Raw genomic sequence first — 115,343 nt, 5'->3', positions numbered from 1 at the left:
TGAAATTTTCAAGGTGAAGTTTTAGATCTTCCTCAGATAGGCGATAGATTTTTCTCAAAGTTTCAAAATATTCATCCGGAGTCAGGTAAGAAAGTAACATATGCTCATCGAGATAGGCCCCGACTCTGCTTTTCCATTCTTCGGTTTTGCTCACATCATTGCCTTCAATCGTTACTTTTCCTGCTGATGCGCGCACAAGGTCAAGCATGATGCGGAAAAGGGTTGTTTTGCCGGCCCCATTATTACCTACCAAACCAAAACATTCTGATTTGGGAATCTCTAAAGATTCCACATCAAGCACTACCGCTTCTTTATATTGTTTTTTAAGTCCTTCTACCTTGATCATAACTCTTGTCTAAATGAAGATGAAATTTCGTATCTATTTTGTAAAACTTTATCAATTGAAATTTTGGATAAATAGGGAAACGCCAAAATCCCGGCAATTCCTACTACACCAAGGGCCAATAATCCTGCATATTGACTGACCAATAGCGCAAACGGTAAATAAATAAGGTATGGCGCACCGATCATGGGGATGATCATCAGGAATTGGGCAATGCCAACACCTTCATAATTGAACATCGCCCCCTTATTGAGGTCCATAGGTTTTGGCTTCCAAAGGGAAAGGTAAATCACCAAATGCATGATGACTCCCATATTGAAAAGGAACGTGGCCACATGAATCAACAAAATGTCCCAACCAAAATAGGCATAAGGAACTGAGGCCAACAAGCATATGCAGGAGGTCACCACAAAAAGCAAGTATTTCCCTTTGACAAGTGCCTCAATTCCTGTTCTCTTTTGGAGGAAAAAATCAAAATTCGCAGAATTCCAACTCAGAAATAACTGCCCAAACTGAAGCATAAAGATCCCTGTGATGAATGAACCTACAAATACAAACATGTGGCTAAAACCCGTTTCGGATTTGTATGCGGGATTGGTATAGAAAATCAGCCCGTAAAGCAGGAAAAATCCCGCCAACATAAGGTATGTCCTGCTTTTTTTATGTCTGATGATCAGCTTCCACTCGAGGTTTGCCAATTCACCCGCGAGACCAAATCTCGAAAATATTCCTAAATCCTGATTGACAAAGCGGACATTTTCCTCTTGGGTGAGGTCTTCCAAATAGGCATTCTTATAATAATAGGTATATGCCAACCTGTAAGTAACCAAAAATACTACCCCAAGCACCGCCACCGGAATCGGAGTAGTCAATGACCAATCAAATGTCGGCTTGATCAGACTTCCTAGATTATACCATCCGTAATAGGTAGATCCCGCACCGATCAATAGCAATGCGAAAACCGCTCCGATCCCGATGAGGCTATCTTCAAATTTTTGCTTGAACCACAACATCAGCCAATGCAGCGACCAACATGTAAACAGGATACAAAACAGCCAAGACCAAGCTGCACCGGCCCCAAACCTCGGAGCAACTTCCTGAATTGCAAAAGGAGAAAATAACAAAGGTGCAATCAAGGTCAAAGGTGACACGAATGATCTTCCCAAGAGGAAATGAATAATGTTACTCTTCTTGATAGGGAGATGAAGAAACCGCTCCAATTCGATGACAGGTAATTTTTGTACAAAATACCTGTACATAAATTCGAAAAGGAAAAAGTAAACCAACACCCCGCTCAAAGTAGCATAGGCGTCTGTACTGTCAAATCCTTTTTCGATGAGTTGCTTCAGGACCAAACCTAGGAGTACCACATACGAAAGCAGTAACAAAGCCAAAAAAGCCAAGAAAATTGCAACCAAGGCGCTTTTGGCAAATGACGTGGACCGGATGGTTTTCAATAATTCCAACCGGATCAGTTCTAAAACCATAATGGATTGAATAAGGGTTAAAAGATAAATAAATGTATTTTTGGCTTTGAATATAGGTAAAAGTAAATAAGCCTATAAACGAACCAAAATTTAATTGACCAAATGAAGGAAAATATACAGGAAATAGGATTTTTCGATATAGTAAAGGAAAGAAGGTCTGTTAGAATTTTTGACCAAGAGACTCCTTTTGACCATCAATCCGTCCAAAAATGCCTAGAGGCAGCCACCCTTGCACCAAACAGTTCTAACATGCAGCTTTGGGAATTTTACCGGATCCCCGAAACTTCTGCACTCAAAATCCCTATCACCCAACTCTGCATGAACCAAAAAGCAGCTACTACTGCACGGGAACTTGTGGTGGTCGTCGCCCGGCGGGACAAGTGGAAAAGCAGGGCTGCCGCAAACCTTTCTTACATCAGGGAAACATATAAGAACTCTCCCGGCAAAAAACAAAAGCAAGCTGAAGCCTATTATGGCAACCTGGTCCCAAAACTGTATTCAAAATATCCTTTGTGGTCTATTACCAAGCAGGTCATCGCATGGGTGATGTCATTGAAAAGACCCATGGTCAGGGAAGTAACCGAATCAGATGTACGGGTATCCGTCCACAAAAGCGCTGCACTTGCAGCCATGACCTTTATGTATGCCATGAAAGCGGAAGGATACGACACTTGTCCGATGGAAGGATTCGATTCTGTAAGGGTCAAAAAACTCTTAAACCTTCCAAAAGCAGCTGAAATCAATATGATCATTGGCTGTGGGAAGGGTTTGCCTGAGGGTGTCTATGGCAAAAGGTTCAGGTTGCCCAACGAAGAGATTGTTTTTAAAGTATGATTTGCCATTCAGACAAAAGAAAAAATGATCTGAGGTCTCAACCTAATACCTTGTAGAATTTGATTTGGAAAAGGTCCAAGCTAGGTTTTTGTCAATACCCATACTTCCCTTTCCACTTTTCCTTCAGGTATTTTCTCAATTCGTTTTCCCGGGCATTATTGCCAGGATCGTAAAGTTTTAGGTTTTTGATTTTATCGGGCAAAAATTCCTGCGCCACAAAATTCCCTTCATAGTCGTGGGAGTACTTGTATTCTTTGCCATAATTGAGATCCTTCATCAGTTTGGTGGGCGCATTGCGGAGCTGAAGCGGAACAGACAGGTCCCCTTTTTCCCTGACCAAAGCCTGGGCCTGATTGATGGCAAGGTAAGCAGCATTGCTTTTGGGCGAACTTGCCAAATAAGTGACACATTGGGAAAGGATAATCCTTGCCTCCGGATAGCCGATGATTTTGACTGCCTCAAAGCAATTGGTTGCCAAAAGAAGTGCATTTGGATTGGCATTGCCGATATCTTCCGAAGCTAGTATCACCAACCTCCTTGCGATAAACTTTACATCTTCCCCGCCTTCGATCATCCGCGCCAACCAATACACGGCTGCATTTGGATCAGAACCACGGATAGACTTGATAAAAGCCGATATGATATCATAATGTTGCTCGCCGGATTTGTCATAGAGCGCCACTTTTTGCTGGGCAATTTCAGTCACAATATTATTGGTGATAACACATGGATCTTGATTGATCCCGTCTATGACTATTTCGAGTAAGTTTAAAAGCTTGCGTCCGTCTCCACCTGAAATCCTGAGAAGTGCTTCGGTTTCCTTCAGTTCGACTGTTTTCTTTTTGAGGTCTACATCCTTTTCCAAAGCCTGTTTGATCATGGCTTCCAATTCGGATCTGCCGAGAGGATTGAGGGTAAAAACCTGACAGCGGGACAAAAGTGCCGCATTGACTTCAAAGGAAGGGTTTTCGGTAGTGGCACCGATCAGCCTGATGGTCCCTTTTTCTACCGCCCCCAAAAGCGCATCCTGTTGGGACTTGTTGAACCTGTGGATTTCATCAATAAAAAGAACCACCCCAAGTTGGAATTTTGCTTTTTCGATAACCTCACGGATGTCCTTTACGCCCGAACTCACCGCACTCAGCGTATAAAAAGGAGCTTTGATTTCATTGGCAATGATATTGGCAATGGTAGTTTTGCCGACTCCGGGAGGTCCCCACAAAATCAGGGAAGGCACATTGCCACTCTTTATAGATTTATATAAAAAAGAACTCGGAGATGAAAGATGCTCCTGACCGATCAGGTCTTCCAACCTGTGCGGGCGCATGCGTTCGGCGAGTGGTATTTGATTCATTCAGAAAAAGAAAGCGTATTGGTATAGTAGATAGGAGACCTTAAATCTCATTCACAAGCTTTCTCATTTTCTCTAGCCCTGTCTTGGCTACAGTCAGAGCGTCTTGTTTCCAATAATCCTGATTGAATAGCTCGAGAGAAAGTATCTTATTTCCACCCATATTTTTCAGATCTGTCAGTATCTCTTTCATTGGGGCAGCCCCGTCTCCGGGATAAACACGGTCTTTGTCTGCTTGGTCTTCTCTTGGAATGGACGCTACAAAATCATTCATATGGAAGATTTCGATAGCCGCTCCGTTGAGCATTTTCAATCCATCATATCCCGATCCTCCCCTGAAAAGATGGTACACATCAGGTAAAATCCTCGTGTCGGGGTCATTGGCTACCGCTGCCACCATCAAAACCTGTCCCAAATGGTGAAAAAACGGGAATGCTCCCCAAAACTCCAATTGGGGCATGACGCCCGTCTTTCTTCCCAAATCTAATAGTGCCTTGTAGCGCTCTCCTGCTTTGAAAAGGTCCAAAGGTGCAGTTACCCCCGCAGCCGGCGCAGCTACTCGGACACACCCTAAAGAAGCCAATAGCTCCATTTCCTGCTCCATTTGCACCATTCCGGCTTTTCTTTTTTCCTCATCATCAACCATCCAAGGTGCAAAGCCGATGGTATTCTCGAATTTCAAACCAGAATCCGAAATATATTTTCTCAATCCCGTCACAGAATTTCCATCGGCAAGGTATTCCTGAATATCCCTGATCCATAATTCCACTCCATCATATCCTGCCTTGGAAGCAATGTCCAGGTATCCAATCAATCCGGGCTTTTGACCCATGATCGTACTTGTATTCAAACAATAGCTGAATTGGCTCTCTTTTTTATTTTTTGACACGGCTTCTAAAACACCCGCAGAGGCAAACAATCCTGTTGTCAATCCCAGAGTTTTAATGGCGCTTCTTCTTGTAGTCATAGAGGTTATAAGTTGGATAGGTTTGTTTTTCAAACAAAATTTCAAAATACACAATAAGTGTTAAAAATACTGCAACACAGCTACAAAATTTAACCACCTGTATAAATCCTAATTACTTCTGATTTCTCCCTGTTTTTTTACATATATTGATTGCCAATTCCAGTACTTCCCATCAAAACCTATGAAATTCTATTTTTTTTTCCTCGCTATAATTGTTTGTACTGTATCAAAACCCCAAGCGCAGTCGTCCAAGGAATTAGAAGATGCCTATACTTCAAATATCCCTCTCCATCAAGAAATAGTCAGTGGAGGGTACTATGTAGATCCTCCACAAAATATCGAGGGTTTTGCCTACTTCCGATCCAGAAATTTTGAATACGGCAGCCTTACCATCAATGGGCTGACTTATGAAAATGTCCCATTACTCTATAATATTTTCTCCGATGAAGTGGTCACATTTCACCCGGTACACAAACAGAAAACTTTGATCAAAACCGAAAAGATCGATGGTTTTTTACTTCTTGAAAGCATCAGATTTATTAGGATAAAGGAAAATCCTGAATACAGCCACCACGGCAAAGGTTTCTATGAATTGGTGGAGGAAGGTGAGGAAGCCAATCTATTGTGCAAGCATTTTAAAACGACCAAAGCAAAAAGGGAAATGACTCAGTATAGCAGTATTTTTTTAGAAAAGTCTGATTATTTGATCCAAAAAGGGAATCAAATCATGCTGGTCAAAAACAAAGGGCAAGCCATTGATTTTCTTTCGCTTGAAAAAAAACAAATCAATCGGAGTACCAAAGAAAATGGCCTCAATTACCGCAACGACAGAAGGGCTTATTTATCCTATTTGGTAGAATTTTATAACCAGTCTGCACATGAATAGGCTCATCATACTATTGGTTTTTTTCGGGATTTGCTTTATTCCAAAGTCTTGGGCTCAGGAGACCATAAGGGCTGAAGAAAGGATTTCAGGGCTATTCCCCGGTTTGAGTTTCCTCCGTTTTGCGCAGCAGGTAGAATCTCAGACTTCGTATAAGTTTTATTTTTCACCAGTGGATGTGGCTGATCTTATTGTAAACATCAGCGCCAAAGACAACACAATCAGACAGGTTCTTGATGGAGTATTTGACGGAAAAGATCTAAAATATTCGATCGATGAAAAAAACCGGATATTCATTAGCAAAGGAAAAGCTTTGGATACATCATTGCCGTTGGATTTTTTTACCCAAGTATCAGAACTTGAAAAAGACAGCATTCTCCGTCAATCTGATATTGATAGGGCATTTTCAAGAAACAAGTTATACGTCATTGGTAAGGCCGAAAATTCAGGAAAGACTGAGGCAGTTTTGCGGGGAAAAGTGACGGGCTTGGAGACAGGAAACCCTGTCTTTGGTGCGGTGATTTTCGAAAAAGTCAACTACACAAGGGCCATTGCCAATCAGGATGGGCAATTTGAAATCAAACTCCCAATCGGAAGGCATACCATTTTCATCCAAAATCTTGGTGGGTTTGTGGAGCAACGTCAAATCAGCCTCCAAGGCGACGGCGTGTTGGATGTGGCCATCGAGGAAAATATTATTTCCCTTTCTGAAGTCACCATTTCTTCAGAAAAAATGACCAATATCTCCCGTCCGGAAATGGGTGTTCAAAAACTGAATATGGAAACCATGAAACAGATTCCTGCCATATTGGGTGAAGTGGACATCATCAGAAGCATCCTGACGCTTCCGGGTGTACAGACTGTCGGCGAAGCCAGCGTGGGGTTCAATGTCCGCGGAGGTGCTGCCGACCAAAACCTGATTCTGTTCAACCACGCCACAATTTACAATCCTTCACACTTATTTGGTCTCTTTTCAGCATTCAATCCTGACTTGGTGGAATCTGTGGATTTGTACAAAGCAGGTATTCCGGTCCAATATGGAGGAAGGCTCTCTTCAGTATTGGATGTGCACGCCAAATACGGCAATGATGAAAAGATCACCGTCCGCGGAGGAATCGGATTGCTGACGGGCAGGATTTCGGTAGAAGGCCCGGTTGGGGAAAAAACGACTTTTGCACTTGGGGCGAGGTCTACGTACTCTGATTGGCTTTTGGATATTTTGGAAGAAAACACCGATTTCAAAGATGGCAGGGCTAATTTTTATGACTTAAACCTCAATGTATCCCATAAGCTTAATGACAAAAACATCATCAGGCTGAATACTTATGGCAGCAATGACAGTTTCGGGTTTGACAGGGATACCACTTTCATGTACCAAAACAGAAGCATCAACTTAGGTTGGACCCATTATTTCAGCGACAGATTAGAAGGCGAATTTGTGGCAGGGCGGGACCATTATCAATTTGAGATCGAGGGAAGGGACAATCCGGCCAACGGATATAATTTTGGCTTTGGTATCAAACAGGATTTTTTCAAAGCCAATTTCTCCTATGAATATGACCTCAGACACACTTTCACTTTTGGTCTCAATACCATCAGGTATGGTCTGAATCCCGGATTTATCCAGCCTGCAGGGCCTGAATCAATAGTCATTCCCGAAGAGGTCAATCCAGAACAAGCCATTGAAACTTCCATATACATAGGGGACAATTTTGAGGTTACCGATGAATTTTCCCTCAATTTCGGAATGCGTTATGCTATTTTCAATTACCTAGGCCCCAATACTGTCCGAGAATATAAACCGGGATTGCCAATTTCTCCGCCCAACTTAGTAGGCGAGACAACTTTCAACAATGGCCAAAGTATCAAAACTTACAGCGGTCCCGAATTCCGAATTTCTGCCCGTTATAGTCTCAACAATATTTCATCAATCAAAGCAGGATACAATACCAACAGGCAGTTTATCCACTTGCTGACAAACAACGCAGCCATCGCACCGACTGATATTTGGAAGCTGAGTGATCCAAATATCCGCCCACAATGGGGAGATCAGGTTTCTATCGGATATTATAGAAATATCAAAGTGGATAAATATGAGTTCTCCGTAGAAGCTTATCACCGGAATATGAGAAACCTCATTGACTTCCGCTCCGGAGCCACATTAATTCTGAACAATGCCATTGAGCAAAGTGTCCTCCGTACAGACGGAAGGGCATATGGTGCAGAATTTTTGTTAAGAAAAAACACCGGAAAGCTAAATGGTTGGATCAGCTATACTTATTCTAGGTCACTTCTCAGAACCGCCCAAGATGAAATGGCAGAAAAAATCAACGGAGGAGAATGGTATCCCAATAATTTTGACCAACCGCACAATGCTGTATTGGTGGGGAATTATGCCTTGAGCAAGCGCTTCAGCACTTCCATCAATGCCAATTACAGCACTGGAAGACCTATCACATTGCCGGTTGCCAAATTCAATTATGGAGGTTCTGAGCGGGTATATTTCTCAGACAGAAATGCCTACAGGATTCCGGACTACTTCAGAATTGATTTCTCCATCAATATCGAAGGAAACCATAAAGTCCGGAAACTTGCCCATTCCTCTTGGTCGATAGGCGTCTATAATCTTTTGGGAAGGAGAAATCCATACTCGGTATATTTCACCCCTGTCAACGGGATTTTGCAGGGATACCAATTGTCCATATTTGCGGAGCCGATCCCATTCATCACTTATAATTTCCGAATCTGATGGGAAAGAGGATATCCTATGTTGTAGCGGTTTTGTTGCTATTTCTGTGGGGAAGCTGCCGTGACCCCTTTGAACCCGAGGTGACCAATGCCGATATATCCCTCCTTGTAGTAGAGGGATATATAGAAACAAATGGGGAAGAATCCACCATCTACATAAGCAAAACCAATCCAATCCGAAGTGGTTCTGCTACGTTACCCGTGATTGATGCTTCAGTATTTCTTATTTCCAGTACAGGGGAAGAGTGGTCATTCAGCGAAACTGATTCCGGTACGTATTCCTATACAGGATTTTTTGATATCCAAGATACCTACCAATTAGGAATCAATCTTACTAATGGCAAACAATACCTTTCCGAACCGATGAAGCCTATCGTCACCCCTGAGATAAATGAGCTGAATTTCTTGAGGGATGAAGCGGGTGTCGAAATATTCATCAGTACCAAAGGCACGGATGAAGCTCAATACTTCCTTTGGGATTATGAAGAACATTGGATATTCCGTCCCGGGGTGATTTCCTTCTTGAAGTTTGAAAATGGAGCTGTTTCCAAAAGGGAACCTGATGAAAGGATTGACCTCTGCTGGAGCAGTAACATTTTTCCCAAAATAATCCTTCAAAATTCTGCCCGTTTTGCAGACAATACCATCATCCAACGTGAACTTGTCAGAATACCGAACGAGTCTGAAAAATTGACACAGCGGTATAGCATCAAGGTCAGGCAAAGGGCTATTGACCAGGCTACTTATGATTTTTGGGAAATATTAAGAAAAAATTCAGATGATATCGGGGGCATTTTCAGCCCACTTCCTTCCCTCATCGGAGGCAATATCAAGGCTATTTCTCCAGAGACTGACAATGCCATCGGATATGTGAGTATTGGCCAATCTGCCAGTCAGCGGATTTATATTGATTATGAAGATGTACAGCCTTGGCGAATTTTCATACCAGAATATGAATTCTGCTTTGTATTAGCCGACACCATTCCACCCAATGAAGCCGTGACCGCATTTAACAATATTGACAGGGTTCCCGCAAGGGAGGTTTTTGACGGGATGTTTTTTCTTGGTTATAGGGCAGCCACAAAAAAATGTACGGATTGCACATTACGAGGAACCAATAGAGCTCCTGGTTTTTGGGAAGATTGAAAGTTCTTAATCAAATAAGTAGAGAAGTTTTAAGTGAAAAGAAAATTAGACTATATCCTTAAAAGCCTAGCTTTGGCACTCCTCTTTTTATCAGGATGCAGGGATCCCTTTGAGCCGGAGGTGACCGACCAAGACCTTGCTGCCCTAGTCGTAGAGGGATTTATAGAAACAGGCGGGGAAATTTCAGAAATCACCCTAAGCAGGACTAATCCAATCCGAAACAGTGAAAGCTTCCGTCCGGAAGCAGGAGCTAGGGTAATTCTTAAGTCAGAATCTGGCGAAGAATGGGCATTCCAGGAATCCCAAAACGGCGTCTATACATTTTCAGAATTTTTGGATCAAGGAATGACATTCCAATTGGAAATCACCCTTCCAAATGGCAGACAATATCTTTCAGATGCCATGAGTCCGATAATCACACCTGATATTGAGGAACTTGGATTTATAAAAGACAATGCAGGGGTCGAAATATTTGTAAGTACAAAAGGCAATGAGGAAGCCCAATATTTCCTTTGGGATTATGAAGAAGACTGGATATTCAGACCTGGAGTAAGGAGTCAGTTTTTTTTCAATCCGGCAACAAAAGATGTGGAATTCAGAAAGACAGATCAAAAAATCGATCTGTGCTGGAAATCAAATTTATTTCCAAAAATAATTTTACAAAATGCCGCAAGATTTGCGGACAACACTATCCTACAGCGGGAGTTGGTAAGGATACCAAACAGGTCTGAAAAACTAACCGAACGCTACAGCATCAGGGTCCGCCAAAGAGCTGTCAACCAGGAAACATACGATTTTTGGGAAATATTGAGAAAAAACTCAGACGACATAGGAGGAATATTCAGCCCTTTACCTTCCCTCATCAGGGGTAACATCAAATCCGTTGAACCCAATGGAGACAATGTAATCGGAATGGTGAGTATGGGAAAATCAGCCTCCAAAAGAATCTATATCAACGCGCAGGACGTAGCACCTTGGCCATATTTTATTGAGGAATATGAATTTTGTAGACTCGATCAGGACACGGTCCTGATTGCTAATTATGAAAGGGAATTCTCTTCCGGTTCAAGATTGCCTGTCATCCCGGTTGTCGTGGTAACCACTACTATCGGATTTAGGGCAGCGACAAGACAATGTACCGATTGTACTTTGAGAGGAACCAATATAAAGCCTGATTTTTGGGAAGATTAACAATCAGAAAATGACAACAAAAAAATTATTGACCATTCTGTTATTTGTTTTGACTGCCTTACCTAGGATAGTATGGAGCCAAAGCAAAGTGGAAGAATCGGTATTTGCCCACATATCCAAAAATATAGCCGTTACGGGGGAGACTATTTGGTTCTCGATGAAGGCTTTGGATGCTGATCAAAATTTCTATTCAAAAATAGGATATGCTGAGCTCGTTGACAGAAATGGTCAACCTGTCCATCAAATAATCTACCCTCTCTATCTTGGAAAATCCGAGGGATATATCCAAATCCCCAAAGACCTGGAATCAGACCATTACCTGCTTAGATTCTACACCCGAATCAGTCCCAAGATGAGCGAGAAGGGTATTTTCAACCAGTTTATCACGGTCATCAATCCAAAGAAACCCAACAAGTCCAAGGCACCGGTACAAACAGGGAAAATATATCCAACCATGAAACCTTCAACTTTGGATCAAGGAGAGAAGATCTCACTGCCTAAAAAATCAAAAACGGAACTTGATCTTTCAAATTCAAATTTGGGGGAAGTGTCTTCGATTTCTATATCTATTACAAATCCATTCTTGCCCGAAACCCATTCAGGCTATTACCAGGGGAAGATTTACCAAGAAATAAAAGAAAACCTCGAACTCATTCCTGAGCCTTATGGCCATATTGTCCATGGAAAAAATTTGAATCCGAAGATCGATACGACAGAAACTTTCTTCCTATCGGCGCATGGTGTCCAGTCATTTTTAAGCTCAGCCAAACCCAAGGAAACCGGGGACCTTTATTTTGAAATCGGAGCCCTAAAAGCATATGAATATCTGGTTGCCCAATCTTCAGATATCGAAAAACAGCTCAATTTCTCTCCCGAGTTGCCGTTTCTGAGTCTTGATTTTCAAAAAGACTTCACCTTCCCAATATTAAAACTAGAAGAAAAAGACCGCGGTTTTCTTTCTGATTTGATCACTTCAGGTCAGGTTAGCTCTTATTATTATGCCAATGACTCTGTGGAGTTTGCTCCGATTGTGATCGGATTTGATGCTGATAAAACCTATTTGTTAGACGATTACACGAGATTTGAAAACCTTGAAGTTACCCTCAGAGAATATGTGCCTGAAGTATTGGTGAGAAAGCAAGACAAAAAAACACTGTTTAAAGTGTTGAACAGTCCCCTAGGCTCAGTATTTCAGGAAAATCCACTCATTATGATCGATGCCATGCCTGTTTTTGACACGGATGCCTTGGCCGCTTTCGATCCTGCCAAAATCCAAAAACTGGAGGTAATGACCCGGGAATTTTCATTCAATCAGGACAAATACTCAGGAGTGATGAGCTTTACTTCTTTCGCAAATGATTTTGGGAGTTTTCAGCTTCCCTCCAATGCACTTTATCTCAACTATCCTGAAATCCAAAAAACCAAACGCCCGACATCTTTCCATTTGAATCCGGATCCCGCACAACCTCATTTCCCTGATTTCAGAAGTACTTTGTATTGGAATGCCGCACCGGATATTTCTACTCCTTTCACCATCTTTAGCTCCGAAATTCCGGGGAATTTTGAAATCACCATAGGATATAAAGAGGCTTCAGGCAAGATGAATTTTGCATCACAGGCGATTCAGGTTCAAGATTGAGTTTTTAGCTGTATAAAAAAGCTACATCGGTAACTTATATACCGAAAAGCCATTGGATCCAATGGCATATATGGTGTACTCATTTTGACTTTCTGAATATTCAATTTCTACTTTTTCATTCCCATTGATCGGTATCGGATTCAAAAGTTCACCGTCCAAACCATAGAGGAATATAAACTCCTGGGTGGGATCTACCACCACCAGGATATCCCTTTCCGACCCAAAGGAAAAATATTGAAACCGCAATTCTTCAGACATGATGGGTTTTGAAAACACCTCATTATATTCAGAATCCAAAACAGTTATCTTGTTGTACTCATGTACCACGAACAGATACCTACTTTCTAGCTGGTCTTTAATTAAGTAAAACCTACTTTCGCGGTCAGGCCTAAACAGCTGATTTCGGAAAGTAATCTCACCGAGGAGATTGACCATAACCACCTCCCCATCTTTGGTCACAGTCACTAGCTGGGTCTCTTTGGCAGTTCCTCTTTCCAGAAGGACATAGTCAGACCTCAATTCTCCCTTGATCTGAACAGGACTTCCCGGTACGGCTTCTCCCCTACGATTAAAAAAGTGGATGTTTCCTTTATTTCCCAAGGCGATCATCCTGTCACCTAATCCCGCCACTCTATGGTGGGCCGGCTTAACTGCCAAAGGGGTTCCTATGGGCTTTGGGTTCCAGCCTTCTAATGCGGTCCCATATTTATCGTACAAGAAAAGATCCCCTTTTTCCGTTGAAGCAAAAATCCTGTAATTCCGGTCTCCCTCATAGTCCAAAAGATTCAGTCCGGCAATATTCTCTCTCGATAATGTAAGCGGAAAGTCAGGGAGTAGCTGGCCCATCCTATCGATTCCATAGATCTTTTCTTTGGTAGCAAAAAGAAGCTGGAGTTTACCATTTTTATAAAAATCCAATTGAAAAACTTCCGAGATTATCGGCCCATCCAAATCATATGAAAAAACTTCTTCTCCTTCATTGGTCAACAAATAAAGCCTGTTCACCTCATCCTGAACAACAAATTCAATGCTATTGTCATTAAAGTTTCTGATTCCAACCGGCCCAAATATCAGGTGGTTTGGAAAAGGAACTGTTGTATTTTCAATCAGGGAAATATGCTCACTAGAAGGAACCAAGTTTTTTTGTTTATGACTGATTTCAATTTGAATCCGCATTTCATTTCCCTTATGAATGGTTTTTAAAAATATCATGTCAAAGGTTTTCAATTCCTGTCCAAATCTTTGAAAAAAAGATTTCCAACCTGAGGACGCAGCTTCTTCCAAAGTTTCCCAAACTTTTTGTACATCCAAAACCATACTGAATCCTGATTCATTTTCAAGTTTTGGGATGATATTTTCATAGTTGACAGACTGACTCCAATTTTTACCACTTTTCCATTCGTCAAGGAAAAGTTTGATGGCTTTGCTGCTATTTGCGATCACTATGACATCCTCTATAGCAGTGAAATAGGTGCTTCCAAAACCGATAAAACTCCCATTAAATAGGTGGGCAGGAAATTCCTCTACCCTAATCATATAAATATCTTTGCCCTGATGTATGTCTGAGAATCTGGAGATATCCGTGTCTTGATTCTCACCAAAACCAAATTTTTTCAACAACTCCATCTGTACATTTGGGTTTTCGGTTTTGAGCAGCAATATTTTATCCTGAGGTTGATTTGGTAGTTTTTCCAGATTGAGCAATGCAATATGACCGGTAAGATATTTGGCAAAACTCTTTTGGATAAGTCCAGTTTCTATATCTCCCATTACAATACTATTAAAGGGAAAATCAGACTCAAATCCTGAAAAAAGTAAAAACGGATCCTCGATTTGGTACTGAAAATATGTTGCGGTGCGGGTAGAAATTAGGTTTTTGAAGGAATTTATAGCAGGTGATTTGAGATTTTGCAGATTGATATCTTTTTTTCCATTTAAAAACAGGACACCATCGAGAAATATATTTTCTTCTGCAAAGTCCATCTGTAGGTTGGCAGAAAACTTATTCAATCTATTATTCAGAATAGTGGAATTATCATTATCAGCTGAGATTCCATTAATTATTCCCGAAAGACCGTCGCTTCCGATTCTTATCAGTCCTAAGCCTTTTGCTTGAGGGGAGGCTTTGAAAAGCTCTTCATAATACTCACTAAAAACCAACAGACCTTCATTTTGGGAATGTCTGATGGCATCTTCCACCAAGAAAGATGTAAAACTCAAAATGAGAAGGTTGTCAACTTTAGCATAAGTCAGGGAAATACTGCCGCGCTGTGATTTCAGTTCTTTGATATTGATACCACTGTAATTTCTCGAGTTAATTTTACCTTCCCCCTTGATTTTTTTTTCTATTTGTTCCAACAAATAAAAACTTTCGGGGCTTTGGTAAGCCAAGACATATAAAAAATCAAATTCCCCTTTACCAATAGGATGCAGTGAAACGGTAAGTTGGTTTCCCTTGAGGTTTTTTTGCAGGATTCCGGATTTCCCGGCAAGGCTGTCTAAAACCAGAAGGTTGTATTCCGCATTTTTAAGTGAGGGTATCTCTGAGACCGATTTCCAGAAGGTCTGACTTACCATCCTATTCCAGGCCAAAACAGGCTCTTCTGTTTCAAAAACAAATAATGCTTCAGCAGAAATAACATCTACAGCATTTCTTTTTGTTTTCTGAAGGAAATTATTCCAGACAAAAAATCCGCCGATCCCAAGGCAAACAAATACTGAAAGGATTATGATTCTTTTTTTCAATTTTTAATCATTTTGGGGATGGCTAGATTTTCCCCTTGAGAGCAATAAAATAAAAAATCCCGACACTTAGCCGGGATTTTTGATAAAAATGATGTTAAGGATTATTTTGAAGAAAGTTTGTCCAAGACATTCATTACTTCTTTTACGTGGCCTCTAGACACCTCAAGCATTGCTTTTTCTTCAGCATTAAGATCAAGTTCAATGACTTTTTCTACACCGTTTTTTCCTAAAATCACAGGAACACCCAAGTAGCAATCATCAATGCCATATTCGCCGTCAAGTTTGATACAGACAGGAAATACCCTTCTTTGGTTTTTGAGAATGGCTTCCACCATTTGGGCTGCTGCCGAACCCGGGGCATACCAAGCAGAAGTTCCCATCAGTTTGACAAGCTCGCCACCACCAAACTTTGTCCTTTCAATGATGGCATCAAGTTTTTCTTTTCCGATCAATTCGGTTACAGGGATACCCGCTACAGTGGTGTATCTTGGGAGAGGTACCATGGTATCACCATGTCCGCCCATCAGGATTGCCTGGATTTCTTTTGAAGAGACATTCAACTCTTCAGCAATAAATGCTCTGTATCTTGCAGTGTCTAAGATACCTGCCATACCTATCACTTTATTTCTTGATAAACCAGAAGTAATATGGGCTTGATAGGTCATTACGTCCAAAGGATTGGAAACCACGATGATGATTGCATTTGGAGAATGCTTTACCACGTTTTCAGTAACGGACTTCACGATTCCAGCATTGGTCTCAATCAAGTCATCTCTTGTCATTCCGGGCTTTCTCGGCAAACCTGAAGTAATCACAATCACATCAGAATTGGCGGTTTTGCTGTAATCGTTGGTACTCCCAACAGTCCGGCTGTCATACTGATTGATAGGTGCCTTTTGCCAGATATCCAGGGCTTTGCCTTCCGCAATTCCTTCCTTGATGTCTACCAAAACTATCTGTTCTGCAATCTCTCTATAGGCCAATACGTCAGCACATGTTGCCCCGACATTGCCGGCACCAACTACGGTTACTTTTGTCATGATATAAGGTTTATTTTTAGTTTTAAAATTTATTTCAAAAGTGGCGCTAAGTTATTAAACAAAGGTTTCTAAATAAAGTATTCCGATTGAATACTTAATAATCGGCCGTTTGTTTTAATTATTCTCAAGAGATTTTACGGGCAAAATTTTCAGATGTTGGTCCTTCTTGCCTATTTTTATTTTTTGGTCCAGAACATGTTGGAATTATTGAATTCCAAGATCAGAATTGTATTTATTGAGGTGTTTCAAACATTTCGCCAAGGTTGAAAAACCCAAATGAATTTTTATAAGATTTGAAAAGCCGTCTGTTATTTTCATTATAGTACTCCGCCAATGAAGTCATCACCTTGGCTTTGATTTTTGGGTTGCTTTCAAAGATCTCCATAATGGCAAAATGTGGTATTACCATCAGCTCCGCCTGATCGGTGCCCACAATTGCTGTGTAAATCCTCTTGGTATTTTCCAAAAGAGCATTTTCTCCAAAAGCTTCAATTTTCCCCAATTCTTTGATTACTTCAAATGACTCCTTGATGTCAATGGTAAGGTTGATTTTCCCACTTTTAATGATGTAAAAAGCTTGACTTGGATCCCCTCGGAAGAAAATCACTTCGTCTTTTAAATATTTACGGTGGTGTATGGCAGGTAAAAATCTAGCCATTTCAATGTTTTTGAGTTTTTCAAAAAAATTAACCTGTGAAAGAAACTGAAAAATTTCAAGTTCACTTTCATTGAAAGTCCTGGAAAAAGGATTGATCATTGCTTATATGTTTTTGAAATAAAGTACTCTTTTCGTTTTTGGTCCACATTTGAAATGCTCTCCTATCCTAAAACCAACTACCCAGGCTATTTCGTCGCCAGACCAAAGTACCAAAACCTGCTTTTTCTGGATCAATGGCACTTTCAAATCTACTAATAAATCACTGATTTTTTTTGGCTTGTCCATCCCCAATGGCACAATCCTATCTCCCAACTCCCATTTTTTGATGACTAGGGGAAACAGGAGTTTATCCAAATCAAACATGGCGTTTTCTTTCGATTTATCCATATCAATATCCCCTTCAAGATGGAGTATATCATATTTTTTGTCTTTAATGAGGACAGAAATATCATGCACTTCAACCTTTTTCTCTTCCCATTCAAAATCATTTTTGCCCAAAATCAGGTATTCCCTGTCTTTATTCAAAATGTATTTTCCGGCATGGAAAGTTTTTCCAATGTCCCCCTTGTCAATAGAAGCAAAAATATCCTTGACATCCGAATACGAAAACCCAAAATCCCTAAGCCAATAATATAGCATAGAATGCTTTCCGGGAATATTGCTGATTTCATTTATAGACAAATATTGGTATTCCCCTTCTGATAAAATTACCTCGCTTTTCCACTTTTGGTATAAGGAAAAAAAAGCCCTACCAGTATCTTTCAGCCTTTTGAAACTCATGTCCAGGACTTGAAGACTTTCGGGAAACTCCTCTTTCAGCATTGGCAACACCTTATTTCGGAGGATATTTCTTTTGTAATCATTTTTTTGATTGCTGCTATCTTCTCGCCATCCCAAGGAATTGGAGTTCATAAATGCCTCAATATCCGATCTTGAAAACCCTAACAAAGGTCTAATAACATCTCCCCTAACCTCAGACATGCCATAAATTCCCTCAATCCCCGTACCTCTCAATAAGTTGAGGAAGACAGTCTCCAATTGGTCATCAGCATGATGGGCCACCAATAATCCTCCGTAGCCATATTCTTTTAGAAGGTCCTCAAACCAAGCATAGCGAAATTCCCTTGCAGCCATCTGTATCGAACTGCCCGGACGATCTAATTCTTCTTTTTTGGCATGGACCACATGGAGTCGCACATCCCATTGCTTTGCAAGACCTCGTAAAAAAACTTCATCTCCATGGCTTTCCATTCCTCTAAGTCCAAAATTGACATGGGCAAGTGCGAAACCTATACCTGCTGAGCGAAGCAAATAACCCAAACAGACGGAATCTATACCTCCACTTATAGCGAGAAGGTAAAATTTGTTTTCATCCAAAAGTTTTTTTGAACGTATATGGTTTTTAAAAAGCTCTTCCATAAATCAAAAATACCAATTTTGGTTAATTTGCACCCTGATTCAAAATTCTAATGATCAAATACGCTTCATTTCTCTTCATTTTGCTGTTTATGTGGCAAATTCAGGGTGTTTACGCCCAGAATTTGCTTGAGATCCAAAATGCAGAGTTGCTACAGGGGGCCAATGGATTTGAGAGATTATTGATTGATGTCAGGATGAAGCATCAAAACTCTCTGATTTATTGCGACTCTGCACATTTTTATAGGGCAGAAAACAGGGCCATTCTTTATGGAAGCGTCCGGATAGTGGACACCGAGGACCCAATCACTACCACAAGCAGGTATGCCGAGTATGACGGAAATACCAAAACTGCCAAACTGAGAACCAATGTGATTTTCAAAAACCAAACCACAACACTGTATACAGATTTTTTAGATTATAACAGGGCTACAGGTGTGGCCAATTATTTCAACAAAGGCAAAGTAGTCGATAGTACCAATGTACTTACAAGTGAGAATGGCAGCTATGAAACTACACTAGAGAAAATCACCTTTACCGATCAGGTAATATTGGTCAATCCTGATTATACCTTAAAGACAGATTTTTTAATTTATCGCACTGTACCAAAGACAGCAGAAACAGTAGGAATCACCAATATAGTCTCTAAAGAGGGGCATCTACTTAACGCCCAAAAAGGGAGCTATTACGACACTGAGAATAAAATCTTCAGATTTTATGATGGAGATGTGGAGACTGAAACAAGCTTGGTCTATGCTGAAACCCTTTATTATGAAGAGAATAATAAATACTATGAGGGCAAAGTCAATGTAAGTCTTTACAACAAAGAAAGAGAAATCGAGATTTTTGGTGAAGAGGGAAAATATTGGGAGGACCGCAAATACAGTATAGTGTACGGTAATGCCTTGGTAAAAAAATACATGGAAACAGACACCATGTTTGTTGCCGCAGATACGCTTATTTCAGAGGAGAGTGCTGATTCGCAGCAAAGATTCCTATATGCCTTTCACAATGTCAGATTGATCAAATCTGAACTTCACGGAAAATCCGACTCTTTGGTCTACATCAATTCCGACTCGACCATTCACCTCTACAAAGACCCTATTATTTGGGAAAACAAAAATCAGATCACTGCTGACAGTATCAGTTTTTTGATAGTAAATGAAGAAATAGACAAGGTTTTTCTAATCCAGAATGCATTTACGGTAAATCGCGATACAATTGGCAATTTCAATCAGATGAAAGGCCGGAGGATGACAGGATACTTCAAAGATCAAAAAATCAGCAGGTTACATATTCAGGGAAATGGAGAATCCATTTATTTTGATTTGGTGGGAGATACCCTGCTGCGTGGAATGAATAAAATGCTTTGCGCCAATATCATGATGTTCTTTGAAGAAGGAAATATCAAAAAGATAAATTGGCTGGTCAAGCCCGAAGGCAACTTCAAACCACCCCATATGATAGAAGAAAAGGACAAAGAATTAGTGGGATTTAGATGGAGGGAAGAAGAAAAACCGAGTATGAAAGCTATCAATGAGTGGAGAATGCCCAAAAAAAGAGAAAAAAACAGATTTAATTTTTTCAATCAGCCCGATGCAGTTATCCTCGCCCCAAGTGACGAGGAAATACAAAAACTTTTGGAGGAAAAACTAAAATCGGGAAACTAAATGCAAGTTGGGAAAAACCAAAAGGGAAATCTGCGTAGGCAAACGGAATTACATTAAAAAAATTTTATAAAAGGTTAACAATTTTTAACCCTGTTTGTATAAAAACACCAAACCTATTTGTTAAATTTATACGTATCAACAATAACTGCAACACAGCGAATACGGCCTATTGATAAACATTTACATGAAACGAATTTTCTTACTTTTTACATGCATCTTGATCATGCTTCCGTTATTATCGGAAGCACAGATAAGGGTCTTGTCTGAAAACATCGAATTCAGCGGTACAATAGGAAGTTCACAGAGAAAATCCCTGATCATCCACAATGAAAGCAATCAGGTTAAAGAATACAGCCTCAAATTTCTTCGAGGAAATATAGGTTCTTCCCAAAATGTAAAAATCTGCATAGCTGAGAAATGCTTTGATCCGAAGAGAGACCTTTCCAAAATTAAAATCATATTACAGGCAGGTGAAATATTCACAGACCTTTACTTGGAGTTCGAATTAGGTATAATCGAAACCAAGGGGAATTTCGACCTACATTTCTACAATAGCACCAACATCAGGGACGTATTTGTGATTGAGTCTGTCTATGAGGTTTCTAATCCGAGTGCTGACGAAACCAATCATAAGGACATTAGCATAGGTAGTGCGTATCCTAACCCGACCAACAGGATGGCCCAAATTGATTATGTAATCAAAAACCCAACTGCAGTAGTAAAAATAAGTATTAACAGTTTTATCGGAAACCCCGTGGCCGAATACCAATTAGACCCACTCCAAAAGAATCTCGTGATCAATGTCGCAGATTTTAACCCTGGAGTTTATTTTTATACTTTATTCGTTGACAACAAAAATATTGTCACCAAAAAACTCGTTGTCAAGAAGTAGCCACTCCCCCATTTGATAAATAATTGGTTTCAAATGAATATTCATTTATATTTGCGCCTCCAAAAGCAATGAAAAAACTCTCCCTCTACATCATTCCAATATTTCTCATCGTTGCAGTTTCAGGTTGCTCTGGTTTCTATAAATTAGAAAAAAGTACAAACTGGGAGGAGCTTTATGAAGGTGCCAATAGGTATTATAATGAAGGGGAGTTTAATAAAGCCATCATCCTTTATGACAAAGTACTTCCGGTAATCCGAGGAAGTGAGAAAGCTGAACTTGCAGATTTTAATTACGCATATAGTCATTTCAAATTAAAGAGATATATAGAATCAGCCGGATATTTTAACACTTTCTATCAGACTTACAACCGAAGCCCGATGGCTGAAGAGGCTTTGTTCATGAACGCCTACTCTCTTTATTTGGATGCTCCGGATTATAATCTTGACCAAAAAAGCAGTCACGATGCCGTAAATGCAATACAGATATTCATCAATAGATTTCCTGAATCCGATTCATACGAAAGGGCGACAGCAATGATTGAAGATCTTCAAGTCAGATTTGAAGAGAAAGCCTATCAGGAATCTTTGCTTTATCTAAGGTTAACAGATGGATTATATCCCGGAGATTTCTACAGGGCATGTATTATCAATTTTCAGAATTTTGCAAAAAGCTACCCTGATAGTAAGCATAACGAGGAGCTTGGATACAAATTAGTGGAAGTTTCCTTGGCATATGGGGAAAGAAGTGTTTTTGATAAAAAAGAAGAAAGGTTAAAGGATGTCTCGAAATATGCCTCTCAGTTCAAAAGAAAATATCCCGACAGTAAGTATATAGGCAGTATTGATGAGTTGGTTAGAAAATCCCAAGTTGAATTACTCGCCCATCAAAAAATAAAAAAGGAATACGAGGAGGAGCTTGCTAAGGCAAAGGCAGAAAATGAAGCTGAAAAAAGAGCAGAACTCGAAAAAGACAAATAATCAAGCAGTAATTTTAAAAAAATAAGACATGGCAGTTAATCCATCAATCATCACTAGAGATTTGGACAAGATTTCTGAAAAAACAGGAAACTTATATGAGTCTATACATATTGCTTCCCAAAGAGCAAAGCAGATTTCTTCAAGCATGAAGGAGGAATTGAATAACAAGCTTTCAGAATTTGCTTCTACAGTCGATAATCTTGAAGAAGTGTTTGAAAACAAAGAACAAATCGAAATCTCCAAATTCTACGAAAGAATGCCAAAGCCATCTTCTTTGGCCATGGAAGAGTTTTTGGAAGATAAATTGTATTTCAGGCGTCCTGAAGCACCTACTGAATAATGCTTTTGAAGGGTAAGAAAATTTTATTGGGAGTCACAGGAAGCATAGCGGCTTACAAGTCAGCTGTTCTTACTAGACTTCTTGTTAAAGAAGGAGCAGAAGTACAGATTATAATGAGTACTTCTGCTCTTGATTTCATTACCCCTTTGACTTTGGCTACCCTTTCCAAAGGACCTGTTCATCATCAGTTTCACGATCCAAAGTCCGGAGTATGGACCAATCATGTGGACCTGGGGTTATGGGCAGATTTATTTTTAGTAGCACCTATAAGCGCTAATACATTAGGCAAATTTGCCAATGGAATCTGCGACAATTTGTTATCCGCTACCTACCTTTCTGCGCGGTGTCCTGTCATGGTGGCTCCTGCTATGGATTTGGACATGTACCAACATCCTTCTGTAAGGGAGAATCTTAATAAAATCAAAACTTTTGGAAATATCATCCTTGAAGCTGAAACGGGAGAATTGGCAAGTGGACTTTCGGGACAAGGTAGACTCATGGAACCGGAACATATTTTAGAATTTGTGGTCCGCCACTTTGCAAAAAGTCAAGAATTCAAAGGAAAAAAAGTACTGATTACGTCGGGACCTACCCAAGAAGCCATTGATCCTGTCAGGTACATCAGTAATCATTCTTCGGGTAAAATGGGTGCTGCACTTGCAGATTCGTTTGCAGATCAGGGCGCTGAAGTGTACCTTGTTTTGGGAGCAGGTGCTGTGAGTCCCGAAAACCCTTCTATAAAAATTTATCCTGTCAGAAGCGCCGAAGAAATGTTCAAGACCTCTTCGAGCCTGCATCTACAGATGGATATTTGTGTTTTTGCGGCGGCTGTAGCTGATTATGCACCAAAGCATGTTGCCTCTGAAAAAATCAAAAAAGAAGGTGATGGGATGTCTATTGACTTGGTCAAAAACATTGACATTGCATATACTCTTGGTAAACAAAAATCTCCAAATCAAATTCATGTGGGCTTTGCATTGGAAACTGAAAATGAAGAATTTCATGCCAAGTCCAAACTCCAAAAGAAAAATTTTGACCTGATCGTACTCAACTCAATGAAAGATGCAGGAGCAGGATTTCAACTTGATACAAATAAGGTGAGGATATTTTCTGATAAGGGAAAATCTCTGGAATCTGCCGTCCTACCCAAAAATCAAATCGCGCAGATGATTTTAGGAGAAATTAAAAATCTTCCAGTAAAAATCTGACAAAAAGAATATCGTTATCTTTAAAAGAAAACCCATTCTCCATGAAGATTCGACTTTCGGTACTCCTTCTGATTTTTTTTGTTTCAACATACTCCTTTTCACAAGAATTGAATTTTTCGATTATTATCAATAGTGAAAGAGCCCGTACCCAAGAAACTGCCATTTTCGAAAACATGAAAACCAGTTTCGAGCAATTCCTTAATGGACGGACTTGGACAGGTGATCAATTTCAGGCCTTTGAAAGGATTAAAGGAAATATGCTGATCACCATTTCCGATATGCCACAGGTAGGCGTATACAATGCAACAGTTCAGATTCAAACAGTCAGACCAGTTTATGGTACTAACTATGAAAGTATGGTCATTAATTTTATTGACCGGAATTGGGGATTTGAATATCTACTCTCTCAACCCCTTGAATTCAATAGGTTTGCCTTTCTTAACAACATAAGTTCATTATTGGCTTATTATGCCTATATCGCTTTGGGTTTTGATTATGACAGTTTTTCTTTAAGAGGAGGAAATCCATACTTTGAAATAGCGAATGGAATCGTCAACAATGCCCAACAATCGAATAGAGCCGGTTGGATGCCCAATCCCAATGACAGGAGAAACAGGTATTGGCTTATTAATGACATCTATACTTCATCTGTCTTTGCACCAATAAGGGAAGCCATATATCTCTACCACCGCAAAGGACTTGACATGCTTCTCACCAATCCTGAGGAAGCTTATGAAAATATGGTTACTGCATTCCAATTGGTAGAAAGTGCCAACACCGCACAGCCAAACAGTATTTTTGTAATTGCATTTTTGGATGCAAAAAGAGATGAAATAATGCGGGTTTTCCAAAATGCCCCAAAAGAAGTACGCGCAGAGGCTGTAGAAGTACTTCTTAAAATTGATCCAAACAACTCAAAAAGGTACAATGACCTACTCAAAGATTGATTCCGTTATTTGTTAGATTTGTTGAATAAAAAAATTAAACCCATTAAATGCTCCGCTCACTCAGCATTGCCAATTACGCCCTGATTCAAAGCTTGGAAATGACACCAAGCCAGTTTCTTAACATGATCACCGGAGAAACCGGGGCAGGGAAATCCATCATGTTGGGTGCTGTTGGACTGTTATTGGGAAATAGAGCAGATACCAAAGCACTGCTCAACCCGGACAAAAAGTGTGTGGTCGAAGGGAATTTCGGCATCGGAAGTTATGGACTGGAGGATTTTTTCAAAAGTGAAGACCTGGATTTTGATCCTGAGTGCATCATTAGAAGAGAAATTAGCCCAAATGGTAAATCCCGCGCATTTATCAATGATACTCCTGTAAAGCTTGAAACCTTGAAAGACCTTGGTAAGGCACTGATGGATGTTCATTCACAACATGATAACCTGCAACTTGGGGAAGGTGAATACCAATTGGACTTGGTAGATGCATTTTCAAAAAGCCATCAAGAAAAAGCTTCTTATTTATCAACTTTTAAGTCATTCCAGTCTGCAAAAAAGGTATTTGAAAAGCTAAGTCAAGAAGCTTTAGAAATGAAAAAAGAAGCTGATTTCAATAGATTTCAGTTGGAAGAATTATCCGAATTGAAACTTCAGGAAGGTGAGCAAAATGACCTGGAAAGTGAGCAGGAAATCTTGGAAAATGCCGAGGACATCAAGTCTAAAATTCAGGAAGTCCTTTCCCAAATGGAGGACGAGCAATTTGGAGCCTTGAAGCTTTTGGCTTTGGCCAATCAAGGTGTGCAACAGCTCTCGAAATATGCGCATAGATTTGAAACCTATGGTGAACGATTTCAAAGCGTATTGATTGAATTGAAAGATATCGCGGCAAGTCTGGAAGAAGAAGATAGACAGATTGAAGTTGATTTTGCCAAACTTGAAACAGTAAGGACGAGGTTAAGCAAAATTTACCACCTGCAGAAAAAACATGGTTTGGATAGTGTGGAAGCACTGATTGCTTTGGAAAATCAACTCGCTGATAAAGTCTTTTTGGTGGAGAATCTGGATGAAGAACTTGAGAAACTGAAAAAAGCCAAAGAAACTGCAGAGAAAGAATTGACCGAAAAAGGCAAAGCCCTTTCCGAAAAAAGGAAATCAGCATTTCATCCATTTGCTTCCCAACTTGCAAAATTATTACAACAATTGGGTATGGAAAATGCGCAGGTTGAGTTTTCGCAGCAATCAATCACCCCAACCAAAAACGGAATGGATCAGATTGATATCCTTTTTTCAGCCAATAAAGGCGTAAAACCACAAGCATTGAAACAGGTGGCTTCAGGCGGTGAATTTTCCAGATTGATCTTCGCCATCAAGTATATCATGGCTGATAAAATGGCCCTCCCGACTTTGATTTTTGATGAAATAGATACCGGTGTTTCGGGTGAAATCGCGCTTCAGATGGTCAGAATGATGCAGGACATTGCAAAACAGCACCAAGTCATTTGTATCAGTCATCTGCCACAAGTGGCTGCCAAGGGCGACCAACATTATTTTGTGTATAAAGACAACAGCGCAGACAAGACCATCAGTAAAATAAAGCTTTTAGATGGGGAGGAGCGGGTTTTGGAAATCGCCAAAATGATCGCCGGAGCCAATCCGTCTCCAACTGCGTTTGAAAGTGCTAGGGAGTTGTTGGGGAGTTAATTGTTTATTTGGTTATTGGGTATTTGGTAAATTGGTTAACTGACCTTTGCCCTTGTTCCCTTTTTCCTCTTACCTTTCGCATCACACCATCTACTTATACCTCACTTCTTGGTATTTGGTACTTTGTACTTGGTACTTAGTACTTGATACTTGATACTCGCTTCTTGATAGTTGGCACTTGGTACTTCCAACCTCCCCCACCTCTTACCTTTCACCTCTCGCCATTTTCTGCCTCCTCTCGTTTCTCACTTCTTTACTTGATACTTTGTACTTGGTTCTTGCCTCTCCAAATCTTATTTTTACACATTATTTGACCAAATCAAAAGAACATATCATGCCAGAGAATTTATTGAAAGGAAAACTCGGAATAATCACAGGAGCTTTAGATGAAAACTCCATTGCTTGGAAAGCTGCACTCAAAGCACACGAACAAGGTGGAAGGTTTGTATTGACCAATGCACCTATCGCCATGAGAATGGGGGCCATCAAGGAATTAGCAGAGCAGTGCAATACCATCGTCATCCCTGCAGACGCCACTTCTTTGGAAGATATCGAAAAACTCTATACCGAAGCCCGTGAGTATTTAGGTGGGAACTTTGACTTTTTGCTTCACTCTATTGGCATGTCCCCAAATATCCGTAAAGGACGCTCCTATGGCGATCTCAATTACGAATGGGCAGCAAAATCCTACGATGTCTCTTCTATATCTTTTCACAAAATGATGCAGGTAGCTGAGAAGATGGACGCCATGAACGAGTGGGGTTCTATCCTTGGACTTTCCTACATCGCAGCGCAAAGAGTATATCCCTTCTATACAGATATGGCTGATGCCAAAGCACTTTTGGAAAGCATTGCAAGAGGTTATGGATACAGATATGGCAAGCTCAAAAAAGTAAGGGTAAATACCATTTCCCAATCTCCCACCAAGACTACCGCGGGAACAGGAATCGGCGGATTCGATACCTTCTATAATTTTGCGGATTCCATGTCTCCACTTGGAAATGCATCAGCTGAAGCTTGTGCTGATTATATCATAACCATGTTTTCAGATTTGACCAGAATGGTCACCATGCAGAACCTTTTCCACGACGGTGGTTATTCCAATACAGGGATTTCTGAGGATATCATGAATAAATTCATGGATCTTTAAAGTTCAAAGATTCATTTTAAAAATAAGGGCTGATTAGTTTCAGCCCTTATTTTTTGAATTCCACCCTCTCCAAAACCAATCCATTTGCAGGTGCTGCAATCGAAATGGGACTTGTTTGGTCTGAATCCAAGGCATTTTTAAAATCTTCCAAAGTTATTTTCCCCAGTCCTAAATCCATCAAAGCCGCCATCATCATCCTTACCTGATACCTGAGGAACCCCTTTCCCTTTACCGAAAAAGTGAAGGCTTTTTCCGGAGTAAGGCCTTTTCCAGCCTGAGAATGGGAACAAATGTCAGCCTCCAAAACTTCTCTTATATAATCATCTGTCACTTTATCGATAGAGCAAAACCGCCGGAAATCATGTTTCCCTACAAAAAGTTTTGCGCCCTTTTTCATCAAATCAAGATCAGGTATTCCTTCAAAAAAAGTCATATTTCCCGCCGCAAAAGGATGAAACTTTTCTCCAATTGCAAAGTGAAAACGGTATTCTTTCCAAATGACATCCTGAATAACATTAAAGGTCAATGGAACAGGCTCAAACCCTAATAGCCTGATATCTGAAGGGAGAAATGAATTTATGGTTTCAATAAGGTCGGGAGAGATTTCATGTTTCAAAAACAATTCAAATGCACCACCATTACAGGAAACTTCTGCATCTGTCCTGCTTGCACCGAGGATAGTAAAATCTTCGTGACCTAATACAAACCGAAATGCTTTTTCCAAAGTCCCTTGAATGGTTTTGACTCCAAGTTGCTTTTGCCAACCATGATACCGAAGCCCTAGGTATTGCAGGTAAAAAAGGTAAGAATAAGGTCTGTTTTGCATTTTGGATTGATGGCTAAATGACAAATAAAAGCATCAAACATTCCAAATACAAAACCCTCCAAAAGTTTTGAACATTTGGAGGGTTTTCCTAAAATTCTTTCGCTTCAATTTTAAATATTGGCAGCCAACCAATCCCCCACTTCGGAAGTTTTGTAAGCTTTTCCGCCTTCGGCGATATCTTCTGTAACGATCCCTTCAGCTAATGACCTATTTACAATATCAGAAATGGTTTTTGCTTCTTCCCTTAGGTCGAATGCATACTCAAACATCATCGCCGCCGAAAGTATCGTGCCCAATGGATTTGCGATGTCCTTGCCCGCCGCTTGTGGATAAGAACCGTGGATCGGTTCAAAAAGCTTGTTGTCAGTACCCAATGAGGCAGAAGGCATCAAACCCATGGAACCTGATATTACTGATGCTTCGTCTGTCAGAATATCTCCAAATAGATTCTCAGTGATCAGGACATCATACGCCTTTGGCCATTGGATCAAACGCATGGCGACAGCATCCACAAATTCATATTCCACTTTGACATCAGGATATTCCGGAGCCAATTCCTGCACAGTCTCTCTCCAAAGTCTGGAAGTAGCCAATACATTGGCCTTGTCCACACAGGTCAATAATTTCCTTCTCTTTTGGGCAGCTTCGAAACCCATTCTTGCCAACCTCGTGATTTCTTCTTTGGAATACACATTGGTATCAAATGCTTTGGTACCCTGCTCGTTTCTTCCACGGGGTTCCCCAAAATAGATCCCTCCGGTCAACTCCCTAAAGAAAACCAAATCCACTCCCTCTATTCTATCCAATTTCAATGGAGATTTATGCACCAAAGAAGGAAAGGTAAAGGTTGGCCGCACATTGGCAAACAATCCAAGCTTCTTTCTCATTGCCAATAATCCCTGTTCAGGTCTAACTTTGGCTTTGGGATCATTGTCATATTTGGGATCACCTATCGCGCCAAAAAGCACTGCATCCGCTCTCAAACACACTTCATGAGTCTCATCCGGATAAGGATTGCCTGTAAGGTCAATCGCAGCAGCACCTACTGGAGCCTCTTCAAAATGTATGGTATGGCCAAATTTCTCAGCTACAGCTTTTACAACTTTGACTGCCTGTGCAATCACCTCGGGGCCGATGCCGTCACCCGGCAATAGCGCTATATTCATTTCCATAGAAATTCTTTTTATCTAGTTCAGGGTTTTCATCCGGGTGAGTTCCGATTCCCGGCTCTGTTTTTTTAATTTTTTCAATGATGTTCAGCATTTTTTCGGTCGCCTTTAAAGCCGCCACCGTTTGGTCGCTGTCCAAGCCTTTGGTTTTAAATAGCTTACCAAAATCCCAAGTAATAACTGTTTCTACAAAAGCATCAGTCTTTCCTCCGGGAGGAATAGTGACACTGTAATTGGTCAAAACCGGTAATTCCTTATTCAAAGATTTGTAAATCTTTTTCAATGCCTTCATGAAAGCATCGTATTGACCATCTCCTGAAGATCCTTCTTCATAGCTTTCGCCATTGATGTTGATCTTCAATTGCACAGTGGGCCTCAGACCCTTAGAATGGCTGAGGTTATAACCTTCAATGAAAATATCATGGGAGATGGAGTTGTTCTGCAACACATCAGAAATGATATAAGGCAAGTCTTCTGTGGTCACACGTTCTTTCTTGTCCCCTAATTCAATGATCCTTTGGGTAACTTTTGTCAGTTCTTCAGGTTCAAGAGAGATACCCAATTCCTGCAGATTTTTGACAATATTGGCTTTTCCTGATGTCTTGCCCAAGGCATATTTTCTTTGACGGCCAAATCGCTCCGGAAGCAAATCATTGAAATAGAGATTTTTCTTATTGTCACCATCTGCATGGATTCCGGCAGTTTGGGTAAATACATTTTCACCAACAACAGGCTTATTTGCCGGGATATGCTGACCGGAAAATTGCTCCACCAACTTGCTGACACGATAGATTTTATTCTCTTTGACGTTCAGCTTAAAGTCTGTAAAGTCCTTCAAAACCGCAATGACAGATTCAAGTGGCGCATTACCGGCCCTTTCTCCCAATCCATTGACAGTGGTGTGGATACCGCCTACGCCGTTATAAATTGCCTCGAGCACATTGGCCACGGACAGATCATAATCATTGTGTGCGTGAAAATCAAAATGGGTATCAGGATATTCGCTCGTAATTAGCTTGAGAAAATGGGAAACTTCTCTGGGATTGAGCAATCCCAAGGTATCGGGAAGCATGATTCTCCTTACCTGAAGCTGTACCAAAACGCCAATCAAATCCATGGTGTAATCCATGGAATTTCTCATGCCATTAGACCAATCTTCCAAGTAAACATTGACCGAAATACCATTTTGACGGGCATAGAGCACGCTTTTTTCAATATCCATGAAATGTTGCTCCGGGGTTTTCCGAAGCTGATGGGTCAGGTGATTGAGAGAACCTTTGGTCAAAAGGTTGAGAACCTTCCCTCCGGCCTCCTTTAACCAATTGATAGAATCAGGGGTATCCACAAAACCCAACACTTCTACCCTATCGAGATATCCTTTTTCGGAAGCCCATTGGGTAATCCTTTTCACTCCTTCCATTTCCCCTTCAGAAACCCGGGCAGAAGCCACCTCGATCCGGTCCACCTTCATTTCATCCAATAGCAGTTTGGCTATCTGAAGTTTTTCTGAAGGAAGAAAGGAAACTCCCGAGGTCTGCTCTCCATCCCTCAGAGTGGTATCCATGATTTCTATTTTCCTGTGATGACCCATTTTTTGGAGTTTGGCACAAAGTAATTACTCGCGCTTACGGAATTAATAATTTAGAATGAAGAATTAGCTGGATAGATTCGAATCCAAATTTGATCCCAAACCTACTAATTGAGGTTTTTATCTGTTTTCAGCAAATGCTGCTATCTCCTCCTTGATGTTCAATAAGTAATCAATGTCATCGAAACCGTTTTTCATGTTTTCCTTTTTGTAGGAATTGATGTCAAAAGATTCAGATGCTCCTGTGCTGAGCAGTGTGATTTTTTGTTTGTCGATATCTATTTCCACTTCTGCCTTTGGATCGGCTTCCACTGCTTTAAACAAAACCTCTGCAAATTCGGGACTGATCGTTACCGGCAAAACACCGATGTTCAGACAGTTGTTTTTGAAAATATCTGCAAAGAAGCTTGAAACAACCGCTCTGAATCCATAATCGTAGATTGCCCAAACTGCGTGTTCACGGCTGGAACCTGAACCGAAGTTTTTTCCTGAAAGGAGAATTTTCCCTGAATAGGTAGGGTCGTTGAGTACAAATTCCTTTTTGGGATTACCTTCTACATCATATCTCCAATCCCTGAACAGGTTGTCTCCGAAACCTTCCCTTTCGGTCGCTTTTAGAAAGCGAGCCGGAATGATTTGGTCCGTATCGACGTTTTCGGCAGGTAAAGGAACAACTGTGCTGGTAAGTATATTGAATTTATCGTAAGCCATTTTTTCTTTCTTTTTGATTAAAATACCTCCCTAGGATCTGCGATTACACCTGTTACGGCTACAGCTGCGACCGTAAGCGGACTGGCCAAAAGTGTTCTTGCACCAGGACCTTGTCTTCCTTCAAAATTCCTGTTAGAAGTAGATACAGCATATTTTCCTGAAGGAATTTTGTCGTCATTCATGGCAAGACAAGCTGAACAGCCCGGTTGTCTCAATTCGAAACCGGCATCTTCCAATATTTTTACCAAACCTTCTTCATGCGCCATTTTCTCTACTTCTCTCGATCCTGGAACTATCCAAGCGGTAATGTTAGCGGCTTTTTGTTTTCCTTTGACAAAAGCAGCCACCGAGCGGATGTCTTCTATACGACCGTTGGTACAGCTTCCTACGAAGACGTAATCCACTTTTTTCCCTTTGATAGGTTCGCCAGGTGCAAAACCCATGTATTCCAAAGATTTGAGATAGGAAATTTTATTGCTTCCTTCCATTCCTTCAGTTGTCGGGATGTTGCCTTTGATTTTAATCCCCATACCTGGATTGGTACCGTAGGTTATCATCGGCTCGATATCAGTGCCATCAAAAGTATATTCTTTGTCAAAAACAGCGCCTTCGTCTGTTTTCAAGGTTTTCCAATAAGCCACAGTTTTGTCCCAAGCTTCACCTTTTGGTGCATACTGTTTTCCTTTGAGGTAGGCAAAAGTGGTTTCGTCAGGAGCTATCAATCCTCCACGGGCACCCATTTCGATACTCATGTTACAGATGGTCATTCTTGCTTCCATACTCAGGCTACGGATAGCAGAGCCTGCATATTCCACAAAGTAACCTGTTGCCCCTGCGGCAGAAATTTTGGCAATGATGTAGAGGATGATGTCTTTTGAAGTCACTCCGGCACCTAATGTACCATCTATTGTGATCCTCATTTTTTTAGCTTTGGTCTGCATGATGCATTGTGTTGCCAAAACCATCTCCACTTCGGAAGTTCCGATTCCAAATGCAATTGCCCCAAAAGCGCCATGGGTAGAAGTATGGCTATCACCACAGACTATGGTCATGCCCGGTTGGGTGATACCCAACTCAGGACCGATCACATGGACAATACCATGATGGTCCGATCCCAAATCATGCAGTTCAATGCCATATTTTTTACAGTTTTCCCTCAGTTTTTCCACCTGCATGCGGGAAAGTTTGTCCTTGATAGTTTTGTCCTGATCGACGGTAGGTACATTGTGGTCAGGCGTGCCGACTGTCCTGTCTGGATGCAGAACACCAATGCCTCTTTTTTCCAGATTCAGAAACGCTACCGGGCTTGTCACTTCATGGATAAAATGCTTATCAATGAAGAAGACATCAGGACCATTGGGTACGGAACGTACCACATGTGAATCCCAGATTTTATCGAATAATGTATTTTTTTCCATCTTAACTTACGCTACAATCACTTTGTCTTTGACAGGTATTTTGTTTAGGGCATCCACAAATGCCTGTGCAGAAGCCAATACAATATCTGTATTGGATGCAAAACCATAATAAGGTTTGTCTCCCTGGATGATTCTCATGTGTACTTTGGCCACATCATCACTTCCATGTGTTATCGCTTGGATGAGGAATTCCTCAAGCTCAATCTGTGGTTTGACAATTGATTCAATTGCTTTCAAAACCGCATCCACAGGTCCGTTGCCAGTTGAGTCTGCCTCAAAATTTTTCTCCCCTACCTTTAATTCTACATGGGCTTTGATTTCGCCGTTTGACTGGTAGCTTACTTTCCCAAGTCCTATAAAAGAAGAACCATCCATAAATTTTCCTACAAGAGAAAGTAAATCCTTGGTACCGATATCTCTTTTGGAATCAGCCAAAAGCAAAAACTCTTCATATACTTCCCTCAAGGGTTCACCTTCAAGTTCCACGCCTAAGGCATCCAAATGATGCTTGAGTGCTGCCCTGCCGCTTCTCGCAGTCAGGACAATGGTAGATTCATGAACGCCAACCTCTTTTGGGTCGATGATTTCGTAATTTTCCCTATGCTTGAGGACGCCGTCTTGGTGGATACCGGAGGAATGGGCAAATGCATTTCTTCCTACTATCGCTTTGTTGGGCTGCACCGGCATGTTCATCAACTTTGAGATCAACCTGCTCGTCCCATAGATCAATTCGGTTTTGATATTGGTATGTACCGGAATGGCATGGTGGCACTTAATCGCCATGACTACTTCTTCCAAAGAGGTATTTCCTGCACGTTCTCCGATGCCATTGATCGTAAGTTCTGCTTGCCTTGCGCCGTTTTGTACACCTGCTATGGTATTGGCAGTGGCCATTCCCAAGTCATTATGGCAATGTGTCGCAATGATCGCTTTGTCAATATTGGACACGTTTTCCTTCAAGTAGCGGATGATCGCGCCATATTGCTCAGGGAGACAATAACCGGTAGTATCCGGGATATTGACTACAGTTGCTCCGGCTTTGATCACAGCTTCTATGATTTTTGCTAAGAAAGGCAACTCGGCCCTTCCAGCATCCTCAGCGTAGAATTCAACATCTTCGACAAAGCTTTTTGCATATTTCACCGCCCTGACACCTCTTTCGATGATGTTGTCAGGTGTGGATCTCAGCTTGAATTGAATATGGTAAGGTGAAACTCCGATGCCTGTATGGATTCTTCCTTTTTTGGCATACTTCAAAGCATCGGCAGCGACTTCTATGTCTTTCTCCACTGCCCTTGAAAGGGCGCAGATGATAGGATTAGATACAGCTTTGGAAATTTCTACTACCGAATTGAAATCGCCGGGACTGGAAATTGGAAATCCTGCCTCGATGATATCAACTCCAAGTTTTTCTAAAGCTTGCGCCACCACTATCTTTTCCTGGGAGTTTAACTGACATCCCGGTACCTGCTCTCCATCCCGGAGGGTAGTATCAAATATCCATAGCTTTTCACTCATAATTTCCTCAGTTATTTTCTGGTCTCAATTTTCTGACAGTAGCACCTGCTTGCCACATTTCAGAATCTCTCAATTCTTTCAATTCAACTTCTAATTTTTCTCTGTAATCAGGCTTGCTGTTAGAGTCAATTGATTTTTGCGCTTCTTTTCCGGATTTTACACTATTATACAATTCCTCAAAAACAGGCTTGGTGGCATCTCTGAAAGGTTTCCACCAGTCCAAAGCACCTCTTTGGGCAGTTGTGGAGCAATTGGCATACATCCAATCCATTCCGTTTTCGGCTACCAATGGCATCAAGCTTTGAGTCAATTCTTCAACTGTTTCGTTGAATGCTTCAGATGGCGTATGTCCATTTGCCCTCAACACTTCGTACTGCGCGGCAAATATACCCTGAATCGCTCCCATCAAAGTTCCTCTTTCTCCTGTAAGGTCAGAAGTCACTTCTCTGTAGAAATCTGTCTCAAACAAATACCCCGAACCAACACCGATTCCAAGAGCAATTACCCTGTCTTTGGCTCTGCCTGTCCCATCTTGGAAAATAGCGAAGGATGAATTCAATCCACGCCCTTCGACAAACATTCTTCTCAAGGAAGTACCTGATCCTTTTGGAGCAACCAAGATGACGTCCACATCAGCAGGTGGAATAATTCCTGTTTTTTCCTTGTAAGTAATCCCAAATCCATGGGAGAAATAAAGGGCTTTTCCGGGAGTAAGGTATTTTTTAACAGTCGGCCAAAGTGCAATCTGACCGGCATCAGAAAGAAGGAACTGAATAATAGTGCCTTTTTCGCAAGCTTCTTCCAATTCAAACAAAGTCTCACCAGGTACCCAGCCATCAGCAACAGCTTTGTCCCAAGTTTTGGAGTTTTTCCTTTGTCCGACGATGACATTGAAACCGTTGTCTCTCAGGTTGAGCGCCTGGCCGGGGCCTTGCACGCCATATCCCAATACCGCAATGGTTTCATCCTTCAATACTTCTCTTGCTTTCTCCAAAGGAAATTCCTCTCTGGTGACTACGTTTTCTTCTACTGATCCGAATTTCAGTTTCATAGTGTGATAAAATTAGGTTTGATTATTTAAATATTCTGTGATGGAAAATTTGGGTTTGGCGATCGCCACCCTTCCCGAACGGGCAAATTCCAACAGGTTGAATGGTTTTAGAATTTCTAACAATGCCTGGGTATCTTCTTTGTGTCCGGTAAATTCCAAGACAACAAATTCTTTTTCTGCCGCAATGATATGGGCATTGAATTGCCTGATGACTTTCTCAAGGCTTGGATCCAAACTCTCGATCGGGATTTTGTACAACGCGATTTCCTGATATACTACTTCATGATCCATGAAGTAATACACCTTGATCACATCCACTACTTTTTCGATCTGTTTTGAAAGCTGGATGATTTGATCATCGGTCACTGTGACCTCGATGGTAATTTTATGGATACCATCCAAGCGACTTTCCGATGCTGTCAACGCATCAATATTTATTCCTCTTCTGGTGAAAATGATTGTGATACGGTTAAGTATCCCTATAAAATTTTCGGTATATACTAATATGGTATATCGGTTCATAAATTCAGTTTCATTCCTAGCTTAACCTTACCTCTTCAACCGAGCAGCCGGTCGCAATCATCGGAAACACGTTGTCTTCTTTCTCCACGACAACTTCAAGGAAAAACGGTCCTTCATGCAAAATCATTTGGGCGACTGCCTCCTTCAACTCGTGTCTCTCTGTCACTTTCACCGCTCTGAGTTTGTAGGCCTCAGCTATTTTGATAAAATCGGGATTTTCAAGTTCTGTAAAAGAATACCTTTTATCAAAGAAAAGCTGTTGCCACTGCCTTACCATTCCCAGGTAGTTGTTGTTAAGAAGGACTACTTTGACAGGAGCTTTGGTCTGCATGATGGTTCCAAATTCCTGAATGGTCATCTGTATTCCTCCGTCTCCAACTACACAGATTACCTGTCTTTTAAAATCGTGTAATTGCGCTCCCAAAGCCGCAGGAAGGGCAAAACCCATTGTACCAAGACCACCTGAAGTGACTTGGGTTCTGGATTCTTTGTAATTAAAATACCTCCAGGAGATCATTTGATGCTGGCCTACGTCTGTCACGAGAATAGCGTTTTCATCCTTAAACTGGTTGATCAATTGGATGACTTCCCCCATATGCAATCCTCCATGGGTCGATTCCAGGTCATAGGACATGACGGCTGCTTTTTCTTCTTTGTCCAATTCCCTGAATTTTTCAAACCATTCATGGTGGGTATTGGAGTTGACCGCATCGGTCAATAAGGGCAAGCTTTGCTTGCAATCTCCCAAAACCGGAACTGCACATTTTACATTTTTATCAATCTCAGATGGATCCAATTCCAGGTGGACGACTTGGGCTTGCTTGGCGTACCGCTTCAAGTCACCGGTAACCCTGTCATCAAACCTCATCCCGATGGCTATCAAAATATCACATTGATTGGTCAGAAGATTTGGTGCGTAGTTGCCATGCATGCCGAGTTTGCCGACATAGGAAGGATGATCCTGGGAAAGGGCCCCCGATCCAAGAAGCGTGGAAGCAGCCGGTATTCCTGATTTATCCAAAAATTCTTTTAGCTCTTTTTCGGCATTGGCAAGGATTACACCTTGTCCATAAAGGACGTACGGTCTTTTTGCATCATTGATCAATTGGGCTGCCGCAGCTATGGCTGTAGGATTGATGTTGACATAGGGTCTGTATGACCTAATCCCGAAACAAGGTTCATAGTTGAATTCACCGAACTCTACCTGTGCATTTTTGGTAATGTCCACCAAAACGGGACCTGGTCTTCCTGTCTTTGCGATATGAAATGCCTTGGCGATGGCAGGAGCAATATCCTCCACCCTTCGGACCTGAATATTCCATTTGGTACCGGGCATAGATAACCCGATCACGTCAGTCTCCTGAAAAGCATCTGAACCCAAAAGGTGGGCAGCCACTTGTCCTGTAATACAGACTAGAGGAGTGCTGTCAATCTGAGCATCAGCGAGACCGGTAATAAGGTTAGTAGCGCCCGGACCGGAAGTGGCAAGTACGACTCCTACTTTACCGGAAACCCGTGCATAACCCTGCGCAGCATGGATTGCTCCTTGCTCATGACGTGTCAGCACATGCTTGATCTGATCACTATAATCATACAATGCATCATAAACCGGCATAATTGCACCGCCGGGATAACCGAAGATGAATTCGGCATTTTCGGCGATCAAGGATCTCACTACGATGTCTGCTCCTCTAACCATAGAATTGGATGATTTAAAATTACTTATCTGTCACACATCCTTCCGAAGCGGAGGACACGAGTTTGTTGTATTTCTTGAGTGTTCCCTGGAGATCACTCAAATCCTTATTTTTCCAATGCTTCTTCCTTTCAGCCATTTCGGCATCGCTCACAGCACAACTCAAAGTCAGTGAATCCGCATCGATGGTGATGATGTCGCCGTTTTGAATAAGACCAATAGGTCCTCCGGAATATGCCTCAGGGGTCACATGACCAACAACAAATCCGTGCGTACCACCGGAAAACCTACCATCAGTGATCAAAGCAACGTCCGCACCCAAACCGGCACCGATAATCATGGAGGTAGGTTTCAGCATCTCCGGCATCCCAGGGCCGCCTTTTGGACCTATATAGCGGATGACAATGACTTCTCCTTTATTTACCAATTTATTTTTGATCCCCTCATTTGCTTCCAATTCAGAATCAAAAACATGGGCAGGACCTGTAAAGGATTTTCCTTCTTTTCCGGTAATTTTCGCCACAGAGCCTTCAGGGGCAAGATTACCTTTAAGTACACAAAGATGTCCCGTTTCTTTCAGTGGCGTTTCCAAAGGATGGATCACATTCACCATAGATGGTACCACAGGCTCAATATCTGAAAGATTTTCTGCAACGGTTTTTCCGGTCACTGTCATACAGTCGCCGTGAAGCATGCCATTATTCAATAAATATTTCATAAAAGCAGGAAGTCCTCCCTGCTCAAAAAGGTCTTCCATCAGAAATTTACCTGAGGGCTTGAAATCACCTATCAAGGGGGTCTCATGATTCACTCTTGCAAAGTCATCAAGTGTAAAATCCACTCCTGCAGTTTTGGCAATAGCCAAAATATGTAAAACAGCATTGGTACTTCCTCCAAGTGCAACTGCCACCCGGACTGCATTTTCAAGACTTTTCTTTGTGACGATGTCCTTTGGCTTGATATCTTTTTCCAAAAGGATGGAGATGTATTTGGAAATATCCCTGCACTCAGCCATTTTTTCATCTGCGGTGGCAGGAGTCGAAGAACTGTATGGCAAAGACATGCCCATTGCTTCTATGGCTGAGGACATGGTGTTGGCAGTGTACATCCCGCCACAGGCACCTGCACCGGGACAGGCATTCTCAATCACTCCCTGATAATCCTGATCGCTGAGTTCACCCTTTACTCTTTTGCCATAGGCTTCAAAAGCAGATACGATGTTCAGCTTTTCTCCTTTGTAATTTCCGGAACGGATAGTGCCACCATATACCATGATCGATGGCCTGTTGATCCTTAACATCCCCATGATCGCTCCGGGCATGTTTTTATCACAGCCGGCCACGGCGACACAGGCGTCAAAAGAATGGCCAAGGATAAAGGATTCGATGGAATCGGCAATGATCTCTCTCGACACCAATGAATACCGCATCCCGGAGGTTCCCATAGAAATTCCATCAGAAATCCCGATGGTATTAAAAACCAAACCGGTCAAACCATGAGCTCTTGTAGCTTCCTTGATCAGACCGGCAAAGTCATTGAGGTGCATATTGCAGGGGTTACTTTCATAGCCGCAACTCGCTATCCCTACAAAGGGCTGGTTCATCTGTTTATCAGACATTCCCGTGGCATATAGCATGGCTTTGCCTGCGGGATGTTCTTCATTCTGACTGATTTCCCAACTGTGTTTTTTCAAACTCATGGTTACTTCAGGTTGGTTTAATAGGTTTATAAAAAAAGTGCCCCATCATCTGAGGCACTTAACATTGTATGGTTGTAGGTCAAATATGTCAGGTGCCTCAGTGTTTATTACAAATGAGAATAATAAAGCTTAGAGGAGTGACTATTTGAAACATGTGGTGTGGTTCTTTTTTGTTTGGCTAACGTGGTACAATATTAAACCTCTATTTCCAGAGATACAATATTTAATTTCATTTTTTATGCCAAACATATATTTATAATGAATGAAAAAGTTTTATGTATAGTATTTTATTTGGCAAAATGGACATATGTAAAACTTTTACCTATCCTAGACTCATATTTATTCACAAATCAAAAGAATGTATTGATTTCACATATCACTAACCAAAAGTTAATTTTTTTGAATTTTTTTCAAAAGAAAAATAATCGGGTATCAAATTCAACAATGGATATGGATAATTACTATTCAACCCCCAAACAAGCAAAAAAACGACATAACCGAATCGGGAATCTCATTTTCACAAATTGTCAGAATATCAAAAATTTCATTACCCTAAGCGGAGAAAGAATCAGCAAATCCAATTTTAAATTCTAATTTCAAAGCTGAAAAATCCGATTCAAAAACCAACAAAACCTGTTTTCTCTCATGATTTCATTTCCAAATGCAAAGATCAACCTAGGACTTCACATCACTGCCAAGAGGAAAGACGGCTATCATGACATCGAAACCTGCATGGTCCCCATCCCGCTGTATGATGCCTTGGAAATGATCCTGTCAAATAAAACGGTGTTTGATACTTCCGGACTTTCCATTCCTGGAGAGGAGAAAGACAACCTGATCTTGAAAGCCTTCAAATTATTGAGGAAAGATTTCAATGACCTGCCCAATGTCCATATTCATTTACACAAAAATATTCCCATGGGTGCCGGGCTTGGCGGCGGTTCTGCCGATGCGGCTTTTGCGCTGAGGCTGATGAACAACCTCTTTGACCTGCATCTGGAAAACTGGTTTTTGGAGGACTATGCGGCTCAACTTGGAAGTGACTGCGCTTTTTTTATCGACAATACCCCAAAAATCGCAACAGGCCGAGGCGAAATCATGGAACCTGCGGAAGTAGACCTGAAAGGGAACCATCTATGGCTCGTCAAGCCTCCCATCCATATCGGCACCAAAGAAGCGTATGCAGGAGTAAGTCCCAAAAAACCGGAAAAGGATCTTGCCCAAATCCTGAAGGACAAAACTCTTTGGAAAACCGAACTGCAAAATGATTTTGAGAAAAGTATTTTTCCTCAATATCCTGAATTGGCAGCCATCAAAAAATCCTTATATGATCTTGGGGCTTATTACGCAGCAATGTCCGGTTCCGGTTCTACGGTTTTTGGATTGTTTGAACACAAGCCTGAGGCAAAAGAATGGGACAAGGAATATTTCGTTTTTGAAGGGGTGATGTAGATTGGAAATAGGATTTTTTTATGAATTTGGCTTGTCTTTGTTAGAGCTTGAATTTAATTAGGATTGGATTGTCATCTTTTCCTAAAGCATCAATATCAATTGACTTCAAGATTGGATGGTTACTAAAATCCTCTCCATTTTTGTAATACTCCTTCAAAAATTCAGGATAAATGAAACAGTAAAAGTTATCTCTATCAGAAAGAATGATATTTGGAAGTAGGCTTTTTGACCTTCCTATAGATATTATCTCATTCCTGGTTTTATCCATCAGTACATAATAAGCAGTTCCTTTTCCTGCAAACTGAAAAAATATGTGTTGTTTTGTTTCTCTGATATTTGTCAAAAACTTAAAATAATCATTCTCTAACATCTGTATAGCGCTTCCTTGCCAATTTTCAAATTCCGACAAAGGCATGGATTTATGATCTTCAAACTTAAATTTAAAACTTATAAAAACACTGTCTTTTTTAACTCTAAGAATGTTGTTATTTCCCAAAACCGGTGAGATATTATATTCGCCCGGCTCGTCAGCAGAATAGAATCTCTGATCGCCCAATATCCCAAACTCTTTTTGAACAAAATATGAAGTGGAATCCCCATCCTTCCTGACAAGATGGAAATTAGCTAAGCTTCCAAGATCATTTTGAATATTCCTTTGATTTTGAGGAATATTGGTCCAGAGATAATAAACTCCATCTATATTGACAAAATACCTAAAATTGACATCTCCTTTGACTTCCCTCAATGATACCTCTCCTATGTATTCAAAAGTATTCAGGTCGTATTTTACAATTCTTCTGTAATCAATCAATTCTAAAACACCTTCTACGAAATTGACCTGAAAATCACTGATGTCCAAATATTCATCCGGTCCAGGACCTTTTTTATCTAGGACTCTATTCAAATTACCCTTTCGGTCGAAAACCAAAATTCTTGATTGCTTACTATCCCAGATAAAGTATTCTTCTTTGTCGGGAGAAACAACTAGCTTTTGAAATGTGCCTATAATAGAAGCCGCTGTAGTCTCAAGAGGTGTTACAAACTCCAATTGCAGCGAATTTGGAAAATTAAAACCAAACTCATTTTCCACCCTAAGCAAAAAAACCTCCAAATCTTTTTCATTCTTTAAATCATTTACAGAATTAGTATTTGATTGACACGAAAAGAAAAAAACACATGTTAATAAGCAAATTCCGGAAATAGAAAAACGCAAAAGATTTTGGAGATTTTGAATTATCAGACTCATATTTAGATTTAAAAATAAGGTCCTAAATCAATTTTGAGGACCACCATCCCCACAAAAGCCCGGCCCATAATAACAAACATCGTATACCAAATAGCTTCCATTAGGCTGCCATACTATCTCTTGCCTATCTAAAATCAAAAGCCTTTGTGCCTTTGCGTCAGTAAAAGAAAGAAAAGGTAACATCATAAAGATGTTTAAGAAAATTGAAAACACTAGTTTTTTCATAATTTTTGGAATTTATGTAGAACAATAATTTGTTGAAACTAAAAAAAAAAAAACCGAATAAACGAAATGTTTCTCAAACAAAGTGGAAAACAATAATGAAGTCTCAAGGATACCGCCCATTGCAGTGTATTCACCTCCAACATGAAAATAGATGATATTTCAAATTCAAAATAAAAATTTCCCTCAAATGGAAAAGGAATAATTTGTGACATAGAATTAATAATAAACAATGGGATACAGAATTTTGTTTGAAGGTTAATTTTAAATAGGATTCGTATTTATATTTTATAAATACCATTTTTGAATACCAATTGAAAACATCATGTCAACATTTACAAGTTCACTGCCTGACGACTTGCTTGAAATGCTTTCTGACCAAGCAAAAAAACTCGCCTTGCCCAAAAACAAGCTGATCGAAAATGCACTCAGAATTTATCTTGAACATCTTCGAAGGGCTGAATATGTCAAATCCTATAAGACTTCATCGGAAGATGAAGAAATGATCAGCCTCGCTGAAGAGGGAATGGCTGATTACCTCAAACAACTGCCTGATGAAGCAAGGTGAGATTTGGTACGCGAGTCTTGACCCAGTACAGGGAAGCGAACAAGCCGGCTTTCCACCGGTGGTGATTATCAGTGGCAATTTGCTGAACAAATACCTGCAAATAGTAATCGCAATGCCCCTTACAACAAAAATCAAAAACTATACCGGCAACCCCATCATTTCCCCAAATCCTGAAAACGGGCTGAAGGATGTTTCTGAAATGTTGGTTTTCCACATCCGATCAATTTCAAAACAAAGACTGATTCAAAAAATCGGAAATATCACAGACGAAGAATTGAAATTGGCATTGACTACTTTGAAAGAGATTACCACTTTTTGAGCTCTATTCTCACTACTCATTTGGAATTTCTTTTGCCCTTGGCTTGACTCCACTTTCAAACTAGAAAAACCCCATAAATGCAAGAAAGCCAGCGAGGATTCTGACTTGGTGAAGGCTCAAATTCAAGCTATTAACTTTAAAGGATTATATTCCCGTAAAGTTATAACTTCAAAGGATTACATTCCCTTAAAGTCAGGAATTTGTACTTAAAAAGCACGACGACCTTGGGAAAATCTCCCCGTTTTGAGCTAAGATCCCAACATTCTCTTGGCCATTCTCCTTTTTAGAATGTAATTATATATAGGATAGATCAGCACCGAAATCAGAATAATCAAAGTCCCCAGATAAAACCCTCCGGTCATTTTTTCCCTTTCTCCCAAAATCAACACCGCCAGCATTATCCCATAGACAGGTTCAAGGTTGACAGTCAGGTTGACTGCAAAGGCTGTAATCCTCCGCATCAGTTCTACCGAAACAGAAAAGGCATAAACCGTACAGATTCCACTCAAAATCAACAACCACAACCAATCCATCGGTGCAGGGATGAGCTGAAGCCCATTTTCGGCAAAGAAAAAAGCATATACCGGAAGCATCATGAATGCAAAAACACAGGCGCCAAACATCTCATAGAATGTGAGGACATAAGGACTGTGCCTTTTTGTAAGCCTTCCGTTGATAACCGAAAACAATGCCCCCATCAGCGCCGCACCGATCGCCATCGACAATCCCAACCAATATCCCCACTCAAATCTGAAAATCACATAAATCCCCGATATCACCAGCAGTCCCAAAAAAACTTCAAATCCTTTGATCTTTTTCTTGTTGATGATAGGCTCGAGAAATGCCGTCCAAAGGGAGGTCGTCGCCATCCCTGCCAAGCAAACAGAAGCTGTAGAAACCCTCGCCGCCCAGAAAAACAGAATCCAATGGATAGAAATGAGGAAGCCTGTGCCGATGATTTTGAACAGCTCGGATCTGGAGACCCTAATGGAGGTTTTTTTCCAAAGGAAAATAAGTCCCAACATGGCTGAAGCAATCAGCGTCCGGTAAAACACCAATTCAATGGAAGCGATACTGATCAATATCCCGAGAATGGCAGTAATGCTCCAGATTGCCACGATAAAATGGAGCATGAAGTAATCCTTCACAGAGGCATTTTCTGACATATTACCTTGGTACAGTTTTATACAAAACCAATCCTGTTGCCGCAAAAACGATATTTGGGATCCATACTGCTAGAATCGGATAAGTTGTCCCTGCCTCTGCAAAAGTCCTTGAAAGCAAAAAGAGAATGATGTACACAAAGGCCAACATGAATCCCAATGCTATCTGAAAACCAGATCCTCCACGGGTCTTTTTGGAGGAAACTATCACACCGATAAAAGTCAGAATAACCGCCGCAAAAGGTGACATAAAGCGGACGTATTTTTCAATTTTATAAAAATTTACGTTGTCCGCTCCCCTTTCTTCGAGTACCTTGATTTGCCTGCTGAGCGCAGGAAGTTTTAGTGTTTCGTGGTGGTTGACCGGAAGGTCAAAGTCATTTGGGGTGATAGACAGAAGGGTATCTAAAGACTCTCCTACAGTATAGTGCTCTCCTCCTTCATGCAGCACCCTCATCCTCCAGTTTTTGGCCGACCAAGAATTGATTGCCGTATCCCACACAATCCGGTCTGCAGACAACTTGGCGATCAATTTTCCCTCCCGGATTTCTTCCAGAGTAAAATTATATCCGGTGTTGCCTGAAGTATAATAGCGGGAAATATAGGCGTAGACATCCGGAGCTACCTTGATATGGATATTTTGTTGGGTAAAAAACTTATCATCCTCTAACCATCTTGATTTGAATTCTGTCACCCCGGCAGTCGCTCCGGGAAGTATCCATCCATTCATAAGGAAACTCACAATCCCGATCATGGAAGCTGAAAATAGAAAAGGGAAAAGCATCCTTACAAAGCTCGTCCCGCTGCTCAAAATGGCGATGATCTCTGTTCGTCCGGCCATTTTGGAAGTAATGAAAATGACAGAAATAAAAACAGTGATCGGAGTAAGGAGGTTATTGAGGTAAAGCCCATAGTTGCCCAAATATCTCAGAATGTCTTTAGCGGGGACTTTATTACGGATAAATGCATCGTTTTTCTCGGTGAAGTCCAACACCAATACAATCATGATCAGCATCAAAACCACGAAGAAGTAGGTTTTGAGAAAATCTTTGATGATGAGCTTGTCGAGAATTTTCATGTTTATAACCTTCTGCTTACTTTTTCTACCATCTCATTTTTCCAAGCCAAAAATCCACCTGACTTGATTTTTTCCCTTGCCTGTCCTACAAGCCAAAGGTAAAAAGCCAGATTATGAATGCTTGCAATCTGAGCAGCAAGAATTTCCTTGCCGATTACCAAGTGTCTAAGATAGGCTTTGGAATAGAATGTACTTACGTAAGAATTGATATTTGGATCGATCGGACTGAAATCGTCTTTCCACCTTTCATTTTTGATATTGATGATTCCTTCCGAGGTAAAGAGCATGCCGTTTCTTGCATTGCGGGTGGGCATTACACAGTCAAACATGTCAATGCCCAAAGCGATTCCTTCGAGGATATTGGCAGGTGTGCCTACTCCCATCAGGTATCTCGGTTTGTCTTTTGGGAGAATATCCGTGACCATATCGGTCATTTCGTACATCATTTCCACAGGCTCTCCTACCGAAAGTCCTCCAATGGCATTGCCTTCCCTTTCGCAGGAAGCGACAAATTCCGCCGATTGTTTTCTCAAATCTTTGAAAACACTGCCCTGGATAATCGGGAAAAGCGTCTGACTATAGCCATATATCCCCTCTGTGCTGTCAAACCTCTCCATGCATCTTTGGAGCCAACGGTGGGTCAGGTCCATAGACTTGCGGGCATACGTGTAATCGCATGGATATGGTGGACATTCGTCAAAAGCCATGATGATATCCGCCCCGATGATCCGCTGAATATCCATCACTCCTTCGGGTGTAAAGGTATGTTTGGAACCGTCAATATGTGACTTGAAGATGGCTCCTTCTTCGGTCAGCTTCCTATTGGCCGCCAAGGAGAAAACCTGATATCCCCCGGAATCCGTCAAGATCGGTTTGTTCCATCCGTTGAATTTATGGAGTCCACCGGCTTTTTGGAGGATATCCAATCCCGGTCTTAGGTACAGGTGATAGGTATTACCCAGGATTATCTGTGCCTTGATATCGTCCATAAGTTCCCGCTGATGCACAGCCTTGACCGAACCCGCCGTACCGACAGGCATAAAAATCGGGGTTTCGATATCCCCATGGTCTGTTTTGAGTAATCCCGCCCTCGCTTTGCTTTCAGAGTCGGTAGCTTCTAATTTAAACTTCATTCTTTGTGAATTCGCTTACGGCCTTAAACCTGTACCGGAGCTGCCGCTTCAATTTTTGAATCACAAAAATATAAGCTTATTCTTAAATGAATGCTCAATTTGATTTTATATTTGCCCCACAATAACAAGCGGATGTTTATACAAATTTTGTGGATCGTTTTTTTTGTCAGCCTTGCCATTCAATTATTTTACCTGCTGATATTATTCGGTCGATTCGCTTTTTTTTATAAAAAGAAAACCGAAATGTCTTCCTCCGAGAAAGAACCGGTGACTGTGGTTATCGCCGCACATAATGAGAGGACAAACCTAAAAAAGATCATCCCACTGCTCTTCCAACAGGATTACCCCAACTTTGATATAATGGTAATCAACGACCGATCCTATGATGGGACAAAAAAAGTACTCGAGCAGCTCATGGCTATCTATCCTAGACTACGGACAGTCACCGTCACCTACACCCCAAGCCACGTCACTTCAAAAAAATATGCCCTTACCCTGGGTATCAAAGTGGCCAAAAACGACGTCCTGCTTTTGACGGATGCAGACTGTAGACCCAAAACAGACAAATGGATAGAATTAATGACGGCTCCTGTTCGTGTAAAGGGAAAGGATTTTGCCTTGGGTTTTTCCCAATATGAGTCAAAGAATGGCTTCCTTAACAAATGGATCCAACTCGAAACCATCTGGACTGCCATCCAATATTTTTCTTTTGCGATATGGAAATCCCCCTTCATGGGTGTTGGCCGTAATCTCTGTTATAGAAGGAGTTTCTTTATGTCCAAAAAAGCATTCAAAGGACTATGGCATATTGAATGTGGCGATGATGACTTGTTTGTAAATCTCCACGCCGACAGCTCCAATGTGGCAGTCGTCGTCGACCCTGACAGTATGACGTATTCTGTGCCCAAATCAACTTGGGAAGAATACTTCATCCAAAAGAAAAGACATTTCCATGCAGGCAAATACTACAGCACGAGCAACAAACAAAAAGTGGGATGGTATGCATTTTCCCATTTTCTATATTGGGTCACAAGCTTGGCATTACTTATATTTTCTGTATTTCATCAAAATTGGGAACAAATTTTGGTTATTATGGGTATAATGGTTGTCCGGTCTATATTAGTCACCTCGATATTCCGAGCCTCCAGAAAAAAACTCGAAGGTAACATCAAGGTTTTTTGGTCGCTCATTTTCGATGTCATGTATATAGGTTATTTTTGGATTCTGGGTTCATTGGGGTACCTATCAAAAAAAGTTAAATGGAAATAAACGAAAGAGGATTTTCAAGCAAGGCATTAGAGGACTTCGAACTCATAGACAAAGCTGTCCTCGGGTTGGACCAGCAAGCCTATGCCATGCTAATGAAGCGGTATAAAAAGGCCGTTTATTTCATGATTCTCAAAATGATCAGGGACACAGACGATGCCGAAGACCTGACCATGGAAGCTTTTGCCAAAGCTTTCAAAAACCTCCATAAATTCAAAAAAGACTATACTTTCAGTACCTGGCTATTCCGAATAGCTACCAATAATACGATTGATTTTATCAGAAAGAAGAAACTCAAAACCATGAGTCTAAATACTAGCATGACTGATGATGGGGGTAATTCTGTGACAATTGACGTGGAGGATGATGACAACAATCCCCAAGATGAATTTATCAGATCACAAAGGATCGAGATGGTCAGGATTTTTGTAGACAAACTTCCCGCCAAATACCGAAAATTGGTAGAACTGCGCTATTTCGATGAATTGTCCTATGAAGAAATCGCACAAGAACTGGACAAACCTCTTGGAACAGTAAAAGCGCAACTTCACCGGTCAAGAGAGCTATTGTATGAGATTGCCTCGGGAAAAGAAGATCATATTTAAAACAAGGCCTTTTTGGAAATAAAGGCTTCGAATCACAAAAACAACTTCTTATCCTTGACATAATCCTCCACGGATTGAGGAATCAGGTATCTTACCGAATGTCCTTTTCTGATAGAGTCACGGATAAAAGTCGCAGAAATATCCATCAGCGGTGCCTCCACAAAACTGATATTTGGATGCTTTAGATCCGGTTGCTCTCCAGGTCTTGGATAAACATACACTCCATATTGCTCCAAGATCACTTCAAAATTTTTCCATTTATGGAAGTGTTTCAGATTGTCCCCGCCCAATATCAATCTAAATTGATGATTGGGATGCTTTTCTGAAAGGTAAGTGAGTGTATCGATAGTGTAGCTTGGCCTTGGCATGTGAAACTCCACATCGGAGACCCTAAAATAAAAATGATCGGCAATGGCGAGCTCTACCATTTTAAGCCGATCAAATTCATGTAACAATGACTTTTGCTTCTTGAAGGGATTCTGTGGACTGACGATAAACCAAATTTCGTCGAGATCAGTCCTGTCCTGCACCACATTGGCGATGATCAAGTGGCCGACGTGAACAGGATTAAAAGATCCAAAAAACAATCCTATTTTCAAAATACCTGTATGATTATTTGGCTAGAAAATCCCCTACAAGCTTCTCCGCCTCAGCAAAGGATTTTTCCTTTTCGTCATTTAAGATAATGACATCGAATTTATCCTGAAAGGTAGATTCAAATTTTGCTTTATACAACCTCCTTGAAAGGCTTTCTTCGGATTCTGTTCCACGGTCTTTGAGTCTTTCGTGCAATACTTCCAACGAAGGGACTTTGACAAAAATCGCCAAAGCTTTATCCCCAAAATACTTTTTAAGGTTGATCCCCCCTTTGACATCGACATCAAAAATCACATGCTTGCCTTCGTCCCAAAGCCTTTGGATTTCCTCTTTAAGTGTTCCGTAGAAATTGCCCTCATAGACTTCTTCCCACTCGATAAATTCATTGGTGTCAATTTTGTTTTTGAAATCTTCGGGGGTCAAAAAGTAATAGTCTTTTCCGTTTTCCTCGGTTCTACCTCTTTTGTCGCGGGTCGAAGCGGATATGGAAAAGCCCAAATTGGGAAACTTGCTCAAAAGATGTCTGACAATGGTGGTTTTGCCCGAACCTGATGGGGCTGAAAAAATGATTGCTTTTCCTGAGGACATGGCGGGTTATTTTTTTTCCTGAATAATCTCTCTGATACTAGCCTCAAGTTCACTTGGGACGGACTGCTTTGTACATTTTGTTTTGAGTACATCACGGATTGCTTGTTCCAGATGAAAATGCTTGAAACAGGGTTCACATTTGGCCAATTTTTCATTGAGTATTTCCTGGGAATTGGGCATGTTCTCCCCGTCTAAAATGCTCTCCAAAAGCTGGAAGCACTTACTGACATCCGAACACGAGAGCTTCCTATCTCCGGAGGGTGTAGAATTATCGTCCATTTTAATCTTACTTGATAAACTGAATTAATTATTTTTCCTTGGTGAAGGGTTTATCGATTCGGGATTACTCCTCCTCGTCGGTGCTATATCCCATTGTCGATGCATAGGAACGCAATTTGTCTTTCAATAAGTTCCTAGCCCGGTGTAATCTTGACCGGACTGTTCCGATCGGTATATCTAGTATTTTTGCCATCTCTTCGTAGGTGAACCCTTCAAGATCGCACAGGATGATCACCGTCCTGAAATCTACAGCCAGACTGTTGAGCGCGTTGGATATTTCGTCGCCCAGCATGTCCTTGACAGCATCTACCCTCAAGTCCGTAGTACTCGCATAGTCAACATCATCCGAGTTGTAATAAGTTTCAACTTCCTGATAATCAATTTTTGCAGGTTGCTTGCTCTTCTTTCGGTAATCGTTGATAAAGGAATTTTTCAGAATCCGAAACAGCCAGGCTTTGGCATTGGTTCCCTGCTCAAAAGAGTTGATAAATCTAAATGCTTTGAGGTAAGTATCTTGTACCAAATCTTTGGCATCATCCTCGTCAAATGTCAGCCTGTAGGCAAAATTGTACATGGAATCTATGTTTGGCATAAACTCCTGATCGAAGATTTTACTCTTTTCCTGTTCGGAATATTTTTTTCTCTGAACTTCAGACATAAGATTCAAAAGTAAGCATTGGAAGAATTTATCACTAATATTTTTGAATAAAGTCCATGCTTTTGGCTTATTTTGAGCTTTGCAAAAAATGAAGCAGAAATCTTAATTTCAGATTTTAAAGCATGCATCTATTCAAACTGATATCTCTTTTACCCCTTTGGGTATTGTATATCTTTACCGATATTCTGTATCTAATAGGATACCATCTTTTGAAATACAGACAAAAAGTCATCTTTGATAACCTCGCACATTCATTCCCGGAAAAATCGGAAGCAGAAAGAAAAACCATAGCCAAAAAATTTTTCAGGACTTTGACTGATTCATTTGCCGAAACATTGAAGTTCTACACCATTAGCAAAGAAGACCTTGCGGGCATGCTTGAAATCAATGGTGGACAAATTTTATCAAGTAGAGTTGATAAAGGCGAAACAGTCATCATGGTGAGCGGACATTTTATTAATTGGGAAGCTTTTGTATTGGGATTCAATGCCTTGGTGGACCCAAGGTTAGAGACTACCTATTCCAAGCTTTCCAATAATACTTTCAATAGCTTGATGATGGCCATCAGGGGAAGATTTGGAGGTACTCTTGTAGAAAAGTCAAGTTTCAGCAGAAATTTCCTAGAGAAAAGAAATGTACCGAGGATTATTGGCCTAGCGGCTGACCAAAGACCCGGAAATGCCGAAATCCGGTACAGCGCCTCTTTTATGAACAGGGAAACGGCTTTTTTTGAAGGCCCTGAAAAACTCGCCAAAAGATATGGCTATGCAGTATTCTTTGTCAATCTGAAAAGGCCTAAAAGAGGGAAATACACCATTTCCTATCAATTGGTATGTGAACCTCCATATACCGGGGCCGCTGCCCACAGCATCACTGATGAATTTATCCGCCTTACCGAAAAAGGAATCCGCGAACAGCCCGAAATTTATCTCTGGAGCCACAACAGGTGGAAGTAAACTTAATTTCCATTGCCCATCCAAAATCCTCGAAAGGAAGATCGGGAGATTGCTTCTTCTGCTTTTTCAATAATCACAACAGTGGCTTAGATAAACATAAAAACTTTTTATCATTAGCATAAAAAAATTAATTTATTATTTAGTTTAACACTTTTCAAAAATACTACCTGTTTATTACATTAGGGTTTTAGCTTTTCAATTGTTCAACCCTTTGCTTTAGAAATCATGAAAACATCAAAAATATTATTGTTTTTTCAAGCATAAGCTGCAGTTGAGAAAGAGTCATAAAATGCAGAAAAAAGCAGTATGGTAATATGAAAAATGTATCACTTACAATAATCGTTTTGTTAATTTCAATTTGTGCAAGTGCTCAGAGTGAATCATCACCTTCACCTCTAAATGTTTCAGATTTTGACCGTGGGGTGACTCTAACAATAATGTTTCCCTCATATATGACCTCACCGCATAGCAATTTGAATTCTGTACTGGTGCAAAACGGCTACCCACAAATTTCCAGAAGCAGCGTGAATTATGGGATGGGATTGGCCTACCGAATCAAAAAATTTGAGCCCGGATTCGATATTTCTATGGGAAATCAAATTGAAACCAATGAGGCGACGGAGTCTGAAATTTTAAAACGGCTACTGAATCTTAATGTTTTCTTGCAGTATCACTTATTCAGGGAGGGGTCTTTTACTTTTTTCCCACTTTTAGGTTTGTCGTTTTCGAATATAAATTTGATCACATCTAAACAATCTCCGGGAAACGATATCAATAGTCTGCTTCAAAATCCCGGGTCTTCTATGAATCTCCAACACTTTTCAAGAGGTCTTCTGACGGGATTTGGGTTTTCTTTTGCAGAGCATTGGAAGAAATCCACCGGAATCTTACGAATGAAATTTGCCTATAGGATTCCTTTTAATGGAGGTTCAGCTTGGGAATCAAATTTTGCAAACTTCAATAATTCCCCGGTAGACAATTTTCCTTATTTCTTTATCCAAGCTGAAATGGGAATAATGACCAATTGGAAAAAAGGAGACCGATGGATGGATAGGTATTAGAATATGAACGTAGGAAAAAGGGTTCATTGGATTGCGGTCCGCCTTTTTTGTTTGATTTTTTCTCTGATCGGAAAACGCAAATTTTCTCAGTCTGAATCAGTCGAAAACTTAAGTAATCGCTTTACATCAAAATACCGTATATGCTCTAAGGAATTATGAAAAATATAATCCTAATACTATTAGCCGTCTTGCTGAATCAAGCTGTTTCGGCACAAACCATTTTCTCCGCTACTCCTCCAAATCTTGAAGATTTTGACCGTGGAATGACCCTAACTCTTATACTTCCTTCCTTTATGACCTCTCCACATAGCAATATGAGTTCTCTATTGGTCCAAAACGGTTATCCTCATATTCCCAGAGGAAGTTTGAATTACGGGATCGGATTAGCTTATCGAATCAAAAAATTTGAGCCGGGATTTGATTTTTCCGTGGGAAGTCAAACCGCAACCAATGTAGTGTTTAGGTCTGAAATACTTCGACGACCTCTAAATGCGAATATTTTCTTGCATTATCATTTATTTAGAAAAGGATACTTCACCTTTTTTCCAATTGTAGGCTTGTCTATGTCAGATACCAACTTGATTGCATCTAAGCAGTCCTCAGAAAATGACATCGGTAGCCTGTTACAAAATCCGGGTACATCGGTCAATATGCAGCATTTCTCCGCTGGACTTTTGACAGGCTTTGGTGTTGCCGTATCTCAGTTTTGGGAGGAAGCTCCCGGTACATTACGGATGAAAATCGCATACCGAGTACCATTTGGTCCGGGATATGCTTGGGAGTCTTTCTTTGCAGATATAGAATCCAATAGCCCGGTCGATAATTTCCCTTATTTTTCAATTCAACTTGAAATAGGGGTAATGGCCAACTGGAAAAAAGGAGACCCTTGGATGGATAAGTACTGAAACTATCTATTTGTGATTCTTTATTGAATTCAAATTGATTAAATAAAGCAAACTTGAATTGTGCTTTTTGGCTTGACATAAGGATAGCAATTTTTATGTCAAGCCTTCTTTTTGATATTAATAAACTTAATCATCACACCTTACAAAAATCCAAACTACCCACTCCAAGACCACCTGAAATTAAAAGAATTGCCAAAAAACTTAATTTCCATTGCCCATCCAAAATCCTTAACTTTGAGGCTTGTTGGATTAAATTGACGCATGGATTATTTAAAAGGACTCAATCCCCCCCAAAGAGACGCAGTAGAACACACAGATGGCCCCGTGATGATCATCGCAGGTGCCGGTTCAGGAAAGACAAGGGTACTCACCTACCGGATCGCCCACCTGATCCATGCCAAAGGAGTAGACCCTTTCAATATCCTTTCCCTGACTTTTACCAATAAAGCCGCTGCGGAGATGAAACTCCGCATCGAAAAACTCATCGGACTCGATGCCCGCAATACCTGGATGGGCACTTTCCACTCCACTTTTGCCAAAATCCTCCGGGTAGAAGCTGACAAAATCGGCTATCCTTCCAACTTCACCATTTACGACACCGATGACAGCAAGTCCTTGATCAGGACCATTGTCAAGGAAATGAAGCTGGATGACAAGGTGTACAAACCAAGTACGGTTCTGTCGAGAATTTCTGGTGCCAAAAACAGGCTGATCGCATGGGAAACCTACCTCAATGATCCATTTATCAAGTCGGATGATGATGCGGCGATGAAACCCCGCATGGGAGAAATCTACAAAAACTACCAAAAGCGGCTCTTCCGCTCGGGAGCGATGGATTTTGATGACTTGCTTTTCAATACCAATGTCCTTTTCAGAGATCACCTAGACGTGCTCAACAAATACCAGCAGCGCTTTAAATATGTAATGGTGGATGAGTTTCAGGATACCAACGTCTCCCAATACCTCATCACCAAAAAACTCGCAGCAGTCCACCAAAACATCTGCGTGGTCGGTGACGATGCGCAGAGTATCTACGCCTTTCGCGGTGCAGACATTCAGAATATCCTGAATTTTGAAAAGGACTATCCGGATCTGTTTGTCGTCAAACTCGAGCAAAACTACCGATCCACCAAAAATATCGTACAGGCTGCCAACAGCATCATTGCTAAAAATAAAGCCCAGCTGAAAAAAGACATCTGGACCCAAAATAACGAAGGTGACCTGATCGAACTGATCAAAGCCAGCTCGGATAATGAGGAAGGCAGATTGGTGGCCACCACAATTTTCGAAGAGAAAAACAACAAAAAACTCAACAACAGCGACTTTGCTGTGCTTTATCGTACCAACTCCCAATCCAGGTCTATTGAGGAGGCCTTGAGAAAAATGAACATCACCTACAAAATTGTGGGAGGACTATCATTTTACCAAAGGAAAGAAATCAAAGACCTTTTGGCCTACCTCCGATTTGTGGTCAACCATGAAGATGAGGAAGCATTCAAGCGGATCATCAATTATCCCAAAAGAGGAATCGGCGACACAACAGTAGAAAAAATGCTGGTCGCAGCCTATGAGCATGATATCCCACTTTGGGATGTGATCCAAAACGCTGCCAGTTTTCTAGGAGGCCGCGCAGCCAATTCCGTGGATGATTTCTGCACAATGATCAAAAGTTTTGGGATCGAGGTAGAGAGGAAAGACGCTTTCGAGGCAGCCTCCAGCATCGCCAAGCAGTCAGGATTGCTGAAGGATCTGTATGAAGACAAAACAATAGAAGGGCTGAACCGCTATGAAAACGTACAGGAATTGCTCAATGCGATCAAAGAATACGTGGACAATCCTGAAAACCCAGAAAAAAGTCTCGGCGCTTTCCTTCAGGAAATCGCCTTGCTGACTGACAACGACAGGAATAAAGACACCACGGATGCTGTCACTTTGATGACCATCCACTCCTCCAAGGGATTGGAATTCAAGCAGGTTTTTGTCGTGGGAATGGAAGAAGACCTTTTCCCTTCGCAGATGATGATGCAGAGCAGGGAAGATCTGGAAGAAGAAAGAAGGCTCTTTTATGTAGCCTCCACCAGAGCAATGGACAAATTGTACCTCACTTATGCCTTGACACGATATCGTTTTGGCCGGTTGTTGAATTGTGAACCGAGCCGCTTCCTCGAGGAGGTCGATCCAATGTGCATCAAGGTCAACAAAAGAATGACATCTGCGCTTTCAGGAGCACTGAGAAATGAGTCAAGTGAAGGAAAATCGGGTTTTGTTGGAATCAAAAACCAAAGCCAAAGACCGATGACCACGGCCAAAATCCATACGCCAAGCCCTGATTTTAAACCCTCCAATACCAATAACCTTCAGGCAGGCGCCAAAGTGGAGCATCCAAAATTCGGTTTTGGCTTGGTAAACAAAATCGAAACTGAAGGAATCAACAGAAAAGCAAGCATTCAATTCGATAATTTTGGAGAGAAGACATTATTACTTAGCTTTGCAAAGCTTCGAATCATCGAATAGACCAATCCCCCTTAAAAAGTTTTTTTACTTTAACAATCGTACCAACGGGAGACAACATGAGCAATCAAGAAATTACCGATAAGCATTCAGTCATATTGAAAGAATACGGAAAAAACATCCAACGACTTTCCATTTACATTTCCGAAATGGAAGACAGGGAAAAGCGCACCCAAAGTGCCTACCTTTTGGTAGAAATGGTCAAGCAGCTCAACCCATCGATGAAGGCAGAAAACGACCAAAAGATTTGGGATGACCTGCACATCATGTCTGATTTCGCTTTGGATGTAGATGGACCTTATCCAAGTCCTCAAAGGGAATTACTTTATAAAAAACCTGCTCCGATCGGTTATCCAAAAGGAGAAATCAAATTCAAACATTACGGAAGAAATATTGAAAAACTGATCGAAAAAGCAGTTGAAATCGAGGACGATGAAGAGCAGGAAGCTGCGATCATTTATATCGGTCAGCTGATGAGGAGTTTTCACTCGACATGGAACAGAGAGAATTTCGATGACGGCATCATCCTAGACGATATCAAAACCCTTTCCAAAGGAAAACTGCATATCGACCTTGAGAAAGTGAGAGAAATGGGACTTTTTGAAACCAACACTAGAAGAGATTTCAAATTACCTTCCGAGCCGGAATCCAATACCAATACCAACCGCAGGAAATTCAGCGGAGGTAATGAAAGAAGAAGAAACAATGGCGGCCATAAAAAGCGTAGATAAATGTCATCATTTAAAGTAAAAGGCGGCCTGAAGCTCAAGGGTGAAATCATCCCTCAAGGCGCAAAAAACGAAGCACTCCAGATCCTTTGCGCAGTGCTCCTTTCCCCTGAAAAAATCACCATCCACAAAATCCCTGACATCCGGGATGTCAACAAGCTCATTGAGCTTTTGTCTGACATGGGTGTCAAAGTGGAAAAAATCGGTGCCGAATCATATACTTTTCAAGCGGATAATGTTGACCTGAAGTACCTCGATACGGATGATTTCCTCAAGAAAGCATCTGCACTCAGGGGTTCTGTGATGATCCTTGGCCCACTTCTGGGAAGGTTTGGACATGGAAGACTATCAAAGCCCGGAGGTGACAAAATCGGACGTAGGAGAATGGATACCCATTTTTACGGTTTCCAAAAACTCGGAGCCGAATTCCACTACGACAGCAAAAGAGAGATTTTTCATATCGATGGCAAAAACCTGAAAGGTGCCTACATGCTTTTGGATGAGGCTTCCGTCACCGGAACAGCCAACATCGTCATGGCAGCAGTAATGGCTGAAGGCAAAACAACCATATACAACGCTGCCTGCGAACCTTACCTGCAGCAGCTTTGTGATATGCTCAACCGTATGGGTGCAAAAATCACCGGTGTGGGTTCCAACCTTTTGCATATCGAAGGAGTCAAATCCCTCAAAGGAACAGAACATACCATGCTTCCGGATATGATTGAGATCGGATCATTTATTGGCCTGGCTGCCATGACCCAATCCGAAATCACCATCAAGGACGCCCAAATCCATCGATTGGGTATCATTCCCGATACTTTCAAAAGGTTGGGGATCAAAATGGAATTCCGTGGAGATGATATTTTTATCCCCGCACAGAAGCATTACGAAATCGAAACCTTCATCGACGGTTCGATCCTGACTGTCGCAGATGCGATTTGGCCGGGATTCACGCCTGATTTGCTCAGTATCATTTTGGTCACGGCCACACAGGCAAAAGGAACTGTTTTGGTCCATCAGAAGATGTTCGAAAGCCGTCTCTTCTTTGTAGATAAGTTGATAGACATGGGTGCACAGATTATTCTTTGTGATCCTCACAGGGCTACTGTCATCGGGTTGGATCGAAAATACCCACTTAGAGGCATCCGCATGACTTCTCCTGATATCAGAGCTGGAGTTTCGTTATTGATCGCGGCACTTTCTGCGGAAGGCACTTCCATCATTGACAATATCGAGCAGATCGACCGCGGGTATCAATTTATCGATAAGAGGTTGAATGCGCTTGGGGCAGAGATTGAAAGATTGTAAAATTGGAAGATTGAAAAATTTGAAGGTTGGAAGGTTGGAAGGTTGGAAAGTTGCTTTTTGAAAACCATCATAAGAAATAGATTAAAAAACCTGAGCTCATCACTCAGGTTTTTTTGGTTTTGTCAATTCTTAGGAATCCCCACATAATACAGATCAAATCCCCCTTTTCCTCCCGGACGATTGGAGGAGAAAATCATCAGTAGATTTTCAAAGCTTCCATGATCAAAATAAACCACCGGTCTGAATTCATCGCTTGCAGAGTTTATTCTTTCTCCAAAGTTTACCGGAGAAGTCCACGCACTATTTTTGAATTGTGAGTAATACAGGTCATATCCTCCAAATCCCCCCGGTCTGTCGGAAGCAAAAACCAAAATATCACCAAAAACAGCAGGTGCATTGTCATTGGAAGAACTGTTTATTGTTAATTTTCTTGGTTGAAAATTTTGTTTGTCTTGCATAAAATCGGAAACAACAACTCCCTCAGGAATATCAACCTCATAAATATCGAATTTACCATCTGCGTCCGAAGTAAAAATCAATTTCTCGGGTTTCCCATTCATTTCCTCCGCATGATCAATTGTCTTCCTAAAATTCTTCCCATAAAGGCTTGGGTACATTTCATTGCTGTCTTCTTCCATGAATCTCAATTTTTCATTGGTTTTTCGGGAATTTGCAGAAGTAATTCCTTGGGTATTCATAGCTATTTTACTCAGTCCATCACAGTCGGAGGAGTACAGAAAGACATAATTACCGTTGCTTTCCTGAAAAGAATAAGGCCCGCGTTGGTTACAAGGGTCGTTGATTTGATAAAGTTGCTCACGTAGTTTTTTGGAATGATCAATTACCGGATCGTACATTTCTCCAAAACCTAAATTTCCGTTTTCTTGATCAAAAGAAAATCCCATAATCTTACCCATCAGGTCAAAATGGTTTCCGAAACTTGAATAGTTTGAAGAATAAACCATTATAAAATTCCCTCCAATGACATGTAGATCACTGTTCATCTCATCATATTGGGTGTTCAATATATCAAACGAAGTAACTTCCTCAGGGAATTTTCCGGTTTTGTATTTGATTTTTGGAAAGCATCCAGCTGTCATAAAAAGTACTATTGTTATCAAAACTAAACTTTTATACTTCATAGTGCAGGTTATTTTTGAGTTAAAAATTTATCAAGAGGCTTGTAGTATCCTCCACTACAGTTATTCCCAAGAGCCTCGCAGCCTGTGGTAACGAAGACTGTTGAATTATCAAGCAGACTGATCGAGGTGATACTGGTACCTATAAGGCCTACATTGTCGAGGGGAAACAATTTGATAGTTTTATCATTCATAGAAAGACGGAAAATCGATTCCCCTTCGAGAAGGACAATGGTGTCCTTAATACTTGAAATATTATCAAAAAAAATTCCAATTCGCCTTCTGTCTTCATTGGAAACTTGGCCGGAATTGTATGTACCTATCAACTCAGGATTTTTCCCCGACAGGTCAGACTTGTAAACCTTCAAGGGGAATGTTTCCCATCCATCTCCTACAAAAGTGATGATGTCATTTCCTACCTGTACGGATTTGGTATAAGATTCAAAACGCACTTCCATATTTCCGCTGTGATCAAAATCAAAAGTCTTATTGCTGATCGTGACCCTCATGAAGTTTTCAAATACCTTGAAACCATAAATACTTACCCAACCATCGAAAAATTCCTCTTTGATCAGTTTCTGTTCCAATATCTCTACTTTGCCGTCAACGACAGCAGTCTTGAGCCAAAGGAAATTAGGGGTGTATTTTGATACTCCAGGACTTTTTGGTGCACCATAAGGAACCAGCACATGGCCTTTTGGATCAATACCTATCTGGTCACCATACCCGGAAACGATTTGTTTGAAATCATTAAATCCCGGATCAAGATCCTTCATTTTAATGACAAGGGCGTCTTCTTCAAAAGGCTTTCCAAGGGGCATAAGGATAAGCTCATCGGATTTGATGGTGGCCATGAGTTGGTCCGAGATGGGAAGCCGGTAGAGGAAATTGTCAGGTAAAAAAGCACTGAGATAAGAATATTTGTTTATTCCAAAAAGGCCCGCCTCACTGTATATTCTGGTTTTAGACGCAGCATATAGCTTTCCGTTGATTTCTTTGGCATGTGTAAGTCCTTCCGGAAAGCTTAGTGACTGTTTCCAAAACACATTCACTTCTTCTTTCGGGGTTTCAAATGTGCCACAGGAAAAAAAACAAACAATGCCAATGAAGATTAAAAGAATCGGAAAACGAGCTGAACTTTTCATAATACGGATCCTAGTCTTGGGTTTAATCTACAACGATTAAAACTAATGATTATTATTATTATTAAGAATTTAAATTACCAATACTGGGTATTTTCAAGGTTCAAAAATTTACAATACCCAACTTTTATTTCAACTTGAAAGGTCAAAAGTTGGAAGGTTAATAATTTTTATGGTTATCCGCTACTTTGCCAGTAACCCTATATTCTTATACAATTGGGACGGAATTCCGATAGCTCGGAACGAAGTCGGAAGACCGATGAAGCGTGAATTTAAATCCAAAGCACAGAATTTAAATAGATATCAAATCTATTGGCATCATTGCGTAGATACAAAATAATTTTCATTCCAAAGACCATAGAATGAAAAAGATAAAAAATAACCGGAGTTTATCAGTCTGATTTTTTTGTTTGCAATTATAAGCATTCTAACACAGTAAAAATTTACACTTTCCTGATCAAACTTTCATTACTCAAGATCAGGATTACTTTTGATTGTCAAAATTTTCAAGGGGTTTGTAGTATCCGCCGCAGTTCTTCCCACTCGTTACATTGCTATTGGTAACGAAGACCGTTGAATTGTCAATTAGGTTGATAGAGGTGATGGAAGTACCCATGAGACCTAAATTATCGAGCGGGATAAGTTTTATAGTTTGATCATTTATGGACAACCGAAAAATCGACTCCCCTCCAAATAGGAAAATTTTATCATGTATACTTGAAATAGTATCAAAGAAAATTCCTAGAAGTCTCCGGTCTTCCCTGGAAATCTGCTTTGAGTTGTAGCTACCTATCAGCTCTGGGTTTTTACCCGAAAAGTCAGATCTATAAACCATCAGCGGAAATGTTTCAAATCCCTCACTTGCAAAAGTGATGATATTATTTCCTACTTGTACGGATTTGGTATAAGATTCAAAACGCAGTTCCATACTGCCGGTTAGATCGAAATCAATAGTCTTATTTTCCATCGTAACCCTGATGAAATTTTCAAAAACCTTCAGACTCCAAATACTTAACCAATCATCGAAAAATTCTTCTTTAATCAGTTTCTGTTCAAATATTGCTACTTTTCCGTCAATGACTCCCGTCTTTAGCCAGAGGAAATTAGAGCTGTATTTTGATTTTCCGACATTTAATGATTTGTAAGGTAATAGCAAATTGCCTCTTGTATCAATACCTATTTGGTCGCCAGAAACTACTTGGGTGAATTCAATAAATCTAGGATCAATATCCTTCATTTTAAACACAAAAGCATCTTCTTCAAACGGTTTTCCATGGGGCATGAGAATAAGCTCTTCAGAGTTGATGGTGGCCAAGAGTAGATCTGAGATAGGAAGTCTGTATAGGAAATCGACCGGTAAAAAATAACTAAGGTCATAATATTTATTTGCTTTAAAAATAGTGGCATCACTGTATATTCTGGTCTTAGATGCAGCATAAAGCTTTCCGTTGATTTCTTTGGCATGTGTGAGACCTTCTACGAAGCTTCGTGCCGGTTTCCAAAGTACAGGCGCTTCAGGTGAATCTTCACTTGGTAGATTGGAATAAGCTGCCATGCAAACGAAGACCAAAAGAATCATATACATATTCTTACCTAAATGTGTAAAAATTGATTCAGTCGAAACAAAGTTCATAGCATTTTCTAAATTGAGATCCATGTCTGGATTCAACATCTGTTCGCCAAAATTAGATTTAGGTCTAATTTGATTTGTGTCTGTTTCACTTATTGCTGTTGAAAAAGAAAATACTGTATACGCCAGAAGCGTAAATAAAAGATTTTTCATGAACTTCATGACAACATGTTTAATTAATCTCATAATTTTAGGAAATCAATCTGAAATAAAAAATAACCTATTCTGGGTATTTTTAAGGTTCAAAAATTTACAATACCCAACTTTTTATCCTAATTGTTCAATGTCCTTGTTTTTTTTGCTTCGCATGAAGATTGAAAAGTGAATAGCCAACAATAAAACAAGAACTGCATGCTATAAAACCATTTGTCTCCGCAGGTAACATTTTTACCTATCTTTTCCTTTTCCTCCAAAACATTTCCTAAATTCTCGACGAATTCAAACCAATAAACCCATTGTCATGGAAGAAAAGAAATTGCGCAGCCAAGAGTGGTTTGGCCGCAAAGGAAAAGACGGTTTTATCTACCGCGCATGGATGAAAAACCAGGGATTTCCCCACCACCTTTTTGAAGGCAGGCCGGTCATCGGCATCTGCAATACCTACTCCGAACTCACCCCCTGCAATGCCCATTTCCGGGAACTTGCCGAAGCCCTCAAGCGGGGAATCTGGGAAGCCGGCGGCTTTCCATTGGAATTCCCGGTAATGTCTTTGGGCGAATGCTCCATCAAACCGACCGCCATGCTATTCCGAAATCTAGCAAGCATGGACGTGGAGGAAAGCATCCGTGCCAATCCCATGGATGGTGTAGTCCTGATGTGCGGTTGTGACAAAACTACTCCATCTCTAGTCATGGGTGCCGCCAGTGTCAACTTGCCCACTATCGTCGTCTCCGGCGGACCGATGCTCGCAGGAAGATTCAAAGGAAGAAAAATCGGCACCTCCGATCTATGGAGATTTGCCGAGGAATTCAAAAAAGGAGAACTCTCTCAGGAAGATTTCACCGCAGCAGAAGCTGCCATGGCGAGGTCGCAGGGCCACTGTGCCCCCATGGGAACAGCCTCCACAATGGCTGCTATGGTAGAGTCACTTGGATTGAGCTTGCCGGATAATGCCACCATTCCTGCATCGGATTCGAGAAGGAAAGTTCTGGCCCACATGTCAGGAATCAGGATCGTAGAAATGGTCAAAGAAGACCTCAAGATGACCGACATCCTGACCAGAAAATCATTTGAAAATGCCATTATGGTTAACGCAGCTTTGGGCGGTTCGACCAATTTTATCCTTCACCTTTTGGCGATTGCGGGAAGGATGGGGATTGAACTGAATATTGACGACTTTGATAAATTTTCATCCCATATTCCTTTGATAGCCAATGTACAGCCTTCTGGGGAGAACTTTGTGGAAGACCTCTTTTATGCAGGTGGATTGCCTGCTGTGATGCGGGAAGTTTCTTCCTTATTGCATCTCGATACCATTACTGCCAACGGAAAGAAACTAGGCGAAAACGTCCTAAACGCCGAATGTTGGGACAGAAACCTGATCGGTACTTTGGAAAAACCTTTCAAACCCGAATCAGGCATCGCGGTCCTGAAAGGCAATCTCTGTCCTGAAGGGGCAGTTTTGAAACCTTCTGCAGCCACACCATCTCTCCTTCAGCATCGTGGTCAAGCAGTAGTATTCGAAGATATTGATGACTATAAGAAAAGACTGGATGATCCGGATCTGGATGTCACGCCTGATTCTGTGATGGTGTTGAAAAATGTAGGACCAAGAGGCTACCCAGGTATGCCTGAAGTAGGCAACATGCAGCTGCCCATGAAAATCATTCAACAAGGAGTCAAAGACATGGTGAGGATCTCTGATGGCAGGATGAGTGGAACCGGTTACGGTACTGTGGTGCTTCACGTTTCCCCCGAATCAGCGATTGGCGGCAACCTCGCCTTGGTCCAAAACGGGGATTGGATCCAACTAGACGTACCTAACCGTACTTTGAATTTGGAAGTTTCGGACGAGGAACTGGCAAAACGGAGAGCATCTTTTCAGCCTTTACAGCTAGGGTATGACAGAGGATATGTCAACATGTTTATACAGAATGTAACCCAGGCGCATGAAGGCGTAGATTTTGATTTTCTCAAAGGAGCATCAGGGCCTGTAGTGAAAAGAGATTCTCATTAATCTGGCAATGATAAAAAACCATGGTAAAGTTGCCCTGATCACCGGAGCTGGTCAGGGCATCGGTTTGGAAATAGTGCGGATTTTGGCGGAAAAAGGACATCATATCATTTTGAATGACATTGAAAAGAGCCTTACCGAAGAAGCTGTAACCAGAATTCTAAAAGTAGCCAAAGGTAAGGTTTTGGGGATTTCGGGTGATTCCGGAGATCCGGTATTCATTCAGGAAATGGTTGGTCTAGCAGAGGGGGAGTTTGGAAAACTGGATATTGTCGTCGCCAATGCAGGAATTACACTTTATGGTGATTTCTTCGGGTATTCTCCTGCTGATTTTTTTGAAGTGATGCGTGTCAATGCCGGTGGCACTTTCTTCCTTGCCCAAACGTCAGCAGGGATTATGAAAAAACAAAATTCCGGTGGCTCCCTTTTGTTTACTTCCTCAGTAACTGCACATCAGGCTCACAAAAATCTCGCAGCATATGCCATGAGCAAAGCGGCCATCGAAATGTTGGCAAAGAATTTGGTGATCGAATTGTCAGAGTACAATATCAATGTTAATTCCATTTCACCTGGAGCCACATTGACTTCCCGAACTGCCTTGGATCCTGACTACGAAAATACCTGGTCCAGAATCACCCCCATGGGACGACCGGCAACTGTCGAGGATATTGCCCATACTGCTGCGTTTTTGGTCTCTGAGGAAGCCAGGCATATTACCGGGCAAAATCTGATTATTGACGGAGGATGGACCTGTATAAGTCCCTCACCATATCATTGAATTTAAAGTAGAAAAAAAATTTCATCTTTTGAAATTAAAACCAATATTGTACGATTGATCCATATCAATACAACTTACCTAGCAAAACAAAGTAAAGCGTAACTGCCAGTCCTAATCCGACGAAAAATCTACCAAGAAATGAAAATAGCAATTAATGATCTATTAGAGTACATCCAAAAAAGCAACAACATTACCATTGACCTGTTAGTAGAAAACAAAGCAAGCCTTCCACCAAAAGCCATCGAGATTTATAGCCATATGATCAATGCACACCATGTCTGGAACGCAAGGATCTTGGGAAAAAAACCATTCTTTAAAATTTGGCAACTTCATTCTGTAGAAGTTTTCTCAGAAATGAATGAAGAAAATTACCTGATTTCCAAAAAAATCATTGAAACTAATGAGCTTGATGAGGTTATTTCCTACCAAAACAGCCAAGGCCTCTCCTATCAAAATACCATCAAAGACATCATGTTCCACATCATCAACCATTCAAGCTACCATAGGGGTCAGGTGATGTTGCTGGTTCGGAATGCCGGACTGGAACCGATTCCTACAGACTACATTCTTACCAAAAGATAGCCATGAACGGTCCAGAAAAACCCGATTACTACTTTGCCGGCCCTTGGAAATTAAAGGGGGAAGGCATCATCCTCGCCTATAAATTCAAGAAAGAGTGGATAGAACAAAACGGGTTTTTGAAGGAAGAATTAAAAGGGAAATTCAAAGGGGGACTCGGGTATGTCATGCTTGTCAGGTATACTGAATCTCCCGCAGGACCTTATAATGAATTGCTTTTTATTCCCGGAAAATTCAGTCCTGACAATAGACAGACCATTACAAAAATATACGTGGATTCTGAGTCCAGCACCCAAAACGGTAGGTACAAATGGGGGATTCCAAAAGAAACCGTTCCTATCATCTGGCTCAAAAACGGAAAGACAGAAACCATCGGTGTTGGGTCGGAAGACGATCCCATACTTTTTTGCAAGATCAGTTCAGGTGGAATACCCTTCCCCGCGACTACCAAACTGCTTCCCATCAAACTTTTTCAGGAATTGGAAGGGAAAACATTTTTGACCGATCCAAAAGGTCATGGGTGGGGAAAGTTTGCCAAAATAGAATCAATGAAAGTGAATTCCGATTTTTTCCCTGAGATCAGCAAACTAAAACCGCTACTTTGTGTGAAGATCAATCCGTTTTACATGGAGTTCCCTTTGCCCCTGCAAAATGCCGATCAGCAATAAAAATATTGTCATTACAGGTGCTGCCTCCGGAATAGGAAAAGAGCTGGTCCACCAACTTGCGGGAAACGGCAATAAAATTCTGGCCATAGACATCAATCAAGAAGGTTTGGAAATCCTCCCCAAAACATCTTCCCAAATCCACACCCTGACTTTAGACCTAACCAAACCGGGTAGTATCTTGGATATTTTTGATTGGATCCAACTCAACTGGAAAACGGTTGACTACTTTTTTGCCAATGCGGGCTTTGCAAAATTTGGGCTCTGGGAAGATACTGACCTAGAAACTTTCTCCAGAATGCTGCAAATCAACGTCCTCTCCCCTATTGAAACAGCCAAAATTCTGAAACCAATGCAGGCGCATCATCCCTGCAAACTGGTGGTGACTGCCTCAGCGATGTCTTATTGGCCTGTTCCGGGATATGCAGCTTATGCAGCCACCAAAGCCGCTATCCATCAGTTTGTGGAAACTATCAAGAGTGAAGGAGAGGAAGATTGGATTACAATGGTATATCCCGCGGCCACAGATACCGATTTTTTCAAAAGTGCAGGAAAAGAAATCCCAAAGGCCTTTCCTGTGCAATCCGTACAAACTGTAGTTCGTCATATCCTCCGAGGTGTATCCAAAGGAAAAAAGAAAATCTATCCCTCCAGGCTTTTTCAGGCAACCATGCTGATTAACAGAATTTTGCCTGTCTTCAAACTACTCTATTTTTTATTAGAAAGAAAAAAACTGAAGAATTGGATGGAGAGCAAGAAGGTTAGCTAATCATACATGGATGGCATCTGTTTTTCCAAAAGAAAACAATAAATTGGAAATGAATCTGAAAGACAAAATCCAAATCTTATGAAATCCAGAACCCTGCCCCTCCTCCTTCTTTCCTTGACAGTGATGTTTTCCTGTGACAAAAAAGAAGAAGATACCCTTCCCATGAAAGTTGCCAAAGCGTATGGTCATGAGAATTTTGACAAAATTAACTCTATAGCCTACCAATGGAATGTGCAGCCAAATCCCGAAACCCTACGGACAAGGAATTGGAAGTGGAATATCAAAGAAAGGACTGTGGAATTTGCTGACGCTGACACAAGCTATACCTACAGCCTTGACCTTCCAAAAGAGCAAATGCCGGAAGCTGATGGCGGCTTTATCAATGACAAATATTGGCTGATGTTCCCTTTTCAACTGGTTTGGGACAAGGGATATACCTTCACTGTAATTGAAAACACCAAAGCCCCTATTTCAGGGTTGCCTACGACGCAGTTGACCATCGTCTACAATGATGTCGATGGCTATACTCCGGGAGATGCCTATGACTTGTTTTTGGATAAAAACCACCTGATCAAAGAATGGGTTTTCAGAAGAGGAAATGGCTTGGAAGGACGACCGATAACTTGGGAAAATGAGCAGGAATTCAAGGGGATCAAGTTTGCTACCGAACATAAAAATGACGCCGGGGTAAAATTTATCTGGTTTTCAGATATCGTTGTCGAATAAATTACAGTTAAATTAGGTGGATTAAAATAGGATAAACATGAAACCTTCCGAAAAAATAGAAGAAATCCTTCATGATATAGATACACTTGGTGACAAAGAACAACTGGAAATTTTGGAAAAATTGATCCTAAAGCTAAGTCCACATCCCTCAAGTAATACAGGTATAAAATTATCGGATCTACAAAATCTAGGTTCTGAAGTTTGGAAAGGAGTTGGCTTGGACAATTATATTAAAGAAGAACGGGAGTGGGATTAAAACCGGAATTTTTGCAGAAACTTTATTTTTTGGATACTGCTCCATTAATATATTTGATTGAATGAAATTCCCAATATCAAGAAACATTAAATGTTTTTTTTAAAGCCAATGAAAATGGGGGAATCATAATGGCCAAATTAGCTTTCAGAAATTATTTTAAAATAAATGAACTAAGAAAATGAAAATCCGATCACTGCTCTTCCTTCTCACATTTCTCCTTTTTTCAAACCCTTCCTTTTCGCAAAAACTTACCAAAACGGAAAAGCAACTGATAGAAACAATTGACAAAAACTACAAGGAAACATTGGCGCTGTTGGAGGAGGTAGTAAATATTAATTCCGGGACTTTCAACATGCAGGGTGTACGGGAAGTAGGCAGAGTTTTTGAGAGGGAATTTGCAAAAATCGGGTTTGAAACCGAATGGATTACTTTACCGGATTCGCTCAAAAGAGCTGGACATTTTGTGGCTACAAGAAAAGGTACCAAGGGTAAAAAGCTGTTTTTCATCGGTCATCTGGATACTGTTTTTGAAAAAGACATGCCCTTCTATCCTTTTACCATGGTCAATGACTCCACGGCCAAAGGACAGGGTGTCAATGACATGAAAGGAGGAAATGTCATGGTCTTTGCAACTTTGAAGGCAATGGAGGAATTGGGTTTGCTAAAAGACCGAACCATCACCGTTTACTTCCCCGGCGACGAGGAAAATGCCGGAAGTCCCTCATGGGTAAGTAGATTGGACTTTGTCGAAAGAGCCAAGCAACATGATTATGCCTTGGGTTACGAGACAGCGCAGGGATTCAATACGGCCACTATTGCCAGAAGAGGTGCAAGTGGATGGACGTTGAAAACTACCGGAAAACAGGTTCATTCCTCGGGTGTATTCAGGGAATCGGTGGGGTACGGCGCTATCTATGAGGCCGCAAGAATCCTCAACCAATTCAGGGAAGAATTGGCAGGCGAGCAATACCTGACTTTCAATCCCGGCCAAATCATCGGCGGTTCGGATATCAACTATGACGGAGATACGGGTGCCGGTTCTGCTCTTGGCAAAACAAACATTGTGGCAAGAGAGGCTTTTGTTACCGGTGACCTGAGGTTCCTCGGCGAACCACAAAAAGAAGCGGCACGTGAAAAGATGAAACAGATCGTATCCCAAAACCTGAATGGAACTACTGCCAGTATTGAGTTTGAGGATGGCATTCCATCCATGCCGCCGACAGAAGGCAATATGGGTTTGGTTACCATCCTCAGTCAAGTCAGTGTGGATATGGGATATGGTCAAGTCAAAGCCGGAGATCCTGGATCAAGGGGCGCAGGTGACATTTCTTATGTCGCAGATTACCTGGATTGCATCGATGGACTTGGCGCATCCGGCACAGGTGCCCACTCCCCTGCCGAAACCATCAACATGAAGCAATACCCCCATCTGATCAAAAGGAGTACTTTGTTTGTTTATCGGTTATTGGATTTGTGATTTGTATTGGCACAACCGGATTTTTACTTTGTGTTTTTGTGTCTTTGTGAGAATCTACTTTTTATATTTATCAAAATGAAAAAACTCTACGTCATTGCAGGTCCAAATGGAGCAGGGAAAACAACATTTTCATATACTGTTTTGCCTGAAATTCTAGACTGCAAGGAATTTGTCAATGCCGATGAAATAGCCAAAGGTCTTTCACCTTTTCAACCGGAAAAAGCTTCCATTGAAGCCGGTAGAATTATGCTTCAAAGGATTAATAGTTTGATGGAATCGGGAGAGAATTTCGCTTTTGAGACAACATTATCTTCCAAAAGTTTTATCACTTTTATCCATAAAGCCAAAGACAAAGGATATGAAACCATCCTGTTGTTTTTTTACCTCAATTCTCCCGAACTTGCTCTAAAAAGGGTTAAGACACGAGTTGCCGAAGGGGGACATAACATTCCCGAAGACGTAATCCGGAGAAGGTATAAAAATGGGCTTGTAAACTTTTTTAAGCTATATAAACCCATCTTGGATAAATGGATATTTGTTGACAATTCAAAAAAACCTTATAAATTGATAGCTAGGAAGAATTCAAGTAAGATTTTCATTTCGGATGGTAACCTTTGGAATAAAATAATTCGTTTTTATGACAACTAAAGAAAAAGAGGCCGAAGAGGAATTAGACAAAATCCTTTTCGGTTTAGATGAAACCTACAAAAACCTGGTCAAATTCAAGCGGGAGAAGAATAGTCCAATTATAGTAGAACAGGATGGAAAAATAGTAGAATTGGATCCTTTTTCTGTTCCGGATAGTCTTACTTCAGAAAATGATAAAGACAAATAATTTTTAAACATGGCAGGTTTTGAAAACCTACCGTGTTTTGTTTTTGCAATCTCTTTTTATTTGTTTTTTTGTGTCTTTGTGGGAAACAACTTTTTATATTTAACCCCATGAACAAACTTCTGACCCAAATTACCTTTTTTGCAGCCTTGCTATCAATCCTGATCGGTTGCAACTCGCCCCAGACCCAAACCCCTGAAGCCAATACCAAAATGGAAACTCCAAATAAAGTGATCGTTTATCAGGTTTTCACCAGGCTTTTTGGAAATACCAATACCACAAACAAACCTTGGGGAACCTTGGAAGAAAATGGCGTTGGAAAATTCAATGACTTCACAGACCAAGCGCTATCAGAAATAAAGTCTTTGGGAGTCACCCACATTTGGTACACAGGAGTGCCCCATCATGCTTTGATCAATGATTATACACAATATGGTATCTCCAATGATGACCCCGAAGTAGTCAAAGGGAGGGCAGGTTCACCTTATGCCGTCAAAGACTACTATAATGTAAATCCTGACCTGGCAGAGAATCCGGAAAAACGATTGGAGGAATTTGAAGCTTTGATCGCAAGAACGCATCACCAAGGCATGAAAGTCATTATAGACATCGTACCCAACCATGTTGCCCGGAGATATGAGGGTAAAAGCAATCCCGAAGGAGTAAAGGATTTTGGCGCAGGTGACGACACTTCGGTTGAATACAAAACAAACAACAACTTCTATTATATCCCGGGCAAGGATTTTAAAGTTCCAGCACCATTGGACAATTACAAGCCTTTGGGAGGCGAAGCACATCCATTGGCTGACGGAAAGTTTGATGAATCACCAGCCAAATGGACAGGAAACGGTTCACGTGAAGCCCAACCACATTTTCACGATTGGTATGAAACTGTCAAGGTCAATTACGGCATCAAACCCGATGGCAGCAAGGATTTCATAGAATTGCCGGCTGATTTTTCTCAGAAAGATTACAAAGCACATTTTGAATTTTGGCAAGGCAAAGACGTACCCGATTCCTGGGTCAAATTTAAAGATATAGCCTTGTACTGGATCGAAAAAGGCGTGGATGGGTTCCGCTATGACATGGCAGAAATGGTTCCTGTGGAATTTTGGAGCTATATGAACTCTGCCATCAAGATAAATAATCCTGATGCTTTCCTTTTGGCTGAAATATACAATCCTAAGGAGTACCGGAATTATATCCATTTGGGGAAAATGGATTACCTCTACGACAAGGTGGAACTTTACGATACGCTCAAAAACATCATGCAGGGAAAAGGCTCCACGGACAACATCCTCCCGATCCAAAAGGGATTGGCAGATATTGACCAACACATGTTGCATTTCCTTGAGAACCATGACGAACAACGCATCGCAAGCCCGGGATTTGCTGGAAATGCAGAAAAAGGAAAACCTGCCATGGTAGTGTCGGCTATGATCGGTTCATCGCCAACGATGATATATTTCGGGCAGGAAGTCGGCGAACCCGGTGCTGAAAAAGCAGGATTTGGATCTCCGACAAGAACATCCATCTTTGATTATATCGGTGTTCCCCATCACCAAAGATGGATGAACGGAGGAAAATTTGATGGAGGACAATCTTCCGAAGCTGAAAAATCATTGCGGGATTTTTATAGCCGTCTGCTCAACTTTACCCAAACTAGTACTGCCCTGGCAGGGAAATTTGCAGACATCCACAGCCATAACAGACAAAATACCGAATGGTACAATGACCGGGTTTTTTCATTTGTCAGATGGAATGAAAACCAAAAACTGGTCATCATTACCAATTTTGATGCAACCGAATCCTTCGGATTTGACCTTGAACTTCCCTCCGAAATCATCAAAACCTGGGATTTGATTGAAGGCGAATACCCGTTGTCAGAAAAACTGTATGGCGCGGTCAATCCGGTTTTGAAAATTAAAGATGGAAAAGGAAAAGTAAGGGTGGATCTGAAACCTTTGGAAAGTTGGGTGCTGGAAATCAACCTTTGAGGTCTTTAAGACCTCGAAGGTTTAAAGCCATTAAATATGAAAACCAAAAAGATTGTGGGAAATTACCGGATTCCCTACCCGTGTGATATGTATAGTATCACCCAAAATATTTAAACTCATCTACTAATAATCTATATATTTCTGCTTTGACCAATTTGGTCAATGAACTGATTTCAGCAAACAATTCACCCAAATCCGCCAAATTTTCATTCATGGCATATTTCTTAATTTGAATCAAGCCTGAATTCTTTGTCAGAAAATCAGGATACTCAAAATACCTAAAATAAGGCTCATCATGTAACCCGACATTTTCTAAAATACCACCCTTGCAATAATTATAATTCCAAACCTTATAAAGTTCTATGATTTTTTCAACCAATTTCTTCGCAACTGTAGTATTTTTTACAATGTGATTAGCTAAGGTGGTATTCCAAAAAGACTCTGGATTATTTGGTGAAAGTGGATTATCCACAAACACCTCAGGAGCGCCCTGAACAGGATTGTTAGCTTCAAATTTTGTTACCACGCAACGGTTCTCGGCTAAAACAAATGCAAAACACAGAGAATACCAATAGTCCGAAAGTTCAGGGGAAATCTCAGGTGCCCAGATATCAAATTGATTTGCCCAAACAGGATATTGTCCATTCAGGGCTTTTGTAATGGAAAACCATGTTATTGTAGCCTTTGCTGATTCATGATCGTATGCACAATAGCTTCTATTATCTGCAGGCCCATTAAAACATTGCGATTTATTCACACCTTTAAAATCTAAATCCAATCGAAACCAAATAGATTTTTCATTTGCACCAAGTCTATTACAAGTATCTTGATGTAATCTAACCATGGAGTTATCGTCCATAAATCCAATAAATTCTCCATCAGCATACCCATATGGAACTGCTAGCCTTTCATGACGATTATCCATCCTTGCAAAGCCACTAACAAATGGTAAACCTTTTTCAGAGTTATTCAAATTTCGATAACTATTGTATCTCGGTTGCCTAATTAATTCACCTTTCCTTTCTATGAAAGGTAGTCTTTCTCTTATAACCAAACTTTTAGCGGAAAAATTAATCCTGGATACTGAGGATATTATTGAAACTAGGGTTTTTTCATCTTCTAAATTCCAATTAAAATTCAAATCCGTTCTTTTTAATTTCGTCAAATCAGATAGGGTAATATTGTTTTTCCTATTTTGATCGGGAGAATATTTCCATACCGTAAATGCCAAAGGCCATTTACCATCTAATTTAAAAAACTCATTGCTAGTGACTATAAATCCTGTCTCAAATTGAAAATATTGATCCCACTTGGATCTAAAAGATACATATGAAGGTCTGGGAATTAACCAAGAAGTTGGCGTAAAAATGAATACCAGAGGAAACTGCCCAGAATTTTTTTCATTTTGGGCTTTTGACATTAATAAAATTTGACCTAAAAAAGCTAAATACCTTTCCTTGCCTGCATCGGAGCCTGTTAGCTTTAGAATAGTTGGGTGAATCTCATACTCTGCTTCCTTTTTAGATCGATTTTCTACTTTTTCATCTGTATTTTTATAAGGTGGATTTAAGAGAAAGGCAAGTGGCTTGTCTAGGGAGAGTTGTTTGATTTTTAATTCTTTGGCAAGTCGATCCAGGTAATCTTCACCTGATATATCCAAAAAGTTCAAGCCTTTGTTATCCGAAGTCTTCGGAATAATAGTAAATCCTGTGTCCATGTGGTAAGGATCGATCTTCATCCGCTTTTCAATAGTTCGTAAGAGATCCGGCTGAAGCTCGGATACAATTTTATGTCTTAATTTTCCTCTCCAACTTGTTACCAAGTTGCCGGATCCTCCGGCAGGATCAAAGACGATATAATTTTCTCCCAAATCCTCCTTGAAATAATCTTGAACAAACCACATGGCGAATTTACTTAAGTTGCCGTCGGTGAAAAAAATCCCATGCTGCTTGGCATATTCAGGGTCGAGTGCAGAAAGTACCTCATCAAATCTTGAGAAATAATAATCTGCGGTAAGTCCTGATCCCTCATTTGTAAAAACATACCGATTCTCAATTAGATTTTTAAACTCCTTTTTATGCTTTGGCGGAACTATAAATGGTTCGCTACTTTTATGACCACGAAATCCTACAACTTGTAGTGTGTCAGAATAGTCATTTTCAGACACCGTTGCGTTAATATCCCAATAGTTCACGATGGTATAAAAAGCATGAATGGCATCGATGGGATGCTCAAACATGGATTTCATTAATTCTATGGTGTGAATGAAATTATGAGTATTAACCTGAAGCCTAGTAGACTCAAGATTTTTTAAAATCTTGAGAATCTCAAATGATTCTGTTACCAAATTTTTTGCGCCGGCAAATATATCACCTTGTAAGGACTTGGGGTCTAGCCAATAAATCGCTGAATCTTTAATGGCATTTAGTTGATTTTTTTGAGTCTTTCTTGCATTTTCTTTCCCAATTTGATTTGGGGAAATTGACGCGTCTGCTGTGTTGATAAAAATTGCTGCGAATTCTGGTATTTTATTCGTTTTCCAAATTCCTACAAATTCTTGGGCAATTACCATTATCGTATTATAAGCTAGGCCGAATCTTTTGTTATAATGGAATGCCTGGTAAAAACCTTGAGGCCATTGTGAAAAATTAGATTTACTCTCAACAATTAATTGGCCCGGTATATAAATATCTGCACCATACGCCGCAGATTCTGCTCTAAAATCGTCCTTAAACAATTTTCTAAAAAGCGGAAAAAGCAACTGACGTTTAGCGTCTTCATTATCATTGCTTCTTAAATACTTCTTAAGTTCTTCAAGTTCAATCCCGTAGGTAGGTGCAGCCAAAGTCTAAATTTTAAATGAGTGATGTTTATTTTAAAAGTTGTGATAATGGGCAAATAGGTGTTTCTTAATTTTAGGTCAATCTACTAAAAATTCGGTTCATTGAAATCCTCGGAAATAAAAATTTTCCCTTCATACTTTCCAATTTCCCTTTTTTTTTCCTCAACTTTTGGGGTAAGCGCCTCTTCGAGCAATTTCAAAAGTTCCTGTTTTTCCTTTTCAGAGAGTTTGCTCACAAATTCTTTCATTTCTTCAGATCCTTTTTTCATAGTTCAATTAGGTATTTACAATTTGAGTTTACAAAAAAACACAAAAAAACCCCTGCATCGCTGCAGGGGAAAAATGAAAATCTTTAATGTCAATTATTTAACCTACACGTAGTTGTTTAACATTACCGGCATTACCAGCATCAGGATATCTTCATTGTCTGACTTGTCAGATGGCACGATCAATCCGGCCCTGTTTGGTGCCGAAAACTTCAAGGTCACTTCTTTGGAAGAAAGGTTATTCAACATTTCCACCAAGAATTTTGCATTGAATCCGATCTCGATATCTTCACCGTCATGGTCGCATGACAATCTTTCATTTGCTTCGTTGGAGAAATCAAGGTCTTCAGCAGAAATCTGCAATTCGCTTCCTGTCAATTTCAACCTTACCTGATGGGTAGTCTTATTGGCATAGATGGCGATCCTTCTCAATGAACCCAAAAACTCCAATCTGTCGATGGTCATGTGGTTTGGATTGTCCACCGGGATGACATTTTCATAATCCGGGAATCTTTCGTCAATCAACCTACAGATCATCTTGATGCTGTTGAATTTGAAGTAAGCGTTGGAATTGTTGAATTCCACTGCTACCGGCACATTTTCGGAAGGCAGAGTTGATTTCAAAAGGTTGAGTGCTTTTCTCGGGATGATGATGCTTGCACCATCTGCGGCCGCCACATCTATCCTTCTGTATCTTACCAATCGGTGTCCGTCAGTAGCAACAAAAGTAGTGTTGGTGCTGCTCAGGTTGATATAGACCCCGGTCATGGCAGGTCTCAACTCATCGTTGCTGGTTGCAAAAATCGTATTGGAGATCGCAGAGCTCAATATTTCAGTAGACATGTCCACTGAGGTTGGGTTGGTCACTGTTGGGATTTTTGGAAAATCTGTGGCGTTTTCTCCGGCCAATTTGTACCGACCATTGTCAGAACTGATTTCGACGCTATATGTATCTTGGTCAATGCTGAAAGTAACAGGCTGTTCAGGAAGGTTTTTGAGTGTTTCGATCAAAATCTTAGCAGGAACTGCGATATTCCCATCCTCCCTTGCTTCGACATCTATCTCTGTAATCATGGAAGTCTGCAAATCTGAGGCTGTGATGGTCAATTTTCCTCCTTTGATTTCAAAAAGGAAATTTTCCAAGATAGGTACTACCGGATTGGTAGTGACCACGCCATTGATTGCAGAAAGCTGCTTTAACAGTGCATTAGAAGAAACAATAAATTTCATATGGGAAGGGCTTTATTTTCGTTATTTTTTGAATAGGGTAAATTTATAAATAAAATTATAAAAGCTGCCCTTGACTCACACTTTCCTGTAAAAAAATCAAGGTCATTAATGTATTTTCTGAGAATTATGGTAAGGATTACCGATGCTTCTTAGAAAATGTCTGCTTTTTGATGCCAATCCAAAGCATCCCGAGGATGGAAAATAAAAACACGGGAACCAGAATATTGATCACCTGCCATTTTGTTTTTTCATCCTTAACTTTGATTTTATTTAGCGGCCGGATCTGAAACTGTTTGGTTCTAGTAGCAATAATTCCTTCCGGTTCCACCAGATAACTGATCGCATTCAATAGAAGCTGACGATTGGCATACTGCATACTGCTAAATGGATCTTGTCCTAAAGGAAGAGGATTTCCATCTATGGGAGTAAGATCGCTTTGGAAAAGACTGCCCGTTCCGGCCACAATTACTTTCCCAACATTTCCATTCTCCTTAAATGAAGCTTTTTCTGCATCTTCAGGAAGGAACCTGTTTTTGAAAAATGAAGTAAAATTTCCTTCCAGTAAGTATAGCAAAGGAAGATTTTTCAATCCAAATTCATTGAGGTCAGGCTCATTTTCCATGTCTACAAAAGCCAACCTTACCGGGGAAGCTGATTTTTTGGTAAAATCAGAACTGAAAATCAAAGGGGTCTTTCTGACTCCATCTGCCTTTACAGTATCCATTGAACTCGAAAACCTAAACATCACCTGATCCAATCCTTTGGTGATAGGGTGTGAAGCCATCTTCCCTGCCAAAACAAAAAACGGCCACGGCAGCGGTACCAACTGTTGCTGATCTCCAAAATTACCCGCCATGACAGGATAGCGACCAAAATTCATGTCCTGAATCAAATCTTTGTTGACCCTGATGCCATACCTGAAGAGCAACTGGTCCAGACCATTTTCAAAAGGCATGGCCACAGTTCCCTCTCCGCCCGCCTGCGCCATGTCATAAGCCAAGGCATCTATCATAAAAATGATGTTTCCCCCATTCATGAGGTATTGGTCGAGGAGATAAATCTCCTTCTCGGAATAGACTTCCTTAGGTCCTGCTACAATCACAACTTTGAATGGGTTCAAGTCAGAAGGTTTTTTTGCCTGCTCTAAGGGGACTTTGTACACTTCATAATTATCTGCCAAAGCCTCTACAATTCCAAACCCTTCATCTTCAGTCAATTCCCCCTGACCCATAGCAAGTCCAATTTCAAAAGCCTGTTTACTGATCAATTTTCGGATTCCATTGATCAATTCAAATTCAAGATTTTCTACAGATTGATTTAGAATCTGATCGGGTCCCATTCCCCTTTCACCTTTTAACAGCAGAGAACCTGTTTCAAACTCAGCATTCCTGATAATCACTCCAGGGAAAATGAGTTTTGATTTTTGCCCACCATCTTCATTTACATAGAGGTTGGTGGGATTGATTCCGTATTCTGACAATCCGACGATATAGTCTTCTTGATCCTCTTTTGGCAAAGCCAAGGGATCCTGATAATAAAAAGTAATTTTTTCGCTACTGTAAGCATTGAATGTTCTGATCGTCTCCTCGATTGAGCGCTGAAGTCTTCTCATTCCCCCGGGGAGATTACCGGTTAGTAATATTTCCACTTCCAAAGGTTCTTCCAATGATTCCAAAACCTCGACGGTCGCAGGATGAAGGGAATACCTTTTGTCCGAAGTTAAGTCAATTCGATAAGGAACCAATGTCGCCAAAACCCATATAACAAGCAGGATCCCGGCAATGATTCCAAGGTTTTTGATAAGAGATATGTTGGAGGATCCTTTCATTTTCTACGGATTAAAATCCCCGTCAAGCCTAACATCAATACAATAATTGAAAGAAAATAAGCGATATTCTGGGCGTCAATCACCCCCCTACTCATGCTTTGGTAGTGATAGCTTAGGCTCATTTCTTCCAAAAACAAAGCAAACGGACTCATCACCTGAAGCTGCACCAAGGCTGTCAGCCCAAAATAAAGCAGGAATGAAATAAAAACTCCCAAGATAAATGCCACGATCTGATGGGAAGTCAGGGCCGATCCCAAAATCCCGATAGATGCAAAAACCGCCCCTATAAACACCAATCCGATCCATGAACCAAAGAAACCTGCATGGTCAATATTTCCGACAGGATCTCCCAACTGAACGATACTGTAGTAGTAAACCAAGGTGGGAAGCAAAGCCACCACGATCAAAGTCAGGGCAGCAGAATATTTGGCAACAATGATTTTGGGAATGGAAAGCGGGGAAGTCATAAGGATTTCCCAAGTCCCGGACTTCCTTTCCTCGGCAATCATCTTCATGGTAATGGCCGGAACAAGGAATGTGAAAACATAAGGAGTGTACACAAATAAGGGCTCCAAGTCAGCAAAACCATATTCCAACACGGAAGTGTCAGGAAATACCCAAACGATCAAACCCAACGAAACCAAAAAAACCCCAAGGATCAGGTAACCGCTCAGGTTACTGAAAAATCCGTTGACTTCCTTCCAATACAGTGCACGCATCGGCTTAGCTTTGGGTGATTTGGTGAAAAATAGATTCGAGGTTCTTTTCCTTTAGCTGAATGCTGACAAGGGTCAGATTCCTCTCCTGAAGGATTTGAAGTAATTCTTTTCTTGCAACAGCGGCATCTTTCACTTGAAGCTGAATGGCTTTATCGGAGTTGATAAAAGTGATTTCGCCCAAGGGAGCAAACCATTCCAACAAAAGTGATTCTTCTGTTTCCAATATCAAAACTGATTTGCCTGCTTCTGATTTTAGGTTTTTTAAAAGGTCCGAAGCAACGATTTTTCCTTTGGATATGATGACCACTTTGTCACAGATAGCTTCCACTTCCTGCATAATGTGGGTGCTGAGTATGAGGGTTTTGTTGGTACTTATATTCTTGATCAGTTTCCTTATCTCTACCAGTTGGTTGGGATCGAGGCCTGTGGTGGGTTCATCGAGGATGATGACTTCGGGATCATGGATCAGGGCTTTTGCCAGGCCAACACGCTGTCTGTATCCTTTGGAAAGTTGGGAGATTTTCTTGTGGGATTCGACTTCCAACCCGCAAAGCGGAATCAGTTCTTCTATCCTATTTTTTAGGGCATTCCCCTTAAGTCCGTAAAGGCCACCGATAAAATCCAAAAACTCACGGATGTACATGTCATGGTAAAGCGGATTGTGTTCGGGCAGATAACCGACCAAGCGGCTAACTTCTTTGGGATTTTGAAGGACGGAGAGTCCATTGACTAGGACATCACCCTGATCGGGCAAAATAAATCCCGTGGCAATTTTCATGGTGGTGGATTTGCCAGCACCGTTTGGACCCAAAAAACCTAAAACCTCTCCCTTCTCTGCCACAAAAGAAACCTGATCCAGCGCCTTTTGGGAGCCGTAGGTTTTGGTCAGCCTGTTTACTTCTAGTGACATGTTTGGGATTTGGGAGGCTAAATTAAGGACTTGTCTTGGCTTAATCAAAGTCTATAAACCAAAAAAGGCTTCTAAGAAGCCCCGATGAAAGTGAAATAACCAAAGGTTATTCATCTTTATTGATATTAAACCTTACAGCTTCCAATATAGAAGGCTTTGCGGTAAAATCAAAATTTGAGTATGGTTTATGGGTTATTTGGTTATTTGGTAAAAAAGTTGGAAGGTTGAAAAGTTGGAAAGTTGGTTGCGATAACCTTTGAGGTCTTTTTTGACCTCGAAGGTTTTGGGTTTAAGATGATGTTGTGGGTATTTGGTTATTGGTTATTTGGTTAAAGGGTAAATGTGGTCGACAGTCCACGGACCACAGACCACTACTACCAACTGGAGGAAAATTTCGAAATATTGATACCATTTTTTAAAATTGACCATCCTCCGATAAGCAATGGATTCTAAAACAATATCTTAATATCTCAATATCCCAATATCAAATTCTAGAAAATAAAACCTCTTACTTAGGAGAATTAATCCTCAAAACTGACATTGATAAAGCTGGCGATGCCAAACCGGAATCCTCCTCTTTGGTAATTGCTGTTTTCAAATCCTGCACCCATTTCTACCCTGAATATCCTGAAGAGATTATCCAAGGAATAGCCTAATTCCCAATAATGAGGGGAATTTTGGGTTTTGAGGTAATTGAAAAATATATTTTCTCTCACTCCCGAAAACCGCAGCATGGGCAACTGTGTCAGCAAAAACTTCCTGAACTGGTAATGTACAATCCCGCTGACATATTGGGTTTGGGTACTGTATTGGTAGTAATCCAAAAACCTGTAATTGGCGGCCACACCCATATTGGCAAAGATGGTCCTGTTACCGCCAAAATGCTTGAAGTCCATAAAGTACACCCGGTCATTATTCAGAAAGGCACCGGCACTAACATTGAAATCCAATTTTCCGCTCACCCCAAAATTGAAGAAATGCTCAATGCTCGCTTCTACCAAGTCAAACTTTGAGGCCATCGCATTATTGAATACTCCCGGAATAGCTTTGGTATACCTGAAATTGACCAAAGGAGCGGATTCATACAATGGGTTTTTTCGGCCGTTCCTGATATAATACTTCAATCCAGGTCTCCATTCGATGTTATTGGTCCAGATCAAGGCATGGTGGTTTTCAAAAGACACAGGATCAGCTTCAATGTTTTCAGGTCTGTTTGGGGTATATTCCCGCTCAGGTCGATTCCAAAGACTGACATCAGAATTATTGAATAATTCACGCCTGAAGGCATAAGTCACATTGGTTCGGTAAGTTAAACCATCCGTGATGCGGTGGTTGTAATATCCTTTCAGGAAAGATTGCTCATAAAGCTTCATGTAATTTTGCCTGAAAAGCAAGGAATACAACATGTTGACTTGTTCTGAAATTGGGTTGTCTCCATTGAACTGGAAGATGTATTTTCCCCCTGTCAACCCAACCGTATATCCTGGCCGTCCTTTGTTGACTGATCTTCGGATATCAAGCGTTCCGTAAGGCTGCTGACTGGAAAATCCATACCTGAACTCAGGCCTGAAATTCCATGATCTCCTGTGTATGGTGACAGAATCCGCCATTTTGGTATACTTTTCAATTCGGTAAAAACCTGCCAGGCCAAACTTGAATCCTTCCACTGTGTTGAAGGAGATTTTTGTAAGGTTGGTATGGAAACCTGCCGACCTGCCTTTTCCGAAGGAATAAGAACCTCCTGTCAGGATTTCTCCCGGCTTGAAGCCACGTCTTGCTTTTTTAGCAATTGAATCCACTTCACTGACTTTGGCGGCTTCGATGACTGCCAAGCTATCATCTCTTTGATATCCCCGGATTTCTTTTTCAGTCAACTTCACCGGACGGATACTGTCCCAATAGCTCAGGTCCCGCTTTTTGGCAAGTGAATCAATCGTGTAATTCCTGTTGGAAACGACTTCTGCTTCCTTGCTTTGTTTTAATTCTTCCTTTTCATATTCATTGACAAGCTTCCTGAAGTCCTTCCTTGTCATCTTGTCAGCCTGCGCCATTTGTTCCAGACTTGACACACTTTTATTGAAAGCAGTGACATCCTTGGGAACTTCGGTGACTTTTTCATCGATGATCACAGTTTCTGCAACGAGATCGGGGTTGAGTGTCACTTGATATTCACGGGTAGAAGCGAGGTATTTGTATTCCCCTGCAAAGCCAAAAAACTTCCCTCCAAAGGTGTAGGTATGCGTCGAAGGCATCCATACGTTCTCGGCTACAGGCTGATAGATCTGCTTCACCCCTATCGAAAATCCAAGCAAAGATGTCGTCAGATCCAGGCTATGGATTGCCCAAAGATCCTCAATGATATAGATGTATCCCTCAAAAACCCGCTCTCCTCTAGACCTTGGGGTCACCTTGACCCTGTTGACCATGACACCGTTTTCTACAAAAGAACCTTCATATTTGAATTGATAATAGGCGAAGGCAGAGGGTGCAAGAGGTGTGACTGCTTCATTGATCTTTGGATTGTAAAAACTCGTGGCAATGTAGGGTGCCGGCGAGGTAGCGTTATTGTCCCCATTTGTCCGGATGCTGATTACTTTTTCTTCTACCGTATTGGGCTGCTTGAAAGTAATTTTTGATACTGATTCTGTTGTGTAGGCTTCATTGAGTTTGACCCCTTCTTTTTCCAATTCCTTTTTCATAAAAAAAGGAGCATCTGTAAGTTGCCCGGTACCTTTGAGGTAAACCATCATGCTGTATTCCTGCACCTGAAGCCTGTGAAATTTGGCTTTGGAAATCGCCTTTCGCATAATCGTCAAAGCAGGATCTTCCTGTTTGGTTTTGACGGTGACCTCCTGTAAGGCGTAAACCTGCTCATCCAATTCGAAATTGAGTTCCACCCAATCCTCTAAAATAATGACTGTTTTGACTTCCGAAGCAAAACCCAAATATTGGGCTAGCACGTCATAAACCCCTTTTTTGAGGCGAAATTCATATTCCCCGCTTTGGTTGGTCGGAACGCCGTCCCCAAGGTTGCGGACATAGATGGAAGCAAACGGAAGCACGTCCCCGGATTTTGAAGTGACTTTCCCTCTGATGCCTTGAGCATTCGCCTCGACAATAAAACCGAGGAGGAAAAAACACAAAAAGATTGGTTTGAAAAGTCTTATAGTAAGGCTCATGGTTGTGGTAGTCAATGGTGTTGGAAAAATAATATTTAATGTTCTAACGAGCCATTTTTATTGTGGTTGTTGACAAAAATTAACGATAAGTAAAGGTATTTAAGGATAATTAAAAAGTGGAAAGAGGCAGGAGGTATGGAAGTAGGAAGTCTTGTGCATTTTTCCTTCAAATCATCATTTCCAATTACATAAGTCTATGACTGCCAAAAAAGGGTTTGGTTTCGGTTCTGCAAGGCGAATCTAAGATTCTTTGCTCATTTTACAGGAATTTGAAAAACCCGGTAAAAAGGCAAACCGTCTGCACTTACGCCTTCGATCTTCAAGAACATGCTTTTGGTAGACTTTGGAATATTGACTGAGAAAGTGAAGCTTTCATTCTCTACATCAGTTTTGGCGTTAGGATTCCAATAAAGCGATGGTCTAGACTCGGGGATTTCAGAATCGTCTTTTTGCATGGGGAATCCTTTGACAGGAGTATATCCTCTTATTTTGAAAATTTGAAATTCATCACTGTTGAAAACCCTGTCGGCATTTTCCTGTATCCTGCTTCCTTTTTTGGTTTTGACCATAATGACTCCTGCAAAACCCGCCATGCCAAACTGGGGAGCATTGAAAGTGTAGATTTCAATAGATTCAACTTCGGCAGCAATAAACGTCTTTAATACTGTCATTGTGTTTTCATTGGCATCAGTGATATACCTATTTCCGTCAATGATTAAGAGTGGCTCTCCATCGTTTATTCCCCAATTAAAATTCCCTAATCCACCACCTTGCATATTCATTCCCACAATGACATCTAATGTTTGCTCCGGAAATTTCTCTAAAAAATCCTGATCTATACTCCGGTCTCCGGGTCCATATCCATAGTTTTTGTCCTCCAAAGTTTCCTTTTTCAGGTCTTCCAAAACAAATTCCTCCAACTCAAAATAATCTCCCTCAAAAATATCAAGCTTTCCAATTGTGGATTTTGGCCTGGTTTCCAATTGAAGTTTGGGCAATTCCAAATTCACCGGCGGCCTTGTTTTTTCAGAGATCGACACCTGACCAAAGGACTTTCTGTTTTTGTTCAAAGCAGCAAGGGCAACTTCAGCAGAATCGGTAAATGAAAGGCCTGTACCCCAAAAATACCCGCTGCTGTCAGATTTGATGATTCCAAAATCGGTCATCTCTCCCAAAACCACAGTCAATGGAACTGCCAAAGGCTTTCCCTTTTTATCCGAAAAATAACCCTCCAAAGAAATCCCAAATTCTATTTTGTGTCCTTTCTCCGGGAAATCATACTCGGCGAGTTCTGTTCCTATCCAGTCTATTTCCGTTTCAATGGTCTGTTGCTCGCCGATGAAAGTGGCCAAATCCGCATCAATCAGTGAAATACTGAAATTACCTGCCAATAAAGTACTGTCGGGTTCCTGCACGGATAGGCTAATCGTAGCCATATTGAAAAGTTCCTCTTTTGTAATCTCTGAGGAAAATTGGATAGAAACTTCTTCTTCATTTTGATCCTTGGTCAGCCCTATATCCGATGCCACTACTTCCCTGTCACCACTGATGAGAGGCAGCGGTTTGTAAAAGAATTCTGTTTCGGGAAAGTTTCTCATCCAATTGGTGTAAGCCCTGATGGTATAATTGCCAGGTGTAATTCCTCCGGGCAGCTGAAGTTGACCTTTAGCTAATCCCACGGCAATCGGAAACTTTTCCACCAAAACTACTTCTTTATCGTCATTGAGAAGCTCAACATACAATACCCTGCTTAATGAATCCTGAAAAATTGCGTTTTGGTAAAGCATTCTAGAAGAAAACCAGACTGTTTCTCCGGGTGAATAGTAGGGTTTGTTAAATGTCAGGTAGGGTTTTTCACGTAGGTTGTTCCATTTATCTCGGTCTATCTGACTGCTGTCCACCTCAGCCAACAACTTCAAATCTTCCAGTTCCGGTCTGAAATCATGGGGCAAGGACCGTGCGACACGCTCCCTTGCGACATATCCGGAAAGTATCAACTCCCTTGGGTCCATCATGACACCATTGGCATCCACTTCAAATTTACAGTTAGGCGCATTGATCCAAGATATGGGATGAGATCTATTTGTGTAATAAGTGCTAGGCCAGTACTTTTTGGTAAAATGCACTTCTACATTTCCCGGCCACTCCATTATGAAATTACCATTTGGCAAAATTGAAATTGCCAAAGAATCCAAAGGAAGTGGCAAAAGGGAACTGCCTATCTCTTGATCAAAATCATTGGTCCGCAATGATGGTGGAATATCCTGAACGATAAATGCTTCAAACCCCTGACTATCGGCTTCATTGCGTACCAATGAATACAAAAGGTGCCTCATTGACCCAAAAAAAGCCGAATTCCGGCTTTCATTCCATTTCTGTTCATCATGATTTACCGGAGTCTCTATTTTCCCAAAATTGACAAGACCATAATATTGGAAGCCATTCTTTGTCTGTAGGTATTCCTGAAGATGATAGTCAATCTCATAGCCAAGAGCATTGTTAGCCACTTTGATAGGTTCCGAAGAACTTGCCGCAAGGTATCTGCCTATTCCTTCAGCTTTTCCTTCTTCAAAGTCAATCACCCAAGGGTTGAGTATTTCATTCTTTTTGAAAAAAGGATCATCCGGTACGGCGAGAAACACCCGTTCAAATTTGCGCAGGTTTCTTTCCCAAGTTTTGTCTCTTTTGGCAGAAAGAGAGACCTCGTCAAGTTGGTCTTCCTTTGGAGTCAGTTCAAAATTGACAGTAACCTGGTTTCTCCCGCCAAAAGAAACCTTCCTGTACTTTGTAAAATACCCTACAAAGGATGCTACGACTTCGGGGTTTTGGGGCAAAGAGCCACTGATTTTAAAATTCCCATTGATATCCGTCGTGCTTCCCAAAGTGGTATTGTTGATAAAAACATTGGCAAACGGAAGAGATTCTCCTGTCTTTTCATCTACGACCTTGCCTGAAATGACCTGAGCTTCCGAAAAACCATAAACCAGCACACCCATGATAAGAAAGGTGAATTTTGCTAGCTTATTTGGAAATGCAAATTTCATAAAGTGTATTTACGCAATTATGCCAATAGATTGGTTATCCATTTTAATTCTTGTCTGCGGACTGAAACACCCGGCACATCCCTGCCCGACCCAAGGCGGGGGTCTTCCGACTTTCGTCCCGATACCTCGGGATCCGACTCGAATAAATAAAATTTTTAGGTTACTGCCAAAGAAGCATCAATACATGTTTCATAATCATTCAAGACGGTGTTATGGACACTCAAAGGAAGATTTTGAAAGAAAAAAAATCCATAGTATCTCCACCCTGAAAGTTTAATTAAGAAAGAAACTTTAGAAAATTGACCATTTATACAATCTTAAATCCTCGTATTTGAGACATTTTGTAGAATCAACATGGACTTAATTTTGGTATAGGTGACTAAGGCAGCTTAAAATTTCAGTTGACCGGGATTTGAAAAATCCGATAAAAAGGTAGGCCGTCGCCACTCATACCTTCAATTTTCATAAACATATTTTTGGAAGACTTGGGAAGAATCACTGAGAAAGTAAAGGTTTCATTGTCCCTATCGGTTTTGACGTTAGGATTCCAATAAAGCGATGGTCTAGACTCGGGGATTACAGATTCAGTCTGTTGAACCGGAAATTCTTTGACGGGAGTAAATCCTCTTATTTTAAATATTTGAAATTCTTCACTGTTGAAAACCTGATCAGCACCCTGAGGAGTCTTTGCCCTCTTTTTGGTATTTACCATGATGACTCCTGCAAATCCAGCCATGCCAAACTGGGCTGTATTGAAAGTGTAGACTTCAATGGATTCAACTTCAGCCGCTATATAAGTTTTTAAAACCGACATAGTAGATTCTCTGCTATCCGTAAAATAGCGTGCGCCGTCAATGATTAAAAGTGGTTCTCCGGCATCAAGTCCCCAATTAAAATTACCCAATCCACCTCCCTGCATATTCATTCCGACTATTGCATCCAATGTTTGCTCCGGAAATCTCTCCAAAAAATCAGGACCTATACTCCTATCGCCTTCACCATAGCCATAGTTTTTCTCCTCCATGGTTTGCCTTTTTTCCACTTCAAAGAGGAACTCCTCCAACTCAACATATTCTCCATCAAAAATATCAAGCTTTCCAATTGTGGATTTTGGCCTGGTTTCAAATTGAAGCTTGGGCAAATTGACCAAAACCTCCGGTCTCAAAGGTTCGATAAGGGAAATTTTTCCAAATGACTTCCTTCTCTGGTTTAGTGCCGCTACCGCAACCTCAGCCGAATCGGTAAACAAAAGCCCTGTCCCCCAAAAATAACCTGATGTATCAGACTTAATCACACCATAATCTTCCATTTGTCCCAGTACCACAGTCAATGGCACGGCCAATGGTTTTCCCTCCCTGTCTGAAAAAATGCCTTCCACAGAAATCCCATATTCAATATTGTATTCTTCCTCCGGAAATTCATAATCACCAAGTTCAGATCCAATCCAGTTTATTTCGGTTTCTATCGTTTTTTCTTCACCGATAATCGTTGTCAAATCCGCATCGATCAGGGAAATACTGAAATCCGATTCCACAAAAGAACTGTCTATATACAAAACCGAAATGCTGAAGTTGGCCTTATTGAAAAACTCCTCAGGGGCAATGGTAGTTTTCAATGCCACGGTTATTTCCTCTCCTTCCTGGTCCGAAGGAAGTAAACCAGTGGGGGAAATAACCTCCCGGTCAGCTGAAATCAGGGGCAATGGCTTGTAAAAGTAATCCGACTCAGGATAGTACCTCATCCAATTGGTGTAGGCACGGATGGTATAATTTCCTGCTTTGAGGTCAGACCCTAATTGAAACTGTCCTTTTGACATACCCTCCCTTATCTCAAAAGTCTCTTGGATCACCAATTCTTTCTTTTCATTGACCAAGTCAATGTAAAGTACCCTGCTCATAGAATCTACTAAAAACTGGTTTTGGTAAAGCATGCGGGCGTTAAACCAAACGGTTTCACCTGGGGTATAATAAGACTTATTGAATGTCAGGTAGGGTTTTTCACGTAGAGAATTCCATCTTGTTTGACCCAAAAGCGCGCTGTCAATTTCAGAAAAGAGAGTAAGTTGATCCTTGGAAGGGACAAAATCATGAGGTAAAAATCTACCCACTCTATGTCTTCCCATAAATCCTGAAAAAATGATCTGCTTTGGATCGGTCGGAATCCCATTGGCATCAAATTCAAAATAGCACGTAGGAGACGTGATCCAACTGAGAGGGTAATATACTCTGGTGTAATAATCGTTTGCCCAAGTCTTCTTTTTGAAATGAATTTCAACTCTATCAGGCCAATAAAGTCCAAAATTCCCATTGGGAAGTGTGTCAATTTTTAAGGAATCAAAGGGAAGTGGTTTGATGGAATTTCCCAATTCCTCATGGAATACATTTGTTCTCGTTTTTGGTGGAAAACTGTCTACCAGATATAGCTTATATCCCTGGCTGTTTGCTTCATCATGAAGCAGAGAATGTAGGAAATGGCGTAGCGATCCGAAATAAGTGGAGTTTCTTTGATCTTCCCAAGATTTCTTTTTTTCGGTGGAGACTGTGTCTATTTCATGAAAATTGACCAGCCCAAAATAGTTAAAGCCGTCCTTGGTCTGGATAAATTCCCGTAAATGGTAATCCAAATTATACCCTAAACCCAAATTAGAAACTTTGAGTGGCTCCGAAGCACTCGCCAAAAGGTATTTTGACCCGCGGGTTTTCCCTTCTTCAAAATCAATAACCCAAGGATTGAGGATTTCATTCATTTTGAAAAATGGATCATTTGGGACCGCCAAAAATACCCGCTTGAATTTTTTGAGATTTCTTTCCCATCTTTTATCACGTTTGGATTTGAGCATTACTTCATCCAATTGGGATTCTTTAGATACCAACTGAAAATTGACAACAATTTGAATTCTATTGCCAAAAGAGATTTTTCTGTATTTGGTAGTGTAACCGACAAAGGAGGCGACGACTTCGAGGTTTTGGGGCAGGGATCCGCTGATTTTAAAATCTCCATTGATATCAGTCGTACTTCCCAAAGTTGTATTGTTGATAAAAACATTGGCAAAAGGAAGAGGCTCTCCTGTCTTCTCATCTGTGATTTTCCCGACAATTACTTGGGTTTTTGCCAAAAGAGGGAGCAATAAAAAAATAACGCACAAGATTGACTTCATCAATCTTAATGGCCTAACAGAATCTTTTGTCACTTTACTGAATTTTTTGGTACCCAAAAGAAGAAACTCTAAGATAAAAAAAACCATAATATCCCCACAAGAAAAGTTTAATTTGTCAAAACCCTACTGTAGATATTGAAGCATATTCATAATCGAATTAGGCGCATCTCACCCTTCTTAAATAAATGCAGCAAAGTATGCCAAATGAAAAATCATGATTTATCACAAAAAGGTGAAATAAAAGAATAAATTTACAGACCTGTCAACCCTGTAAAAACAAAAAAGTGTCATTAAAAGACCAAATTTTTTTTTCATCTCAAACAGTTGGAAAACAGCGAATAAAGAGAAACCTAAATAAAGTTGTTTTCTGTGGGCTGACCTTTTTGATTCTTGCGGCTGTAGGAATCCCAAATCTACTTGCGCAGACAGTCTTTACAGAAATCAGATTTGAGCAGCAGGATTTCCCAAAAAGAGCACAATATTTTTTAACAGGAAAAGTAACTCACTTAGAAACCAATGAAAACCTTGCGGGTGTCTCTGTCCATATTGATGGTTTTTTTACAGGCAACAATACCGACAAAAACGGCCAATACATCCTTTCATTGGATTCAGGCAGGCACCGCATAGTGTTCCGTCAATTTGGAAAAAGACCGGTGCATTACCTGGTCCAACTTTACGGAGATGGAATATTGGATGTGGGACTTGTCAACCTCGATTTTGAGCTGGAGGCATTTACAGTCGAAGCGGATGAAAGGGACAGGAATATCCGCAGTCCAATCACAGGGGTGACCAAAATGGACATCAATGACATCAAACTTGTGCCGGCTTTTATGGGGGAACCGGATGTTTTCAATGTCCTCCAATCCATGCCCGGCGTGACATCGGTCGGGGAAGGTTCGGCAGGAATGAATATCCGTGGCGGTCAGGCAGACCAAAACCTCATAATGATGAATGAAACCATAGTATTGAGCAACAGTCACGCCTTGGGTTTTTTGTCTTCCTTTAACGGTGATGCACTCCAAAATTTCACTTTATATAAAGGTGCCGTACCGAGTTATTTTGGTGGACGGAGTTCCTCTGCCCTGAACATAGAAATGCGGAAAGGAGACAAAGAAACCTGGAAAGGAAGTGGATCATTGGGAACTGCAGTAAATAAATTACTGATAGAAGGTCCGATCGTCCCCGAAAAGACCTCCATGATTTTTGCATCCAGGCTATCCAATGCCAATTGGCTTTTGGACAGAGCGAATGAAGTGGATGTACAAAACAGTAAAATAAACTTTCACGATATTTATTTGGGCATCAACCATCAGTTTACTGAAAAAAATAACCTTGATTTTAATCTCCTGAATACCGGTGACTTTTTCAGGTTCTCTAATCAATTTGGATTTGATTGGAATAACCTTGTAGGTTCCCTTACAAGCCGCAATTTGTTGACAGACGACTTGTCTTTAGTAGGTATGGTGGCATATGGTTCATTCAACAATACCTTTTTTGAACCTTCAGAAGTAGATCCATCCAAGATTGAAAATGGCCTGTACTATTTTCAAGGGAAAATTACAGGACTTTGGACTTTGGATAAGGTCGACATCAACTTTGGAGCAGAGGCCATCCAATATCAAATGAGGCCTGAGTCCCTGATAGCCCTGACTTCAGAATCAGGAATTTTACCCGAAACTATCCGGAAAGAAAGAGGGATGGAATATGCCCCTTTTATCTCAGCTGATTGGAATCCGACAGAAAGTCTATCATTTTCAGGTGGAATAAGGTATTCCAATTATATACAACAGGGACCAGATTCGATCTTTAGGTATGAAGAAGGTGTTCCAAATACCAGATTAAGCATCATTGGTGTTGATTTCATGGAAAGCGGAAAAGTCGTCAGATACAATGGCTTTGAGCCAAGGTTTTCATTCAGGTGGACTTTTGATAAAGTCAATTCTATCAAAGGTGGCTATTCTGTGATGAACCAATATCTCCAGACCATCTCCAATGCTACAGGCCCCACTCCCATTGACCTGTGGCAATTGAGCACGACCTACATCAAGCCACAAAGATCCCACAATGCTTCCCTGGGATTTTTCAGAAATTTCAAAGAAGATGAATGGTCCACCTCGTTGGAAGGATTTTACCGAACTACCGCCAACCAATTGGAATACAGGGATTTTGCAGATCTTTTTGTAAACCCACACATTGAAACCGAATTGATCCAAGGGGAAGGACTTGCCTATGGTGCCGAACTTTTGATCCAAAAAAACAGCGGCGGCATCACCGGTTGGCTTGCCTATACCTTTAGCCGTTCGCTTATAAGGACCACCTCCGAGTTTCCGGAGATTCAGGTAAATCAGGGAAATTGGTTCGCGACCAATTTTGACAAACCGCACAACATCTCCCTCGTCACCAATTTCCATATCGGAAGAGGACGGACTTTCAACACCAATGTCAATTTTTCATCTGGCAGACCTGTAACGGGACTTTCGTCTAATTATGTGGTTGGAGGAATCTTTGTGCCGAATTTTGGTAACAGGAATGAATTCAGGATTCCAAATTATTTCAGAATTGACCTCTCCTACCTGACCAATGGCTTTGTGAGAAAGTGGGACGACAAAATCAATTTTAGCGTCTATAACCTTACCGGAAGGAGAAATGCCTATTCGGTTTTCTTCCAACGGGAGGGTAGAACTCCACGATTGGTACCTTATCAGATTTCGATTTTGGGATCGGCTTTCCCATCTTTTACCTACACTGTTGCTTTTGGAAAATGATCAAGAATCATCACATATCAATCCGATTCCTTTTGGTATTCCTCTTATACTTGGTGCTTCCTGTTTCTTGTATTGACAAGCTTGATTTTGTAGGAGAAACAAAGGAGGGCCAATTAGTAATCTATGGTTTGTTTACCGACATCAACGAAAGGCAGGTTGTAAATGTAAGTCAGACGACTGCGACAGGTTTGGCCCCAAAGGGTATTCCAAATGCACAGGTTTATTTATTGAATTCCAGAGAGGAGAGAGTTGCTAGATATAATTCCGTAGGAAATGGAGATTATGAAATCTTTGGAATAAAAGCCAATGAAGGAGAAAGATATGCCATTGAAGTAACCTTGGGAGACAACTTATATCGATCAAAATTGGAAAAAGTCCCAGAATTGCAGGCGGAAGATCAACTGAGTTTTGATTTTGTAAAAGAACCTTTTCGTACTGAAGCACCTGAATCTGTATTCACAGTTTATTCAGAGACCATGCTGCCAACTACTCAAGATCCCATATACCTGAGATGGACAGTCGAAGAAACCTACATATGGCCATTGGTGTACCTTCCCGGGACAGGATTTCCACCTCCAGTTCCACCACCATGCTTTATCTCAGATGTCATCGAACCCAACCGACTCAATTTATTTGACGGATCGGGAACAAGCACCCGAAGGACTAAACTTGTTCTTGCAAAAAGAAAAGTGGACAATTCCTTTTTGTATCCGTTTTTTGTCAGTGTCAAGCAACTCAGCATCAATAGGGAGGCCTATGAATATTGGGAAAAAATAAAAATCGTCATCAACAACCAAGGCTCTCTTTTTGATATCCCGCCTGCGCCGGTCTTTGGAAACATCGCCAATGTGGAAGACCCCAATGAAACTGTCCTTGGATACTTTGAAGTTGCCAAAACCAAAGTGACCAGGATTTATACCACCCGGGCAGATGTCCCCTTTTATTTGGTTGATCCTTGTCAATTTTTTCCCAATAAGCCTGACGACTCCTATGCATCAGAATGTAAAAGCTGCGATGCCAGGGCACAAGGGAGAAGGTGGACAAACAATGCCCCTGACTGGTGGAAGTTTGATTAAATTTTTCTTTTGGTAGATTTTGTTGAATGGCTGAAACCCATTTTGCCAGTTTTTTCATAAAATTTTTCAGTTCGTCATATTTATTGATTGCTTCTCCTATTCAAACCGGGTATTTTTTATAAATCCTGTTTTATTAAGCTTTATACCCATCGCAGGAGAACCGCATTTTAAGAATTCAAGAAAGAATCCATGTTGAACACCATTTTATTGTAAGTAATTATTTCTTTTTCCTCTGTAGGTTGGTAAAGCACCCAAAGGCTCAAATTAAACTCAGAAGGTCCATTAAAGGCAATAAAATCCAATTATGTTCTATCAAATTAACAGATGGATTTGTTGTAAAAATGATAATCTAAAAATATTTGGTTATTTTTTTAACATATAAATGACATTTTTATTGCATTTTTAAAATTCATGGGTAATTTAGTGCCCATGATTTATATTTTATAAGCTCATTTATAAAAATATGGTCAAAAAAACAACCTAATCAATACCAAAACCTATTAAACCTATGAAAAACAACTTTACAAATCTCCTTAAAGGAGGAACAGTACTTGGCATGATGCTTATGGTACTATCTATGACAAGCGTAATGGCGCAGGAAGAAGAAGAAGAAGCAGACGACTTCACCTTTAACGTCACCTTGAATTCCGATCAGTTTTTCGGATTTTATCCCGTCTTTCAGGGGGGATACAGTATCAGTGAAAAAACTGACTTTACATTTTATGGAATCCTATGGTCCGGTGGTACGGGAGCAGCATGGGGAAACTGGACCGAATTTGGAGTCGGTTTCAATTTTAAAGTGGCTGAAGGAATTGCAGTAAATCCTCAAATCGGTATTCTTGGAGGTAACCTCTTGTCTTCAGGTGCAGCAGGCAGCGGAAGATTGGGCGATGGTATCGTTCCGAACCTGACTGTCAATTTAAACAAAACCAAAACTGAAGGACAAATCTATGCAGGTTTGTATGCACCGCTGAGGAATGAAGCACCCTCTACCGGCACTACTTTATCTTATCTCCACTATTGGGTGAATTATGGATACAAGGTTTCTCCGTTTTTCTCCTTGGGTGCACATTATGAACACCTGATCAATACCGGCGGATCCAATGTCGAAACCTCCACTGATGTCTATCAATGGTTAGGTCCCTACATCCAATTTACAAAACCAACCGGCGGACCTTTTGCAAGATTTTCGTTTGGTACCGATTTGGTTGAAGGAAACGATTCATTCTTCAAGCTGACTACAGGTTTTAGCTTCTAACACACGACAACAGGGCCGGTCTTTTACCGGCCTTTTTTTTTAAAAGGATACCTGCCTTAAAATCACCCCATCACAAATTTTCTAAAAGCTATCTCCCTATTGAACATCCACCCACTCCAGATGAATAGGGGTGCATCCAATTTTTGCCGACCTTACATTTCTCCTTTTCTTAAAATCGATTTTCAAATAAGCCACCAAAAGCGATTCGCAATCTCACAGACCCAAAGTAAACAGCCGAAGTCTGCCATTTCCATGAAATATTTTAAGTGTGACGTAATTTTTTTACTAACCTATTGTCATTTAGTCTGTCAAACTGACACAATAAATAGTGAATTCCGGATTGGCACATGAGTTGTCTAATAGCTTTCGAATCAAAGTCGTAATCAATAACAGAAAATATAAAATCATGGGAAAAATCATAGGTATAGACTTGGGTACCACCAACTCCTGCGTTGCCGTAATGGAAGGTAACGAGCCAGTGGTCATCCAAAACAGCGAAGGAAGAAGAACTACACCATCCATCGTGGCCTTCCTAGACAATGGAAACGGAGAAAGAAAAGTAGGTGACCCTGCAAAACGTCAAGCCATTACCAACCCCTCCAACACCATTTCCTCTGTGAAAAGGTTTATGGGCAAAAAATTCTCGGAAGTATCTGAAGAGAAAAAACACGCATCTTACAAAGTAGAAAAAGGCGCAAATGACACCGTCGTGGTTAAAATCGGAGATAGGTCTTACACACCACAGGAACTGTCCGCCATGATTCTTCAGAAAATGAAGAGTACTGCTGAAGATTTCTTAGGACAAACTGTCACTGAAGCTGTCATCACTGTACCAGCTTACTTCAATGATGCAGAGCGTCAGGCGACCAAAGAAGCCGGACAGATTGCAGGTCTTGAAGTCAAAAGAATCATCAACGAACCTACTGCTGCCGCATTGGCATACGGTATGGACAAGAAAAACCAAGATATGAAAATCGCAGTGTATGACCTTGGCGGTGGTACATTTGATATTTCAGTCCTTGAATTAGGTGATGGCGTATTCGAAGTAAAGTCTACCAATGGTGACGTACACTTAGGCGGTGATGATTTTGACCAAAAGATTATCAATTGGCTTGCCGAAGAATTCCTTTCTGAAGAGCAGATCGACCTGAGAAATGATCCAATGGCTCTTCAAAGATTGAAAGAGGCAGCTGAAAAAGCAAAAATCGAACTTTCAAGTTCCGCATCCACAGAAATCAACCTGCCATATATTACTGCTACCCAAACAGGTCCAAAGCACTTGGTAAGAACTTTGAGCAGAGCAAAATTTGAACAGCTTTCTGCTGACTTGGTAAGAAGATCCATGGAACCTTGTAAAAAAGCTCTTGCTGATGCAGGCATGCAGCCATCAGATATAGATGAGGTAATTCTAGTCGGTGGTTCTACAAGAATTCCAAAAATACAGGAAGAAGTAGAGAAGTTCTTTGGCAAGAAACCTTCCAAAGGTGTCAATCCTGACGAAGTTGTGGCCATCGGTGCTGCTATCCAAGGCGGTGTTTTGACAGGGGAGGTGAAAGATGTGTTGTTGCTCGATGTGACTCCGCTTTCTTTGGGAATCGAGACCATGGGTGGTGTATTTACCAAACTGATCGAATCTAACACCACTATCCCAACCAAAAAATCAGAGGTATTTTCCACTGCAGCTGACAGTCAGCCTGCCGTTGATATTCATGTATTGCAGGGAGAAAGAGCTTTGGCTAAAGACAACAGGTCCATCGGAAGATTCCAATTGAGTGATATCCCACCTGCCCCAAGAGGTGTTCCGCAGATTGAAGTGACATTTGACATCGATGCCAACGGTATCCTCAATGTGTCTGCAAAAGATAAAGGAACAGGCAAAGAGCAGAAAATCAAGATCGAGGCTTCCTCCGGTTTGTCGCAGGATGATATCGAAAGAATGAAGCGCGAAGCTGAAGCAAACGCTGCAACTGATAAAGCTGAAAAAGAAAAAATCGAAAAATTGAACCAAGCTGACAGTCAGATTTTCCAGACAGAAAAGCAACTGAAAGAATATGGTGACAAACTTTCAGATGGTAACAAAGCCAACATTACCGCTGCTTTGGAGGGATTAAAATCCGCTCATGCTTCAAAAGATGTTACAAGCATAGAGTCCGCTTCTGAAGCATTGAACAAAGCTTGGGAAGCAGCTTCTCAGGAAATATATAATGCCACCCAAGGTGAAGGTGCCCAACCAGGACCTGATGTCAATGCAGGCGCAGGTTCATCTAATACCGGTGATGGTGTATCAGACGTAGATTATGAAGAAGTGTCTGAAGACAAAAAATAATTTTGAATTAACCTAATATGCGACGGCATCTGTATGAAAGTATGGATGCCGTTGTTATTTAGCGGAAAAAGACCCTAGATGCGAAATTGAAAAACCCATCGTCTTTCATCAGGACTACTAAAATCCCCAGTCTCATATCTCGCTTCTCGCTTCTAATTCTCAAATCTCCAGTCTCAAATCTCCCCTATGCAACTCACGCCAGATAATAAACTTAAAAAACTCATCATAGTAGGTGACAGGGTTTTGATCAAACTCAGAAAAGCCGATGAAAGAACCGCCACAGGACTTTACCTTCCTCCGGGAGTTCAGGAAAAAGAAAAAGTGCAGCAAGGCTTCATCATCAAAACAGGTCCCGGTTATCCCATTCCTATGCCGGCAGAGGACCGCGAGCCTTGGATGGAGGCAGAAGAAAAAATCAGGTATGTCCCACTTCAAGCTAAGGAAGGGGACTTGGCAATATTCCTTTTAAACGGTGCCTTTGAAGTTATCTATGAAGGGGAAAAATACTTCATTGTGCCACAGCATTCCATCCTGATGCTTGAAAGGGAAGAGGAACTTTAAGGCACCTTAAAAACCCAATCAGAATCTTCAAAAATGATTTCCCCTCTTTTCTTCCTCAAAAGACTTCATAATCCTGTTTTGATCTCAAAAGATAAAATCACCTAACTATTAAGTAATGCGTACTCCTTTGCAAAATAGCTTAAAATAACGTTGGCACCTGCCCTTTTGATACTCAATAACGATTCCAACATGGCCCTTTCTCCATCAAGCCAGCCTTTTTGAGCGGCAGCCTTGACCATCGCATACTCGCCGCTGACATTGTAGGCAGCAATGGGCAGGTTTGAATTGTCTTTGAGCAATCTGATGATATCCAAATAAGCCAAAGCGGGCTTGACCATCAAGAAATCTGCCCCTTCGGCTGTATCCAATTCCGCTTCTATCAATGCTTCCCGGTAATTGGCAGGATCCATTTGATAAGTCTTTTTATCTCCCATTTTGGGTGCTGAATCCAACGCATCTCTAAATGGACCATAAAAAGCCGAAGCATATTTGGCAGTGTAGGACATAATGGAGACGTCTTTATAGCCATTTTTATCCAAAATCGACCTTATATACCCTACTCTCCCATCCATCATATCCGATGGTCCGAGTATATCCGCTCCCGCCTGTGCCTGCGCCAAAGACATTTTGCCCAAAATCTCCAATGTCTCGTCATTCAAAATCTTTCCATTTTCTACAAGCCCATCATGACCATCCGAACTGTAAGGATCCATTGCCACGTCCGTCATGACCACTGCCTCAGGGAATGAACTCTTGATTTTGTAGATTGCTTTGAGGTAAAATGTCTCAGGATTGTGACTTTCAGTAGCGAACCTGTCTTTTTTGCTATCAGGATAGGCAGGGAAAATATCAAATGCCATGATGCCAAGCTTCATACATACTTCTATTTCTTGCAACATCAGGTCCAAAGAATACCTATAAATCCCCGGCATAGAGCTTACTTCAATCTTTTGGTTGATTCCATCAATCAGGAACATCGGAAAAATAAAGTCTTTGACAGAAAGTCTTGTTTCCTCCACCATATTGCGAATCCCTTGGGATTTTCTGTTTCTTCTCGGTCTAATGAGCATAGTAGTCTGAATTTAGTCAAATCAAAGTTAAATGTTTAGCACTGAAATTTACTTGGATTATCCGATCAATGAAAAAATCCGGTCTGTGTCCATCTCCCTAAAATCATCAATATAAAGGTCGCACACCGGCAGCTCAGACTTGGAATGGGAGGACAAGACTCCCACTACTTTCATACCTGCATTTTTGGCAGCTGTGACACCGGAAAAGGAATCTTCAAAAACTACACATAAATCGGGTTCGACTTGAAGGTTAAATGCTGACTTGAGGTAAACCTCCGGATCGGGTTTGTGTTTGGTCACGTCCTCACTTGCCAAAATGGACTCCATCCTTTCCATCAGAGACAAAGTGCCTGCAATCAATTGAAGGTTGGCAAAAGGGGCTGAAGTGGCTACCCCCGTCAAAAATTCATTGACTTTGAGTTGGTGGAAGAAATCCTGAAAACCTGCGATAGGATCAATTTTGTCCTTGTATATTTCCCTGAAGAGGCCTTCTTTCTCATTCTCTAATTCCAACAATTCCTCTCCGGCGATTTTCCTTCCAAAAAAGTGACTCATTATATAGGAGTTACTTTTGCCGTACATGTGCGCTTGAAATTCCACCTCTGTCGGAAACATTTTCCTTTTGGCAAAAAACTCTCTGAAAGCCATCGAATGAAACGGATTGGTATGGCAGATAACGCCATCCATATCGAAAATAACTGCTTTTTTCATGGATTAATAGGTCTTCTTACATTGGCAAAGCTAACAAAAGGACATTAAAAAACCCTCCGAGATATTTAATTCTCCCGGAGGGTTATTATTTCAATGAGTCTAAATCTACGAAAACGCCTATTTTTCAAACTCTTTGACCACTTTCTCAATAATATCACAGCAGTCGTGCAGTTGCTCTTCGGTCATGACCAATGGCGGGGCAAAGCGAATGATATTGCCGTGGGTGGGTTTGGCGAGAAGGCCGTTATCTTTTAAAGATACACACATGTCCCAAGCGGTACTGCTGTCCGGGGAGTCATTGACCACGACTGCGTTGAGTAGCCCTTTGCCCCTGACGAGTTTGAGGATGCTATATTTCTCCACCAAAATCTGCATTCTTTCTCTGAATATCTTTCCTAGTTTCCGTGCATTTTGGGCTAATTTTTCATCTCTTACCACTTCAAGCGCTGCTATAGCGACTTTTGCTCCCAATGGATTCCCCCCAAATGTAGATCCATGCTGACCGGGCTTGATGACTTCCATGATATGGTTGTCAGCCAAAACAGCGGATACAGGATAGAATCCACCTGAGATAGCTTTTCCTAAGATCAACATGTCAGGTTTGGTGTAAGTATCTTGCTTTTCGCAATGTCCTTCGCAGGTACAATTGCCACAGACCGCTAAGAGCGATCCTGTCCGTGCGATACCTGTCTGGATTTCATCAGCAATGAAAAGGACATTCTTTGCTTTGCAGACCTCGGCAGATTTTCGAATAAAATCTTCTGCCGGAGTATAGACACCTGCTTCACCCTGAATCGGCTCTACCAAAAATGCCACTACATTCCTGTCCACAAGTGCATTTTGCAAAGCCGAAATATCATCATAAGGTATCTTGACAAACCCTGGGGTATAGGGGCCAAAATTCTTTCTCGCGTTGTTATCTGAAGAAAATGAAATGATGGTAGAAGTCCTGCCATGGAAATTATTTTCCGCTACGACAATAACTGCTTGGTTTTCGTCCACGCCTTTTCTTTCATATCCCCATTTTCTAGCTATCTTCAAGGCAGTTTCCACCCCTTCCGCACCGGTATTCATGGGAAGGACTTTGTCAAAGCCAAAATATTCTGTAATATATTTCTCAAATGGACCCAATACATCATTATAAAAAGCCCTTGATGTCAAAGTAAGGGTACTTGCCTGCTCAATCAAGGCATCTTTGATCCTTGGATGACAATGCCCCTGATTCACGGCAGAGTATGCCGAAAGGAAGTCGTAGTATTTTTTACCTTCTACATCCCAAAGGAAAACTCCCTCTCCTCTTGACAAAACAACCGGTAATGGATGGTAATTGTGTGCTCCATGCTTGTCTTCCAATGCGATGGCTTGACTACTTGAGTTTATTGTTTCGATCATAATATTTGTAGATTTGCTACACATCTAGGATAAATTCACCGCGAAAAGCAGTTTGGCAAATATAACAAAAGCCTTTAGGATTAAAGAATGAACTCAAAAAAGAAGCCTGCAGCACCCATGAAGCTCATTCCGGGGGATTATTATACCAATGAAAAAGGGCTGATGGTTTTTACAGCACAATACCACTTGAGAAGAGGTTATTGCTGCGGAAGCGGCTGCAAACATTGTCCTTATGGGGAGAAGTGATTTGGAAAATGGTTATTGGTTATTTGGTTATTGGTTATCTGGTTATTTGGTTGAGGGAGTTGTAGTGGTTGGATTTGGTCTAATTGTTCTAATACCACTACCAATCCACTGAATACTGAGACTGCCTACTGTCGGTTATTTGGTTGAAGGTTATTGGTTAATTGGTTAAAGGTTAGTTAGGTTGTAGTGGTTGTAATTGTTTTAATTGTTGGAATCTTCGGACTTGTTGATAGTGGGTAGGTTTTCTGATTATCTGGTTTGGGATTTTTATTCTTTACTTTCAGATCAATTCCTATCACAAATCCACTGAAAACTGAGACTGCCTATTGACCACTTGCTTCTTTTAATAAAAGCAAAACTTTACTGAATATTTTTGAAGGTGAGTATTGGTATTTCAGGTAAAAGTCCGATATTTGCAAACTCAATTGAAAAAACGTCTATACAATTACGATCATATATCATGGCAAAAGTTTGTGACATTACCGGCAAGAGACCTCAAGTAGGTAATAATGTATCGCATGCGAACAACAAGACCAAGCGTAAGTTTTATCCAAATTTGCACAAGAAAAGCTTCTACATCCCTGAGGAAGATGCTTGGATCACTTTGAAGGTTTGTACCAAAGCTTTGAGAACCATCAACAAAAAAGGAATCACCCCTGTGTTGAGAGAAGCCCAAGCAAAAGGATACGTTATCATTAAATAATCAGATCAGGTTTACCATTTAAATATATACAGCGATGGCTAAGAAAGGTAACAGAGTACAAGTGATCATGGAGTGCACTGAGCACAAGGCTACAGGTCTTCCCGGTACTTCAAGATACATCACTACCAAAAACCGTAAAAACACAACTACGAGACTTGAATTGAAGAAATTCAATCCTATCTTGAAGAAAATGACGGTTCACAAAGAAATTAAATAATTTAGGACCTAGGTTGCTTCCGGCAACGATATAAACCTTAAAAATATGGCTAAGAAAGTAGTAGCAACCCTGAAAAAAGAAGGTGGAATAACTTATGCAAAAGTGATCAGAGCAATCAAATCTGAAAAAACAGGTGCATATACCTTCAAAGAGGAAATGGTTCCGACCACTATGGTTCAGGATACCTTAAAAAAATAATTTCATTGCACTTTTTGCAATCTAAAGTCCCTTCAGGCTAAGTCTTTGAAGGGACTTTTTTGTTATATTCGGACTTTAAAAATCACAAGCTATGGGAATTTTCGGTTTCTTTTCGAAGGAAAAAAAAGAAAGCCTTGACCAAGGTTTACAAAAATCCAGCGAAAACATTTTTTCTAGGTTAAGCAAAGCTGTCGTTGGCAAATCCAAAGTTGATGAGGAGGTGTTGGATGAGTTAGAAGAAATCCTCATCACCTCAGATGTTGGAGTCGACACCACAATCAAAGTTATCAGAAGGATTGAAGACCGTGTCGCCAAAGACAAATACCTCAATACGGCAGAACTTGATGTCATCCTGAGGCAAGAAATCATGGGTCTGCTCGAAGAAAACCAAAGTACCGATCTCTCAGACTTTGACCTTCCTGCAGACAAAAAACCCTATGTCATTATGGTAGTCGGTGTCAACGGAGTAGGCAAAACAACTACTATCGGCAAATTAGCGCACCAATTCAAGCAGGCAGGAAAGTCAGTAGTCCTTGGTGCTGCAGATACTTTCAGGGCTGCTGCGGTGGACCAATTGATCCTTTGGGCCAAGCGTGTCGATGTGCCTATAGTTTCTCATGGGATGAATACCGACCCGGCTTCAGTGGCTTTTGATGCGGTAAAACAAGGAGTAGATACCGGTGCAGATGTCGTCATTATAGATACCGCCGGACGACTCCATACCAAAGTCAACCTGATGAACGAGCTGACCAAAATCAAAAGGGTAATGCAAAAATTCATTGACGATGCACCGCATGAAGTGTTGCTCGTATTGGATGGATCTACCGGTCAGAATGCATTTATCCAAGCGCAGGAATTTACCAAAGCAACTGACATCACTGCTCTTGCCATCACCAAACTAGACGGCACAGCCAAAGGAGGTGTCGTAATCGGCATCTCCGACCAATTCAAAATCCCAGTCAAATACATCGGAGTCGGTGAAAAAATGACCGATCTGCAGGTTTTCAACAGAAAGGAATTTGTAGATTCATTGTTTAAGAAGAAATCCTAACCTTTGAGGTCTTTGGGACCTCGAAGGTTTTATTTATTCAATCTCGACCTTCGATGTTATCGAAAACCTCAAAGGTCTAAATCAATCCTTACATACCCCTCCTTATCATCGTTTTCCTGCTCTACTAATTTTAGATAAAATCCATTGGGCGTGAAAAATCCTGAAGGTAAGATCTCTTGATTGTCAAAAAATAGCTCCGCAACTTTTCCGAACTCACTGTCCAAAACAACAAAGCTGCTTTCATTGGTGTAAGTTTCTATTTCTGATTCTTTGGTTTCAATATTTACATACCTGAATAGTCTTTTCCGATAAGGATCGTATTGGGTAAATTTGTATCTACTTGTCTTCATACTAGGATTAAAAACTGTCCACTCTCCCCTAGGTTCGGTTTTGCCTTTTTCAAAAGTCAAAGTTCTAGCGCTTCGGCCATCCACCCAATAACTTTTGTCCGAATCCAAAATCAATAAGGAATCATTTGCAGGAAAATTGACCACAAAAATATCCTGATCCTTAAGGTAAGTATGGGCAAAAACCCCAAGTTCAGGATCGTCATAGTGTTCGCTGTATTTTTCAGGATAGTTGAAGCCTACAGGTTCAAAATTTCCGGAACGGGTGTCCAATTTCCATAACCAATCCCGGTAATTCATATTGGGTTCTTGGAGTACAAAAGGAACATCAGCCAAAAACAAGGTCTTGGTCGCTGCATCATAAGTCATGTCATTGCCATTCATCGCAGAAAAATTAGCAGCCAACCTTTCTTCAGGCACAGAAGGGAAAGGAAAGCGGCTGACAACTTTTCCTTCAAAATCAGTATGGACAATTTCTTTCTGATCTGAGATAAAAAACAATCCATCTTCAGTAATCAAACTCCCAGATATAAAAGAGCCGATCCCATCCGGACCTTCTGCAAAAAAATTGGTACTTGAAAGCAATTCTCCAGACGGGTAACCGTATTTCAAAAGGCGCTTGTCATACCAAGCATATAGGAAAATACTGTCATTTTGTTCAAGGTAAGCGAATTTGGCAGGAAGGTTTTTTGTAAACTCATCCTTTTCGAAATATAAGGTATCAGAAATGTATTCAGTCAACTCACCGGATATGAATTCGGGAGATTTGGATTCCTTGGAATTACAGGAAAAAACCACTGCCAAAAGCAAGAAGTAATATTTACCCATACCTTAATTTTAGTTCAAAAACCATCTTCCTTTCAATCATCCTTGTAAATTTAAAATCATACTATAATTTTACAAGGATACACTTTGAATTTCACTATTGAATTCTAAAAAGAAAAAACCACCAAAGCCTAAATGCTCCGATGGTCTTTTTCTTGTATTGCCTCTTTTCTCTCGCTTCTCGCCTCTCGTTTCTCCTCTCAATCTTTTCCTAAAAACGGATACCTGTAGTCCACCGGGGATACAAACGTTTCCTTGATGGTTCTTGGAGAAACCCAACGCAGCAAATTGATCATGGAACCGGCTTTGTCATTGGTACCGGATGCCCTTGCACCTCCAAAAGGCTGTTGACCCACGACCGCGCCTGTCGGCTTGTCATTGATATAGAAGTTACCTGCTGCATTTCTGAGTTTTTTGGTTGCCAATTCGATCGCATACCTGTCTTGGGAGAATACAGCTCCTGTCAAGGCATAAGGCGAGGTCTGATCGACCAATTCCAAGGCTTCCTCAAAGTGCTCTTCGTGATAGACATAGACGGTCAATACTGGCCCGAATATTTCTTCGCACATGGTCGTGTACATCGGGTCTTTGGTTAGGATGACAGTCGGTTGGATAAAATAACCTTTGGATTTGTCATGATGGCCGCCGGCGATGATTTCTACACCTTCTGCATTTTTGGCATTGTCGATGTATTTGGAGATTTTGTCAAAAGACTTCTCGTCGATCACCGCATTGATGAAGTTGGTAAAGTCTTCAGTAGGACCCATTTTCATGGAAGCCAAATCCTCCAAAAGGTATTTTTTGACATCGGGCCAGATATTGGAAGGAATGTAAGCCCTAGAAGCAGCAGAGCATTTCTGTCCCTGATATTCAAAAGCTCCCCTAGAAAGTCCGACAGCTACTGCTTTGGCATGGGCAGACTTGTGTGCCAAAACAAAGTCTTTCCCACCTGTTTCGCCGACTATTCTCGGATAGGATTTATACTTAAAGATATTTTCTCCAACCGTTTTCCAGATGTGTTGGAATACTCCTGTGGAACCTGTAAAGTGGATTCCTGCAAAATCAGGATGGTTGAAAATGATGCTTCCGGCTGTTGGGCCGTCTACAAAAACCAAATTGATAACGCCATCAGGAACGCCTGCTTCTTTGAAAACCTGCATCAGTACATTTGCAGAGTAAATCTGCGTGTAAGCTGGCTTCCATACGACGGTGTTTCCCATCATTGCCGGAGCGGTAGGAAGATTTCCTGCTATGGCTGTGAAATTGAACGGGGTCAAAGCAAAAACAAAACCTTCGAGCGGTCTTTGCTCCAATCTATTCCAAACTCCTGCACCGGAAACAGGCGGCTGCTGCGCATAGATTTCAGACATGTATTGCACATTAAACCTAAGGAAATCTATGAACTCACAGGCCGCATCGATTTCTGCCTGAAAAGCATTTTTGGATTGTCCTAGCATAGTGGCGGCATTGATTTTGGCACGGTATGGACCTGCCAAGAGGTCTGCGGCTTTGAGGAAAATCGCTGCTCTTTGCTCCCATTCCATGGATTCCCAAGCTTCTTTTGCTCCCAAAGCAGCATTGATCGCTTGCTCCACATGAGAGGCATCTCCCTCATGGAAGAAACCCAATAGATGTTTGTGGTCATGTGGCGGGGACATGGATTTTTTGATCCCTGTCCTCACTTCTTCACTTCCTATATACATAGGCACATCTACAAGCTGGGACCTGAATTCCTTCAGCGTCTGCTGCAGTTCGCTCCTCTCGGGAGAACCAGGAGCATAACTTTTTACCGGTTCGTTGACCGGCTTGGGAACGTTAAAAAAACCTTTGAGCATATGAATTTGAGTTTATGATTTCTGAAGGGGCAAAGATAAGGACTACCATCCTGAAAACCTGCCGAATTTCAAAAGTTGTATTTGTTGTATTTGTGGTAATTGTTATCTGCTTCGCTCCTGCTACGGAAGATAGGAGAAAACATTATATTACTTCGTTCTTGTTTCTTGCTCCTCCATCTTGATACATAGTACTTGATACTTTGTACTTGATACAATCTCACAATAGCCCTTCCAATTCCTTTAAATGCCGAATAGTATGCGTCGGTTGATGCTCGATGCCTTTTTCGTGGGGATCAAAATAGACCTGATCGATATTGGAACGGATAGCTCCAAGGATATCGGAGTTGGGATTATCTCCTATCATGATGCAATCCCCTGACTTAACAGACAATTTATCCATCGCATATTGGAAAATCCTTGGATCAGGCTTTTTGTGACCGGTTGTCTCGGAAGTCACCACAAGATCAAAGTAAGGCGTCAAACCTGAGGAATGCATTTTCTTAGCCTGACTTTCATTGAAGCCATTGGTGATGATATGCATCTTGTAATTTGGACTCAAATAGTCCAAAATCTCTTTGGAATAGGGAAGCAAATGAGGTTTTGAGGACGTCCTGTACATAAAATCCTCTTCCATTTCTTTGGGAACATGTTTTCCCGGTACTCCTGCCTTTTCAAATATCAGCTTAAACCGGGTTTCCCTTAAGTTTTGTTTGTCGATTTTGCCAAGGTCATACAATGCCCAAAGCTTGAAATTGACCTGATAAAAGGCATCAATGAAAGTTTGAAAATCAGGAATGCCGACGTTGACCAATTGATAAATGTCGAACAACTCAGAAAGTGATTCCTGGACATTAGTATCATAATCCCACAGGGTATGGTCCAGATCGAAGAAGATGTGTTGGTATTTTTTCAAAACTTAAGTGACTTATTTGCGATAAGGATTATTCGCTATCTTATTGATGGCTAATTCTCGGTTAGAGTACAGAATGGTGTAAACTTCCTGATCCCTTATGAGATTACCGTCTTTTTGGATAAACTTAAAAATCTGTTGGATGATTTCTTGGGCTTCGTCCAAGATATAGTAAAAAATCCATTGATCCACCCTTCGGCTTCCCAACAATCCGGAATTTTTGAGGTAGATCAAATGTCGGCTGGTTTTTGTCTGGGTAAAGTCCAATATATGCTCCAAATCAGAAATAGACAGTTCCTTGTTTTGGAGTAAAAGATGAAGGATACGGACTCTTGGCTCTTCGGAAAGTGCCTTAAAAATCCTCATCCCATAACTTAAGCTGATATTTTTAAGTCGCATTTAGTAAAATTAACGAATAAAACCCGGTTGAAATTAAGCAAATGAAACTAAAATAGGCTAATATTATACCCAAATTAGAAAACCTAATTAGACTGAATTCGGTTCAGCAGGTCAAAAAGATAAACCGTATTGCTTTGAAATTTAAAGTACACCCGATAGCTGTTTTCCTTTTTTTCACCCTATTTGTTTTAGGGATTGAAGACGGTTTTGCCCAAGATAGAGAAAAAAAAGTAATTCAGCTTTCAGGAATTATCCTCAATGCTGACAGTACGGATGCCGTTCCGGGAGTCAATGTCTATGTTCCAAAAAAGGGACGAGGCACAAGTTCAGGTAGGTATGGCTATTTTTCGATGCCGGTATTGGAAGGTGACAGTGTGATTTTTAGCTTCATAGGTTTGAGAAAGCAATCATTCAAAGTCCCTGAAAAAGTAGATGATGACAAGATTTCCCTGATCCTTACGATGCAAGTTGATGAGATTGCTTTGGCAGAGATCGAGGTGATGCCTTATCCCACCGAAGATGAATTTAAGAAGCAGGTTCTTGCGATGAATTATGAAGCACCGATGACGATTGATAGAACAGGAAATCTAAGTTCTGAAACTCTCCTGAGGTATGCGGAGGCAATGCCGGCTTCGGGCAATGAAAACATGAGGTATTTCCAACAAGGTCAGATCATGCAGATCCAAGACCGTTACGGCCCAAGACCCTTTACTTTGATGGACCCATTTGCTTGGTCCAAATTTATCCAATCCATCAAAAGGGGTGATCTGAAGAAAAAGGATTGATATAACAGGAAATAGAACAAACAAACGGCTCAAAATGATGAATTTTGAGCCGTTTTCAATTTTGATAGTTTGATTTTTTGGAATAAAACCAACCAAACGATAAATTCTAAACCAATATCTACAAATATCCAGTATCCATCAATATCTCCTTACTAATCAAATTAGCCTCAAATGGAGCGTCTTGTTTATTCAATTTTCAAGACCATTATTACCTTTCTCCATATATATTGAAGTAATCGGATATACAATTCTTATGTCTTTTTCTGTCCTAAATCTGTCGATAATTGCCTCGCTAATCTGATGCTCAAAAACCCTCCTTTTTCTTGGTTTGCACAAATACCGCAGTGAAAGCTGAATGCCCCGTTCCTGAATTTTGGTATAGACTGTCGGAGTATATTGGCTGAAGGAAATGAAATGCTCCTTTTGAGCTTTTTTCAATTCGGACTCAATCGTCTTAAAATCGGGAGACAGCAACTCATTCATAATAGCCTTTAGCAAAACCGTTGCTTTTTTGTAGTCGGAATCCAACCCTATAAAGATGTTTTGCTCGTTCCAGATATAATCAAAGCCCTGACTGTAATTGGCTTGGGGATCTGTGAATACCTTCCCGTTTGGCACATGGACAATCCTGCCGGTGCTTTGCTCTCCGTCTACCCAATTGCCCACTTCCAGCAAACTAAATTGGAATAATCGTAAATCCACCACATCACCTTTGTATTCGCCTATCTGAATCCTGTCGCCCACGTCAAATGGCTTGCGCCAATAGATAAACATCCATCCTGCGATGTTGACGAAAATATCCTTGAGCGCAATGGCAATACCCGCCGACAACAAGCCCAAAAATGTGGTGATGGATTGGAAATTGATGATCCAGATATTACCGACCAGTAACAATCCTATAAATACAAGTGCATATTCTACGGTCTTGCGGGAGTGGAATTTCTTTTTTATTTCAACATCATTTCCCCTTTCAATTAGTTTATAGGCTCCTTTTTTGATCAGCCACAAAAGTAAAATCACAAGGACAGTCTTGTAGATATTCCATCTAATGTCGTATGCAATGATGTCGTTCAAATAATCTATGTAATTTTCCATATACGAAAGAGAAATTCCAAACTAAGGTTAGATTAATGATTTCAAACATTTATTTAAACTATTGACTGTAAGCACTTCATAAGTTTACTTTAAAGTGGACAGAAACAAAACAAGAGCTACTGCTGTTAGGATTGATTAACCTTTACCAATCAAAGCGGGCTGACTGAAAGTTTTTGCAAGGGCTATCAGTTTGCGCACGCGAGTTATCATGTCCAAACTTTCCAAAGAGGAGAAATTCCTCGATTTCTCAGATTACGGCAGGCCTTTGGCCAAAGTATTTGCCAATCAACTCAAAAACACCAGCGTTACTCCTGTCCAAGTCACTTTCCTTTTTGGAATCAGTGGATTACTGGCAATTTACTGCATTCTGAATGGTTTTTTTATCGCAGCGGGATTTTTTCTAATTCTTAAATCCGTCATCGATGCGGCAGACGGTGAACTTTCCAGAATGAAAAATACACCTTCCTACACCGGTAGATATCTTGATTCTATCTTTGACAATATTCTGAACTTGCTATTCATACTAAGCATCTGCTTTGTTTCAGATTCAGGTATATGGACTTCTTTAACTGCATTTCTTTGTTTACAATTTCAGGGTACTCTGTATAATTACTACTATGTGATCCTGCGCCACAATTCTGAAGGTGGAGATATCACTAGTAGTATTTTTGAGAGTGAAAGTCCAATTGCTTTTCCTGGAGAAAAACAAAAAACAGTAAATATCCTATTCAGGATATTCAACTTTCTCTACCTGCCTTTTGACCGGGTCATTCATGAATTGGACAAAGAAGCCATCGAAGTCAGCTCATTCCCAAAATGGTTTATGAGTATGGTCTCATTGTATGGCCTTGGGTTCCAGCTACTGATCATGGCAATGATGCTTTCTATCGGTTTAGTCAATTATATCGTTCCATTCTTTATCGGCTATTCTGTTTTGATTTTTGTATTTATAGCGATTCGACGAACATTCCTTACCAAAAAAATAAGAAACCAATCCTGTTGAAATAATGCCTCTGGATTGACTCAATGGCATTTCGGTTAAAATCATAAAAATCCGACAAGATGCCGGATTTCAGTTTTTATGTATCGGTGGAATTACAATTTGAACCCCAACCTGTAGTTGACCATGAGATAGTATGGCCAATATCCGTCAAAAGAGGACATACTCACCCCGATCGTATTTCTCCTGTTTGGATTTGCCGGTTGCCAGTCAAACGTCACTTGGGACACATAACCCAATCTCCTGTGACTTTCAACTGTAAACCCTAAACTTTCCTCAACCCGTGGTTCATCAGCGTTAAGATGGTAACCACGGTGTATGGCTTCGCCCCCAAATTGAAATGATGGCCCAAAAGCCAAGCCTACCCTGAAATCCTTTTTGGTTCGGATGAGGTCATACTGAAATCTTACATCTGTAAAAATACCTGAGACGAACTGTTCCCGATCTTCAGGGAAAGTATAGTTAAAATCCGCATTAATGATGGAATGATAAAAGGTCAAACTTGGGTTAATCGAAAATCTATCCTTGACTTTGAAGCTCAGTTCATTGATGACATTAAAACCATACATGCCTACATTCCCTTCTACCAGTACTCCTGTGCCTATCCTGTATGTCATGTTGTTGCTCTTTTCTGATTCCTGTCCAAAGGATATAGAAGAAATCAAAAACAAGATGAAAATTGTTGTGGTGATGTTTTTCATGATGGTGTCTTATGTGATTGATAATAAAATAACCAAACGGCAGTTTCACAACTTAAGTTTTCCTTTTTATTCCTCCAAAAACTCTTTTCAGAAATAATCCCTTTTTAGCATGATTTCCCGCTTTCTGTTTTTTTCATTGACAATTTCCCACACAAGCTTGACAGCACTTGATTATTTTGTTTACATTATAAACACATAAATGTTTATTAAATAAACATTTTAAAAAATTCCTTGATGTAAATAGTTGGATGCGAGCTCCATCATGTCTCGCAATTACATCAAAAGCTAAAAATCAGGATGGTTGCTAAAGCCTATATCGCCGAAGGCATACCTGCCTACCTTTGGTAGGTATCCACCTATATCGCTTTAGCATATATCAACCCATTTCGCCGAAGGCATATATCCATCTATATCGCTTTAGCATATATCAACTTATCACTTCAGCATATATCAATTAATATCACCAAAGGCAAATATCCATCAGTATCCTTAAATATGTTTCTCAACTGCCATTCCTTTTACAGCTTCAAATACGGGACGATGTCCGTGGAAGCACTGATCGCTGAAGCGAAAGGCAAAAAACTCGACTCCCTCGCTCTCACCGACATCAACTCCACCGCCGGCGTATTTCCTTTTATCCGTGAAGCACAGAAAAAAGGCATCCACCCCGTCATCGGCATCGACTTCCGCAACGGTGTGAAGCAACAATATATCGGCCTCGCCAAAAACCAAGAGGGCTTCTTCGAACTCAACAAACACCTCTCCCACCACCGCATCAAAGGCATTCCCTTTGAAGCAAAGGCTCCCGCATTTGAGCATAGCTTTATAATATATCCCCTGCCTGCGAAGTTTTTTGCCCTGCGGGAAAATGAATTTGTCGGAATCCATCCCTACCAACTCAACAAAATCGTGAAGTCGCCATGGTTTAGGTACAAAGACAAACTCGTCCTGCTACAGCCAGCAACTTTTAGCTCCAAGTTGGAATTCAACGCCCACCGCCTCCTCCGGGCGATCGATGGCAATACCTTGCTCAGCAAGCTGGAAACCGAAGAACAGGGCGAAATCTGCGACATGCTCTACAGCTATGCCGACATGGTCGCCCGTTGCGAAGGTCACAGCTACCTGCTGTACAATGCACAGAAACTCCTCGAAGCCTGTCAGTTTTCCTTTTACTTCCAAGCTGTCAAAAACAGAAGGGACATCCTCGGTTCAGACTGGGAAGATTACGACTACCTCAGGCAGGAAACATTCAAAGGTGCCCTCATGCGCTATGCAGACCTGACTGCCGAGATCAGCAAGCGGATCGAAAAAGAACTCGAACTCATACAGCAAAAGGGATTTGTCTCCTACTTTCTGATCAATTATGACATCGTCAACTTTGCCCACGGCAAAGGCTATTACCATGTCGGACGGGGCAGCGGCGCCAACAGCATCGTCGCTTACTGTCTCTACATCACCGATGTGGACCCGATAGAGTTGGACCTGTACTTCGAGAGGTTCATCAACCTGTACCGCGAAAACCCACCGGATTTTGACATCGACTTCAGTTGGACAGATCGGGATGAGGTGACGGCATACATTTTTGAGAAGTACAACAAAGGAAATCAGGAGCATGTCGCCTTGCTGGGTTCGTACAGTACATTCCAGTCCAACTCCATGCTGCGCGAACTCGGAAAAGTCTTTGGCCTGCCAAAAACAGAAATCGAATCCCTGATCTATTATGCCGGCAAGCCTGACTATGTGCCTGACCAATATGGGAAGCTGATTATCAAATACAGTCAGGTCCTCCACGGCATGCCTTCCCACCTGACGATCCATGCCTGCGGCATTCTGATTTCCCACAAACCGATACATTATTACACCGCGACAGATATGCCGCCAAAGGGATTTCCACTAGCCCATATTGACATGCATGTGGCTGAGGACATCGGACTGTATAAATTTGACATCCTGAGTCAACGGGGTCTCGGCCATATCAAAAGCGCCATCCAAATCATCGAACAAAATCAGGGCGTCAAGGTCGATATCCGTCAGGTTGAAAAATTCAAAAAAGACCCGAAAATCAAGGAACACCTCCGGGATGGACATACCATCGGGGCATTTTATGTCGAGTCACCCGCCATGCGCATGCTACTCGCCAAGATGAAAGCCGATGAATACCTTGAGCTCGTGGCTGCCAGCTCCATCATCCGTCCGGGGGTGGCACGGTCGGGTATGATGCGGGAATATATCCTGCGGCATGTGGACCCCGAGCGCCGCAAAACCGCTCATCCGGTAATGATGGAGATCATGCCCGAAACCTACGGCATCATGGTCTATCAGGAAGATGTGATCAAGGTAGCACACTACTTTGCGGAGCTTTCCCTCTCGGAAGCAGATGTGCTGCGTCGCGGCATGAGTGGCAAATCCCGCTCTAAGGAAGAATTCAAGCGGGTACAAGACCAGTTCTTTATCAACTGCGAAAAGCTTGGCCGTGACCCTAAAATCACAGCAGAGGTCTGGTATCAGATCGAAAGTTTTGCCGGATATTCTTTTGCCAAAGGACACTCGGCCTCCTTTGCAGTGGAAAGCTATCAGAGCCTGTACCTCAAGGCCTACTTTCCGCTGGAGTTTATGGTCGGGGTGATCAACAACTTCGGGGGATTTTACCATACGGAGTTTTATGTCCACGAACTCCGCATGAACGGCGCCGACATACAGGCACCCCACATCAACGAGAGCGACTACCTGACCAATATCAAAGGCAAGACTGTCTATTTGGGATTTATCCACCTGAAGTTTCTCGAAAAGGCATCTGTAGAAAAAATCCTTCGGGAAAGAGCCGTCAACGGACCCTATCTGGGATTGTCCGATTTTATCGCAAGGGTAGAAATCAGCCTGGAACAGGCGCTGATCCTGATCCGTATAGCCTGCTTCAGGTTTACAGGGAAGAGCAAACAGGAACTGCTTTGGGAGGCGCATTTTATCCTGAACAAAAGAAAAACCGTAGCCGTCGGCAATGAACTGTTCAAAAAAGCAGGTTTCCGTGAACTGCAGGTTCCCGAACTCGAAGCTGCCGACATCCGGCAGGAAATCGTTGATCAGATAGAAATCCTTGAGTTTCCGCTGGATTCTCCCTTCCTGCTGGTCAAAGACCAGTCTGTGGCGAGCATCAAGGCAAAGAATATGAAACTGCATCTGGGCAAAACAGTGCAAATTATCAGTTACCTCGTCACGATCAAATACACTAGAACGGTCAAAGGAGAGGTGATGAACTTTGGCACATTTGTCGATCGGGAAGGAGATTGGATCGACACGGTACATTTTCCTCCTGTAGTCAAAAAATATCCCTTCAAAGGTCGCGGCATCTACCTGATCAAGGGCAAAGTCACGCAGGAATTTGACTTCTACAGCATCGAAGTCAGCAGCTGTGAAAGGATGGAATACTGGAATGCGGGGGATTGAGGGAATGGTTCAAGTCTTCAGACTTGGACCATCAAAACGCAGTCTTCAGACTGCCTACATCCTTACTATCCTTGGTTCAAGTCTCCAGACTTGGACCATCAAAACACAGTCTTCAGACTGTAAACATCCTTGCTTAAAGTCTCCAGACTTGGACCATCAAAACCCAGTCTTCAGACTGCCTCAATCTTACTCAATCAATATCACATCAATCAAAGTCTCATTCAATCCTGCATAATTGGCTGCGCTGCTATACAAATAATCCTCTTGGGAAAGGACAATTCCAGCTTCTACAGGATTTTGATGAATATAATGAAGGCACTTACTGACTTTTTCATTTGTGTTCAGCTCGATTGGGTGACTATGCTGTTGCCAGACCTGAAAGTGTGTATTATTTGGGTTTGCCCTTCCTGCCTTTCCAAAATACCAAAGTAAAAACTCCTTCCTGCTTTCTGTAGAACTTGCTTTTATAGCTTCCAAAATCTTTACAGAAGTAAACTTTTTAATATCCCTCATTAATCCTTCGAGTGGTTGCTCTCCATTCCTGCCGATGATCATGTGGACGTGACTTGACATTATACAATAGGCACATAGATCGAGGCCTTTGAATTCCTGACAATACCTAAGTGAATCCAAAAAGATATCTCTGTACTCCCTGCGGGTAAATAAATCAATCCACTCTACCACCGTGAAGGTTACAAAATAAAGTTTGTCTTGGTCTCTGATTCTATATTTTCTACTCATCGAAAAAAAAGATTACTAACTGCGGTAATTTAGTTGATTTTTTTAAAACAAGCAGTCCAAAGACTGTATTGACATGGTCCAAGTCTGAAGACTTGAACCCTTTTGTTTGGCTCTTTACTAGACAGTGAAAAAAAACAGGTCATAATTTGGAATTATGGCCTTTTTTTATGAATATT

98 protein-coding genes (1 of these 98 running past the window's edge) are annotated in these 115,343 nt (G+C 41.0%); 49 read left to right on the top strand and 49 right to left on the bottom strand.

Translation table 11 applies throughout. The annotated features are described in order from the left end of the window. Together MMU07_RS00490 and MMU07_RS00485 are read right to left on the bottom strand one after the other, a co-directional pair. A protein-coding gene (locus MMU07_RS00490) for an ABC transporter ATP-binding protein (protein WP_241123864.1) crosses the window boundary here: on the bottom strand, positions 1 to 346 show its start. The gene continues 350 nt to the left of window position 1, outside the view; the window shows 346 of its 696 coding nt (coding positions 1–346); the start codon lies at positions 344 to 346; its stop codon lies off the left edge, out of view. After that, positions 343 to 1,830, bottom strand: a complete 1,488-nt coding sequence (locus MMU07_RS00485; protein WP_241123863.1) for a DUF5687 family protein — start codon at positions 1,828 to 1,830, stop codon at positions 343 to 345. Before MMU07_RS00485 ends, MMU07_RS00490 begins: the two co-directional genes overlap by 4 nt. 102 nt (positions 1,831 to 1,932) lie before the next feature. Here MMU07_RS00485 and MMU07_RS00480 point away from each other — a divergent pair, with 102 nt between their 5' ends. Continuing rightward, complete coding sequence (locus MMU07_RS00480; protein ID WP_241123862.1) at positions 1,933 to 2,664, top strand: nitroreductase family protein; 732 nt, start codon at positions 1,933 to 1,935, stop codon at positions 2,662 to 2,664. A 91-nt stretch (positions 2,665 to 2,755) separates the two neighbouring features. On the opposite strand, the gene MMU07_RS00475 is transcribed toward MMU07_RS00480, so the two are convergent. Next, complete coding sequence (locus MMU07_RS00475) at positions 2,756 to 4,018, bottom strand: replication-associated recombination protein A (RefSeq protein WP_241123861.1); 1,263 nt, start codon at positions 4,016 to 4,018, stop codon at positions 2,756 to 2,758. 40 nt (positions 4,019 to 4,058) lie between these two features. Further along, entirely contained in the window at positions 4,059 to 4,982 is a 924-nt protein-coding gene (locus MMU07_RS00470; protein ID WP_241123860.1) for a sugar phosphate isomerase/epimerase family protein, read from the bottom strand. A gap of 181 nt (positions 4,983 to 5,163) precedes the next feature. Between MMU07_RS00470 and MMU07_RS00465 the strand changes: the two genes are divergently transcribed. Genes MMU07_RS00465 through MMU07_RS00445 form a run of 5 tightly spaced genes read left to right on the top strand, consistent with a single transcriptional unit; the run spans position 5,164 to position 12,589 of the window. Then, positions 5,164 to 5,868 (top strand): hypothetical protein, encoded by a 705-nt coding sequence (locus tag MMU07_RS00465; RefSeq protein WP_241123859.1) that lies wholly within the window; start codon positions 5,164 to 5,166, stop codon positions 5,866 to 5,868. Continuing rightward, positions 5,861 to 8,614 carry a carboxypeptidase-like regulatory domain-containing protein gene (locus MMU07_RS00460; protein WP_241123858.1) on the top strand — a complete coding sequence of 918 codons (2,754 nt, stop codon included), beginning with the start codon at positions 5,861 to 5,863 and terminating at the stop codon, positions 8,612 to 8,614. Before MMU07_RS00465 ends, MMU07_RS00460 begins: the two co-directional genes overlap by 8 nt. Beyond that, on the top strand, positions 8,614 to 9,759 hold the full coding sequence (locus MMU07_RS00455; RefSeq protein ID WP_241123857.1) for a DUF4249 domain-containing protein: 1,146 nt from the start codon (positions 8,614 to 8,616) through the stop codon (positions 9,757 to 9,759). The genes MMU07_RS00460 and MMU07_RS00455 overlap by 1 nt, the downstream gene beginning before the upstream one ends. A 33-nt stretch (positions 9,760 to 9,792) precedes the next feature. Further along, a complete protein-coding gene (locus tag MMU07_RS00450; RefSeq protein ID WP_241123856.1) occupies positions 9,793 to 10,950 on the top strand; it encodes a DUF4249 domain-containing protein in 1,158 nt (385 codons plus the stop codon). A 10-nt stretch (positions 10,951 to 10,960) separates the two neighbouring features. Continuing rightward, the gene (locus MMU07_RS00445) at positions 10,961 to 12,589 is read left to right on the top strand and encodes a hypothetical protein (protein ID WP_241123855.1); all 1,629 of its coding nucleotides are present in this window, start codon (positions 10,961 to 10,963) and stop codon (positions 12,587 to 12,589) included. 21 nt (positions 12,590 to 12,610) lie between these two features. Here MMU07_RS00445 and MMU07_RS00440 read toward each other — a convergent pair whose 3' ends face one another. The 4 genes from MMU07_RS00440 to tilS form a co-directional block, all read right to left on the bottom strand. After that, entirely contained in the window at positions 12,611 to 15,334 is a 2,724-nt protein-coding gene (locus tag MMU07_RS00440) for a hypothetical protein (RefSeq protein WP_241123854.1), read from the bottom strand. A gap of 101 nt (positions 15,335 to 15,435) precedes the next feature. Next, complete coding sequence (gene mdh / locus MMU07_RS00435) at positions 15,436 to 16,374, bottom strand: malate dehydrogenase (protein ID WP_241123853.1); 939 nt, start codon at positions 16,372 to 16,374, stop codon at positions 15,436 to 15,438. Positions 16,375 to 16,606: 232 nt separating this feature from the next. Next, positions 16,607 to 17,131: a Crp/Fnr family transcriptional regulator gene (locus MMU07_RS00430; protein ID WP_241123852.1), complete on the bottom strand. Its 525-nt coding sequence runs from the start codon at positions 17,129 to 17,131 to the stop codon at positions 16,607 to 16,609. Between the two features lie 3 nt (positions 17,132 to 17,134). Then, a complete protein-coding gene (gene tilS / locus MMU07_RS00425; RefSeq protein ID WP_241123851.1) occupies positions 17,135 to 18,451 on the bottom strand; it encodes a tRNA lysidine(34) synthetase TilS in 1,317 nt (438 codons plus the stop codon). Positions 18,452 to 18,501: 50 nt separating this feature from the next. On the opposite strand from tilS, the gene MMU07_RS00420 reads away from it, so the two are divergent. The 8 genes from MMU07_RS00420 (at position 18,502) to MMU07_RS00385 (ending at position 27,332) form a co-directional block, all read left to right on the top strand. Then, positions 18,502 to 20,118: an OstA-like protein gene (locus MMU07_RS00420; RefSeq protein ID WP_241123850.1), complete on the top strand. Its 1,617-nt coding sequence runs from the start codon at positions 18,502 to 18,504 to the stop codon at positions 20,116 to 20,118. A gap of 184 nt (positions 20,119 to 20,302) precedes the next feature. After that, positions 20,303 to 21,010, top strand: a complete 708-nt coding sequence (locus tag MMU07_RS00415; RefSeq protein WP_241123849.1) for a T9SS type A sorting domain-containing protein — start codon at positions 20,303 to 20,305, stop codon at positions 21,008 to 21,010. A gap of 68 nt (positions 21,011 to 21,078) precedes the next feature. Further along, a complete protein-coding gene (locus MMU07_RS00410) occupies positions 21,079 to 21,987 on the top strand; it encodes an outer membrane protein assembly factor BamD (protein WP_241123848.1) in 909 nt (302 codons plus the stop codon). Positions 21,988 to 22,015: 28 nt separating this feature from the next. Continuing rightward, positions 22,016 to 22,327, top strand: a complete 312-nt coding sequence (locus tag MMU07_RS00405; protein WP_113925103.1) for a DNA-directed RNA polymerase subunit omega — start codon at positions 22,016 to 22,018, stop codon at positions 22,325 to 22,327. Then, positions 22,327 to 23,535 carry a bifunctional phosphopantothenoylcysteine decarboxylase/phosphopantothenate--cysteine ligase CoaBC gene (gene coaBC, locus MMU07_RS00400; RefSeq protein WP_241123847.1) on the top strand — a complete coding sequence of 403 codons (1,209 nt, stop codon included), beginning with the start codon at positions 22,327 to 22,329 and terminating at the stop codon, positions 23,533 to 23,535. The genes MMU07_RS00405 and coaBC overlap by 1 nt, the downstream gene beginning before the upstream one ends. Before the next feature lie 41 nt (positions 23,536 to 23,576). After that, complete coding sequence (gene porD, locus MMU07_RS00395) at positions 23,577 to 24,482, top strand: type IX secretion system protein PorD (protein WP_241123846.1); 906 nt, start codon at positions 23,577 to 23,579, stop codon at positions 24,480 to 24,482. 47 nt (positions 24,483 to 24,529) lie between these two features. After that, positions 24,530 to 26,182 (top strand): DNA repair protein RecN, encoded by a 1,653-nt coding sequence (gene recN / locus MMU07_RS00390; RefSeq protein WP_241123845.1) that lies wholly within the window; start codon positions 24,530 to 24,532, stop codon positions 26,180 to 26,182. A gap of 334 nt (positions 26,183 to 26,516) precedes the next feature. Further along, positions 26,517 to 27,332, top strand: coding sequence for an enoyl-ACP reductase FabI (locus tag MMU07_RS00385; protein WP_241123844.1), 816 nt, complete (start codon positions 26,517 to 26,519; stop codon positions 27,330 to 27,332). Between the two features lie 46 nt (positions 27,333 to 27,378). Here MMU07_RS00385 and truA read toward each other — a convergent pair whose 3' ends face one another. The 10 genes from truA to ilvD all read right to left on the bottom strand — a co-directional run bounded on the left by truA (position 27,379) and on the right by ilvD (position 39,530). Continuing rightward, positions 27,379 to 28,158: a tRNA pseudouridine(38-40) synthase TruA gene (gene truA / locus MMU07_RS00380; protein ID WP_241123843.1), complete on the bottom strand. Its 780-nt coding sequence runs from the start codon at positions 28,156 to 28,158 to the stop codon at positions 27,379 to 27,381. A gap of 110 nt (positions 28,159 to 28,268) precedes the next feature. Continuing rightward, entirely contained in the window at positions 28,269 to 29,330 is a 1,062-nt protein-coding gene (gene leuB, locus MMU07_RS00375) for a 3-isopropylmalate dehydrogenase (protein ID WP_241123842.1), read from the bottom strand. Continuing rightward, the gene (locus tag MMU07_RS00370; RefSeq protein WP_241123841.1) at positions 29,299 to 30,918 is read right to left on the bottom strand and encodes an alpha-isopropylmalate synthase regulatory domain-containing protein; all 1,620 of its coding nucleotides are present in this window, start codon (positions 30,916 to 30,918) and stop codon (positions 29,299 to 29,301) included. The genes leuB and MMU07_RS00370 overlap by 32 nt, the downstream gene beginning before the upstream one ends. 117 nt (positions 30,919 to 31,035) lie before the next feature. Beyond that, positions 31,036 to 31,626 (bottom strand): 3-isopropylmalate dehydratase small subunit, encoded by a 591-nt coding sequence (gene leuD / locus MMU07_RS00365; RefSeq protein ID WP_241123840.1) that lies wholly within the window; start codon positions 31,624 to 31,626, stop codon positions 31,036 to 31,038. A 17-nt stretch (positions 31,627 to 31,643) separates the two neighbouring features. Next, positions 31,644 to 33,044, bottom strand: a complete 1,401-nt coding sequence (gene leuC, locus MMU07_RS00360) for a 3-isopropylmalate dehydratase large subunit (protein ID WP_241123839.1) — start codon at positions 33,042 to 33,044, stop codon at positions 31,644 to 31,646. Positions 33,045 to 33,050: 6 nt separating this feature from the next. Beyond that, entirely contained in the window at positions 33,051 to 34,562 is a 1,512-nt protein-coding gene (locus MMU07_RS00355) for a 2-isopropylmalate synthase (RefSeq protein WP_241123838.1), read from the bottom strand. A gap of 7 nt (positions 34,563 to 34,569) precedes the next feature. After that, entirely contained in the window at positions 34,570 to 35,613 is a 1,044-nt protein-coding gene (ilvC, locus tag MMU07_RS00350; RefSeq protein ID WP_241123837.1) for a ketol-acid reductoisomerase, read from the bottom strand. A 12-nt stretch (positions 35,614 to 35,625) separates the two neighbouring features. Further along, a complete protein-coding gene (ilvN, locus tag MMU07_RS00345) occupies positions 35,626 to 36,135 on the bottom strand; it encodes an acetolactate synthase small subunit (protein WP_241123836.1) in 510 nt (169 codons plus the stop codon). 16 nt (positions 36,136 to 36,151) lie between these two features. Continuing rightward, entirely contained in the window at positions 36,152 to 37,834 is a 1,683-nt protein-coding gene (gene ilvB, locus MMU07_RS00340) for a biosynthetic-type acetolactate synthase large subunit (protein WP_241123835.1), read from the bottom strand. A 19-nt stretch (positions 37,835 to 37,853) separates the two neighbouring features. Beyond that, the gene (ilvD, locus tag MMU07_RS00335) at positions 37,854 to 39,530 is read right to left on the bottom strand and encodes a dihydroxy-acid dehydratase (RefSeq protein WP_241123834.1); all 1,677 of its coding nucleotides are present in this window, start codon (positions 39,528 to 39,530) and stop codon (positions 37,854 to 37,856) included. Positions 39,531 to 40,175: 645 nt separating this feature from the next. Here ilvD and ispE point away from each other — a divergent pair. After that, on the top strand, positions 40,176 to 40,982 hold the full coding sequence (ispE, locus tag MMU07_RS00330) for a 4-(cytidine 5'-diphospho)-2-C-methyl-D-erythritol kinase (RefSeq protein WP_241123833.1): 807 nt from the start codon (positions 40,176 to 40,178) through the stop codon (positions 40,980 to 40,982). Positions 40,983 to 41,022: 40 nt separating this feature from the next. On the opposite strand, the gene MMU07_RS00325 is transcribed toward ispE, so the two are convergent. Next, positions 41,023 to 42,228, bottom strand: coding sequence for a 6-bladed beta-propeller (locus tag MMU07_RS00325; RefSeq protein WP_255737132.1), 1,206 nt, complete (start codon positions 42,226 to 42,228; stop codon positions 41,023 to 41,025). Positions 42,229 to 42,255: 27 nt separating this feature from the next. Next, a complete protein-coding gene (locus MMU07_RS00320) occupies positions 42,256 to 42,453 on the bottom strand; it encodes a hypothetical protein (protein ID WP_241123831.1) in 198 nt (65 codons plus the stop codon). 322 nt (positions 42,454 to 42,775) lie between these two features. Here MMU07_RS00320 and MMU07_RS00315 point away from each other — a divergent pair, with 322 nt between their 5' ends. Together MMU07_RS00315 and MMU07_RS00310 are read left to right on the top strand one after the other, a co-directional pair. Next, on the top strand, positions 42,776 to 43,018 hold the full coding sequence (locus MMU07_RS00315) for a CopG family transcriptional regulator (RefSeq protein WP_241123830.1): 243 nt from the start codon (positions 42,776 to 42,778) through the stop codon (positions 43,016 to 43,018). Further along, on the top strand, positions 43,005 to 43,337 hold the full coding sequence (locus MMU07_RS00310; RefSeq protein ID WP_241123829.1) for a type II toxin-antitoxin system PemK/MazF family toxin: 333 nt from the start codon (positions 43,005 to 43,007) through the stop codon (positions 43,335 to 43,337). Before MMU07_RS00315 ends, MMU07_RS00310 begins: the two co-directional genes overlap by 14 nt. 248 nt (positions 43,338 to 43,585) lie before the next feature. On the opposite strand, the gene MMU07_RS00305 is transcribed toward MMU07_RS00310, so the two are convergent. The 3 genes from MMU07_RS00305 to tgt are packed head-to-tail and all read right to left on the bottom strand — an operon-like array spanning position 43,586 to position 46,711. Continuing rightward, the gene (locus MMU07_RS00305; protein ID WP_241123828.1) at positions 43,586 to 44,503 is read right to left on the bottom strand and encodes a DMT family transporter; all 918 of its coding nucleotides are present in this window, start codon (positions 44,501 to 44,503) and stop codon (positions 43,586 to 43,588) included. Between the two features lies 1 nt (position 44,504). Beyond that, positions 44,505 to 45,578: an LptF/LptG family permease gene (locus MMU07_RS00300; RefSeq protein WP_241123827.1), complete on the bottom strand. Its 1,074-nt coding sequence runs from the start codon at positions 45,576 to 45,578 to the stop codon at positions 44,505 to 44,507. Positions 45,579 to 45,580: 2 nt separating this feature from the next. Beyond that, positions 45,581 to 46,711 carry a tRNA guanosine(34) transglycosylase Tgt gene (gene tgt / locus MMU07_RS00295; protein WP_241123826.1) on the bottom strand — a complete coding sequence of 377 codons (1,131 nt, stop codon included), beginning with the start codon at positions 46,709 to 46,711 and terminating at the stop codon, positions 45,581 to 45,583. A gap of 132 nt (positions 46,712 to 46,843) precedes the next feature. On the opposite strand from tgt, the gene MMU07_RS00290 reads away from it, so the two are divergent. Further along, positions 46,844 to 47,980 carry a glycosyltransferase gene (locus tag MMU07_RS00290; protein WP_241123825.1) on the top strand — a complete coding sequence of 379 codons (1,137 nt, stop codon included), beginning with the start codon at positions 46,844 to 46,846 and terminating at the stop codon, positions 47,978 to 47,980. Continuing rightward, on the top strand, positions 47,971 to 48,582 hold the full coding sequence (locus MMU07_RS00285; protein ID WP_241123824.1) for an RNA polymerase sigma factor: 612 nt from the start codon (positions 47,971 to 47,973) through the stop codon (positions 48,580 to 48,582). Before MMU07_RS00290 ends, MMU07_RS00285 begins: the two co-directional genes overlap by 10 nt. A 32-nt stretch (positions 48,583 to 48,614) precedes the next feature. Here the strand turns inward: MMU07_RS00285 and nadD are convergent, their stop codons facing one another. The 4 genes from nadD to MMU07_RS00265 all read right to left on the bottom strand — a co-directional run bounded on the left by nadD (position 48,615) and on the right by MMU07_RS00265 (position 50,704). Further along, the gene (gene nadD / locus MMU07_RS00280) at positions 48,615 to 49,181 is read right to left on the bottom strand and encodes a nicotinate (nicotinamide) nucleotide adenylyltransferase (RefSeq protein WP_241123823.1); all 567 of its coding nucleotides are present in this window, start codon (positions 49,179 to 49,181) and stop codon (positions 48,615 to 48,617) included. Between the two features lie 13 nt (positions 49,182 to 49,194). Beyond that, positions 49,195 to 49,767, bottom strand: a complete 573-nt coding sequence (gene gmk, locus MMU07_RS00275; protein WP_241123822.1) for a guanylate kinase — start codon at positions 49,765 to 49,767, stop codon at positions 49,195 to 49,197. A 6-nt stretch (positions 49,768 to 49,773) separates the two neighbouring features. Then, on the bottom strand, positions 49,774 to 50,046 hold the full coding sequence (locus MMU07_RS00270) for an anti-sigma factor (protein WP_241123821.1): 273 nt from the start codon (positions 50,044 to 50,046) through the stop codon (positions 49,774 to 49,776). A gap of 64 nt (positions 50,047 to 50,110) precedes the next feature. Next, positions 50,111 to 50,704: a sigma-70 family RNA polymerase sigma factor gene (locus MMU07_RS00265; RefSeq protein ID WP_241123820.1), complete on the bottom strand. Its 594-nt coding sequence runs from the start codon at positions 50,702 to 50,704 to the stop codon at positions 50,111 to 50,113. A 122-nt stretch (positions 50,705 to 50,826) separates the two neighbouring features. Here MMU07_RS00265 and MMU07_RS00260 point away from each other — a divergent pair, with 122 nt between their 5' ends. From MMU07_RS00260 to murA, 6 genes are all read left to right on the top strand, one after another. After that, complete coding sequence (locus MMU07_RS00260; protein WP_241123819.1) at positions 50,827 to 51,660, top strand: lysophospholipid acyltransferase family protein; 834 nt, start codon at positions 50,827 to 50,829, stop codon at positions 51,658 to 51,660. Positions 51,661 to 52,463: 803 nt separating this feature from the next. Then, the gene (locus tag MMU07_RS00255; RefSeq protein ID WP_241123818.1) at positions 52,464 to 52,721 is read left to right on the top strand and encodes a hypothetical protein; all 258 of its coding nucleotides are present in this window, start codon (positions 52,464 to 52,466) and stop codon (positions 52,719 to 52,721) included. 155 nt (positions 52,722 to 52,876) lie between these two features. Beyond that, positions 52,877 to 53,626 carry a hypothetical protein gene (locus MMU07_RS00250; RefSeq protein ID WP_241123817.1) on the top strand — a complete coding sequence of 250 codons (750 nt, stop codon included), beginning with the start codon at positions 52,877 to 52,879 and terminating at the stop codon, positions 53,624 to 53,626. Between the two features lie 261 nt (positions 53,627 to 53,887). Then, positions 53,888 to 56,140: an ATP-dependent helicase gene (locus MMU07_RS00245; RefSeq protein ID WP_241123816.1), complete on the top strand. Its 2,253-nt coding sequence runs from the start codon at positions 53,888 to 53,890 to the stop codon at positions 56,138 to 56,140. A 56-nt stretch (positions 56,141 to 56,196) separates the two neighbouring features. Beyond that, the gene (locus MMU07_RS00240) at positions 56,197 to 56,868 is read left to right on the top strand and encodes a DUF4290 domain-containing protein (protein WP_241123815.1); all 672 of its coding nucleotides are present in this window, start codon (positions 56,197 to 56,199) and stop codon (positions 56,866 to 56,868) included. Next, entirely contained in the window at positions 56,869 to 58,173 is a 1,305-nt protein-coding gene (gene murA, locus MMU07_RS00235; protein ID WP_241123814.1) for a UDP-N-acetylglucosamine 1-carboxyvinyltransferase, read from the top strand. 122 nt (positions 58,174 to 58,295) lie between these two features. Here murA and MMU07_RS00230 read toward each other — a convergent pair whose 3' ends face one another. From MMU07_RS00230 to MMU07_RS00220, 3 genes are all read right to left on the bottom strand, one after another. Further along, positions 58,296 to 59,315 carry a TolB family protein gene (locus MMU07_RS00230; protein WP_241123813.1) on the bottom strand — a complete coding sequence of 340 codons (1,020 nt, stop codon included), beginning with the start codon at positions 59,313 to 59,315 and terminating at the stop codon, positions 58,296 to 58,298. A gap of 8 nt (positions 59,316 to 59,323) precedes the next feature. Further along, complete coding sequence (locus MMU07_RS00225; protein WP_241123812.1) at positions 59,324 to 60,457, bottom strand: hypothetical protein; 1,134 nt, start codon at positions 60,455 to 60,457, stop codon at positions 59,324 to 59,326. A gap of 481 nt (positions 60,458 to 60,938) precedes the next feature. Continuing rightward, positions 60,939 to 62,270 carry a hypothetical protein gene (locus MMU07_RS00220; protein WP_241123811.1) on the bottom strand — a complete coding sequence of 444 codons (1,332 nt, stop codon included), beginning with the start codon at positions 62,268 to 62,270 and terminating at the stop codon, positions 60,939 to 60,941. A 274-nt stretch (positions 62,271 to 62,544) separates the two neighbouring features. On the opposite strand from MMU07_RS00220, the gene MMU07_RS00215 reads away from it, so the two are divergent. From MMU07_RS00215 to MMU07_RS00165, 11 genes are all read left to right on the top strand, one after another. Then, the gene (locus MMU07_RS00215; RefSeq protein ID WP_241123810.1) at positions 62,545 to 64,260 is read left to right on the top strand and encodes an IlvD/Edd family dehydratase; all 1,716 of its coding nucleotides are present in this window, start codon (positions 62,545 to 62,547) and stop codon (positions 64,258 to 64,260) included. A 7-nt stretch (positions 64,261 to 64,267) separates the two neighbouring features. After that, positions 64,268 to 65,035 carry an SDR family NAD(P)-dependent oxidoreductase gene (locus tag MMU07_RS00210; protein WP_241123809.1) on the top strand — a complete coding sequence of 256 codons (768 nt, stop codon included), beginning with the start codon at positions 64,268 to 64,270 and terminating at the stop codon, positions 65,033 to 65,035. Positions 65,036 to 65,173: 138 nt separating this feature from the next. Beyond that, positions 65,174 to 65,617: a DinB family protein gene (locus tag MMU07_RS00205; protein ID WP_241123808.1), complete on the top strand. Its 444-nt coding sequence runs from the start codon at positions 65,174 to 65,176 to the stop codon at positions 65,615 to 65,617. 2 nt (positions 65,618 to 65,619) lie between these two features. Next, on the top strand, positions 65,620 to 66,282 hold the full coding sequence (locus MMU07_RS00200; RefSeq protein WP_241123807.1) for an acetoacetate decarboxylase family protein: 663 nt from the start codon (positions 65,620 to 65,622) through the stop codon (positions 66,280 to 66,282). Continuing rightward, a complete protein-coding gene (locus MMU07_RS00195) occupies positions 66,266 to 67,048 on the top strand; it encodes an SDR family NAD(P)-dependent oxidoreductase (RefSeq protein WP_241123806.1) in 783 nt (260 codons plus the stop codon). Before MMU07_RS00200 ends, MMU07_RS00195 begins: the two co-directional genes overlap by 17 nt. 78 nt (positions 67,049 to 67,126) lie before the next feature. Continuing rightward, positions 67,127 to 67,774 (top strand): hypothetical protein, encoded by a 648-nt coding sequence (locus tag MMU07_RS00190; protein ID WP_241123805.1) that lies wholly within the window; start codon positions 67,127 to 67,129, stop codon positions 67,772 to 67,774. 37 nt (positions 67,775 to 67,811) lie between these two features. Beyond that, positions 67,812 to 68,030: a hypothetical protein gene (locus MMU07_RS00185; protein ID WP_241123804.1), complete on the top strand. Its 219-nt coding sequence runs from the start codon at positions 67,812 to 67,814 to the stop codon at positions 68,028 to 68,030. Positions 68,031 to 68,208: 178 nt separating this feature from the next. After that, positions 68,209 to 69,507, top strand: a complete 1,299-nt coding sequence (locus tag MMU07_RS00180; RefSeq protein WP_241123803.1) for a M20/M25/M40 family metallo-hydrolase — start codon at positions 68,209 to 68,211, stop codon at positions 69,505 to 69,507. 75 nt (positions 69,508 to 69,582) lie between these two features. Continuing rightward, a complete protein-coding gene (locus tag MMU07_RS00175) occupies positions 69,583 to 70,155 on the top strand; it encodes a zeta toxin family protein (protein ID WP_241123802.1) in 573 nt (190 codons plus the stop codon). Continuing rightward, positions 70,145 to 70,342, top strand: coding sequence for a hypothetical protein (locus MMU07_RS00170; RefSeq protein WP_113925144.1), 198 nt, complete (start codon positions 70,145 to 70,147; stop codon positions 70,340 to 70,342). The genes MMU07_RS00175 and MMU07_RS00170 overlap by 11 nt, the downstream gene beginning before the upstream one ends. 107 nt (positions 70,343 to 70,449) lie before the next feature. Then, positions 70,450 to 72,336: an alpha-amylase family protein gene (locus tag MMU07_RS00165; protein ID WP_336246151.1), complete on the top strand. Its 1,887-nt coding sequence runs from the start codon at positions 70,450 to 70,452 to the stop codon at positions 72,334 to 72,336. Positions 72,337 to 72,433: 97 nt separating this feature from the next. Here the strand turns inward: MMU07_RS00165 and MMU07_RS00160 are convergent, their stop codons facing one another. From MMU07_RS00160 to MMU07_RS00120, 9 genes are all read right to left on the bottom strand, one after another. Continuing rightward, complete coding sequence (locus MMU07_RS00160) at positions 72,434 to 75,181, bottom strand: hypothetical protein (protein WP_241123801.1); 2,748 nt, start codon at positions 75,179 to 75,181, stop codon at positions 72,434 to 72,436. 83 nt (positions 75,182 to 75,264) lie between these two features. Further along, positions 75,265 to 75,447: a hypothetical protein gene (locus MMU07_RS00155; protein ID WP_241123800.1), complete on the bottom strand. Its 183-nt coding sequence runs from the start codon at positions 75,445 to 75,447 to the stop codon at positions 75,265 to 75,267. A gap of 102 nt (positions 75,448 to 75,549) precedes the next feature. After that, the gene (dnaN, locus tag MMU07_RS00150) at positions 75,550 to 76,674 is read right to left on the bottom strand and encodes a DNA polymerase III subunit beta (protein ID WP_241123799.1); all 1,125 of its coding nucleotides are present in this window, start codon (positions 76,672 to 76,674) and stop codon (positions 75,550 to 75,552) included. 136 nt (positions 76,675 to 76,810) lie between these two features. Next, positions 76,811 to 78,502: a gliding motility-associated ABC transporter substrate-binding protein GldG gene (gldG, locus tag MMU07_RS00145; protein WP_241123798.1), complete on the bottom strand. Its 1,692-nt coding sequence runs from the start codon at positions 78,500 to 78,502 to the stop codon at positions 76,811 to 76,813. After that, positions 78,499 to 79,221, bottom strand: a complete 723-nt coding sequence (gene gldF / locus MMU07_RS00140) for a gliding motility-associated ABC transporter permease subunit GldF (protein ID WP_241123797.1) — start codon at positions 79,219 to 79,221, stop codon at positions 78,499 to 78,501. Before gldF ends, gldG begins: the two co-directional genes overlap by 4 nt. A gap of 4 nt (positions 79,222 to 79,225) precedes the next feature. Then, entirely contained in the window at positions 79,226 to 80,131 is a 906-nt protein-coding gene (gene gldA, locus MMU07_RS00135) for a gliding motility-associated ABC transporter ATP-binding subunit GldA (protein ID WP_241123796.1), read from the bottom strand. A gap of 521 nt (positions 80,132 to 80,652) precedes the next feature. Continuing rightward, positions 80,653 to 83,310, bottom strand: coding sequence for a DUF5686 and carboxypeptidase regulatory-like domain-containing protein (locus MMU07_RS00130; protein WP_241123795.1), 2,658 nt, complete (start codon positions 83,308 to 83,310; stop codon positions 80,653 to 80,655). Positions 83,311 to 83,564: 254 nt separating this feature from the next. After that, positions 83,565 to 86,354 carry a carboxypeptidase-like regulatory domain-containing protein gene (locus MMU07_RS00125; RefSeq protein ID WP_241123794.1) on the bottom strand — a complete coding sequence of 930 codons (2,790 nt, stop codon included), beginning with the start codon at positions 86,352 to 86,354 and terminating at the stop codon, positions 83,565 to 83,567. A gap of 397 nt (positions 86,355 to 86,751) precedes the next feature. After that, a complete protein-coding gene (locus MMU07_RS00120; protein ID WP_241123793.1) occupies positions 86,752 to 89,511 on the bottom strand; it encodes a carboxypeptidase-like regulatory domain-containing protein in 2,760 nt (919 codons plus the stop codon). 284 nt (positions 89,512 to 89,795) lie between these two features. Between MMU07_RS00120 and MMU07_RS00115 the strand changes: the two genes are divergently transcribed. From MMU07_RS00115 to MMU07_RS00095, 5 genes are all read left to right on the top strand, one after another. Continuing rightward, positions 89,796 to 92,276, top strand: a complete 2,481-nt coding sequence (locus MMU07_RS00115) for a TonB-dependent receptor (RefSeq protein ID WP_241123792.1) — start codon at positions 89,796 to 89,798, stop codon at positions 92,274 to 92,276. 32 nt (positions 92,277 to 92,308) lie between these two features. Continuing rightward, positions 92,309 to 93,352 carry a DUF4249 family protein gene (locus tag MMU07_RS00110; protein WP_241123791.1) on the top strand — a complete coding sequence of 348 codons (1,044 nt, stop codon included), beginning with the start codon at positions 92,309 to 92,311 and terminating at the stop codon, positions 93,350 to 93,352. A gap of 508 nt (positions 93,353 to 93,860) precedes the next feature. Next, positions 93,861 to 94,610, top strand: coding sequence for a DUF6733 family protein (locus tag MMU07_RS00105; protein WP_241123790.1), 750 nt, complete (start codon positions 93,861 to 93,863; stop codon positions 94,608 to 94,610). 406 nt (positions 94,611 to 95,016) lie between these two features. After that, positions 95,017 to 96,936 carry a molecular chaperone DnaK gene (gene dnaK / locus MMU07_RS00100; protein WP_241123789.1) on the top strand — a complete coding sequence of 640 codons (1,920 nt, stop codon included), beginning with the start codon at positions 95,017 to 95,019 and terminating at the stop codon, positions 96,934 to 96,936. Positions 96,937 to 97,122: 186 nt separating this feature from the next. After that, positions 97,123 to 97,497, top strand: a complete 375-nt coding sequence (locus MMU07_RS00095) for a co-chaperone GroES (protein WP_241123788.1) — start codon at positions 97,123 to 97,125, stop codon at positions 97,495 to 97,497. A gap of 101 nt (positions 97,498 to 97,598) precedes the next feature. On the opposite strand, the gene hemB is transcribed toward MMU07_RS00095, so the two are convergent. From hemB to rocD, 3 genes are all read right to left on the bottom strand, one after another. Continuing rightward, positions 97,599 to 98,567 carry a porphobilinogen synthase gene (hemB, locus tag MMU07_RS00090; protein ID WP_241123787.1) on the bottom strand — a complete coding sequence of 323 codons (969 nt, stop codon included), beginning with the start codon at positions 98,565 to 98,567 and terminating at the stop codon, positions 97,599 to 97,601. Between the two features lie 57 nt (positions 98,568 to 98,624). Further along, entirely contained in the window at positions 98,625 to 99,278 is a 654-nt protein-coding gene (locus MMU07_RS00085) for an HAD family hydrolase (RefSeq protein ID WP_241123786.1), read from the bottom strand. A 117-nt stretch (positions 99,279 to 99,395) separates the two neighbouring features. Next, entirely contained in the window at positions 99,396 to 100,670 is a 1,275-nt protein-coding gene (rocD, locus tag MMU07_RS00080; protein ID WP_241123785.1) for an ornithine--oxo-acid transaminase, read from the bottom strand. A gap of 87 nt (positions 100,671 to 100,757) precedes the next feature. Here rocD and MMU07_RS00075 point away from each other — a divergent pair, with 87 nt between their 5' ends. From MMU07_RS00075 to ftsY, 5 genes are all read left to right on the top strand, one after another. Then, complete coding sequence (locus MMU07_RS00075; protein WP_157966131.1) at positions 100,758 to 100,916, top strand: DUF5522 domain-containing protein; 159 nt, start codon at positions 100,758 to 100,760, stop codon at positions 100,914 to 100,916. Between the two features lie 460 nt (positions 100,917 to 101,376). After that, positions 101,377 to 101,619: a 50S ribosomal protein L28 gene (gene rpmB, locus MMU07_RS00070; RefSeq protein WP_113925164.1), complete on the top strand. Its 243-nt coding sequence runs from the start codon at positions 101,377 to 101,379 to the stop codon at positions 101,617 to 101,619. Positions 101,620 to 101,653: 34 nt separating this feature from the next. Next, on the top strand, positions 101,654 to 101,836 hold the full coding sequence (gene rpmG, locus MMU07_RS00065) for a 50S ribosomal protein L33 (protein ID WP_113925165.1): 183 nt from the start codon (positions 101,654 to 101,656) through the stop codon (positions 101,834 to 101,836). 45 nt (positions 101,837 to 101,881) lie between these two features. Beyond that, on the top strand, positions 101,882 to 102,034 hold the full coding sequence (locus MMU07_RS00060) for a DUF4295 domain-containing protein (protein WP_241123784.1): 153 nt from the start codon (positions 101,882 to 101,884) through the stop codon (positions 102,032 to 102,034). 91 nt (positions 102,035 to 102,125) lie between these two features. Continuing rightward, positions 102,126 to 103,085, top strand: a complete 960-nt coding sequence (gene ftsY / locus MMU07_RS00055; RefSeq protein WP_241123783.1) for a signal recognition particle-docking protein FtsY — start codon at positions 102,126 to 102,128, stop codon at positions 103,083 to 103,085. A gap of 68 nt (positions 103,086 to 103,153) precedes the next feature. Here the strand turns inward: ftsY and MMU07_RS00050 are convergent, their stop codons facing one another. The 4 genes from MMU07_RS00050 to MMU07_RS00035 all read right to left on the bottom strand — a co-directional run bounded on the left by MMU07_RS00050 (position 103,154) and on the right by MMU07_RS00035 (position 107,401). After that, the gene (locus MMU07_RS00050) at positions 103,154 to 104,260 is read right to left on the bottom strand and encodes a DUF4221 family protein (RefSeq protein WP_241123782.1); all 1,107 of its coding nucleotides are present in this window, start codon (positions 104,258 to 104,260) and stop codon (positions 103,154 to 103,156) included. A gap of 197 nt (positions 104,261 to 104,457) precedes the next feature. Next, complete coding sequence (gene pruA / locus MMU07_RS00045; RefSeq protein WP_241123781.1) at positions 104,458 to 106,092, bottom strand: L-glutamate gamma-semialdehyde dehydrogenase; 1,635 nt, start codon at positions 106,090 to 106,092, stop codon at positions 104,458 to 104,460. A 217-nt stretch (positions 106,093 to 106,309) separates the two neighbouring features. Beyond that, a complete protein-coding gene (locus MMU07_RS00040; RefSeq protein ID WP_241123780.1) occupies positions 106,310 to 107,005 on the bottom strand; it encodes a YjjG family noncanonical pyrimidine nucleotidase in 696 nt (231 codons plus the stop codon). Between the two features lie 12 nt (positions 107,006 to 107,017). Then, positions 107,018 to 107,401 (bottom strand): ArsR/SmtB family transcription factor, encoded by a 384-nt coding sequence (locus MMU07_RS00035; protein ID WP_241123779.1) that lies wholly within the window; start codon positions 107,399 to 107,401, stop codon positions 107,018 to 107,020. Between the two features lie 194 nt (positions 107,402 to 107,595). On the opposite strand from MMU07_RS00035, the gene MMU07_RS00030 reads away from it, so the two are divergent. Further along, complete coding sequence (locus MMU07_RS00030) at positions 107,596 to 108,186, top strand: carboxypeptidase-like regulatory domain-containing protein (RefSeq protein WP_241124008.1); 591 nt, start codon at positions 107,596 to 107,598, stop codon at positions 108,184 to 108,186. A gap of 189 nt (positions 108,187 to 108,375) precedes the next feature. On the opposite strand, the gene MMU07_RS00025 is transcribed toward MMU07_RS00030, so the two are convergent. Beyond that, a complete protein-coding gene (locus tag MMU07_RS00025) occupies positions 108,376 to 109,281 on the bottom strand; it encodes a mechanosensitive ion channel family protein (RefSeq protein WP_241123778.1) in 906 nt (301 codons plus the stop codon). Between the two features lie 208 nt (positions 109,282 to 109,489). Here MMU07_RS00025 and MMU07_RS00020 point away from each other — a divergent pair, with 208 nt between their 5' ends. Further along, entirely contained in the window at positions 109,490 to 110,284 is a 795-nt protein-coding gene (locus tag MMU07_RS00020) for a CDP-alcohol phosphatidyltransferase family protein (protein WP_241123777.1), read from the top strand. A gap of 92 nt (positions 110,285 to 110,376) precedes the next feature. On the opposite strand, the gene MMU07_RS00015 is transcribed toward MMU07_RS00020, so the two are convergent. Beyond that, on the bottom strand, positions 110,377 to 110,982 hold the full coding sequence (locus tag MMU07_RS00015; RefSeq protein ID WP_241123776.1) for a hypothetical protein: 606 nt from the start codon (positions 110,980 to 110,982) through the stop codon (positions 110,377 to 110,379). A 495-nt stretch (positions 110,983 to 111,477) separates the two neighbouring features. On the opposite strand from MMU07_RS00015, the gene MMU07_RS00010 reads away from it, so the two are divergent. Continuing rightward, entirely contained in the window at positions 111,478 to 114,426 is a 2,949-nt protein-coding gene (locus tag MMU07_RS00010; protein ID WP_241123775.1) for a DNA polymerase III subunit alpha, read from the top strand. Between the two features lie 186 nt (positions 114,427 to 114,612). On the opposite strand, the gene MMU07_RS00005 is transcribed toward MMU07_RS00010, so the two are convergent. Beyond that, positions 114,613 to 115,167, bottom strand: a complete 555-nt coding sequence (locus MMU07_RS00005) for an REP-associated tyrosine transposase (protein WP_241123774.1) — start codon at positions 115,165 to 115,167, stop codon at positions 114,613 to 114,615. Between the last annotated feature and the right edge of the window lie 176 nt (positions 115,168 to 115,343).

The organism is Cognataquiflexum nitidum, assembly GCF_022538055.1.
GTDB lineage: Bacteria > Bacteroidota > Bacteroidia > Cytophagales > Cyclobacteriaceae > Cognataquiflexum > Cognataquiflexum nitidum.
The sequence above is the reverse complement of the archived record's forward strand: the minus strand, read 5'-3'. Positions and strand labels throughout refer to the sequence as shown.

Excerpts from the sequence above, each read along its gene's own strand:
- MMU07_RS00485 (WP_241123863.1), bottom strand. The coding sequence starts at position 1,830 with ATGGTTTTAGAACTGATCCGGTTGGAATTATTGAAAACCATCCGGTCC.
- MMU07_RS00480 (WP_241123862.1), top strand. The coding sequence starts at position 1,933 with ATGAAGGAAAATATACAGGAAATAGGATTTTTCGATATAGTAAAGGAA.
- MMU07_RS00475 (WP_241123861.1), bottom strand. The coding sequence starts at position 4,018 with ATGAATCAAATACCACTCGCCGAACGCATGCGCCCGCACAGGTTGGAA.
- MMU07_RS00470 (WP_241123860.1), bottom strand. The coding sequence starts at position 4,982 with ATGACTACAAGAAGAAGCGCCATTAAAACTCTGGGATTGACAACAGGA.
- MMU07_RS00465 (WP_241123859.1), top strand. The coding sequence starts at position 5,164 with ATGAAATTCTATTTTTTTTTCCTCGCTATAATTGTTTGTACTGTATCA.
- MMU07_RS00460 (WP_241123858.1), top strand. The coding sequence starts at position 5,861 with ATGAATAGGCTCATCATACTATTGGTTTTTTTCGGGATTTGCTTTATT.
- MMU07_RS00455 (WP_241123857.1), top strand. The coding sequence starts at position 8,614 with ATGGGAAAGAGGATATCCTATGTTGTAGCGGTTTTGTTGCTATTTCTG.
- MMU07_RS00445 (WP_241123855.1), top strand. The coding sequence starts at position 10,961 with ATGACAACAAAAAAATTATTGACCATTCTGTTATTTGTTTTGACTGCC.
- mdh (WP_241123853.1), bottom strand. The coding sequence starts at position 16,374 with ATGACAAAAGTAACCGTAGTTGGTGCCGGCAATGTCGGGGCAACATGT.
- MMU07_RS00430 (WP_241123852.1), bottom strand. The coding sequence starts at position 17,131 with ATGATCAATCCTTTTTCCAGGACTTTCAATGAAAGTGAACTTGAAATT.
- tilS (WP_241123851.1), bottom strand. The coding sequence starts at position 18,451 with ATGGAAGAGCTTTTTAAAAACCATATACGTTCAAAAAAACTTTTGGAT.
- MMU07_RS00420 (WP_241123850.1), top strand. The coding sequence starts at position 18,502 with ATGATCAAATACGCTTCATTTCTCTTCATTTTGCTGTTTATGTGGCAA.
- MMU07_RS00415 (WP_241123849.1), top strand. The coding sequence starts at position 20,303 with ATGAAACGAATTTTCTTACTTTTTACATGCATCTTGATCATGCTTCCG.
- MMU07_RS00410 (WP_241123848.1), top strand. The coding sequence starts at position 21,079 with ATGAAAAAACTCTCCCTCTACATCATTCCAATATTTCTCATCGTTGCA.
- MMU07_RS00405 (WP_113925103.1), top strand. The coding sequence starts at position 22,016 with ATGGCAGTTAATCCATCAATCATCACTAGAGATTTGGACAAGATTTCT.
- coaBC (WP_241123847.1), top strand. The coding sequence starts at position 22,327 with ATGCTTTTGAAGGGTAAGAAAATTTTATTGGGAGTCACAGGAAGCATA.
- porD (WP_241123846.1), top strand. The coding sequence starts at position 23,577 with ATGAAGATTCGACTTTCGGTACTCCTTCTGATTTTTTTTGTTTCAACA.
- recN (WP_241123845.1), top strand. The coding sequence starts at position 24,530 with ATGCTCCGCTCACTCAGCATTGCCAATTACGCCCTGATTCAAAGCTTG.
- MMU07_RS00385 (WP_241123844.1), top strand. The coding sequence starts at position 26,517 with ATGCCAGAGAATTTATTGAAAGGAAAACTCGGAATAATCACAGGAGCT.
- truA (WP_241123843.1), bottom strand. The coding sequence starts at position 28,158 with ATGCAAAACAGACCTTATTCTTACCTTTTTTACCTGCAATACCTAGGG.
- leuB (WP_241123842.1), bottom strand. The coding sequence starts at position 29,330 with ATGGAAATGAATATAGCGCTATTGCCGGGTGACGGCATCGGCCCCGAG.
- MMU07_RS00370 (WP_241123841.1), bottom strand. The coding sequence starts at position 30,918 with ATGGGTCATCACAGGAAAATAGAAATCATGGATACCACTCTGAGGGAT.
- leuD (WP_241123840.1), bottom strand. The coding sequence starts at position 31,626 with ATGGCTTACGATAAATTCAATATACTTACCAGCACAGTTGTTCCTTTA.
- leuC (WP_241123839.1), bottom strand. The coding sequence starts at position 33,044 with ATGGAAAAAAATACATTATTCGATAAAATCTGGGATTCACATGTGGTA.
- MMU07_RS00355 (WP_241123838.1), bottom strand. The coding sequence starts at position 34,562 with ATGAGTGAAAAGCTATGGATATTTGATACTACCCTCCGGGATGGAGAG.
- ilvC (WP_241123837.1), bottom strand. The coding sequence starts at position 35,613 with ATGAAACTGAAATTCGGATCAGTAGAAGAAAACGTAGTCACCAGAGAG.
- ilvN (WP_241123836.1), bottom strand. The coding sequence starts at position 36,135 with ATGAACCGATATACCATATTAGTATATACCGAAAATTTTATAGGGATA.
- ilvB (WP_241123835.1), bottom strand. The coding sequence starts at position 37,834 with ATGGTTAGAGGAGCAGACATCGTAGTGAGATCCTTGATCGCCGAAAAT.
- ilvD (WP_241123834.1), bottom strand. The coding sequence starts at position 39,530 with ATGAGTTTGAAAAAACACAGTTGGGAAATCAGTCAGAATGAAGAACAT.
- ispE (WP_241123833.1), top strand. The coding sequence starts at position 40,176 with ATGATTTCATTTCCAAATGCAAAGATCAACCTAGGACTTCACATCACT.
- MMU07_RS00325 (WP_255737132.1), bottom strand. The coding sequence starts at position 42,228 with ATGAGTCTGATAATTCAAAATCTCCAAAATCTTTTGCGTTTTTCTATT.
- MMU07_RS00320 (WP_241123831.1), bottom strand. The coding sequence starts at position 42,453 with ATGAAAAAACTAGTGTTTTCAATTTTCTTAAACATCTTTATGATGTTA.
- MMU07_RS00315 (WP_241123830.1), top strand. The coding sequence starts at position 42,776 with ATGTCAACATTTACAAGTTCACTGCCTGACGACTTGCTTGAAATGCTT.
- MMU07_RS00310 (WP_241123829.1), top strand. The coding sequence starts at position 43,005 with ATGAAGCAAGGTGAGATTTGGTACGCGAGTCTTGACCCAGTACAGGGA.
- MMU07_RS00305 (WP_241123828.1), bottom strand. The coding sequence starts at position 44,503 with ATGTCAGAAAATGCCTCTGTGAAGGATTACTTCATGCTCCATTTTATC.
- MMU07_RS00300 (WP_241123827.1), bottom strand. The coding sequence starts at position 45,578 with ATGAAAATTCTCGACAAGCTCATCATCAAAGATTTTCTCAAAACCTAC.
- tgt (WP_241123826.1), bottom strand. The coding sequence starts at position 46,711 with ATGAAGTTTAAATTAGAAGCTACCGACTCTGAAAGCAAAGCGAGGGCG.
- MMU07_RS00290 (WP_241123825.1), top strand. The coding sequence starts at position 46,844 with ATGTTTATACAAATTTTGTGGATCGTTTTTTTTGTCAGCCTTGCCATT.
- MMU07_RS00285 (WP_241123824.1), top strand. The coding sequence starts at position 47,971 with ATGGAAATAAACGAAAGAGGATTTTCAAGCAAGGCATTAGAGGACTTC.
- gmk (WP_241123822.1), bottom strand. The coding sequence starts at position 49,767 with ATGTCCTCAGGAAAAGCAATCATTTTTTCAGCCCCATCAGGTTCGGGC.
- MMU07_RS00270 (WP_241123821.1), bottom strand. The coding sequence starts at position 50,046 with ATGGACGATAATTCTACACCCTCCGGAGATAGGAAGCTCTCGTGTTCG.
- MMU07_RS00265 (WP_241123820.1), bottom strand. The coding sequence starts at position 50,704 with ATGTCTGAAGTTCAGAGAAAAAAATATTCCGAACAGGAAAAGAGTAAA.
- MMU07_RS00260 (WP_241123819.1), top strand. The coding sequence starts at position 50,827 with ATGCATCTATTCAAACTGATATCTCTTTTACCCCTTTGGGTATTGTAT.
- MMU07_RS00255 (WP_241123818.1), top strand. The coding sequence starts at position 52,464 with ATGAATCTCCAACACTTTTCAAGAGGTCTTCTGACGGGATTTGGGTTT.
- MMU07_RS00250 (WP_241123817.1), top strand. The coding sequence starts at position 52,877 with ATGAAAAATATAATCCTAATACTATTAGCCGTCTTGCTGAATCAAGCT.
- MMU07_RS00245 (WP_241123816.1), top strand. The coding sequence starts at position 53,888 with ATGGATTATTTAAAAGGACTCAATCCCCCCCAAAGAGACGCAGTAGAA.
- MMU07_RS00240 (WP_241123815.1), top strand. The coding sequence starts at position 56,197 with ATGAGCAATCAAGAAATTACCGATAAGCATTCAGTCATATTGAAAGAA.
- murA (WP_241123814.1), top strand. The coding sequence starts at position 56,869 with ATGTCATCATTTAAAGTAAAAGGCGGCCTGAAGCTCAAGGGTGAAATC.
- MMU07_RS00230 (WP_241123813.1), bottom strand. The coding sequence starts at position 59,315 with ATGAAGTATAAAAGTTTAGTTTTGATAACAATAGTACTTTTTATGACA.
- MMU07_RS00225 (WP_241123812.1), bottom strand. The coding sequence starts at position 60,457 with ATGAAAAGTTCAGCTCGTTTTCCGATTCTTTTAATCTTCATTGGCATT.
- MMU07_RS00220 (WP_241123811.1), bottom strand. The coding sequence starts at position 62,270 with ATGAGATTAATTAAACATGTTGTCATGAAGTTCATGAAAAATCTTTTA.
- MMU07_RS00215 (WP_241123810.1), top strand. The coding sequence starts at position 62,545 with ATGGAAGAAAAGAAATTGCGCAGCCAAGAGTGGTTTGGCCGCAAAGGA.
- MMU07_RS00210 (WP_241123809.1), top strand. The coding sequence starts at position 64,268 with ATGATAAAAAACCATGGTAAAGTTGCCCTGATCACCGGAGCTGGTCAG.
- MMU07_RS00205 (WP_241123808.1), top strand. The coding sequence starts at position 65,174 with ATGAAAATAGCAATTAATGATCTATTAGAGTACATCCAAAAAAGCAAC.
- MMU07_RS00200 (WP_241123807.1), top strand. The coding sequence starts at position 65,620 with ATGAACGGTCCAGAAAAACCCGATTACTACTTTGCCGGCCCTTGGAAA.
- MMU07_RS00195 (WP_241123806.1), top strand. The coding sequence starts at position 66,266 with ATGCCGATCAGCAATAAAAATATTGTCATTACAGGTGCTGCCTCCGGA.
- MMU07_RS00190 (WP_241123805.1), top strand. The coding sequence starts at position 67,127 with ATGAAATCCAGAACCCTGCCCCTCCTCCTTCTTTCCTTGACAGTGATG.
- MMU07_RS00185 (WP_241123804.1), top strand. The coding sequence starts at position 67,812 with ATGAAACCTTCCGAAAAAATAGAAGAAATCCTTCATGATATAGATACA.
- MMU07_RS00180 (WP_241123803.1), top strand. The coding sequence starts at position 68,209 with ATGAAAATCCGATCACTGCTCTTCCTTCTCACATTTCTCCTTTTTTCA.
- MMU07_RS00175 (WP_241123802.1), top strand. The coding sequence starts at position 69,583 with ATGAAAAAACTCTACGTCATTGCAGGTCCAAATGGAGCAGGGAAAACA.
- MMU07_RS00170 (WP_113925144.1), top strand. The coding sequence starts at position 70,145 with ATGACAACTAAAGAAAAAGAGGCCGAAGAGGAATTAGACAAAATCCTT.
- MMU07_RS00165 (WP_336246151.1), top strand. The coding sequence starts at position 70,450 with ATGAACAAACTTCTGACCCAAATTACCTTTTTTGCAGCCTTGCTATCA.
- MMU07_RS00155 (WP_241123800.1), bottom strand. The coding sequence starts at position 75,447 with ATGAAAAAAGGATCTGAAGAAATGAAAGAATTTGTGAGCAAACTCTCT.
- dnaN (WP_241123799.1), bottom strand. The coding sequence starts at position 76,674 with ATGAAATTTATTGTTTCTTCTAATGCACTGTTAAAGCAGCTTTCTGCA.
- gldG (WP_241123798.1), bottom strand. The coding sequence starts at position 78,502 with ATGAAAGGATCCTCCAACATATCTCTTATCAAAAACCTTGGAATCATT.
- gldF (WP_241123797.1), bottom strand. The coding sequence starts at position 79,221 with ATGCGTGCACTGTATTGGAAGGAAGTCAACGGATTTTTCAGTAACCTG.
- gldA (WP_241123796.1), bottom strand. The coding sequence starts at position 80,131 with ATGTCACTAGAAGTAAACAGGCTGACCAAAACCTACGGCTCCCAAAAG.
- MMU07_RS00130 (WP_241123795.1), bottom strand. The coding sequence starts at position 83,310 with ATGAGCCTTACTATAAGACTTTTCAAACCAATCTTTTTGTGTTTTTTC.
- MMU07_RS00125 (WP_241123794.1), bottom strand. The coding sequence starts at position 86,354 with ATGAAATTTGCATTTCCAAATAAGCTAGCAAAATTCACCTTTCTTATC.
- MMU07_RS00120 (WP_241123793.1), bottom strand. The coding sequence starts at position 89,511 with ATGAAGTCAATCTTGTGCGTTATTTTTTTATTGCTCCCTCTTTTGGCA.
- MMU07_RS00105 (WP_241123790.1), top strand. The coding sequence starts at position 93,861 with ATGAAAAACAACTTTACAAATCTCCTTAAAGGAGGAACAGTACTTGGC.
- dnaK (WP_241123789.1), top strand. The coding sequence starts at position 95,017 with ATGGGAAAAATCATAGGTATAGACTTGGGTACCACCAACTCCTGCGTT.
- MMU07_RS00095 (WP_241123788.1), top strand. The coding sequence starts at position 97,123 with ATGCAACTCACGCCAGATAATAAACTTAAAAAACTCATCATAGTAGGT.
- hemB (WP_241123787.1), bottom strand. The coding sequence starts at position 98,567 with ATGCTCATTAGACCGAGAAGAAACAGAAAATCCCAAGGGATTCGCAAT.
- MMU07_RS00085 (WP_241123786.1), bottom strand. The coding sequence starts at position 99,278 with ATGAAAAAAGCAGTTATTTTCGATATGGATGGCGTTATCTGCCATACC.
- rocD (WP_241123785.1), bottom strand. The coding sequence starts at position 100,670 with ATGATCGAAACAATAAACTCAAGTAGTCAAGCCATCGCATTGGAAGAC.
- MMU07_RS00075 (WP_157966131.1), top strand. The coding sequence starts at position 100,758 with ATGAACTCAAAAAAGAAGCCTGCAGCACCCATGAAGCTCATTCCGGGG.
- rpmB (WP_113925164.1), top strand. The coding sequence starts at position 101,377 with ATGGCAAAAGTTTGTGACATTACCGGCAAGAGACCTCAAGTAGGTAAT.
- rpmG (WP_113925165.1), top strand. The coding sequence starts at position 101,654 with ATGGCTAAGAAAGGTAACAGAGTACAAGTGATCATGGAGTGCACTGAG.
- MMU07_RS00060 (WP_241123784.1), top strand. The coding sequence starts at position 101,882 with ATGGCTAAGAAAGTAGTAGCAACCCTGAAAAAAGAAGGTGGAATAACT.
- ftsY (WP_241123783.1), top strand. The coding sequence starts at position 102,126 with ATGGGAATTTTCGGTTTCTTTTCGAAGGAAAAAAAAGAAAGCCTTGAC.
- MMU07_RS00050 (WP_241123782.1), bottom strand. The coding sequence starts at position 104,260 with ATGGGTAAATATTACTTCTTGCTTTTGGCAGTGGTTTTTTCCTGTAAT.
- pruA (WP_241123781.1), bottom strand. The coding sequence starts at position 106,092 with ATGCTCAAAGGTTTTTTTAACGTTCCCAAGCCGGTCAACGAACCGGTA.
- MMU07_RS00035 (WP_241123779.1), bottom strand. The coding sequence starts at position 107,401 with ATGCGACTTAAAAATATCAGCTTAAGTTATGGGATGAGGATTTTTAAG.
- MMU07_RS00025 (WP_241123778.1), bottom strand. The coding sequence starts at position 109,281 with ATGGAAAATTACATAGATTATTTGAACGACATCATTGCATACGACATT.
- MMU07_RS00020 (WP_241123777.1), top strand. The coding sequence starts at position 109,490 with ATGTCCAAACTTTCCAAAGAGGAGAAATTCCTCGATTTCTCAGATTAC.
- MMU07_RS00015 (WP_241123776.1), bottom strand. The coding sequence starts at position 110,982 with ATGAAAAACATCACCACAACAATTTTCATCTTGTTTTTGATTTCTTCT.
- MMU07_RS00010 (WP_241123775.1), top strand. The coding sequence starts at position 111,478 with ATGTTTCTCAACTGCCATTCCTTTTACAGCTTCAAATACGGGACGATG.
- MMU07_RS00005 (WP_241123774.1), bottom strand. The coding sequence starts at position 115,167 with ATGAGTAGAAAATATAGAATCAGAGACCAAGACAAACTTTATTTTGTA.